Raw genomic sequence first — 115,343 nt, forward strand, 5'->3', positions numbered from 1 at the left:
ATGAATGATGGGCGGTGCTGCGTACCGATAGTGGATGCGGCTTGTAGCTGCATATTTTTGAAAAAGCGTCGAGACGACGCTTCCACAATATCGCTTCGCTTCGTTTCGCTGTGTCAAAACTGGCTCCGCAACTTATGCAGACGAGGACGTCTGCAATCCTCTTGATAAACTCATTGCATTCCCGCGGAGGCCCGGTAATTTACTTTGTTGTAGCTGATTTTCAACAAATCGTGATTTTTTGCCCAGAAACTGCTTGACAGCAGGTGCCTCACAAAAATCTTAAATGTTAGCATTAGAAAAAAGGATCTCATGGAGAAAACGGAAATATGTTAAAAGTATCAATTGCTCCAGATGGTAGGGAGTATCCTCTTCCCACCGAGCAGGAAAACGAACAGGAACGAAATCTTTTGTTGCAAATCACCAAGGAACAGCGCGCCAAGGGCAGAAAGATTGTAGCAGTGCAGGGCTTGGGTTTTGTTGGTTGTGTGATGGCCTCCGTTGTGGCCGATGCCGAAGATAAAGACGGCAATCCAGTTTATTTTGTCCACGGGCATCAGCGTGCATCCAAGCGGTCGTTTTGGAAAGTACCTGTAATCAATACCGGCGTACCTCCCGTTAGCTCCTCCGATCCGGAAGTTCCCGAAATCTTCCATCGCACCGTAGTGGAGAAGAAGAATTTCCGTGCCACCAGCGAAGACAGCGTGTACAGCTTGGTGGACGTTGTAGTGGTGGATATCCAGTTGGACGCCACCAAGCCCGCATTTGGCGAGGCAGAAAAGGGATATTGTGACATCACTGCTTTCCGTGAAGGCATCCGCATGCTGGGTCAGCACATCAATCCCGAATGCCTGGTTTTGGTGGAAACCACAGTACCTCCGGGAACCTGTCAGAAAGTGGTAAAGCCCATTCTGGAAGAAGAATTTACCAAGCGCGGCATCGACATCACACAGAATCCGCCACTGGTAGCGCATTCCTATGAGCGTGTGATGCCGGGAAGCAAGTATGTATCTTCCATCCGCGATTTCTGGCGTGTGTTTTCCGGTGTGAATCAAAAGAGTATTGAACTCTGCCGGGAATTTCTGAGCAATGTGCTGAATGTAGAGGATTATCCTTTGACTCAGCTCGACAGTACCAATGCCAGTGAATTGGCCAAAACCATGGAAAACAGTTATCGTGCCACCAACATCGCCCTTACATTGGAATGGGCGCGTTTTGCCGAGCAGATTGGCGTGGACATCTTCAAAGTGCGTGATGCCATCCGCAAACGCAAAGGCACTCACGACAATCTCTTGCGTCCATCTTTGGGCGTGGGCGGATACTGCCTCACAAAGGATCCCGTATTGGCAAATTGGGCCATGAGCGCTCTCTTTGGTGTGAAAGGCCGGCTTTCGATGGCAATCAACAGCGTAAACATCAATGATACCATGCCCTTGCATACCATCGAGATCATCAAACGTGAAGTAGAAGATGTGAAGAATCTGCGGATCACAGTACTCGGCGTATCTTACCTGGAAAACGTTGGTGACACGCGGCACAGTCCTTCCAAGACTCTGGTTGAGTTCTTGCGGAAAGACCTCGCCCACGTTCGCACTCACGATCCCTATGTGGAACACTGGGATGAACTGGAAGAAGTAACGGTGGAGAAAGACCTCCCAGAAATCCTGGAAGGCAGCGAAGTAGTGATCTTTGCCGTTGGGCACAATCAATACAAGGATATGGAACCCAAAGACTTGGTGGACATGTGCAAGACCCGTCCGCTGATCGTAGATTGCTCGAACTTCCTGGACGATGTAACCATAAACAAATACAAAGGGCTGGGATGCAAAGTACGTGGCGTAGGCAAGGGCCACATAGTCTAAGCGTCCTACGCTTCATAATATAGGGGCGAATACTCTTTCGCCCCTTTGTTTTACATGGGGAAAAGCAATGGATATGGATAAGGATCGTGATCTCTATGGCATAGAGATCAAGGAACTACTGCGGGAGAGCCTCAAAAAGACCATTGAGGGGCACTTTTCCGCTCACAATGATGATCCGGTATTCTATACCCGTCAAAGCTATCCCGGCAAAACCAGAATCGAAGAGCTGCCGCTGTTTCCCCAAGGGATTCCGGATGTAATCCGGACTTGGGCAGATATCGACACAGAAACAGATTATAGACCCGAAGACATCCTGGTGCTGGATCTGGAAACTACCGGTTTGGGGCGCAGTGGTACCTTGGCCTTCATGATTGGCCTGGGCTATTTTGAAGCAGGCGAATTTTGGGTGGAGCAGATATTTCTGCCTGATCCCGATGCGGAGGAACACAGTTTTGAACGGCTGCAGGAATTGATGCAAGAACGCAGCCTACTCATCACCTTCAATGGTAAAAGCTTTGATGTGCCGGTGCTGGAAGCACGCCTGTTGTATCATCAGATCTGGCTGGACCTGCGTGGGATGGAGCATCTGGACTTGCTGCATATTGCCCGCAGATTGTGGAAACGCAAGCTTCCCAGTTGCGCACTGGAAACCATTGAATTCTACATCCTGGGGCATATCCGGGACAAGGAACTGGACATCAGCGGGAGCGACGTACCTCAGACCTATTTTAACTTCCTCACTACAGGAGATGCGGAGAGCATCCGCAGAGTATTTGTGCACAATCACCATGATATACTGCACAGTGCCGCACTCTTTGCCCTGATCTGCGATAGCTGCAAGTATCCTCCTAAAGACGGGATGGATATCCGGGTAGATTATCATGCTCTTGCCCGGCTGTATCAAAGCCAGGGACAGAATGAAACAGCCCGGCGGATATTGGTGGATCTGCTCTCGCACGGTGAAGTGACTGCCGATATTGCGCATGATCTGGCCATGATCTACAAAAGGGCCAAAGAGATGGATGATGCACTGGCTGCCTTTGAGATAGCCGCCTCTTTGGACTATGCTCCTGCCCTCGTGGAAGCGGCAAAAATCCTGGAAAAGCAGAAGAGTTATCATAAGGCAATGCAGTACAGCCAAAGAGCACTGGCTTTGGAGCGGGGGCGCTTTCTGCAGAATCACAAGGCGCTGGCAGACATCGAAAAGCGGATAGAGAGGCTAAGTAAGAAGCTCTGCTCCGGTTAAGTAAAAGCAAAGAAAGGGTTACAAACAAAAGCAGTTGACACAAAATGGCATTAGCTTTTTATGTCTTCTAAATTCTGAAATCTTGGGAGTAATACAATGAAAACAACAGGATCGGGGTGGACCCCTACCGTTACGCTGGCAAAGCTTTTCGAAGAGCAGAACCAGTTCTTCGATGCGCTTGCCACTTACGAACTTATCGCCCAAAATGATTCTTCTCCTGCCATCCGGGAAAAGATCGAGGCCTTGCATGCCCGCATTCTGAATGATCCTTCAAATCGCTATGATCCCCGCATAGAAAAGCTCTTTACTCCCGAAGAACTGGCCTATTTGAAGATCTTGAGCCACCAGGGTTTTGACAATATGTTCCGTGCGGTAGAAAAGCTCAATGAAGGCATGCAGGATACCGAGATCGTATTTGACGAAGAAGAAGTCCTGGCCGAGGAATCAGAATTGGACACTCTGGACGAGGTTTTACGTGAAATCGAACAGCAGGCGCAATTGAACCTGATAAACGGTTCCGAAAGCTATGGCGATCTCACTGTGAGCGATCTGTTGATAGCGCTGCTTTCCCGCTGGGACAAATCCCAGTCGCTCCGAGATATCCGCCTGTCGGACATGATCAGCCTGTTTGTGGATATGCAAAGCCAACAGAAATAAGCAATGCCAAAAGAGCCCCAAAAATGCAACAGCATCTGCGAAAAATGCCTTCACAAATGCAAACAATTGGATACCGTACAGCTGCTTTCCTGCCCGCGCTATGAAGCTCAACCGGTGCAGTTGGAGATAAAAGTACCGGGGCTGGACAAACGTAGGTAACAGGCATGATCCGCATTATTGCCGGAATCCACAAGAAGCGTAACTTGCAATCTGTTCCCGGAAGAAGCACACGTCCCACTACCGATTTTAACCGCGAAATGATCTTTGGCACCTATCAGGATTTTAAGGGCAAGAAAGTGCTGGATCTCTTTGCCGGTACCGGAGCTTTTGGGTTGGAAGCGCTCTCGCGCGGAGCCGCCTGGATCGATTTTGTGGAATTTGCCAATGCCGCTATCGGAACCATTTTGAATAATATCTCTACGCTTTCCTGCACAGATCGGTGTCACGTGTATCGCAAACGTGCCGAAGCCTTTCTTAAGGATTGTGAGAGCAGCTACGATGTGATCTTTCTGGATCCGCCCTACGATAAAAACCTGATCAATCCCTCTCTGCAGACCATATTTGAGCGTAAGATGCTGAAACCCAAGGGACTGGTGATGGTGGAGCATTCCCGCAACGAAAAGATAGCCGAAGACTTATGCGGCTACATTCTGAAACAAAAGGAAATGAAAAAATGCTGCTTCACCTGGCTGGCAGAAGATCCTGAGGCTATTTGATCACGATACTCTTTTGGCGACGATACACTTTCCCGCCATCAGTAGATTGAGACTCCCACAAAACCAGATATAGACCACGCGGAGCGTAGCTACCACCGCTTTTCTTCCCATCCCAACATAGGACTCCGCGATCCGCAATTTGCAGATTGTCCGCCAGGCTGATTACCTTGCGTCCATTCATATCCCAAATGCTGCAATTCACGCGGTTTGAGACTACCGGCATATTGTAACTGATGTTTAGCACCTCACCATTGCGGACATCACAGGGAGATCCGAAGATTTTCAGGTACTCATTATGCTGCGGGAGGTCCTGACTTGTGTGGAAATTCTCTGCACAGGGGCTGGGTTCACCCAGGCGCCACATGACTTCTGTATCCTGTAAAACTCGTTGAAAAGACATCTCCGCGGTGCTGGAAACATAGGCCATTGAATCCAGCAAAGCGAATTCATCCCAGAGGTATAGGGCATCCCCGTCATTATTCAGCTGAGTCCAGGATTGTGCCTGCAGCACCAGAGCAGAGGGACATTGGGGATATTCTTCCAGAAAGCTTGCGGGATCGGAGCACAGCACGAAGTAGCCCGGTACATCCGGTAAATTGAAACTAATGCTTGCTCCAGATGCATCATGGATTTGGTAGCTTCCCTTTGCAGAGGAAGCTGGGGCATACAGCTCTATCCATTCTTGTTTCCCTGGGAGTGGAGCAGGAAACACCTCGTTCAAGTGCGGAGCTTCTGCAAATTGCCCCAATACGCTGTAGTGCATGAGGTTATTATCTGTATCAAGATCGTTTTGATGTTCCAGAAACAGATACATCAATTCCACATCTTCCGGCAGGATAAAGCTAAGCCTGATGCTGTCTCCCAGTGCCAGGGGCGGAAGCTCTTCCTGATGAAAGGCTTGCTCTCCATAATACGCGGTAAACAGTGCATTGTAAGGGCTGGGATACGGACCCAGGTTTCGCACACCGATACTAAACTGACGGAAAGACTCCCCCGGTTCATAGGAAGGCCCATAGAGAGCTAGATCAGTGTAGACATGATTGTGTAGATTGGGGGTGGGATTCTGCTCAATCCGAAAGTCGTTGCCACACATATTGCTATCCCTGCCATCCACCACCCGCGCCAGAGAGCAACCTTCCGGAGCGTCCGGAGCAAAGCTGTAAGCCTCTGTGCCATAGTCGTCTGTGAGTAGATTTGTGTTTGGTTCATCGTAGATAATAGTATCCGTGTAGGTGCTGTCGGAATTTACAAAGCGGATTCCGTCGCTAGCGCTGCCACCATTTTGAAAGTTGAGATTGGCATAGAACTGAGCATTTCCCATACCCGTTCCTCCGATCATCACCATATAGCCTGGGCGTAACAGGAAATAGGGAAATTCGAATTGTTGGATCCAGGATGTGCCGCAACTATAAATCCTGGCACCGGTTAGATCTACGGTTTCAGTACCGGGATTGTAGAGCTCGATCCATTCCTTGCCGCTATCTGCCCCCTCAGGATCGTAACATACTTCATTGATCACCACTTGAGAGCCGAGACAGCCGTATATGAGCAGAAAAGCAAAGGTGAAAATGCAGGAGATCACGCGTTCAAGTTTAATACAAGCGGCTGAATGTTCCAGATCTCGTCGGCATATTCTTTGATCGCTCTGTCGCTGGAGAATTTGCCGATGCGGGCGATATTCAGTATAGCCTTCTGCACCCATTCGTCACGCTTGGTATATAGTTCGTCAACTCTGGCGGATGTATCCACATAGGCGCGGAAATCCGCCATGTTCAGATAGGGATCGCCGCCGCTAATCAGTGAATCGAAGATAGGCACAAAGATGCCAGGCTCGTTTGGACACCAACTGTCATCCATCAGAGAATCCACTACCCGCTTCAATTCGGGGTCGTTTTGGTAGTAATGCAAAGGATTGTAGCAGGAGTTTTTTATTTGAGATACCTCTATAGCTTTGTGCCCAAAGATAAACATGTTTTCGCTGCCGATCTCCTCTGCCATTTCCACATTTGCTCCGTCCAGTGTACCTATGGTAAGCGCACCGTTCAGGGCGAATTTCATGTTTCCGGTTCCGCTGGCTTCATAACCAGCGGTTGAGATTTGTTCTGAAAGATCAGCCGCGGGGATGATTTTCTCAGCCAGGGACACACAGTAATTTGGCAGAAACACTACTTTCAGGCGGTCTCTTACATCCGGATCCTTGTTGATGATATCACCCAGATTATTGATCAGCTTTATTAGACGTTTGGCCAGAAAGTAACCGGGAGCCGCTTTACCGGAGAATATCACCGTGCGGGGTACAAATTCCGCTTCGGGATTGTCCTTAATGCGATAGTACCGGGCAATGGTCGCCATCACATTGAGCAACTGGCGTTTATACTCGTGCAAACGCTTGATCTGCACATCGAAGATGCTTTCGGTGCGTACCCGGACACCGGTGACTCTGTAGATATGACGGGAAAGCCGCTTTTTGTTGATCTCTTTTATCTCAAAGAAGCTGTCCTTGAAGTAGGGATCGTCCAGATACTCCTCCAAACCTCTCAACAATCGCAAATCCCGGGTCCAGGCAGAGCCGATGTGTTCGGATATCAAGCTGGAGAGCAGTGGATTGCAGATAAGCAGCCATAAGCGGGGAGTGATTCCATTGGTTTTGTTCTGGATCTTTCCGGGATACAATTCATCAAAATCTGCAAAGACTCTTTTCTTCAAAATCTCGGTGTGCAGCTTTGCCACTCCGTTCACCGCATGAGAGCCGTGAATGCAGAGTTGGGCCATGCGTATGTTCTTTTCCAGACCTTCTTCGATGATGGATGTGCTGCGCATCTTTATGATGTTTCCGGGATATAGCTTACCAACCTCTTTCATGATAAGATCATTGATCTGATAAATGATTATCAGGTGGCGGGGCAACAGTTCTTCAAACAGTGCTACGCCCCATCGCTCCAATGCTTCCGGTAACACTGTGTGATTAGTGTAGGAAAATACAGCTTTGGTGATATCCCAGGCTTTGGCAAAGCTCATGCGCTCCACATCGATAAAGATGCGCATCAGTTCTGGAATTGCCAGGGCGGGATGGGTATCGTTCAGTTGGATACAGATTTTATTTGCAAAGCTGGAAAAGCCGTCGTGATCCTGTTTCCACCAGTACAATATATCCTGCAGAGTGGCCGATACAAAGAAATACTCCTGCTTCAAGCGCAACACCTTGCCCAAGTGTATATTGTCGTTTGGGTACAAGACCTTACTGATGTTTTCGCTGATGTTTTTCTGCTCCACGGCTTTCACATAGTCGCCGTTGTTGAAGTATTCAAAGTCAAATTCGTCTGTAGCAGTAGCTTCCCAAAGGCGGAGATTGTTTACGTTGTCCACTTTATAGCCCGGAATAGGTACATCCCAGGCAACTGCCATCACGTCTTTGGTATCCGTCCAAGAGTAAATCAGTCCCTCTCCGTTGTTTTCGGTCTGTTTTACTTTGCCGCCAAAGCGTACACGATAGCTGATCTCCGGGCGCTTAATCTCCCAGGGACAGCCCTTTTTGCGCCAGTGATCCGGCACTTCGCTTTGATATCCATTACGAATCTCCTGGCGGAAAATGCCAAATTCGTAGCGTATGCCATACCCATAACCGGGGTATGCCAGAGTGGCAAGAGAATCCATAAAGCAAGCTGCCAAACGCCCCAGGCCTCCATTGCCCAAGCCCATGTCCGGCTCCAGCTCAGCGATGTCTTCCAGCGAATGCCCCATTTCTTTCAGCATGTCATAGGTCTCGTTGTACAGATCCAGATTGATCAGGCTATTGCCCAGCAACCTGCCGATGAGAAACTCCATGGAGAGATAATAGACCTTTTTAACGTCTCGCTTGCGGTATTCATATTGGGTACGTAGCCAGCGCTCTATGAGGCGGTCTCTTAGGGTAATACCCAAAGCATAATACACATCCCAGGCTTCCACAGTGGTGTTGTCTTTGATCAATGAGTATTCCAGATGGTTCAAAAACCGGTTTTTTATGTCACTCGTCATCCCTTCCGCATTGTCGGAAAAGAAGATCGATGTATATTCGTTGTTTGGAATAAATCCTTCTTTCATAGTCAAATCCTTGATTTCAGCTCTTTTTACAGTAGCTTTGCAATAGGTTGTAAGGCAGGAATATCTGTCAAGTTCTTTATGCAGAAGCTATTGTTTACCCCCAGCAACCGAATGGAGCATTTGAATTGTATCGCTCCTCATACCCTTTGTTTGATCCAGTATTGAAGCTGATATCAAGGTGTTATCATCCTGTGCTCACCCGATGATAACCCGATAATATCTGGTTCAAGTATCGATAACCCAAAGAGGAATGAAGCTTCTGAATCTACTTGGAGTTTGCAGCCCAGTAGCATAACAACATTCATGCTGACGAGTCACTAGAGACTGATGCGCTTGCGGTTCAACTCCAAAGTTTTGGTACCAATGCCTTTTACCTGCAAAAGATCTTCTATAGTATTGAAGAGACCATTTTGCTCCCGGTATTTAATGATTGCTTCAGCGCGGGATGGGCCTATCCGCATCAAAGTGCATAGTTCCTCCTGGCCTGCAGTATTGATGTTTACGATATTGCTACGGTTGGCCTTGGAGGATAATGCCCGGCTGGAGGATTCATCTGCTGCAGTGCTATCGCCAAAAGCGATCAGATAGGGCAGAATGCGGCGATAGGTTTTTACTCCGATACCTTTCACCAGCATTATTTGATTCATGGACGTGAAGGGATTGGTTTCACGATAGTTCAGGATATCCTGGGCACGCTTTTCCCCAATACCCGGTAGGCACATCAGCTCTTCCATGCTGGCAAACCGCAGATCCAGCATCATTTCTTCGTCTTCTTGCAGAGCTGCTTCGAGGCTGTCTGCCGCCTGCTGCTTCAAATCCTCTTTTCCCTTGTAGCCAAAGAGATTGAGTATGCTGCCCACGAGGATAAAAATCGAAAGCACCAAAAGTAGCTTTTGTTCCTGAGGAGTGAAGATATGGCGAAAGGCTTTCAATGTTCTTTGGCTACCACAAATACTGCCTCCGCTTCTGCATAAGTGGCGGAGAAATCGTATATTCTGGCTTCAGTGCGGATGGTTCTGGATTTAGCAGATACAATCCTGCCCCACAGTGTAATCTCTGTATCCGGGGACAGAGCTTTGCGATAGCTGATATTCAGCTTGGCTGTGTAGGCGAGTTTGCCGGAGTGAATCACAGCCTTTGCCATCACTTCATCCATAAGGGTGGAGATGATGCCGCCGTGGATCACATTGGGATAGCCTTCATACAGCTCCGAGAGCTTTAGGACGGCTTTGGCAGAGCCCATTTCGTCATAGCTGAAATCCACCTTCAGGCCTATGGGATTATCCTTGCCACAAACAAAGCAATTCCGATAGTCCTTATTAATTTCGTCCATTATTCAGCGCACAGATAGTCTGCCCAGAAACTCAGTTTTTCTTCCAGATCGAAAGAAAAGCCCACCTGCTCCCAGGCGATATTGCCTTGTTTATCTATCACCACAATGTGCGGAATTGCCTCTACACCATACTCTGCGGCCAGAGAATCGGTTCCCTCCAAGTATTCCATGGCAAATTCATTGTCGCGAAAATACGCTATGGCTCTGTCGTAATCGTTATCCATCACGTTTACGGAATAAACCTTCACACCTTCGGGCATTTTAGTTTGCACCCAATTGCTCAAAGCCGGCATCGTCATCTTGCAGGGACCGCACCACTGAGCCCAGAAATCCAGGATAATCACCTGCCCGCGCAGATCATCGGACTTGTGAATAATGCCATTGATATCTTTCAATTCCCATTGGGTTGCGGGTTTTACTCTCCTGCTTTGCAGCAAAGCAGCCTCCCGCTGGGGAGCTTCGGCATCATAAGTGTTCTTTGCCTGAGTGAGGAGGTTATTCCATTCCGGATTGCTTTCGAAATACGAATACTGAGGAGAATTGATCATTTCCGGATACTGCAGTGCTCCAAGCTCGATAGCCATACGCAAATACTCCAGAGCCTGCTGAGGGTCTTCATTTTCAAAATATGAATCTGCCAGATATTTCAGAACCTCTCCATTCTCTGTAACAGCGGGATTTTCGGATATATAATGTTCCATTGCTTCAATTCCTGCGCTGTCATATATAAATGAAAGCACAAACAGCACCTTGGAATCTTCCGCTTGTTTTTCATCGATTTTCCCGGCGGCAATGGCGGAATCCATCAAGATATCTATCATGCTGCCATATACTTCAGAACTACCGGATTGAACACAGAGATCGTAGATAAAGGAGTAGTTGCTCTGAATGGTATTGGCATCCTTCAATTTTTCCAGATAGCTAAGCGCGGTGTTGAGCTTACCTTCGGAGCTGTATCGGTAGGTTTGCGCCAGCAGCAGATAATCGTCTTCGGGAAATTCCTTGAGTCCCTTGTCGATGATTTTGGTACCCTTATTGTAATCATCTGTATATAGATAGCTGTAATCTTGAATGTCCTGAGTGAATCTGAGCGCTACCAACCTGTATCCCCAGTAGAATTTGGGGTGCTTTTGCACCAATGTGTAAGCTTCCTTTTTGTTATCTTCCAAGAGGCGGATGGACAGGTAAGCATAATCCGGATTGGCGGGATTGGCTTGGGCCAGGCGTTGATAATGACTCTGGCAGGCTTCCGGATCAAAAGTAGCCCAAAAGTCTTGCAGAGTACGGTGTTCATCTACGGTCTGAGCTTTATACAAGTATTCCTGTACCAGTTTGTGTTGAGCCGCTGTATCATCCTGGATGGCGGCGGCACGAGCGCTAAACTCTTCGAATGCGGCAGCCCAAAGGGCTCCGGATATTATGCTGATCATTATCAGCACACTTGCTATTTGTTTCAAAGATCCTCCATATATGTAGTTCTCCAGCGTAGCAATAAAGCAGGCTGAGATAAACTTATGATCTTGTGTATTTGGCGATTTCCTCTCGCTCTTTATCATAACCGTTCTTTCCCATCAAAGCAAAAGTGGCAATCTTCCCGGTTTCCACTCCCGGTTGATCCAATGGATTGATATTCAGGAGCTTGCCGCAAAACACGGTTTGAATTTCGTACATCATGATGGCTGAACCGATGTTTTCTGCATCGATTTTGGGAAAGATCAGGTTGGCATTTGGTCTACCGGCCTTGCAAAGTGCAATTTCGGTGGCCAAACGTTCGGCATTCAGCAGTTCGGACAACTTCTTGCCACCCAGATAACTGATGTCTTCCAAGTCCGGATGAAGGTTCGGGATAGTGTAATCGTGCGCAAAGTGCTCCACACTCAGGAATGTGATCACCTTGTCGTTTGGTCCTTCGGTATAGAGCTGGATCTGCGAATGCTGATCGGTGGTGCCCAATGCTTTCACAGGAGTTTGTCCCACAAATATTTCGCGCCCCTTCCGGTCGTAGCGTTTGCCCAAACTTTCTGCCCAGAGCTGACGATACCAATCGGCAAAGTCGTACAGTGAATTGCTGTATGGCATCATCACACTGATGTTCTTACCTTCCCGCATATACAGGAAATGTAAGAGACCGTTTAGCAAAGCGGGATTGTGCATAATCTCCGTTTCTTCACAGATGTTCCTCATCTGCGCAGCTCCTGCCAGCAGGGCATCGATATCCACTCCGGCAAAGGCAGAAGAAAGCAATCCCACGTCTGATAGCACAGAGAAACGTCCTCCCACATTACCGGGTACCGTGAAAGTGCTGTAGCCTTCATCATCAGCAATGCGGCGCAAGAAACCTTTCTCTTTGTCTGTAGTAATGATCATACGTTTGCGAAAGTCCTGGGGATACTTACGTTTCAGGATGTCCAACAGGATCATGTAAGCGCTCATGGTTTCCGCCGTGCCACCGCTTTTGGTGATCACGTTGAACAGGGTCTTATCCAGAGTAGTCTGCTGCAGGATCTCATGTAGAAACACCGGATCCGCATTGTCGTAAACCAATACTTTGCGCGTCAATCCGGCTTCGGTCTTCAAAGCGTTATAGATGGCTTTATTGCCCAGTGCGCTGCCCCCGATGCCCAAAACCACCATGGTATCGAACACGGGATCCAGCTTTTGCACAAAAGCTTTGATGTGGCCTGTGTCTTGCTCCGGAAGATCGTAAAAGCCCAGAATACCGGCTTTGCGGACTACATTCAGTTCTGCTTTTGCTTCTTGCACTTTATCACTGAAGTCCAAGACCCTAGAAGGGCGCATAGCACCAGGAAGAAACTGATTTGCCAAGAGATTACGATGATCAAATCGGATCATAAATCGGCCCCTTTTTTCGCATAATATTTCTTTAATGTATGATATACCAGGTTGTCTATGTCATTTAGTGATTTGGAAAAATCGAAGTTCTTCACCAGATTATCCAGATGCTCGTCACAGTTACGCACCACGCGCTTGATATCGTATAATGAAGATGGATTCACGCTCAATTCGCTGATCCCCATACCGATCAACAACGGAGTATATTCCTTCAACGATGCCATTTCACCACACACTGATATGCTACGGTTATACTTGTTGGCACTTGCAATGGTGAGCCGGATCAATTTGAGCACAGCCGGATGGTGTTGAATAAAATAGCGACTCACTGTGTCGTTATTACGATCCACCGCCAAAGTATATTGCACCAGATCATTTGTGCCCAGGGAAAGGAAATCGCATTCCCGGGCCAGAGATTCGGAGCTGATCGCAGCCGAGGGAATCTCGACCATGGTGCCCACCTGGATGTCGTAATCGTACTTTACACCCTGTTCATACAGCTCGTCCGCACAGGACTTCAATTCTCTTTTGGCCTGCAAAAAGTCCTCTACGTCGATGATCATGGGAAACATGATGCGGATATTGCCCAAAACCGAGGCACGCAGAATGGCGCGAAGCTGTGTGCGTAGCACTTCCGGATGTGCCAAAGAAAAACGGATACCGCGGTTTCCCAAATAGGGATTCTCTTCTTTGGGGCTGTCTATGGAATGGGTGAGTTTATCCCCACCCAGATCGAAAGTGCGGATGGTAAGGATCTTGGGCGCAATCTTTGTTGCCAAACTGTGATAAATCTCGTATTGTTCATCTTCCGAAGGAAGGTCATTGCGTGAGAGGAAGAGAAATTCGGTTCTGAACAAACCCACACCATCAGCATTGAGCTCATTCACTTGGTCAATCTCCGCAGGAATCCCGATGTTCAAGGTCATGGTGATGTTTCGTCCAGACAGAGTAATGGCGGGATCTTCGCGTAGTAATCTCTGTTTTTGGGAGATCAATTCCAGTATCTGCATTTTTTGGGCATAGAACTCCAGGGCTTCATCATCCGGATCGTTTACCACCAAACCCAGTTCGCCGTCGATGATGAGATGGTCTCCTTCGTGAATATGCTCCCGCAGATCGGGAATAGCGCCCACACAAGCTATGCTGAGCGCACGGCTTAAAATCGCTGAGTGTGAAGTAATACTGCCCACTTCACAGACATAAGCCCGTACACCCATTTTGTTCAAAAGACTTACTTCACTGGGATGAATCTCGTGGAATATGGGTATGGTCTCTGGTCCCAACTTAGCAAAGGGATCGCTCTCCAGCTTCAGAATCTTCAGCAATAGGCGGTTGCGAACGTCCCGAAAATCAGCAGCCCGCTGAGCGAACATCTCGTTTTGCATACTGCTGAAAAATTCTATTGCCTCGCTAAAGGCTTCCTGGATCGCCAGAGCTGCGTTTTTGTATTCCTTCAGGATTTTGTTTTGAATATTCTTCCGAATGTCGGGATCGGCCAGGATATCCAGATGAGAGCTCAGTATCTCCATCTCGTTTTTATTCAGGCTATGTGCGCCTAGATGTTCTTTGATCTCTGCTGCTGCCTTTGCGCAAGCTTGAATATATACAGTCTCTTCTTCCTTGGTTTCTTCTGGTAGAATCTTATGCTGGGGCACATCCAGCCCACGCTGATCAATATATACCGCTATTCCCGCAGCCAATCCCTTGGCAAGGCTGTTCCCACGAACTTCCTTCATAATTCTACTCTCCAAAACCGGAGGAAATCATTTCCGAGATTTCGTCTATCAGATATTCTTCATCCACTCCATCGGCGATCAATTCCAAAGAACTACCACATTCCGCCGCCAACATCATCACACCCATGATGCTTTTACCGTTTACCTGGGTACCATCTTTTTCGATGTGAAATTCCGAACGGTACTTTGTGGCTGCACGTACCAAGAGAGCAGATGGACGGGCATGTAAACCAAGCTTATTCTTTACTATCACTGTCTTTCTCATCATCTTCTATCTTCTTTTGCATGGTTTTCTTGCGGATTTCGTCGTGGATTTTGCGGTTGAAGTCTTCAGCGGCATCGTATCCAACACCCTTCAGGATCATATTCATCGCCGCCACTTCTACTATTACAGATACATTCTTCCCCGGAGATACAGGCAGATAGATGATGGGAATCTTTACCCCGAGATGCTCCGCATAACTGTTGGACAGCCCGATACGCTCGTAATCCATGTTTTCCTGCCATGGCATCAGCTCGATTTGCAAATCGATAGTCTTTTGCCGGCGAGTACGCTCTATGCCAAACATACGTTCCACATTCACAAAGCCCACTCCACGAATCTCCATGAAGTGTCCAAACTCACGCCCCGGACGACCATAAAGCTGTTCATCCAAATAGCGTAGCGTGATGAGGTCGTCGCCCACCAGACTGTGACCCCTGTGCACCAGATCCAGTGCGCATTCGCTCTTACCGATACCACTTTTACCGGTGAGCATGATGCCCAGTCCAAACACATCCACCAATGTAGCGTGAATGGTTTTTTCCAAGGCAAAGATATCCTGCAAATAGCGGGATAAATGCTGGATCAGATTGATGGTGGACAGCCGGCTGGAGAGCAGGGCAATATTGAGGTCGTTTGCCAGATACTCTATCACCGGGGGCAGTGTGAGACCTTTACTGATGATGATGCAGGGAATGTCCGTCTTGAACATGTCTCTCACGCGGGACACGAGGTCTTCTTCTTTCATGGATTGCAGATAGCGCACCTCGGTCTCGCCAAAGACCTGAATGCGCTCTGCTGAAAACACTTCCAGATATCCGGCCAAGGCCAGTCCCGGACGGTTCACATGAGGCGAACTCACTTTCTTGGAGAGGGTTTCCGGCTCTGTAACCAAGGAAAGAGCCAGATCCTTCTTCTTGGCATCAAAGAATTCTCGAACTGTGATTTCCTTCATATAATCCTTTTCTCTTTAATGCCCCCTTCGGAATAGAGGAAGGGGGCCAATGGATTCTTTTATGCGGAAGGCAATGTGCCGGCCACAGCAAACGCTTTAAGGCTCAAAGAGCTTATAATTCTCGTTGTCCTTTTTAACCAATACATTGATGCGGTCTGTTTCGATGTTTCTGAAGATGAAAAAATCTTCCTTACTTGCGTCCATCTTATCCAGGGCTTCCTGGATCTCCATCAGTTCGGTAACCACACGTTTGGTTTTGATTGTTTTACGGGCGTGATCCTGATTGTTCACTTGTATGTCTGACGCGCGGGAGAAATCATTGAATTGCTCCTTCAACGCCCGCTTCTGATGATCCGTTACACGGTCTTTCAGTTTCTTTATCTGAGCTTCCATTTTTTCCAGAGATGTGTCGATGGAAAGGTACATATCCATCTCCTCTGCAGTAGCCTGCAATCCAAATTTGCCGGCATGCAGAGAAAGCTCGCAGAGATTGCGGCTGTTCTCCAAAGCCAGAGTGACGTGGATGGTGATAATCTGGTCAAAGTACTTCTTTAGTTTCAGGCAAGAACTTTCCACGTAGTCCCGGATCGCCTTTGTCAGTTCAAAATGGCGTGCTGTAATCGTGATTTGCATGTTGATCCTCCTGTTAAATTTTGTGAATGGAGAGTTCGCGCAGATCTTCCACGGATTCCATAATTGCCTCGGAAAGAGTGGGATGGGCAAATACGATATCCTCAATGGATTCTGCAGTCATGTGACCTGAGATCATGATGGCGCCCTGAGCTATTAACTCAGCGGCTCCAGTACCCATGATGTGCATACCCACCAATTCGCCGTTATCTTTTCTGGCGATAGTCTTTACAAAGCCCTGGGTAGCAGACATTGACATGGCCTTCCCACTGGCGGAGAAGGGGAATTTTCCGATGATGATCTCGCCGAATTTCTCTTTGGCATCAGCTTCATTGTAGCCAACTGAGCCAATTTCCGGATTGGTGAAAGTGCAACGCGGAATATTCACATATTCCAAACCGCATGTGCGAGCGGTAGTCCCTTTCAACAGATGTGCGATGTGTCCCGCTGCCAGCAAACCCTGTTTACTGGCGGTATGAGCCAATTGCAGCTTGGCCGTCACATCGCCGATGGCATAGATTCCGGGTTCGGATGTGCGCATCAATTCGTCGATAGATATAGCTCCTTTATCTGTTTTAAGGTCAAAACCTGTACTTTGAATGTCATACGAAGGTAGCCTGCCCACCGAAAGCAGTACTTTCTCGGCGCGCAATTCGCTCTCATTACCTAGTTTCAAGAGCATTTCCTTCCCGTCTTTTTCTATGCTATGCACCGCAGTATTGGTCATCACTTTGATTCCGCTCTTCTTCAGCGCCAGGGCCAGGCGTTTGGATATCTCTTCATCTTCCAAGGCTACCAGACGCGGCAGGAATTCTATGATGCTCACTTTAACGCCAAAAGCCGCATAGATGGAGGCAAATTCACAACCGATAACACCCCCGCCTACTATTGCGAGGCTTTCAGGCAGGCTGTCCATCTGTAGGATGCCGGTGGAACTCATGATGTCCTGCTCGTCTATCGTGATGCCGCGCAAGCTCTTGGCAGTACTGCCGGTGGCAATTATCACAAATTTTGATTTGAAGCTCTGATCATCTGCGGTTTTTACTTCGAAAGCATCCTGATGCTTGATGATTTCCGTAACTGCACTGTGATGCAGGGCAATCTTGCGTTTCCGATACAAAAATTCGATGCCGCCCACCAGTTGTTCCACGATCTTGTTTTTGCGTTCAAACACCTGCGCATAATCCAAGTGTATGTCGGTTGCAGGCAGGCCATATACTTCCGCCTCACGCATTTCCCGGTACAATTCGGCACTTTTTACCAGTGCTTTCGTAGGAATGCAACCCCGGTTCAAGCACACTCCGCCCAAGCGTTCTTTTTCGATAAGCAGACAGCTAATGCCATATTGTGAGAGGCGAATGGCCGCTTCATAGCCTCCGGGACCTCCGCCGATTACTATTACATTGTAGTTTCCCAAAACAACCTCTATTTTCTTCTTAATCTACTGTTCAAGATACCCATCTCATCACGATACTTGGCGATGATGCGGCGCGAGATATTCAGTCCTTCCCCTTTTAGGATTTCCACCAAAGCCCTGTCCGAAAGCGGCTTTTTCTTGTCTTCGGAATCCACCAGACGGATAATGCAATTCTTTACCTTGTGCCTGGAGATGCTCTCGTAGTTATCGTCCCGTCCCGCCGTGGAAGTAAAGAAATCCTTGAATGCAAAAACCCCGTAGGGAGTCTCAGCATATTTATGCTTCACCACACGGCTGATGGTCGATTCGCTCTTCCCCAGATCTTGCGCTATCGCACTGTAGGTGAGTGGTTGCATTACTCCGCTGCCATTATAAAAGAAATCGTGCTGATGCTTGATGATGGACAGCGACACCTGTTCCAGAGTGCGCATCCTCATATAGATGGATTTGATCAGGAACTTGGCGCTATTGATCCGCTCCCGCACATAGGAGGTGGTTTCCTTGTCGAAGTAGCCACGGTTGATCATCTTGCGATAGCGCGGACTGATGATGATGTTTGGCGTAATGTGATCGTTAATAATAACCACATACTCTCCGTCGATCAGCTTCAAAGTCACATCCGGATACACGTATGCCGCACTGTTCCGCATTATCCTTAGCCCGGGTTTGGGATCCAGCTTCGAAATCTGATCCCGATAGGTCATTATGGTGTCTTCAGACACATTGAAGTAAGACGCAATCTTCTGAAAGCGCCGATGTATAAGATTCTCAAATTGAAATGTGACCATGCCCAAAATGATGGGATTATGCTTCTGCTCCGCATCCAATTGGGCCACCAGGCACTCCGAGATGTCCCTCGCAGATATCCCCTTGGGGCTCAGATGCAGCACGATTTCGTGAAGCTCCTCCGCCCGGCGGGCACTCACCTTAAACCGTGCGGCAACCCGGGATATGGGATAATCCTTGGGCAAAAAACCGTATGAATCGCAGCTATCCACCAGCTCCGTTATAAAATCCACTTCATGCTCCGGCAGATTCAGAGGATAGAGCTGCTCCAGATACTTTTCTTTGGCATCTCCCTCATAGCGTATCATTGCATCGCCCTGCTCCGAGTCGCCCTCGCTGCGGTATCCCTCACCACCGGAATGGTATTCATTCCACTGATCCAAAATATCGGTCAGTTGGCGAGCTTCGGCAACAGCGCTGGACACCTCGTCCGTAGCATCCACATCCTCTATTGGAGTATTTGATTCCGGTGGAGCCTGTTCATAATCGCTATCTACCAAATCCTCTTCATCTTTCTCATCTCTTAGCTCCAGCAGGGGATTGCTCTCCAGCTCTTGCTTGATGTAACTCTCCAGCTCCAGAATGGGTAACGCAAGCATCCTGAGGGATTGTAGCATCTTGGGCTTGAGGGCGAGCTCCTGTTTTTGTTTCAGAGACAAGTGTTGATTTATGGTGCTCATAGTCGTTGCTCAAAAGGGCTCATTGTAAACCTTTCTCCCAGATACAGTCTTTTTGCATCTTCATCGTTGATCAATTCCATCGATGATCCCGATACGATGATCTTACCTTCGTAGATAATATAAGCACGGTTCACTATTTTCAAAGTCTCAATTACATTATGATCGGTAATCATCACTCCGATGTTTTTTTCTCTCAGTTTTCCGATGATATCCTGAATATCTGCTACTGCAATGGGATCTACTCCCGCAAAAGGCTCGTCCATGAAGATGAAAGCTGGATTTGTTACCAAGGCTCTGGTGATCTCCAGCTTTCGCCGCTCGCCCCCAGAGAGAGTATAGGCTTTCTGCTTTGCCAGTTTGCTGAGGTTCAGCTCCTCCAAAGCCTCTCCCAGGCGTTGCTTGCGTTCCTTACGGGACAAGTTCAGGGTTTCCAGAATCGCCATCACATTGTCTTCCACACTCAGCTTGGCAAAGATCGAAGGCGCCTGAGCCAGATAACCCATCCCCATCCGGGCACGCTTGTACATGGCTTTGTGAGTGATGTCCGCATCGTTTAGCAATACTTTGCCGCCATTGGGCTTTGCCAGTCCGATTATCATATAAAATGTGGTGGTCTTTCCGGCTCCGTTCGGCCCCAGGATGCCCACAACCTCACCCTGATGGATTTCCAGACTGAGATCGTTCACCACAGTGCGTTTGCCGTATACCTTCACGAGATTCTGTGCTTTTATAGTATTCAATTCCATGGTGATAATCTAAGTGGAGAGGTGAATTGTGTCAAGAATCATTCTTGAATCTGTATGTCCCCCGAATATTCCCTCCCATGTCCATCAGCCTTAGCTTGTTGTCTTCATCAAACTTAGCTTTCAGCCTATCCCCGTCTGCAGCGTTGATAAAAAAATCCTGCTTCTCGCCTTCTTCCTGAAGAAAGTAATACGATACCCGGGCATCTGCGCTAAAATCCAGTATCCTACCCTCGGCAAAGTTCAGCACTATATCCTGCGCTCTCACCCAGTTGTTGCGCTCCTCATTCTCTTCAGCAGCAAATTGCACCAGACACGAATCCACCAGAACCACCTGCGTCAGCTCCTGCTCCTTGAAATAAACCTGAAATTCGATGGCCTCCGCTGTGGCGAAGTTGTTCTCAAACTTTGGCTCTCCCAGAAACACCGCCTTCTCTTCCTCCGAAAAGTAGATCAGAAAGTCGCTGGTGGCATGATAATCCTTGCTATCCGTGCGTACATTGAAGGTGGCGATCAACTTGCCCTCCTCCTCGTAAAGCTCCATTTTATCCGCTTTGATGATAAGAGTATCCTCCACCCCGGTAACCACTTCCGGCTCTTCAATCAGGAAAGCATAGCCATTGGGACGATCCCAAAATCCATAACCACACTTTGCATTGGCATTTTCCTTCTGATCGTAAGCCCTTACACGGCTCCACACCGTGAAAGTGTCTTTCCCCTGGTCGTAGATGGCATGATCCCCCTCCATATGGCGCACAAATCCGTCTTTTGTGCGTTGTGTAAGCTTTACCCTGCCCCCCAGGTTCAATACCTGCGGAATGCGATAGTAAGCCAGAGAATCTGCCACCAGATGCAGAGAATCGTTTTGCACCACCACATTGCCGGTTAGCCGCGCAATCTTCTGTGTGTCCAGGATCAAAGCCCTGTTGCCCCTAAACTCGGTGTCTCCATAAAAGAAATGAACATTCCCCGTGAGGTCCAGTATCTGCGCCGTTTCCACATTGCTCATATACATGCGGTCGGCATGGATCAGCTTGAATTTCTGCCGCTCTGTCTCATCTGCGCTTAGAGAGAGCAACACCAACAGCAGACTACCAATCCACAAAATCTTCTTCATCAAAATAACCTTCGGCAGTCACGGTGTTCATCTCCGCAAAGCTCAATTTGGTATTTGTGCGCAGGTTTTCGCCCCTTAGTGCGTCCCCCATCCGCGTCAGCGTAAGTTGAGTGGGCACAATGATCTCGTCCACATTGCGATCCCAATACATCTTTTGTGTCTTGATGTCCCCGTCTTTGGTCTTGAAACTCACGCTACCGCTGGCAATCACCACATTCCGCGCATCGTCCACGACGGTGGTATCCGCCTTGATCACGGAGCTCACCTGCCCTTCCTTGTCATAGGAAGTAAGGGTTACTATGTATCCATACAGCATTCGGCGATCCGTAAAACGCTCCATACTTTTGGCTTCTATAATATAATCCAGGCGTTCATTGCGATATTCCGCCAGCTGTACTCCCTCGGAATACTCATCCGCCACACCCTGCTCCAATACCGGAATTTTCTGATTCAGGCTCTCCTCTGAACACGAGCAGATGATAACTAGAAGCAAGAGCGGATAAATCAGCTTCAGCGCTTTGAAGCCTCTTCTCATCATTTGCAGCCCACGCTTTCCAGATAGTTCCTTATCGCACTGTCATACACGCCTTTTTTGTGCAGGATCAGGTTGATCAATTCCCGTACCGCCCCTTCTCCGCCCCGGCGTTCGGTAACCATATCCGCCGTCTTTTGCACTTCCGGCCAGGCATTGGCGGGTACCACCCCCAAAGCCGCTCTGCGAATGCAGGGAACATCATTCCAATCGTCGCCCATATAAATCACGTTGTCAAAAGTAAGACCCAGCTCCTCCAAGAGCTTTGTAACACACTCCAGTTTATTGTCTATACCCTGATACAGATGCTCGATCTTCAGATCTTGACATCGCCGCTGAAGTGCTTCAGACGATCTGCCGCTCACCACAGCCACGCGGGTGCTGATTTCCCTTATCAGAATCAAGCCCATTCCATCCGCAGCATTGAACTGCTTGATGTCCTGGCCGTCGCTACCATATATGATCTTTCCGTTTGTCAATACCCCATCACAATCCAAAATCAGGAGCTTGATCTCTCCCCAGGGAACGGGACGCTTGTTTGGCCTCATCATTGGATTCATAGTAATCTCTCCTATAGCTTTTCGCAGATGCGCACACAATCCCGCAGCAGGTTCTCCATGCTGTCCAGAGCTAACATGGTGGATGCATCACTCAGGCCTTTGGCGGGATCGGGATGGCACTCTATAAAGAGTCCGTCCACCTTTCCGGTAGCCAGTGCTGCTTTTGCCATCATCGGCGCAAATTCCGGATTTCCCCCGCTGCGCTTGCCGATGGATGGCAGCTGTAAAGAGTGCGTAAGGTCGTAGATGATGGGATATCCAAATTCTTTCATGATGGCAAAGCCCCGGAAGTCCACTACCAGATTGTGATAGCCAAAGCTGCTCCCGCGCTCTGTAAGTAGTATCTTTTCATTCCCGGTTTCGCTGGCCTTTTGTGCTGCAGATTGCATGTCCTCAGGAGCCATAAATTGCCCTTTTTTGATGTTCACGATCCGTCCCGACAGCGCCGCTGCCCTTATCAAATCCGTCTGCCGGCTCAGAAATGCCGGGATCTGCAGAATGTCACATACTTCCGCTGCGGAAGCCACCTCACATACTTCATGCACATCGCTCAAGATTGGCAGATTGTAGTCCCGCCCTATGTTGTGCAAGAGTTTCAGCCCCTCCAGGATTCCGGGACCTGTATAGGAATCCCCACTGCTGCGGTTTGCCTTTTTGTAAGATGACTTGAAGATAAGGGGCAATTCCAGCCGCCGGCATACCTGCGATAAACGCTCCGCACATTGGTGCATCACGGCTTCACTCTCTACCACACAGGGACCCGCAATTACAAAGAAAGGCCGGGCAGACTTCAGGTTTTCAAAAAGGCTCATGTATCTTCCTAGCAAATTTTTTTGATCTTTTCCCAACTGCAATCTTTGGTGTTCAAACCAAAATGTCCATAACTGGCAGTAGGCTGAAAGATCGGTTTGCGTAAATCAAGATAATCGATGATTCCCTTTACTGTCAAGTCAAATTCCTTCAGGATCTTCGCCTCGATCTCATGCTCGGCAATCTTGCCGCTACCAAAGGTTTCCACCATCACGCTGTTCGGTGCAGCGTCGCCGATTACAAAACTGAACTGGATCAGGCATTCATCTGCCAAACCGCTGCCCACTACGCTCTTGGCAATGTGGCGCACCATATAAGACGCACTGCGATCCACCTTGGTGGCGTCCTTTCCACTAAAAGCACCGCCGCCATGCTGTGCCCAACCACCATAAGTGTCCACGATGATCTTGCGCCCAGTAAGCCCAGTATCCGACGCCGGCCCGCCTTCGTGCCAACGCCCCAGGGGATTGATGAGAATCTTCAGATGATCCGCATCAAAGCGAACTTCATCTTCCATTTCCAGGATGGTGCTTTTCACTACTTTATCTACAATCGCCCGCTTCAATTCCTCAAATTCCAGTTCACAGATGGCCTGGTGGTGAGTGGAAATCACCAGAGTCTCCAATTCCCGTGGTTTACGCCCTTCAAAGCGGAAACTCACCTGACTCTTCGCATCTGGAAGCAAACAGGGAATGCTGCCGTCTCTACGGGCTTTGGCAAGGTTTATCAATAGTTGATGCGCCACCTCGATGGGTATCGGCATCAGGGATTTGGTCTGATTGCAGGCATAACCGAACATCAGGCCTTGATCTCCGGCACCATCATTGAGCGCCAATGCCCGCTCTTGCTTGTGCAACAGATTTGTAATCTCACAATTGTGATCAAATCCCTTGCCCGCATGCGTGTAGCCGATCTTGCGGATCACCTCACGCACGATTGGCTCTACATCAATGGATGCTTGGGAATTGATCTCTCCGGAAAGAATAACCCTATCCTGCGTACACAGTGTTTCACAGGCTACCCGGCTAAGCGGATCCTGCTCCAGATATGCATCAAGAATGGCATCCGATATCAGATCGCAGACCTTGTCCGGATGACCTTCGGACACAGATTCGGATGTAAAAATATAACCGCTTCTGTCGGATGGTTTTGCATGTAGTGCTGTCATTTATATTCTCCTTTTTTCTTTCTCAATCTCACTTGCCTGCGCCACAATAAAAACCGGCTGCTAAAGCCGGCGAAAAAAAGAGCCGCACTTTAGCACATTTCTATCGCGGAGCAAAGGGCAAATTACCGCGTTCTTTGGGCATTGAAGCTCTTTGGCTTCATCATTTATACAAAAAAACGGCTTACACGCTATGTCCCACGGACAGCGGACAAACCGCAAAGTGTGGTACATCTTCGGGGACTCGAACCCCGGACCCACTGATTAAGAGTCAGTTGCTCTACCAGCTGAGCTAAAGATGCACACTGTGAAAGTCAGCAAAATCCGCCTGCGCTTTGTGTCAAGAAATTTCCGATTTTACACGGCTACGAAAGGACACACTGGTTGATTGCTCCAATGCTGCTTCTATATTTTCGGAGGATCGGAATACTCCGTTACGAGAACCCCGTAAACTGCAGCACTACAGCACCATTAAACTACGAACTAAAGAACCGATATAAACCTTGACGGTTTTGTGTATACTCTAATATGTGTTTTGAGGACTAAAGTAATGAGAAACATTACGTTGACAGTATTGATCCTAATGCTTTGTCTGCCTTGTTTTGGACAGAGCGTTCCCATCACGGAGAAAGTTGAGACGGAAGAATACTCAAATCTGGAGCTCGATTTGAATGTGGGCATGGGTGTCAGGCTTACTGGTCCCACTAGATACCGCTGGCGCATACAACCTGCTGCCGGAATCGCATTGAAATACCATACCTTCGTCTCCCCAGAATTCCGCATCCATGTAGGGTTGAGCGAGCACTATTATTCTGCTACCAGAGTGGTGGATCATCCCTACCCTTATGTGATGGACATGCGTCTAAAGCTTATTAGCTACAACACCCGTTTATCTGTGGGGGGAGATTATATGCTCAATCCCACAAAAAGGGGACATCGATACTATGTAGGAGCTTCTGTTTATAACGATTTCGTTCACTATGCAAAAGCGAAAAACATACTGTACTACGTAGATGGTAATGTGCCTGAGACCCTGAATGTAAAAGACAGCTTTCAAGACCCTGTGATCGGGGCACAACTCAGCTTTGGTATTGCGAGACCCGCCGGTAAATTGGAATTGCGCTATTGGCAGGATATTACTACGTTTCAGATAGAGGGCATTCCCATGGGAAAGGAGCGGCGCAGCTACGTCGGATTCACGGGCACAATCCCAATCCGGTTTTAGCCGCTTGCGCATGCGCTGTTTACTGATCCCTGCGCAATCCTAGGTCTTGGGTTTCCAGTAATGCTGCCAAGCCTTCATATGGATGATCCTACCATCAAATCTGGGATAGATTTCCGATACGCAATATGAAAATGTGTCGTAGTGATAGTATCCGTCCCAGATCGTTTCGATCTCGCGGGAAGGCAAAGACATCCTCATCAAATCCGCCATACCGTGCTTCTCGCGAGAATACAGCAGTGTACCTAGATTTTGCGTGAAGGCATAGCTATAGCAATCCTCAATCGAAAAGATCTCATCATTCTGACGATCGTAAACCATTAGCACCGACGGATATCGCTGCGTTATCACATTACCAGAATATGAAACATGATCGTAAGGTTCTCTTTTACCTTGCAGAGCAAAATAACGTAAGTCTTTGCTGATCCGAGCATTGGGCATCTCATAATAATTATCTCTTGGGATCTCAAATATCAGGGATGAATCCCTCTGTGCGTTCATTTTGCATAATGCGTACTTTGGATCGAATGGCCCGGTACTACTGTAGAAATAGTATTCATCTGTATCTTCGATGTAGACGGCATAGAATGCAGATACCGGCTCCGGCAATTCAGTCCAGATCCCGGTTTGGATATCCATTCTAGCGATCTGACCGTGCTTGATGGCAGTAAGATAGTTGAAATTTGTCGATAACTCCGGAGCGCTATAATAGGATCCATCATCGGGGCTTAGGCGGCTGAAGTTGTTACCGTTCATATCAACACGACAAATGGCATAACCCATAGCGAAATACAACATCATGTTCAGCTTATCGATTGCAAGATGCTGAGTGTCTGTGATATGGGAACCAGCCGGAGTAAGCTCTATGCCGGGACTACCAAGCTCTCGTCTCACCAATCTCTCGCCAAGGTGGAAGATCAGTTTATCGGAAGTATAGAATGGCGTGCCATAAGTTTCTACTTCCAAGCTGTTATCCAGACGAAAACTGCTACCATCATCATTGATGCTGCAATACACCTGTACCGCCGGATTGCTTTCACTACAAGCACCGGTGCAGAGAAACATAACCACTGCCAGTATTACAATAATGTAGGTACAACGCATATGGCTTCCTCCTTGAGGTTAGTAACGCAAATTTGCATACTTGTAATCAGATGTCAAGCAATATTTTTTAATTCTTTAGTTCTTAGTTATTAGTTAGTTGGTGCTACAGTGCTGCGGTGCTACAGTGCTGCGGTGCTGCAGTTGGCGGTCAACACTCCACTTCGTTCCGCTTTTGATCGTTCCGCTTCGCTTCACTGTTGAACGGCCTTCGGCATGTTGAGTGCTCAGGCTTCGCCTTTGCTGTTTAACCACCCCACTAAAACGCTGCGCATTTTCGTGGGGACACCGGCAATCCTCGGAGAACCCAGCCAACCTCAATACTGCAGCACTGTAGCACCGTTCAACAGGTACGAAGCAACTCATCGCGAGCTATTCATCCTCCATACATCAAGCAGTGCCGAAGTAGATATCATCCCGTTATCATCGAGTGGTCACTGCTTGATAACAGCTTTATATCTGGATCGGCACAAGTGAAGCAAGAAGGATAGACCTCTGCAGAATTATTTTGACAGCAATGCGGCATTCACCCATTTTGTATCCGAGGTAACCATGATAAAGTTTGTATATTTATTACTGCTTGTGCTGCTATGCACTACGCTTGCAGCTCTCGACATCGATCAAAGCCATTACGGCTTCACACCCGGCGCACAAAGAGATTATCGGCAAGGAGCATGGAATCAAAACACTACCGACCTCAGCGAAGGCAACGGAAAAAGCTGGAACTTCTCTTTGCCCCAGACCGGTTATGTGCACAACAGCTATTATAGTACAAATGCGCTCCCGGATTATCCCGGCGCCAATATCCGCTGCGCATACACTCAGTACATAAACGGGATAGATGATGCAGGCACTACATATCTGCAAAATGACGGCATAGATATCATCACTCTGGGCTATACCGGCTATCCCAATGTAGTATGGAATCCGGGCATTCCTCACGGTTTACCGCATACAATTAACAAAACCTGGCAGGGCACGCATGCATGGCTTTATGGCAGCTACACCGTTAGCGGAAAAGTGATCTCCGAAGGCAGTATCAGCATCCCTCTGGGTAGTTTTCCCGCCCTGTGCATAAGGTATCATTACGAAACCACAAATTTCGATTACTACTACTATCAATGGGAAACCACGGAATATGGAATTGTGGCTTATGCAAACACCCTAAACGGCGGCATGCTCTATGTGCTGGAAGATGCAGAACCCAATGGCTCAGCGCTGGATGAAGAGCTTGCCTGCGCAGTTCCAGAGCTATGCCTGTACCCCAATCCGATGCTGAATACCAGCCCAGTAGCGGGACTTTCCATCGAATTCAGCATGGCAAAGAAGCCCGCTGGACAACCCGTGATTCGGATCTACAACCTAAAGGGACAAAAAGTAAAAACCATCGTCCTGACCGATGAATGCAGCCTGGGTAACAAATCCGGGCTCCGCAGCGATCCAAAGCAAAACGGGATATTCTATTCCACACTTTGGAATGGCAGGGACGATAACGATAGAAAGCTGACATCCGGTACATATATTGCAAAGGTGATGGCGGATAAGGAAGTAACTACGGCAAAGTTCACGATTGTCAAATGAGTGCAGATTTGCAACACCTGCATCACGAAACTCTGACAATTTTCAAGATTTATCTTGACGCGAAACGGGAACTGAATAACGTTCACTAGCAAGTCTCAAAATCCCAATATTGTAATCTTTAAAGGAGATTAGTTATGAAGCAAATTCATAATGTCACGGTTCTGTTGTGTATGGTGCTAGTGACCGGACAGCTGTTTGCCAGTGGATTTGGCCTCACAGGAGTTGGCTCCAGAGCTACTTCCATGGGTGGAGCTTTCCGCGGTTTGAGTGACGACGCCAGTGCAATGTATTGGAATCCTGCTGGTTTGGGCTTTATGAATGAAAATTCCGTCTCTTTGGGCGGCACTTTCATTATGCCATCTGCCAAATGGGATCCCAGCGGCACTACTGTTGCGAGCATTCCCGGATTTTCCGCCAAGGAATATGAAGCCAAAAAGAAAGTAGTTGCTTTCCCCAATGCCTTCCTCACAATGGCCAAAAACCCGCGCTTTAAGTATGGCTTGGGCGTTTATGTACCATACGGTTTGGGCACCACTTGGGATGCTTACGATCTTCCCAGCGCACCATATGTGTATAATGACGCTGCCAGCTTCCCCGATGAAGAGATGATGAGCAGCATCGCCGTGGTCGACATACATCCCTCCGCAGCTTACCAGATCCTGCCCAATCTCTCTGTGGGAATGGGCATTAGCGCCATGTACGGCATGATCGACATCACCCAATTGAAATTCCCCTCCGCTAATGTGGCTCCGATGAGCATCGATCTCTCTGGAACCGGCATCGGCTTTGGGGCGAATATGGGAGTGTTGTATAAACCCACGTACTGCCTTGCCATCGGTCTTTCCGGTAAACTGCCCTCCTCCATCGATATGGAAGGAGACATCGATATGCACCTGTGGGCCCCGGCAAATCCTGACGGCACTCCTGCCATGAAACTGGGCGGAAAGTCCGATATCGACGCCACTTTGGATATACCTGGCGACATCGGCATCGGCCTTGCCTGCACAAGGTTTGACAATCTGACTCTTACCTTGGACTACAGCTATACCATGTGGGATGCCTTGGAAACAGTAAAAGTGAAGATTGATGATCCCATCGTGATTGCCGACCCCGCCAATCCCTTTGCGGAAGTTCCCTTGACCTTCAATTGGGAAAATACCCACCGTGTGAGCCTTGGTGCGGAATATATGATGGGGATTCATAGATATCGCATGGGCTTTTTCTACGATCAGACCCCGATCCCGGAAGATACCCAAATTCCCACCCTGTCCGACATTAGCGACAAATTCAGCAGCAACATCGGCTGGGGCATCGATCTGGGAAACATCGGCTTTGAAGCCAATGCCCAATGGGTGATGTTTACCGAACGGGAAATAAAGGATACTCAAGTAACCGAATATAACATGCCCGGTAAATACAGTTCCAATTCCATCTCAGGAAATATAGGGCTTTCCTATAGATTCTAGATGTAAATCTGTGTGTTGCAGAGGAACGGCTGCCTCATAACGGGGCAGCCTGTTTTTTGGGTTTTTTTGGGGTCCCCGCAGAAATGCGAAGCGTTTTTGTGGTGTGTTTTCCGGGGTCCCCAAAGCTGAGCAAAGCGAAGGTTTGGGGTAAAGTGGAAGCTTCGTCTCGATGCTTGTTGGTCCAAACGGCAAGATGCTGTTTCCACAATCGGTGCGCAGCGCCCAGCTGCGCTCCCTACTTCAAAGCAAAATACGCGGTCAAGGTTACGCTGATACTCTTTTTGCGGGTGCTGGTATTGTAGATGCCATAATCCGAGACCTCGGTGGAATAGGGCTCTGTGATCTGAAATACACCGGCGCGGGCCTCACGCATCTTGCCCAGTTTACTTTCAGCAGAACCGGAGATTTCACGGGCTCTGGCCATGGCATCGGCAGTGGCTGCTGCCAAAAGCTCCTGTTTCAATTCCGGAAGCTTGCTGTAGAGATATTCCAAGCGGCTGTTTTGCAGCACCATCCCGCGATCGGCAATGAAATCCGGATTGAGGGCAAGGTCTTCCACCTTGTCCAGCTTGTCCGACAGTATAAAGATCTCCTGATTCAGGTTGTATCCAGTCATGGAGCCATAATTGTCATAGCGGGGATAGCTGCTCACCGGCTGCACACTGATCTCTTCAGCGGCAATGCCCTGACTGATCAGGTATTCACGAAAGGCCACGATATCCCGGTTCATGCTCTTGTACCCGCTATTCAGTTCATCATTGCCCACGCTTTTTTGCAACGAGACGTTCCATTTCACCAAGTCCGAATCGAAGAGCTTGCTGGAGTATCCCACCACACGCAGGCTGGTTTCGGCTTTGCGGCTCTGCCAGAAGAATACGCTAAATATCGTGACGCCGACTATGAACGCAATTCCCAACAGCGCATAAGTATTTTTGGATTCCTTCATCCAGATCAGGATGCCGACGATCACCAAAGCTGCGATGAGTACTAAGAAATATGGCATGTGTTACCTCCAGGTAGATAATAATAGTTTACAACAGACCCCAGCGACGCCGGAAAAAGAGCTCCAGACAGAATGCCAGGATGAACAAGGTGATGATATACCACTGTTTATAAAGATTATATTCTCGTTTTAGGATCTCCTCCCCGATTACAGGGGGCAGGGGATTGTGCAAGGCTGCATCCTCAAGACTGATGAGCTTGCCGCGGGTGGTCTGAGCAAGGTAGCCCAAAAGCGGCAGGTTAAAATCGAAATCACGTTCTTCAGCCGAGATTTCGGAGATGGCAAAGCTTCCCTTGCTGCTCTTTTCGCTATCAGCTTCGCGAATCTCAAAACGGTAGTTACCCGGTTCAGTAAGCTTGCTGGTGTAGCGGTATTCGTCTCCGGAACTGGTCATGAAGTCTTGCTCCAAGAGCTTTCCTTCGGCATCATAGATGCTGATCCGGGGGTTTTTGTCCAGATCGTGACTGCGAATATCGTCTTCTGCCCTCAGGCTCAACAGCACTTCTTCTCCCTGAAGATAGCTGCTTTTGTAGATAGCGCTGTAGCTGCCCAATGCCTTGTTGCTAAGCCAGGTGAGGATGTTTACCATCATCTTCTGATAGCCGGATTCCGCGCGTTGCATTTGCCAGCGCCAGAGATTCAAAAAGCTGAATGCCAGGGCGCGGTTCTTGCCCTGGAGCTTGATAGCGATGGCTGGGGACTTTTGGGGATTGTTCATCACGCCCAGAAGCTCGCTGCCGGGTGCGGGATTGCAATAATAATAGTCCAAAGGAGGTAGTTTTGCCTGCTCCAAGCCCAATTGAGACAGCATGGGATACATATCTGCTGCCGGTTGTAACTGCACAAAACCCTGATAGGGGCTAGTGAGATTGGATCGGGTAAACGGCAGATAATCCGCCAGTTCGCTAAGCGGAAGCCCTTGATAGAGCAATCCGGCCCCGCTCTTGAGACGGTCTTCAATGTATCGGCGCAAGCTGGGATCAAGGCGCAGATTACCGTTGTTCAAGATCACAATCACCGCTGGACGTTCGTTATCAGACAGAGTTGCCATCTCTTCACCCCGGTAGGCAACACCGTTGCGAACCTGATAGGACACGCTTTGCCAGCGCGGATTTGTGGCGATGGCATCCAGGATGAATTTGTTGTCCCAACCGGGAGCATCACTCAATACAGCAATCAATTCCTTTTCCGCCAATACCTCGATGGCGCCGGGATACACGTTGTTGCCCAGGCTTTGTTCCTTGTCCAGGGCTTCCAGCTCCACCCGGTAGTTGAAGAAGCCAAGCTGAGGAAAGCGATGCATAAATTCCACGATTTGCTCTACATTGTCCTCTAGCTTCAGCGTTTGGCTGCTAATGCGCTGCTGACCAAGGTAGAGATGCACTTTTGCCTGACCGCTGTAGCCTGTTGCCGCTACTTTGGCACGGATAAAGGTGTTTTCATTGCGATAGGCATAGCGATTGGCTTGCAGTTCCCGGATTGCGAGATCTCCGCTGCTGTAGCGGGTGGTATCTGCAAGTGCGTAGATGGGGTATCCAAGGCGGGATACCTGCTTGAAATCCTCGTCTCTTAGCCAGCCATCTGAGGCCAGTAGGACTGAACTGATATTGCGGAAATCCTCCTTCTTGCTTATCTCCGCCAAGCTTTTACCCAGCAGGCTGTTTGACCTCTCCCCATCGATGCCGTCGGCAAAGCTATACTCCAGTATGCGATATCCGGCATCCTGATACTTCCTCTTCAAGGTGTTCAGGGGCTCTTTCAGCGCTTTGCTTTTGCTTTTGCCCTCGCGGGAGATATCCATAGAGAGGCTTTCGTCCTTTAGCACCAGGATTTGCGGAGCATTCTTGCGCGTGCTGAAGAAGTGCAATACGGGACTAAGCAGCACAATCAACAAGATAAACAGTGCTACAAATCGCAGGGCACAGAGCAGGAACAACCTGCCCCTGCTGAGTTCGGGACGGCTTCGGTGATACAGCAAGGCAGCAAGTAGCAGTGCAAATATCGCCGCAAAGAGAAAGGACATCAGAAGCCGATCTTTGTAGCTATACCAAAGGAAATCCCCTTGGATTTGTAACCTGGGATGATGCTGTCAAAACTCTGTAAAGCGAGTCTGAACTCGTTGTTTCCTCCCTTGATTCCGATTCCGTAGGATACCTTGAGAGGGTTATTGCTGTTTGGTAACGAGATACCCAGAGAGATGGGCAGTACCGGTAGCGGCATCAGTGAAGCTCCCAGAGACAGGCGTCCCACTTTGCTGCTTACTGCGCTTTCGGAAAAGCCCTGCACCCAATCTGCGGAAACATCGAAGAAACGGCGCTTGTACAGTACGGCAAGGCGCAATTCTGTGCCCAGTGGCGAACTGAACGAACCGGTATCCTCTTCTATATCCTCGTAATCGACTATGTCATCATCCAGATCGATAATGAATACAGAATCCGCGGTAGCATAGTAGCGATAATTCTTGGTATCCGTACCCCATTTAATGAAACCGGCGATGTTGTCCACGGTAAGCCCCGCAACCAGCCGGGGAGTGACCTCGCTATAGAAGCCCAGCATGCCCTTGAATCCTGCACCGATGAGGCCGGTACGTACCAGCAGCTCGGAATCCAGATTGGCGCCCACATCGCTGTTGCTCACATAGTCTATCTTGAATTCCTGAGTATCTATGCTCATGGCTCCGGTTAGCAAGCTGGCGGAGGCTCCGGCTTTGATCTGAGGCCAGTTTTCCGGAAGGAAGGGAATCCGGATATTACCAATACCATATGTAAAATCCAGATAGGAGATCGCCGAAGCATTGTTTGAGCCCTTATGGAAAGTATATTCGTCCTCTGTGTTGCCGTATAGGGCAAGGCGCAGGAAATCTTCGGACAACTTGCCTTTGCCGTAGATATGGGCAGAAGCTGAGAAAGCGGTATTATCCATAGTGATGCCAAAGAGGCTGATGTTCGAGTTTACTCCAAAGGACAGGGAACCATCCACATCCTTCAGGATGCGCTCTTTATCGTCCACATTCAGGGTGTCACGACTCATGAAGTAGTTGTAGGTATCCAGATCCAGGGCATTGTTGCTCACTTGGATTCCGGAGTTTAGAAGGGGCATCCAGATATCCCTGGGGCCGTCCGCACTCAATCTGGCGGGATTCCAATAGTTTGCTTCCACACCGGTGGCACGCAGCATATAGCTATCGGCATAGAAAAGAGATTTCGCGGAGGGTGTGGCGTACAGCGACAGAGCTACAACGGCAATCAGCAGGCAAATAAACATCTTCTTCATTTCTATTTCCCCGATTCTTCAATTCTCAGTTTACCCAGCAACATGCTCTTTATGGCTATGTAATCTCCGCTGCCAGCAGTGATATTTACCCAATCCTGGCTTTCCGCAAAGCGAAACTCCCATCTGAGATACACCGTTTCATTGGTAAAAAGATCCAGCTCGGCTTTGTTCAAAGCCAGTCCCTCAATCTTTTGCCATTGGTCATTTGTTTCCGCAGAATCGATATGGACTTCTTTGTAAAACACATAGGAATCCGGATTCTGAGGATCAATCTCCGCAGTATGGCCAAAATATGCCCGGGCGCATAGTCCCACGGGGATTTTATTCATTATATCCATATCCAGTTCTGCATTTTGCAGGTTTTTACTGATGTTATCACGGTTGTCCGCACTGATGTCGATTTGTTGAACTTCCCTCATCAATATGGGGTAATCGTGAAGCATGAAGCGGAAGGGCAGGTCGACTACGTAATCCGCATTCAGATAGTCTGTATTCCTGATGCTGCCATATCCAGAGGCGGTACCGATCTTCACCACCGCATCCACGATCTCCACATGCTCCGGCATCTGTTGGATAAGGTCGCTGATGCCTTCTTCCAGGGTAACCCGGGTATAACCGGGTTCATTGCCGGTGGCTGGATTGATGATGAAGTTCTGTCCCTGGTCATCTTGGATCGCAATTCTGGTGGGAGGAGTGAAGCTATCCACTCTGGCTTCCAGGAACCCCCTGAATTCACAACTGAATCCCATGCGGTTAAACAAATCGATTTGCAATTTTGCCCCATTCGCCGTTACAGCCTGATTGAGGCCGTAAGGATATTCGATGTCGATCTGAGCTGCAGAGCTGTCCAAACTCAATTCCAGAGTCTGTATCTTGCCCTGAAACATCGAGAAACTAAGCGTCTCCACCATTTGCAAGTCCATCGTGCCCAATGGACTATAACCAGGTAATGAGGAGGTGGTGGTTAAACCGCAGGTCAATTCATCCAAAGGATCGGTGGCGTTCAAAGTACCGAAAGTGTAGGCAGCCAGATTGATCTCCTGCCAGCCTACCTGCCCTTCATATACTATCCGCAAGGGATCACCCGCGGGATCTTTGATCTCCGCTACAGTAATCTCAATCTCCTGAGTCTGGGCCACGATATCGACGAAGCGATAGCGGAGGCTTCCAGTAGCAACCTTTCCATAGGAGAGATTGGCATTGTTCTGCGTGTCTGCAAAAGGTAGCCCCTGGCTGATTGTGATTCCGGAAAGCAAGGGGAAATGTGCGTCGATAGCAGGCTGCAAATCGATGTTACCAACCATGGGAGTCTCCACTTCTCCGGAACTGGTGAGATACAACATTTCACCATAATCTTCATGTTCCTGGATTATGATATTTACGCTGTCTACAAGATCAGATGCATAATAAAGGTCGTTTACCAGAGGAATCTTGAGATCAATATCCCATACCGGCAGAGAGGGATTTTTCACGGTACAGGCAGCAAGTAATAGCAAGATGCTAAGAATAACTGCGATTTTTGCTTTCATAGCTTTTCCTTCACCAGGTCTATATGCCCGGTAATTTATAGAATAATCATTTTCGTGTATAAAGCTCTTCATGGATACATCTCTCCGGCATTATGGGCTCCTAGTAGCTGTACTTCTTTGGGATATAGATGCTTGCCTCGCTCCGGATCGCGCTGGATCTCCCGCCGCAAGAGTTCTTGTTTCACCAATTCACCAAAGGCAGGATGATATGGCCCTGCCACGACATCTACCGTATTCAGATTGGAGGGTACGCCATACTTGATGATTCTGATCCCGTTTGCGGCACATAATTCAGCATAATCGGCGCAGATACCAACCGCCTGTTTCAGGGAAAGCGGCAGATAGTCTCCCTGCTTATAAAGCCGGGATAGAGGGGTATCTTGGATTACAACCGTGGGATACAGACGCAGTAGATCAGGCTTCATCCTTACCAATACACGCATATTTAGTTCCAAACTCTCCGGATTGCTGTGCGGCAACCCCGGCATCAACTGAATGCCCAGAGTGAAGCCTGCTTTGCGTACTGCCCCTGCTGCAGATAGAGCGGACTCCGCAGTGTATTTTCGCCCGGCAGCCAGCAATACTTCATCACAAAAATCCTGAACGCCCAGTTCGATGGTTCTCACCCGGTATCGCCATAAGCGCACCAGGACATCATCACTGATGTACAAAGGATGCGTGCTCACCCTCAGGCTGTCGCCCTCATCCAAAAGACGGCTGATCTTCTTCAGATAGTCTTCCTGGATAGCTTCCGGTAATGCCGTAAAGGTGCCTCCATAGAAGGCTACTTCCTTCTTTCTGCCAGGATTACGCCGGATAAAAGCCGCTACCTCGGCTTCCGCCTTTTCCATGTTGAACGTTCCGGCCCCGCTGATCTTGCGCTGGTCGCAATATACGCAGGTTCCGGGACACCCTTGCATGGGTATGAAGAGGGGATAAATGAGGCTCTTATCCGGCTGCTTCATTCAATCTTCTTGTATGATCTTCACGGGACGCGCTATATATTTGGTGTGCAAGAGCTTTTTGGCTCTATCGCTGTTGGGCGCACCCAGATACTCTTTATAAAGGTTTAGGATGGATTCATTGTTGTGAGACTCTCTGCGTTCTGCAAGTTCGTCCTCTTTGTACAGTCCCTTGGCACGGGCTGAGCGAACCCGGTTTGTGCTGCGATATGGCTGACCGCCACCGCCCACACAACCACCGCTGCAGGCCATCACTTCCACAAAGTGGTAGGGAGGTTCTTTGCCGGCTTGCTTTGCCTCACGGATTTCGTTCATCAATTTGCTTACATTGCCCAAACCTGAGGCTACTCCGATGCGGATTTCCTTGCCTAGCAGATTGATCGTGCCTTTTTTGATCCCTCTGGAACCGCGCACAAAGTCGATCTTGGGATTCGGCAATTCTTCGCCAGTAGCCAATTTGTAAGCAGTACGCAGAGCCGCTTCCATCACACCTCCGGTGGCTCCGAAGATAGTGCCTGCACCACTGTATTCGCCCAGAGGATTATCTGCATGGCCTTCTTCCAGCTTCGCCATATCTATGCCGCGGGTTTTCAGCATCCGCGCCAATTCGCGAGTGGTGATGGTGAGATCCACGTCCTTGCGGCCGCTGGCATACATGTCTTCCATGCGTTCGATCTCATATTTCTTTGCCGTGCATGGCATTACGGACACCAGGAAGATTTTGTTGGGGTCGATGCCCATCTTTTCTGCCCAATATGTCTTCACCATTGTACCCACCATCTGATGCGGACTCTTTGAGGAAGAGAATTGCGGGATGAGGTCGCTGTGGAACTTCTCCAGATAATCCACCCAGGAAGGGCAACAGGTGGTGATGAGCGGGAATTTCTCCGGATGTTCTGTGAAGATATGTACAAATTCGCTGGCCTCTTCCATGATGGTGAGGTCTGCCCCGAAGTTTGTGTCAAACACATATTTGAAGCCCAATTCACGTAAAGCGCTGTACATCTTGCCTTTCACGTTCGTTCCGGGTTTGTAGCCAAATTCTTCACCCAAAGCCACGCGCACCGCCGGAGCTTCCTGAGCCACCAGCACCAGATCGGGATTGTCCAGCGCTACCCACAAGGGATCGCTGTCGTCACATTCATAGATGGCTGCCACGGGGCAATAAGCGCTGCATTGTCCGCATTTTACACATTCGCTGCTCTCCAGCGGACGATCAAAGGTGGGTCCCACGTAGGTTTCGAAACCGCGATCACTGTTTTGCAGAGCATGAACGTCCTGAACCTCGTTGCACACATAGGTACAGCGTCCGCACTGAACACAATATGATGGGTCTAAAGTGATGGAGGGAGAGGATTCATCACGACCCTTATACTTACGTTTTACCTTCTTCAGATGCATGTGGCGGATGGCGAGCTCCTGAGCCAAATCCTGCAATTCACAGCGTCCGTTTTTGATACATTCCGGACAGTTGTTGGGATGGTTCGATAGGATAATCTCCACCGCTTCCCGTCTCAGATCCAATAGCTTTTTGCCAGTAGTCTTTATCTGCATCCCATCTTCACAAGGAGTGGAACAAGCCCGCACAGTGCGGCCGTTGATCTCAACCATGCATACACCGCAATTGCCAAATGCGGGCAGATCCTCATGATAACATAGATGGGGAACCGGGTATCCGGCTTTTGTGCATGCATGCAAAACCTTGGTATTCTTGAGCACCTTGGTGGCCTTGCCGTTTACAAATACTGTAATCATATACTCTCCCTTCGGGCTTTTATTGATGCTTGTTCCATTTTGTGCAACCCTGAAAAAAGTGTCAAGCGAATAGCTGATTGCATTCTAGTAATGAATGAAGTATGTATAAAGGGGGTGTTGCGGTGTTGTGGTTCTGCAGGTGAATGCTCACGTGCCATTCATTCTCTCTATTTCAACCAGAGTTGAAGCTGATATCAAGCTGTTATCAAGCAGTGCTCACTCGATAATAACCCGATGATATCTGCTTCATCACGACTTGATGCATAGAGGATGAATGGAACGCAGATGGCTGTTCCCCTTTCGTAGCTGAACGGTGCTACAGTGCTACAGTGCTGCGGTTCTGCAGTTGGAGGTTTGTAGCTTGTGCCTCAGGCACGTCTTTGTCAGTTGAACTTTCCGATACTACTTCTCTTTTCTTTTGGAGGATCGGAATCCTCCGTTACAGATCGGAGCTGCGGAAAGCTCCGTTACGGATCGGAACTGCGGCTAGACAGGTCGCCTTCACCCCAACCTGTACTGCCTTCCGTTTTGGAGATTCGAACAATCATCATAAGCCAAAATCATACTTGACAGATATAGCATAGAGAATTAGTATGTATTATAGAAACAAGAAACAGCCGTAGATAAACAAAGGAGAATGAAATGGCGCTGAATACCAAGACAGAGTATGCTTTACGGGTACTCCTCGAAATCCAGGAGCAAGGCCATGTGTCGGCACAGAAAATTTGTGAAGCCCAGAATTTGCCCAAGAAGTATATTGAGCACCTTATGGCGATGCTCAAAACTGCCGGATTGGTGAATAGTAGCCCCGGCAGTCTGGGAGGTTATGCTCTGGCAAAAAAGCCTGAAGAGATTAGTTTTGCAGATGTATTAGCAGCCGTGGAAGACTATAGTTTCAATACTGCTTGTGTGGATACCTCCAGAGAGCATTGTTTGGGAGATTCCTGCACTTTATCTTCATTCTTCAACGAAATACAAAATGAACTACAGCAGGTTTTCAGTTCCTACACATTGAAGGATATACTGAAAATATGGCAAAGGAAAGACAAATGAAGCCCGGTTCAATCTATTTGGATAACTGCGTAAGCAGCCCCATGGCTCCGGAAGTATTGGATGCCATGATGCCTTATTTCCGGGAAAAGTTTTGGTTTCCCGGCAGCTTCATCAGCACAGGTGAAAGCGCTAACGACGCCTTGGAAGGCTTTAGTCAGATTGTGGCACATTCGCTGGGTGCAAGTCCAGAGGAAATTCACTTTACCTCTGGCGGAACAATAGCAAACAACATCGCCATCAAGGGCCTTGCCGCATCCTTGAAGCGAGGTCATGTTATCGTGAGCGTGGTGGATTATCCCGATCTGCTCACCAATGCCGCCTGGCTGGAGAAAAAAGGTTTTGAGGTAAGCTATCTTGAAACAGACAGCAAAGCCCGCATCGACCTAGATCAGCTAAGAGACGTGATACGTCCTGATACAGTACTATTTATGACCACTGCTGTAAACCACGTGGTGGGCACGATTCAGCCCTTGAAAGAGATTCACGAAATACTCTCACGGGCACCAAACAAGGTCTATTTCCATGTGGATGCCGGGCAAGCCTACGGGAAAATACCCTTGAACGTGAATGACTATGGCATCGATACCCTGAGCGTGTCTGCACACAAGATTCACGGTCCACAGGGCATTGGCGCACTGTATGTGCGCAAAGGCACGAAACTGGGGCAAGTAATCCACGGAGTAAAACGAGTGGACGGATTGCAGACCGGAGGTCTTTCCATCGCACTGATCGCCGGCTTTGCCAAGGCGGTGGAGCTTACATTTGCAGATCTGGATGGAGGTATCAGGCACTTGCGGGAGCTTTCGAACCATCTGCTGGAGCGTCTAAAGGAAAAGATTGAGTATATCGAGTTGAACGGCGCCGAAGGCGAAGGCCGCGCTCCGCACAATATCAATATCTCCATCGACTACATTGAAGGCGAAGCCATTACGATGATGCTGGACATGCATGGCATCACGGTTGCCACCGGTTCCGCCTGTGCGTCTCAGGGATTGAAAGCAAACTACGTACTGATGGCAATCGGCAAGAGCCACGTGCAATCGCATGGTTCGATGAAATTTACCGTCAACCGCTACAACACAAAGGAAGACCTGGATTTTACAGTGGATAAACTGGCGGAGATCACTGCAGAATTGCGCCAGCGCAGCCCGCTTTACAATGCTATGAAGAAACAGGAGAGATAAATGCAATACTCACAGAAGGTTTTAGACCACTTTATGCACCCTCACAATGTGGGCAAAATGGAAAATCCCGATGCCACTGCCACGGAAGGCAGTCCCGCTTGCGGCGATCAGGTGACTGTGTATCTGAAAGTAAATGAAGAGAACAAAGTAATAGAAGACGTCAGCTTCCTGTCCTATGGTTGTGCGTCAAACATTGCCACCGCCTCCATCATCACCGATCTGGCCAAAGGCAAAAGCCTGGATGAGGCGAAAAAGATCACCTGGCGTGATGCCATGGAAGCCCTGGACGGTCTGCCTCCGGTGAAAGTGCATTGCTCCGTATTGGCGGCTGATACTCTGCAGACTGCGATCTCGAATTACGAGATTGCCCACGGTTTGAAAGAAGTGCCAAACTTTGGCAAAGAGACCATCCTGGAAGAGCTGAAAAAGATCATCTATCCCCAGGTGGGTGAAGACATCGTAAGCCTGAAAATGGTGAAGTATATCGGTTTTATGGATGGAGAAGTGCTGATCGACCTGAATATGATGAGCTTCGACAGTTGGCGGGACAACGTAGCAGAAGAGATTCATGAACACCTGGAAAAGTATCCCGAAGTGAAAACGATCCAGATCAATTTCCCCTAAATAAAGCACATCCATAAGCAAGCGGCGCATCCTTGGGGTGCGCCATTTTTTGTCCCAGTTGTGTCCGCTATATAGATTGTGAAGGCATGGTTGTGCCCCGTGCATTGCCTCAAGATGAAAATACCTTGCCAAATTGTATCGCCTTTGGGAAACTGGCATCACATGATAAAGAAAGGAGGTATCGGAATTGATTCTGTATTACAAGATTGCCGGTCAGCGCTTTGTCCCTGCACTCAATTGGGATGAATCCTTTTGGGTGCATCTGGAAAACCCTGACCCGGAAGAAGTGAAAACTGTATTGGATAAATATGACCTCCCGGAAGACTTTATCACAGACCTTCAGGATGCCGATGAGAACTCACGTATGGAGCATGACGAAGGGGCAATGCTCATCATCCTGCGTGTACCGTTGTATTACCGTCATCGTTCTGCCAGCGTCAGCTTTGCCACTGCACCTCTGGGGATCATCGTTGTGGAAGACAAGGTGATCACTGTGTCTTTCTACGAAAATGAGATACTCACGCAGTATCTGGACGGCAAGCACAAAGCCTTCAACATCACCCAACAAAGCTTCATTCTGGCCATCAATCTGCGCACGGCCATCTACTATCTAAAGTTTTTGAAAGAGATCAACCGGCGCACAAACAATATCGAAAGCGAACTTCACCAATCTATGCGCAATAAGGAGCTAATCCGCTTGCTCCGGATGGAGAAATCGCTGGTTTTTTTCAATACATCTTTGAAGAGCAACGAGATCATTCTGGAACGGATGCAGCGCTCTCGCTGGCTGCTGGAGGATCCGGAGGCTGAAGATCTCATCGAGGATGTGATCATCGAAAACAAACAGGCTATCGAGATGGCGATCATCCACAGCAGCATCCTCAGTGGCATGATGGATGCTTTTGCCTCGATCATATCGAACAATCTGAATGTGGTGATGAAGTTTCTTACTTCGATCACCATCATCCTGGCACTGCCCACACTGATAGCCAGCATCTACGGTATGAATCTGATTCTACCCCTACAATCCCATCCCCACGCATTCTTCATAGTGATGGGATTTTCGGTGTTGCTCTCGATGCTTTTAGTCTTTATCTTCATCCGCAAAAAGTATTTTTAGGAGTGAGTATGTTTTTATTGAACGTGAGTGATCAATTTTCCGCCGCACACCGGCTGTGCGGTTACCAGGGAGCCTGTTCAAACCTGCACGGACACAATTGGAAAGTGCGGGTGGGAATTGAGTGTGAAACGCTGGATGAGATCGGGATGGGCCTGGATTATGGCGTCATCAAAGACATTCTGACCTGCATCCTGGACCAATTTGATCACGAATATCTGAACGATATGCCCCTACTGGAAGGGCAAAATCCCACTTCCGAGAATCTGGCACGCATCATCTACAAAGAAATGGAAAGAGGCTTGGTCAATTATCCTGCGAAGATCAAAGAAGTGGAAATCTACGAATCCGAACGCAGCAGCGTAATCTATAGTAATGCTTAGAATAGTAGATTCATACTTCGTAAAAAGTGCGGTGGAACCGGTAGACTACCCCGCTTCCGCATACCCCGAATTTGCTTTTGCCGGACGTAGTAACGTGGGAAAATCCTCCCTCATAAACCTGCTTACAAATCATCATGAACTAGCCAAGACCTCTGGTACACCGGGAAAAACCAGACTATTGAACTTCTTCCTGACCCGCTACAAGATCGATGACAGCGAAGACGCAGGTTTTATGCAATTTACCGATCTGCCGGGCTACGGATTTGCCGAGGTTAGCCAGAAAGAGCAGGAAAAATGGCGCCGGATGGTAAATAGGTACTTTGAACAACGCAACCAGTTGAAAGCTATGTTTGTGCTTGTGGACATCCGGCATCCAGCCGACAAAAAGGACATCATGATGCTTGATATACTGCGCATCAAGAAGATCGACCACTGTGTGATCGCCACCAAAGTAGATAAAGTGCCCAAGACCAAGCACAAGAAGCTTCTGGAGGATCTGGCAAAAGGGCTGGCGCTTGCTGATAAACCCATCTACGCTGTCTCTTCCCTGAAAAACACCGGGATTCAGCAGATTTGTGACTTTTTACAGAGTAAATTGTAGCAGCCATATATGTTCGAGCACTTTGATGTAATCGTGGTCGGAGCCGGTCATGCCGGCATCGAAGCGGCCTTGGCGGCAGCACGCCGGGGCGCAAACACTGCGCTGTTTACAATGAAGCTGGAAGCTATTGGCCGCATGAGCTGCAATCCATCCATCGGAGGCCCCGCCAAGGGTAATCTGGCACGGGAAATTGACGCCCTGGGTGGTGAAATGGCACGCGTTGCCGACCTCAGCGGGATTCACTTTCGGATGTTGAACCACAGCAAAGGCCCGGCTGTATGGGCACCCCGCACACAAAACGACCGCTCCCAATACTCGCTTCTGATGCGGGAAGCGGTGGAGAACTGTGCCGGACTCCAGCTCATCGAAGCCAATATCGCACAATTGATCGTGGAAAACGGCATTATAAAAGGCTGCATCAGCGAGATTGGACACAGATACTACGCCTCTAAAGTGATCATCGCCTCAGGAACATTTCTGGCGGGACTTATTCATATCGGCAAGAAGAGTTATCACGGCGGACGCAGCGGAGAACCGTCCTCAGACGAGCTTTCCCGCTCCCTGGCAGATTTGGGACTGAAGGTGCTTCGATTCAAGACAGGAACCCCGCCCAGAGTTGACCTCAATAGTCTGGATTACAGCGTGCTAGAAGCTCAACCGGGCGATCCCGATCCCAGCGGCTTCTCATATTACCGCAACATCCCCCTGAAGAACCTGGTGAGTTGCTACATGACCCGCACCACACCGGAAACTCATCGCATCATCCGCGATCATTTGCATGAATCGGCTCTCTATGGCGGTGTCATCAAGGGAATCGGACCCCGCTATTGCCCCTCCATCGAAGATAAGATTGTAAAGTTTCCCCAACGTGACAGCCATCATGTCTTCATCGAACCCGAAGGCCTGAATACTATCGAAGGCTACGTGAACGGAATATCCACCAGCTTGCCCACAGAGGTGCAGGAACGCATCGTACACAGTATCCCCGGACTGGAAAAAGCCCGCATCATGCGCTATGCCTATGCCATCGAGTATGACTATGTGGATCCCTCCGAGATTTATCCCTCTTTGGAATGCAAGCAGATCAAGGGATTGTATCTTGCCGGACAGATAAACGGTACCAGCGGTTATGAGGAAGCCGCCGCTCAAGGATTGATGGCAGGAATAAACGCCAGCTTGGCACTGGAAGGCAAAGACCCCCTCATCCTGTCACGCAGCGAGGCATACATCGGTGTTTTGATCGACGATCTAGTGAGTTGCGGCACAAACGAACCCTACCGCATGTTCACTTCCCGTGCTGAATATCGTCTGCTGCTACGTCAGGACAATGCTGATGAGCGCTTGATGCCGCTCGGTTACCGATTGGGCTTGGTCTCAGACACACGCTGGCAAGCTTTTCAAACCATGCTGAGTGTAAAGCAGCGCGAGACAGAGTATCTGCAGACTCACAACAGCACTATGCATCCGGATTTGAAGGAACCCGTCAAGCTGGCTCTGCTACTGAAACGTCCCGAACTGCATCTGGAAGATCTGGAGCGCTATGGTTACCGGATTCCCGAGGACTTTAGCACCGATACCCAACAAAGAGTGGAACTGGAAATAAAGTACTCCGGCTATCTGGACCGTATGCACGAGGAACTGGCGCGACACCAAAAGGCAGAAAACTATAGCATTCCTTTAGATATCGACTACCATAATATACAGAGCCTAGCTTGGGAAGCGCGGGAAAAGCTGGCGCTAATCAAGCCACTCAACTTAGCGCAGGCTATGCGCATCCCCGGTGTGAACTACACCGATACGTCAGCCCTGTTGATCTGGCTGAAAAAGCACTACAACAAGGCGGAGGATCCTTCCGGATAAGCCTCTGCCGGGGAGATGAGAGATGATAAGCTATGCTGTGATCCCTGCCCGCTATGCATCCAGTCGCTTTCCCGGAAAGCCTCTGGCATTGCTGGCCGGAAAACCCATCCTTCAACATGTCTGGGAAAGAGCAAGCCGCTCTAAACTCTTCAACGATGTGATTATCGCCACCGACGATCTGAAGATATCCTCTGTGGCACAAGACTTTGGAGCCGTGGTGATGCTTACCGACAGCAGCCTGCCCAGCGGAACCGACCGTGTAGCAGCCGTGGCGGAATATCTGGAGGAAGAAAGCGTGATCCTGAACATTCAGGGAGACGAACCGCTCATAAGTATTGAGGCACTAACGGCTTTACTACAGTCCTTCAAAGATGAAGCGGTGATGATGGCCAGCCTGATGACACCTTTTGAAAACGATGAAGACATTACAAATCCCAATATGGTGAAAGTGGTGACTGACTCCCTGCAGAACGCCATCTATTTTTCCCGCTGCCCCATCCCCTACAATCGCGATAAAGACCCGGATTGCCGCTATTTCCGCCATATCGGAGTGTATGGCTTCCGTCATCCCGCGCTGATGCGTTTCGTTAGCCTACCCGTGGGCAAATTGGAGGCCATCGAGAAGCTGGAGCAATTGCGCGCTTTGGAAAACAGCATCCCCATCCGCATGACCATAACTAATTACAAAGGCATCGGCATCGACACTCCCGAGGACTTAAAAAAGGTATCCGCAGCGCTTGCCAAAGGTAAATCTCTATGAAATATAGCCTCTACTTCTGCCTATTTCTATTCTTGTTACTCACTGCCTGTGCCCAAAACCTGAGAATACTGCACACAAACGACAGTCACGCCGCCTACGAACCTGCCCGCAACGGCCAAGGCGGATACCTTGCCTTGGAATACCATCTGGACGAAGCCCGCAAGGGTCATAAGAACACATTATGGCTGGATGCCGGAGATATGCAAACCGGCTCCATCTTCTCCTCCATGGAATACGATGCTCTGAAGGGCGGAGCCGTATTGGAAGTATTTGAACGACTCGATCTTGATGCCGCCACTTTTGGCAACCACGAGTTCGATGTCTCCGAGGTTCACTCCCGGGCATTGGTGGAGCGCTCCAAATTTCCCTTCCTCAGCGCAAACTTACTGAATGCTGATGGCAGCAGTTTTGGCCATGCGCCTTATCAAGTCTTCCACAAGGGACATACCAGAATCGCAGTGATAGGCCTCACTATAGACAGTCTGCCCGAAAGGGTGAAACCAGAAAACGTGGCAAACCTGAACATCTTGCCTTACAAAGAGGCCATCGACCGGGTACTGGATGAAGCAGATGCCAAGAGCGATCTGCTGGTACTCCTCAGTCACAACGGCTGGGAAGCGGACAGCCTGCTCGCCACTCAATTGGACGAGCGAGTTGATATGATCATCGGCGGCCATTCGCATCTGGCTTTTGAACCCGCACAAGTAGTTAACGGCATCTATATAGTATCCACCGGCAGTCACTTACAATCGTTGGGTCAAGTTGATCTAAAGCTTCGGCAAGACCGGATCACGCACTTTTCCAATCGCTTGATCCCGCTGTCCCAGCCCCCTGCAGACTATCAGAGCGATCTGGCGAGCTTTCTGGAGGAAAGTGTAGGTGAGATGGAGCGCAAACTCAGTAAAACAGTTGGCATTCTACCGGAGCCTTTTATCTCCGACAAATTCAGCGTTACGCCCAGCATTATGTGGGTCGCTCAATCTTTGGTGAAAGAGTATCCGGAAACCGAACTCGCCATGGTAAACAACGGCGGTTTCAGGCGCAATCTGCCCCAAGGCGAGATTACTCTGCGCGATCTGCATGAATGCATCCCTTTTGGCAATACCATAGTGTTTTTCTCCTGTTACGGCCGAGATATCTTGACCGCCCAGACCAAAAACCTGCAGATATTGGAAACAAAGCCCTACGATATCATGACTGTAAGTGAAGCCTCATGGCTGCAGGATTCTACCACCGACTTCCGCATCGATAATAAACCCTTGGAATTGGATAGAGTTTACCGCATAGTGAGTCACGACTACATTCTCAGTCAGTGGGACAAGTATCTGGGATTCAAGCCTTTTGATGTAGTAGAACAGGGCGATCTCTTTCTGGATGCCGTCATAAACCAGGTACAACAGCAGTTTGCCCCTCCGCAAACTAAAGAATAACACCTCTATCTATTTATCTAACTCTGCACCCGGTATAGACTTCGCCAGCGATGCAGTCTCTTTCAGCGATATTTGTACATAGCGTTTCCGCAGCAAACTGAAGGCCATCACCAAGCGGTGATCGTTTTGCGTATCCAACTGCACTGCAGGCAGTTCCCTGTTCCCGATAGGATATAGCTCCAAATAGTCCTCATTCAGCACATAAGCCACCCCGATCAAATCCAGCACCCGAGCTATTCCCAATACCCGGTCACTCTCTTTATGCTTCAACCTGGCAATGCCCCGCAGAACAGTTTTACCATCACAAAAGAGCGCCAGAATGCTAAGGATAGGCATCAGATCAGGACAATCCCTCAGATCCAAGTCCACAGCCTTCATCCTTCCCGGTTTGATATTACAAACGCTTCCAGACCAATCTACTTGCGCCCCCATCTGAGTCAGGATTGGGAAGATTGCCATATCGGCCTGAGGATATTCCGGATTGATTTGTAGCTGCATCCGCACACCTTCCGGCTGCACAGCACCAAGGGCGGCGTAAAATGCTGCAGTAGAGATATCTGAATCCACAGTAAAGTGCCGGGGAAGGCTGTACTTACCCCGCAATACCCGAAGATAATCTCCCTCTTCCATGATCTCTGCCCCAAAGGTCTTCAACATCTGCAGACTAAGCTGAAGATAGGGCAGCGAAACCTGATATTGATCCCGCCTCAACCAGAGGTCATTCTGCATGTAAGGTGCGGCAAGCACAAGAGAACTGGCGAATTGACTGCTGATTGAATCTCGTAAATCGACCTTTCCACCGTTCAGACAGCTTGAGTCTATAGTCAGGATGTTTTCGTTAGGTGAAAACGCTGCTCCCATTGATTCCAGAGCATTGCGTAAAGGAGTATAACCCCGCTTTTGCAGGATATCCGAAATTGCTATGTAAGACTTTGTTCCCTTGAGGTTTGCCAACACCGAAAGCCACAATCTGAAGGCGGTGGCGGATTCCTGAAACTGATACTTATGCGAACTTGCCAGATGTGCGTTCTCATTGAAGTGGAAATGCATGCCATCTTGTTTTTTCTCTACATGATAGCCGAATGTCTTCATTGCGCTTTCCAATTCCACTACATCAGCGCAAGGATTGTAGTTTTCCAGCCTGATATCCGCCCTGGCATGGGCTGCCAGCACCATTATCCGCTGTAATATGGATTTTGATCCGGGTATTTTGGGTAGCATCGTAAGTTTCATTGATGGTATCCTTCATTCGTCTCTTCATGGGCAAAAATATACCACATCTCCGCCTGAAATATAGTCTAATCCGCTTTGTGCGAGATGCTTCTTTCTGTCCACAGATTTACACTGATCTTCACAAATTATCACGATCGAAAGTGGGAAGTTTAACTGACCAAGACGTGTCTGAGGCACGAGGTACAAACCCCCAACTGCAGAACTGCAACACCGTTCAACAGCGAAGGCAAAACCTGAGCATTCAACAGGCCGAAGGCCGTTCAACAGTGAAGCGAAGCGGAACGTTCAACCTTATGTGTGCTATTCCTCCTGTATACATCAAGTGGTACCGAAGCCAATATAAAGCCGTTATCAAGCAGTGGTCACTCGATGATAACACGATGATATCTGCTTCAGCAGAGGATGATTCTCAGGGGAAGGATTATTCATTCCATATGCTTTTGGGCTGTTAAGCAGCTTCAGCCCAAGTTCCTGCTTGACAGAATAGTGTCCAATGTCTTTTTAGTAAAAATATCGTATCAATCAGGTGATATATATGGATAAACGTCCCTCCTGGCAGCAGTACTTCATGAAGATGGCATTTTTGGCATCCACCCGCAGTACCTGTCTGCGCCGAGCAGTTGGTGCCGCTTTGGTGCGGGATAATCAACTGATCTCCACCGGATACAATGGTAGCCCCAAAGGCAGTCCTCATTGCGCCGAAACCGGTTGTTTGAGAGAGCAGAACAACATCCCCTCCGGCGAGAAACACGAGCTTTGCCGTGGAGTTCATGCGGAGCAAAACGCCATCATTCAGGCGGCAATCAATGGCAGCAGCACACGCGGGGCGATTTTGTACTGTACTCACCAACCCTGCAGCATCTGCGCCAAGATGATCATAAATGCTGAAATCAAAACCGTTTACATTGCCAACTCCTATCCCGATGAATTGGCCACCAACCTCTTCCGGGAATCCGGGATCGAGATGATCCTTTTGGATTTGGAAAGTGGGCACATGACAAGGATGACTTAACTTGCTGAAACACTTCTCTGTGAAAGAATTGATCCTGATTGCATCCCTGGCGGCACTCGGTATTGCGGTGAAACCCTTGGTAGGGCCTATTTTCAAGCTTCTATCCCGCCCTTTGGGCATCCCTGGTGGTTCCTTTGCCGGAGGTTTCTATATGATGTGGCTGGTGTTAGCGATTGTAATCGTAAATAAACCCTTTACCGGCTTTATGTTTGGCCTCATCCAAGCGATCGGCGTGTTGATCTTTGGCATATCCGGCAATCAGGGTGCTTTATCGCTGATATCCTACACGGTTCCCGGCTTGGTGGCTGACTTGGTATATATGACCTTTGCCAAGCGTAACCACATACTTTCACAGATCTTTATATGCGCACTAGCCAATGGTGCCGGAGCCTTGATTTCGGTCTATGTAATGTTTCGGCATCCGCCTCTTATCATGCTGATTGTATTGGCCATGGCGCTGGTTTCCGGGGCGGTGGGTGGAGTCTTAAGTTATGGAATCTATAAGAGTTTAAAAGAAACGAGGATGATACAATGAGATACTATTTATTAATACTGATACTGGTTTTGATGGACCCCCTGGCGGCTCTGATTATTACTGACAATCAAGGCATTAGCCACGAATATTCCTATGAACAATTCTTCAAGATACCAGCTCAGGAATTTTCTACCAGCAAGGAAGTGGATGGTGAGACCGTGATAAATACCTGGAAAGGCATACGCTTCGACACCTGGTTGAAAGAGCAGAATCTGGGCGATTTTGCCGTGATTAAGTTTCTATCCGGAGATCGTTACGAAGTAAAATTCAATAAAGCAGAATGGGATACTCTCACCTGCTTTTTGGCGCATACAGGCGAAGGCAATATCTTTCCCAATGAGCAACTTCGCATTATCTTCCCCCATCTGCGTAGCATGTACTGGGTGCGGGATGTAAAGAGAATCTCCCTGGAACATTACAAAGAGATACCCATCCCTGTAAAGTTCTACTCTTTAGCAGAGTTTCTTTCCAAACAGGAACTTGTGCAGGATCCCAAACCCTTTGTGAAAATGAAGGGCTATCGCTTTGACGACTTTGTGGGAAAACTGAGCGACCTGCCGATCAAGGATGTGGTGATATATAGCCGTGACGGTTTGATTCAGACGCTTGTGTACCCTTCGCAACTGGCGGGAGCGGTTTTAGAACTTACTGAAGAAGGTACATACAACGTGAAAAGTCCGCAAATCCCGGGTGGAATGTGGATGAAGAATATCAGCTATATTCAGGTGGATTATCAAGCGCTGATCGATACCTACAATGCCTCTGTCCTTGTACCTCTGGCAAAGGCACTTCAGTGGCAGTTGAGCCCGAATGTAAAGCTGAATATGCACTTCCCCCGTGCCACGGAAGTGATGGAATTGGGAGACGTTCTGGCAGAGCCAATGCTCTTGAATGATACCCTATATTTCGAGCTTGTTCCCTAAACTTCAGATGCGCGAGCTGGAGCTACAATTTCCCGATGCTCCGGCAACCCTGTTTCAAGGCTTGAATCTGGACTTGGACGCAGGGCAAATCCTAGTGATCTCAGGAGGCAATTCCAGCGGTAAAAGTAGCCTGATCAATTGCCTGTGCGGCATTATCCCAAAAGGGATCCCGGCTCGTGTGTCCGGAAGTATCCGCTGGGGAGACCGCAGTCTGAAAGAAATCCCGTTGTGCGAAATATACCGCTTCATCAGCCTTGCTCCAGCTGAAACAAGAGAGCAGATGCTGATGCCCACAGTAGAACTGGAACTGGCTTTCGCACTGGAAAATATGGGCTTGCCACCCTCCGAGATACGCAAGCGCATTGATAGCGCTGCAGATCGTTTTGGCATATATCATTTGCTGCAAGCTGCACCGCAGAACCTTAGCGGAGGTGAACAGCGTTTGCTGCTTTGTGCTATATGCGATTCCATGCAAAACCCGGTATTGCTGATGGATGAGCCCGAAACAGGGCTGTCCGAAAGCTCACTGGCGCTGCTCTGCGAATGGCTAATGGAACTGCGCAAACTGGGGAAGGGAATCGTGTTGGCCAGCCACAATCCGCACATCATTAGCATGGCTGATAGCCGGATTCATCTGGAGAAGACAAGTGTTCACCCTGCATAAGCTTGGCTTTACCTATCCTGAGCGGGAAGCACTGTTTACGGCGCTATCACACCATTTCAACAGGGAAGAAAACATCCTGCTGTGTGGAGAAAACGGCAGCGGTAAAAGTACGCTGCTGAAGCTTTTGTGCGGTAAACTGAGTCCCAATGCAGGAAAGATAGACACTTGTGAGCATCCCTTGTTTTACCTGCCTCAGGAGGCTGACGGAAGGATATTGGGGATCACTCTGGAGCAGGATCTTAGCATCTGGCAGATGGCCGGTATGGCTGTGGATGCGGTAAAAGGACATGCTCTGATGCAGGGTTTTGGCGATATCTGGCGCTTACCTCTGCGGGAGTTATCCAAAGGCACCCGGCAGTGCTATCTTCTAAGCCTTGCCTTGTGTTTAAAGGATCACTATCTGGTTTTGGATGAGCCCTTTACTGCTCTGGACAACGATCGCAGAAAGCTGTTGGCGGATTTATTGGCTCTGCGCAAAGGGATGCTGATCGTAAGCCACATCCAGGGACTGCTGATACCGGATAGAACACTTTTGCTAGCGGAAGGAAAGCTGGTGTGAAGCGGCTTTTACATCCTCTGAGCTTTTTTGTACTTTGTGTGTTTTACAGCAGCCTTGCCATCATCTTGCAGAGTCCGGATTCACTCCTGATCGTCTTTTTCCTGGCCTGGCTGTGCGAGTATCGCAGCGGAGCAAAAGCGCTGTGGAACAGATTACTTGGGCTCAAAAAGCTGATGTGGCTGGTGCTGAGTTTGGTGATTATCCAGCTACTCTTTCGCAAGGGAGGGGGCATCGCACTGGATCTGGGCATCGTGCACATCCATAACTACGCTCTGGTAAGCAGTGCCTTTCTATCTCTACGCATCCTGATCATCTACCTTTGTGCCATCAGCCTCAGTGGAATGGATTTCAGCCAGTACAGAGCCGCATTTGCCGCACTGAATCTGCCTGAGGAGATATCATTTATGATATCCTACATGGCGCAATTGATCCCCTATTATAGCGGAAAGTTCAAGGAACAGATGCAAGAGCTGAGGGACCGCGGAATCAGTATTCGCCGCTTGAGAATGAATGATAAGCTTCAGATTTATAAGATCCTGGCCATCACGGCCATTGCGGATATCATCATGATGAGCGGCAGGCAAGCCATTGCTTTGGAGATCAGAGGTTTTCGCAGCAAGGGGAAACGCAGCAGTTTGAACCGCTATGCCTTTGGACTGTATGACCTTGGCATCCTGCTTTGGATACTGGGAGTTGCAGTGCTGATCTACCGTTTATCATGATCTTGGAATATTAATTGCATCATAGTATGAATGTTATGACAGAACAACAAGATACAAAGATTATCAACAATAATGAATTAAGTCCCACAGGCTTGGGAGAATTGCGTCCAGAGAAGGGACCCTTGTATGCCAAATTGGCGATACTGCTGCTTTTGCTGGTGCTTTCAGCCGGATTTGGTTACCTAATGAACGCGATGTCGGAAAGCCGCAAGCTTGCTCTTTTGGAAGAAGAGAACAGGCTTTTGCGCGCCAAAATAGAGCTCTACGATGCCACGGTCGATTCCATCCACTGCATGCTTGATTCCCTGGGTCTGAAGAGTGAAAAGAAGAACAATCCTGCTCTCTATCGCGGTGGAGCAAGCCTCACAAATCATAGTTTCGCTGATCCAAAACTGAAACTGAAGATTGAAGATACCGAGAAGAAACTGGTTCATATCATGCAGGTTTTGGTACCAAATCTCCCTGAAAGCCCTCTTCTGCAAGAGGACACAGAGATCGTGGATGGAGATATCCCCTCGATATATCCCACTTTCGGTCGCATCTCAGACGCCTGGGGCACTCGCATTCACCCCATCACAAACAGTCTGGAATTTCATTATGGTATAGACATCGCCAATGAGATGGGAACTCCAGTCTATGCTACAGCTGCGGGCACAGTAGTTTATGCCGATTATGATGATGGCTATGGCAAACGGATACTGGTGGATCATGGCAATGGTTATCGCAGTATGTATGCCCATCTCTATACCTCCCGCGTAAAGGCAGGCGAGACCGTTACAAAAGGGCAGATCATCGCTCTGATGGGCAATAGCGGGCTCTCCACCGGGCCACACCTGCATTATGAAGTGCACCTGAACGAACGCAAGGTGAATCCGGCAAACTACCTCAACCGCGTGGACCGCTATGCTATGCGCTGATAAGAGCGCATGGTTGATCACCAATCATGCTCCGAATAGGATTCTCTCCTCATATACCGGCATCGATGGCGATATTATAGCTGTGGATGGCGGGCTGCAAACCGTCTTTGAACAAAAGCTTTCACCCAAGATAATTGTAGGAGATCTGGATTCGCTCAATCCGGCTTTATTTAATGAGTATCCGGATACACCCCTGTTGCGTCATGAATCCCGCAAGAATGCCACGGACACCGAATTGGCGCTGGATTGGTGTGTAACGCAGGGATATACCCGCATAATTATCTGCAATGATATGCAGGGACGCTTTGATCACTGTCTGGCAATCGTTCAGAACCTTCTTGATCTGCACCGGCAAGGGATCATGGCATTCATAGAGAGCGATAGCCAGCGCATCTTCTTCATTCGGGAATCACTGACATTGAAGGGTAAAAAGGGAGATTTGCTCTCGCTGGTTGCCTACAGTCCCTGCGTGTGTTTCATTGCGTCCGAGGGGCTTGAGTATCCGCTGAAAGGCCTTAGGATACATCAACACCAAAGCCGCGGCATCAGCAATGTGTTTGACCGAGAAGAGATCAGCCTGAAAGTGGCAGAAGGTGAGGTTCTGGCTATATATACCCCGCTGTAGGGCTTGCGGACTATATATAGAACCGGTGTTTGCCGTATATACTATCTAGGGTCATGTCAAGCTAGGTATGGGAATATCTGTAATACCACAGCAACCGAGGGCAACTTGTGAATTCCTCCTCTTTCCCTTTGTTTGATACAGTGTTGAAGCTGATATCAAGCCGTTATCATCCTGTGTTCACTCGATGATAACCCGATAATATCAGGTTCAAGTATCGATAAACCAAAGGGGGAATGAAGCTTTTGCATCGTTCTGTAGAAGTATCTGCAAAATTGGAGTTCAGCGACGAGTCACTATGGTTTGCAGACCTTGCATGCCTCATAGCCCTTTAGTAAAGCCTCGGAGAGTGGAATGGGCAGAGAACCTTCCTTTGTGTAGCGGCAGCTGTTGCGATGGTATTTACTACTTCCGGGATTGAACCAGACCAGGCTATCAGATGACGCCACAGTGTCTTCCGCTTCGCCCCAAAGACCGAGCTGTTGCATCCGGGCATCACGTTCCAGCTTCAGAAAATCCTCCAGATAAGTGAAAGGATAGGAAGTATAGACAAAGCCATAGCCTTGCTTGATGATTTCGGCGTTTATGAAGAGGGAGTCACTGGCGCGATATGCATAAGCCAATGTCCTGTCATAGCGGTCTTTGTGGTTAGTAGCACTGTTGCTTTGGTCGTACTTGAAATATACCCTTTCATCCTTCAGTAAGGTTTTCAGATAATCGCTTGCCTCCAGAGCATAGTGCTCCACGTCTTTGTTTGGATGCACAGATTCCGGGGTATCCACTCCGATCAGACGGATGCGCTCGTCCTTGCCGTCGATGTAAGCGATGAATGTGTCTCCATCCACTACCCGCACTACTCTGTAGGTATCTGTAGCTATAGAGCTCTTTTCCGGGCATGTAAAGATACCCAGCAGAATGATGAGAAGCATCGTGATGATAAGAACGTATTTCATGGTGTTAGGGATAAATGATGTTGTTGGTACCGGAAATGGGATTGCGGGCAGTGCTAAGCCTGATTCCATAGAGATCGCTGAGGATATCGTCTTGCATCAATGTATCGGGCTTACCGTTATGCAGCAGACTGCCATTTCTGATGAAGAGCATACGGTCGGCATAGTTTGCAGAAAGATTTAGGTTGTGCGAGATAAGCAGGATACCCTTGTGCTCTTCACTGCAAATACTGCGTAACAGGCGCATGATCTCCAGCTGATAGTTGATGTCCAATTGGGAAAGGCTTTCATCCAGCAGGATGTAAGGAGTTTGCTGCACCAAGGCTCTGGCGATGTAAACGCGCTGTTTCTCGCCTCCACTGAGTTGGTGTAGAAATCTGTGGCGCAAGTGATGCAGTTCCAGCCGCCTAAGAGTGATATCGACTAGTTCCCGATCCTCTTCGCTGTGATTCTGCATGATGTCCATAAAGGGGTATCGCCCCATCAATACAGTATCGGCCACACTGTAGTCAAATTCACTATGCAGCTCTTGGGGAATGTAGGCAAAGATGCCAGCCAGTTCTGTCCTGCTGTAAGCTCCCAGCTGTTTGTCCCGGATCAGGATCTTACCCTTGCGAGCTTTCAGAAAGCCCATCAGAGCGAAGAGCAGAGTAGATTTACCCGCTCCGTTTGGTCCCAGTAGTGCGGTAAATTCCGCTGCTGGCAATTCAAAAGAAACATCGCTCAGGATGTCCTTCTCATCATATCCGCAGTAGAGGTTTTGTACTTTGATCACTGTGCCAGGATAGTCCTATTTCAGGATCTTGAGCTGTTCTTTGGCCATATTGCTATAGTTTTCAGGATAGGCTGCATCCACGGACATCTGCAGATACCTGAGGGCAGTATCCCGTTGTTCCAGAGCCAGATAGATCATGCCTATGTGATAGAAGAGTTCGGCAGATTTCACCGAGGAGGCTTCGATGGTGGGGATATATTCCAGGGCTTTACCGTATTCACCGCGCAGATAGTGCAGCCAAGCCATGGAATCGAGGTAACTTACCGAATTTGGTTCCTGCTTTATCGCAGCAGATATCAAGCGTTCTGCTTCATCCCAATCCTCCGGGGAAGAGAGCAGTAAATAACCCAGGTTATTCATTAGCATAGCGTCGTTTGGCCAGCGTTTCAAGGCATCTCTCAGATAGAATATCTGGCTGCGTTCATCGCCCGCTTGCATAAAGAAATCCAGCATTGCCATCACATCGTTCTTGTCGCCATAACCTCTGTCCCACAGCGCTTCGCTGAATTGTAGCTGAGCCGGAGATTCCGGGTCTTCATCTTCACTGAGTATATAGAGCAAGTAGTTACTTAGCAGGCCGTTATCAAGGTTCTTACGGATGTCTGCCACAATCTTCTGGCGGCGGTTTGCCAATTCTTCTTCGCTGATGCCGGAAGGCAGGATTGCCGTATAGAGGGCGGAATTGAGGTCACCGGAGGCAAAGATACGGTCGGACAGCTCGCGGATACCTCTCTGATCTGATATCCTGATGGCATGAAAGAGCAGGATAGCTGCGTATTTGCTGTCCGCTTGAGGGCTTGGTACTTTGTGTTCCAGATAATCCAGCATTCTGTAGTAGCTTTCGTCAGATTCTGCCTGCACCACACTGGTGGCAAGCACCACCAACATCCCTGTATCCCCAGTTGCCAGTATCTTATCCTGATGAGCGAAGATTCTCTGTGCATCCGGTTTCTGATTGTAATAGAACAGAAACCCCGTCATGGCCTGACTGTCTTCGGGATAGCTAAAGCTTTCGAAGCGTTTGTCCACAATGTCCGGATCGCCTTTTTTATCGAGCAGAGACAGCAGCAAGGCCTCATTCAGGATACCCGAAGGCAGTTCTTGCAGGATCGAGATGGCCTTGTCGTCGTCCTCTCCCATCCAGGACAGTGCGATCAGTTGATCCAGCCGCGTATCGTCCTTATTCAGCTTCTCCGCTTGCTGCAGAAGCTTGGTATCCGCTGTGCCGTAACGCTCTTTTTGCAGCGTGTATTTGTAGAACAGCGTCCAGGCATCGGGATACTTGCTTTCCAGTTCATCCACTGCCCAGGCCATACCTTCCATATCGCCCAGGCTTTCGTAGGCTTTGTAGGCTTCATGCAGCATGGAACGATCAAATTGATAGTTCAGCCGTGCCTCACTCAGCAATTCCTGCAAACGCAGAGAGGCATCCGCATTGCGAGCTGAGCGGTAGTAATTTACAGCATTTTCAAAGTATGCTTTGCGCAATTGCGGACTGCCGGAATCCTGTGCTATAGCCAAGTTTAATACCTGATCTGCCACGGCGTAATCCCCCCACAGAGATAGATAGCTCCCGCTCATCAGATAGTACATGGAAGCCAGATTGGGGCGGGATGCATCCTCCCAAGCCTCATCAATCTCTGAGGCATCGGATGCTGCCTTCTTCGGCACTGTGGCGCAGGCAGCCAAAGCAAGAAGCACCATGGTAAGGACTGTGTAATGCAGCGTTCGCGTCATTTGACCTCAATGCTGGAGGATATTACATATAGTTCCACCAGGAGGGACAGTTTATCTCCCGCAGGGAAGTACACACTGTTGTCCACGATGTAAGCCTTGCCATTGTTCCAGAAGGCATAGGACTGGAAAGCCCCGCCGATGAGGTGAGTCATGTTTTTCCACGCTCCCACAATACGATAGGCGTCATATCCGGCGAGCTTGGTCTGCTCTTTGCGGATCACTTCTTCATCGAAGGTATCGCCTTCAAAGTACTTTTCTCCCAACATCTTACGTTTATCGATCAGCCATTGATGATCGATCACGTTCTCGGGCATATCCTCATAATACACATTTATATATTTATCCGGAATCTGGCTATCCTGCATGCGGGCACGATAGATGAAGCTAATAAAGCGTCCCAGCTTGTCGTTAGAATACAGGCTGTAGTTATTGGGTATCTTCAGGCTGAAAGGATAATCTTTCCAAAAGGTAGATGGAATGACAGGCTGTTGATAGGCCTGATATCCCAGGCGTTCTGCATAGCGCTTGATGAGCAGTTCAAATATCTTATCGCTCTGAATGGCGCCGATCTTCTCCAGATTGAGCTGGTTTGATCCCATCAGATACATGATCAACTGATCCCGGCTATTGTGATTGTTGGCGATAAACAGATCGCCTCCGCTGGATTTCACGCGGTTGATAAAGTCTTCCGCCAAGCTTGACCGCATATACTGGGACACCTTTGCGTTGGATTCCAGATCGCCGATAAAGAGCAGATTGCGATGTTTGGAATAGGTCTCAGCTTCGGCAATCGGAGTATGAATCAGGCGGAAATACTTTTCCCCATAGACCAGGATCAGTTCGCGCTCAATACTGCTTTGCACAAAAGGCTTGAGCGCTTTCCAATTGTCATCATCACAAAAGAGATACACATCCCTTTCGTCACCCATAGCCAGAGGTTTGGAATGGTCTATCACATCATCAAATCTATCGTAGCGTGCCGGCTCTTTCTCACCTCCGGAACAGGCAAAGAGTAGCAAAAGGCTTAGTAATACCATTATGTAACGCATTATCCCTCCTTTACAAAGAGTAGCTTCAGGTAATTGAATCCGCTGAATATAGTGATCAGTACCACCAGCCAAAACCAAGTTTGGACAACCAGCCGCAGGCCATCACTGATCGAAGGCAGCATGCCCCAGGCAGCAAGCGCAAAGATGATGCCAAACATCTGCATTACAGTCTTTGCTTTACCTAGTTTGTCGGCCGGCAACACCGTCCCCCGCTGCTGCAAGACTTCACGCAATACCGTAATTCCCGCTTCACGAATCAGGATTATGATGAAGATCAGGATGTTGAGTCTCCAAGGCTGAAGCAAACACAATCCCAACAGCGCCGAAAGCACCAGCAACTTATCTGCCAGGGGATCCATGATCTTGCCAAAATCGCTGATTACATCCCATTTGCGCGCCAACATCCCATCCACGTAATCCGTGAGCGATGCCAGCGCAAACACGATCAGACTCAACATCGGCGCATTCGTACCACTATGCAGAAATAGCAGATACAGAAACAGCGGAACCAGGAGGAAACGCAGGATTGTGAGAGCATTGGGGATATATTTACGCATTATCCGCCTCCTTATTCTCCGGCTTTTCACTAACCACCACCACTGGTTCTGCGTTTCCCAGGATCGCTTCGTGTTCATACACTCTGAGGTTGAAGTAAATCACAAGCGTGGCAATCAGGCTCAATATCCCCATCGAGGCAAAGCTCCACCACGAAGCCAGGTTTTCCCAGCGCTCCAGATACACCCCCAGATAATACAATCCGCTCACCACTCCACCGGGAACCAGCATCATCAACCAGCTATGGGCTGCATTGAGTTTATTGTGACGCATCACATCCACCACACTGATCAACTGTCGTTTTTGCTTCAGATAGATGTGCAATTCATAGCTGAGGCGGCTGAAGATAAAGATGAGAAACAAGAGCAATCCCACAAAGATATTCAGGATCAGATTACGATGGGACAGCCTGTCCAATTCTTCCATTATCTTGCCGTAAGCGCTTGTCTGAGCGTCGATATCTTCTTCCGGCAGATACATGCGCAAGAGATCCATCACCCGGGCTTTGGCCTCGATCCCCGCTTTGTTCGAGGGAAAAGTGATAGTGAAGACATCCGGAAAACTATATGTGGACACCATATCATTGGTGAGCGGCAAGGCATAAGCTTCAATCAGCTCCAGCGCCGCCTGATACCCAGTCTCGTATTCATAGCCTTTTAAGGGAGAAATTCCCTCCAGTCCATTTCTGATGGGCTCCACATGAGTGGTATCCGCCACATAGGCATAAACTGGAAGCAATGAAAGCTCATTATAACAAGCCTTCACGCTTTCTCCCTGATTGTGTGCCAGATATGCCCAGGCTCCAAAGAGCAGACTCAGCAGCACCAGGATCAGATAAAATCTTGCGTTCATATAACATCCCTGTGTTTTATGATGGCCAATAAGAAGGCCTTGTTACCATAATGTATTGTGTGCTTGATTATGTCAAGTAGAGTGTTCCCGATGAGCTGCTGAAGGTCTTCCCACCGCTGTGCGGGATAGATCAGTATTGCCTTTCCCTGCGGTGCCATCAAACGCTGGATGGATGCCAGCAGCTCTTCCATATTGATTTCCAGCTCAAAGCGGCAGATATTACGTTCGCTATTGGGACTCAGATGCCCGCTGTTCAGCTTGCGCCAGGGCGGATTGGTAAAAACCAGATCATATTGCCCGGTAAGCTCTTTCATGTTACCGCAATGCAGCTCCAGTTCCACTCCGCAAGCCGCCGCATTCTGCCATGCCAGAGCCGCCAGATGCGTCTGAATCTCAATGGCGGAAATTTTCCACAGAGGCCGGGAAAGTGCGCACATGATGCTTACAATCCCACAGCCGCAGCCCAGTTCCACTGCTCGTAGAGCTCCATGCCCACCGGTGGCAATCACTTCCCGATATAGCAATTCTGCGGCAATTGATACTCCCTGACCGGAGGAATCCTGCTTGATCTTTTTGCCTGCAAAGGGCAGCAGCACTTCCTGATATGTCGCCAAAGGCAGCCCACCTCAGGACAGAGCCAGCATGCGGTCTATGCTTTCTCTTGCTTTCTTTGCTATTGCTTCATCCACCACAATGTGATGGCGGCTTTCTTCTAAAGCCTTCAATACATCCCGCACTGTGGTCTTTTTCATGTTCTGACACACCGCTTTGGGAGATAGCGTAATGATCTTTTTATTCGGATAAATATGCTTCAGATAGTCCGTCAGCCCGTTCTCTGTGGCTATTATCACCTTGTCGTTTTGCTCCACATACTTCATCATGCCTCCGGTGGACATCACCATATCTGCTTCATTCACGATGACGGGATCACATTCCGGATGCGCCAGCAGTGCGTAATCTGGATACTTGGTTTTCAGATTGCGGATGTCTCCCAGTCCAAAGCCCCATTGATGGGTGGGACAGTAACCGTTCCAGGTGATCACCTTACGCCCGCTCTGATGCGCTGCCCAGGAGCCCAGGTTTCGATCCGGCACAAAGAGTATATCCTTATCCGCCGGCAGTGATTGCAACACCTTCACAGCATTGGAGGATGTACAGCAGATATCGCTTTCGGCTTTCACTTCCACCGTGCTGTTTACATAACACACCACCGGACTGCCGGGATGCTGGGCTTTGAACTGCCGCAATTGGTCCGCACTTATCATGTCCGCCATGGGGCATCCTGCGTCCAGCACGGGCAGGAGCACTGTGGAGCTTTCATTCAGAATGGCTGCAGTTTCTGCCATGAATCTCACGCCGCAAAAGACGATCATGGGATTCTTCAGATCCCGCGAGAGCATTGCCAATTGCAGTGAATCCCCGCGATAATCCGCCAAATCCTGGATTTCCACAGCCTGATAGTTATGCGCCAAAATCAGTGCATTATGCTGTTTTTTAAGCAGCAATATTCTATCGATTATATCGTTCATTATCTGTTCCTTTTAGTGTCCGCTGGAGCCAAATCCCCCCGCTGCTCTGTGGGTTTCGTCCAGGCGTTCACACTGCTCAAATTCTATGCTTTCCACCCGCTGTATGACCATCTGGGCGATGCGCATACCGGGCGTAATCGTTACTGTTTTTCTACTCAGATTGATCAGGATCACTCTGATCTCGCCCCGATAATCCGAATCGATGGTTCCCGGAGCGTTCAATACACTCAACCCCAGCTTCAGAGCCAGACCGCTGCGCGGGCGAATCTGCGCTTCATGGTTTTCGGGCAGAGAGATCGCCAGACCGGTAGGCACCGCTATCCGCTCAATAGGCTCCAGAAGGATGTCTTCTGGGATGCAGGCATAGAGATCGTATCCGGCGGCACCGCTGCTCATCCGCCGGGGTTCGACGGCGTCGGGATGCAGCTTTTGATAGCTGATTTTCATGACTTGCGGTTCAATAGATAATCCGCCAATACCATCAGGCGCAAACCGCGTTCGCCAAAGTGAGAGATGCTTTCTTTGGCCTTTGCGGTAAGATCCATGGCCATCTGCCGGCTTTGTTCGATACCATAAATAGCAGGGAAAGTAGCTTTGCCCTGAGCTTCGTCTTTACCAATGCTCTTACCCAGTTTTGCCTCGCTACCTTCTATATCCAGCAGGTCATCGACAATCTGGAAGACCAGACCGATTTTGGTGCCATAATCTTCGATAATGGCCAGGTCTTTGGCACTGGCTTTTGCGGCAAGGGCGCCAAAACGCAGGCTCACATTGATCAGCTTCGCAGTTTTATTGTTATGAATAAAGTTCAGGGTCTTTTTATCCACATTCTTACCCTCGGAATCGATATCCATCATCTGTCCGGCGATCACACCTTTGATGCCCGCTTCCTGAGCCAATTCGCGCACAAATTGCACTTTCAGGGCATCGTCGATCTCGGCATAGGTAATCAGTTCAAAGGCATTTACCAAAAGAGAATCCCCTGCCAATAGCGCTACACCTTCTCCGAATACGGCATGACAGGATTTCTTGCCGCGACGGTATTCATCGTCATCGATGTCCGGCAGATCATCATGGATGAGCGTGTAGGTGTGGATCATCTCGATGGCAGCGGCAACCGGAGCGATGGCATCCAATTCGTCTTTATAGAGTTGATAAGCCAGAAATGTGAGATATGGGCGCAAGCGTTTTCCACCGGCAAAGGTACTGTATCTGAGAGCTTTATGTATATCCTTGGGGTATTCGTCCTTGCGGGGCAGATAACGATCCAGGATGATATTCACCAATTCCTGTTTTTCTTTCATGTCCTTTTTTAAGAGTACTTTAGGATCCATTATTCATCTCCTGAACCTTACCCGGGAGTTCTTCGCTGAGGATCTTGATCTTGGCTTCCGCCTCACCCAGCTTCGCTTGACAGCGCTTGAGATAGTCCACTCCCCGGGCATAGAGCTGTAGCATCTCATCAAGATTTGTCGCATTATTCGAGAGCCGGTCAACGATCTCCTCCAAGGCTTTCAAAGCCTCTTCAAAACTGAGCTCTTCGGGATTTGTATTTTCCATGCTTCTCTCCCTTATCTTTTTGACCGAGTATAAGCAATTCATGGATTCTGTCAAACAAAAAATTCATTCTTTGTTCAAATACAGATAATTGCAGGGCTGATATTTCTGGAAATAGCAGCAAAGATTAGTAGTCATACGATACTATATTCGAAGTTGATGTTGAAACTTTTATATTGCAGAAGCTTCATATTGAATCATTTCGGCTGTTTAAGCGGTAATCCACAGCGTTCTACCTCTCTATATTATCCTGTTTAAAAGCAGATATCATCCCGTTATTATCGAGTGAGCACTGGATGATAACGCCTTTATATCAGCTTCGGCACTGCTTGAATAGTACGCAGATTGCACGGAATTACCCTCTTTCTTTACCCGGATCTGTATTCACTCAATTTGATGCTGTTCAATCCGCTCATAATGCTTATTTCAGATATAAAATCTACTACCTGCTTTTTTCCTACCAGCTTCAACCACTACAAAGTAGATACCGCCGCTTACCTGTTTACCAGAATCATCTCTGCCGTCCCATTGGAAAGTGTGATCGCCTGATGAATTGGAGCTTTTGCCGGGACTTCGAATCAGCTGGCCTTTGATGTTATAAATACTGAACCTATAGAACTCTGGTTCTGGACGTAAAGACCGACAGCTTAAGCCATTCCAAAAAAAGAAATTGACAAAATAAAAGTCCGTATAAAAATGAAAGTGCATGGGATTTCATGTGAATACGTGATTTATCCCTCGAATAATATGGAGGTATATATGCCGCATCTGCCGCTGATATGGTATTTGGCCCCTCTTGGCGCCATTTCTGCACTGTTTTTTGCCTATTATTTCTATCACAATGTAAAGATTGCAAATCCTGGCAATGCTCGTATGCAGGAGATTGCAGGTTATGTTCGCGAAGGAGCTTACGCTTATCTTTTGCAACAATATAAAGGCGTGGGATTATTCTTCCTGATTGCCCTTGGTATATTCCTGTTCTCCGCCTATGGGCTGAAAGTGCTGGATCCTATGATACCATGGGGCTTTCTAAGCGGCGGCATCATGAGCGGATTGGCGGGGTTTATCGGGATGAATACGGCTACTATGGCTTCCAGCCGCACCGCTCAAGCATGTTCTGAGAGTTTGAACAAAGGGCTGAAAGTAGCCTACCGCGCAGGGGGTGTGATGGGTCTCACAGTGGTGGGACTGGCTTTGTGGGATATCTCATTCTGGTTTTTCCTGCTCAATACTAAGGGTTATAGTCTGGAGAAAATAGCCGTAGTGATGCTCTCATTTGGCATGGGCGCCAGCTCTCAGGCCCTCTTTGCCCGTCTGGGCGGTGGTATCTATACCAAAGCTGCGGATGTGGGCGCCGATCTAGTAGGCAAAGTGGAAGCTGACATTCCTGAAGACGATCCCCGCAACCCCGCAACCATTGCCGACAATGTGGGTGACAATGTGGGTGACGTAGCGGGAATGGGCGCCGATCTGTATGAATCTTATGCAGGCAGCATCCTTGCAACGGCGGCATTGGGAATGAGCGCAGTCTTACGGCTCTCCGTCACCAATCCCGCCATGAAGGAATTTATGGTCAATTTTATCTCCGCTCCGCTGATTTTGGCGGGCATAGGAGCTTTACTATCTATTCTTGGCATCTTTGCCGTATCCACAAAGGAAAATGCCGGGATGAAGGAACTGATGGCAGCTTTGAACAAGAGCATTTATCTTAGTTCCATCCTGATCGCAATCGCCTCTTTCTTTGTCTGCAAGATACTGTTGCCGCAAGAGTACTATCTGGGCATCTTCATTTCCAGTGTAGTAGGTCTTTTGGCTGGTGTATTGATAGGATACACCACAGAGCTGTGGACATCCCATTCATACAAGGCTACCCGCAATATAGCGAAACAGGGCGAATACGGCTCGGCTACGGTGATATTGGAAGGTTTTAGCGTGGGAATGCTGTCCACCGCCATGCCGGTGATCATCATCTCCGCAGCGATTATGATTTCCTTTGTACTCTCAGGCGGTTTTGAACACATCGAGCTAGGGCTGTATGGCATCGGTTTCGGAGCAGTGGGCATGTTGGCAACTCTGGGCGTCACGCTGGCTATGGACGCTTTTGGGCCTATCGCCGATAATGCCGGAGGCAATGCACAAATGTCTTACCTGCCCAAAGAAGTGCGGGAACGCACGGACAGCCTAGATTCCGTGGGAAACACCACCGCTGCCATCGGCAAAGGATTTGCCATCGGTAGTGCCGCACTTACAGCTATGGCGCTGTTGGCGGCATATCTGGAAAAGGTGAGAGATGCCTTTGTGATGCTAGGTGAAAAAATGGGTGAAGTACAGATGTTGACCATCGGTTCCGGCAAGATCACAGAGACCGTGGCAGCTCCTCTGGCCAGCCTGAGTCAGTTCATCGAATATTATCAGGTAAATCCGCTCAATCCCAAGTTCCTCCTGGGTATTTTCATCGGCTCAATGGTGGTCTATGTATTCAGTGCACTCACCATCAAAGCGGTTGGTAAAGCCGCAGGGCTGATGGTGAAAGAGGTTCGCCGGCAGTTTACCACCATTCCCGGCATCCTGCAAGGCAAGACCAAGCCGGATTATGCCCAGTGCGTAAAAATCTCTACCATCGGTGCACAGCAACAGATGGTATTGCCCGCCATCATCGGTATAGCAAGTCCTGTAGTAGTGGGACTGATCTTCGGAGTAGCAGGTGTTTTAGGACTCTTAATCGGCGGACTCACCACCGGTTTTGTAACCGCAGTGATGATGAACAATTCCGGCGGCGCTTGGGACAACGCCAAAAAGTATGTGGAAACCGGTGCGGAGGGCGGCAGCGGTTCATCGGTACATAAAGCCACGATCGTGGGCGATACGGTGGGTGATCCCTTCAAGGATACTGCCGGCCCCTGCATGAATATCCTGATCAAACTGATGAGTATGGTTTCCATCGTCTTTGGCGGCTTTGTGGTAACATACTCTCCCAAAATCGAAGCACTTTATACACCAAAGCCGAAGACGGTTATTCAAACAGATGTTCCCAAAAGCATTACGGAAAACCACCTGGAGATGATTACGATTGCAGACAGCCTCGACACCATCAAAAACTGAACAGGAGATAGAAACGCCGGATGACACCGATTTCGAGACGTAATACACGCACCATTAAACTGGGAAATATACGGATAGGCTCAGATGCCCCCATTTCCATCCAAAGCATGCTGAATGTAAAAACAGCCAATGTTCCTGCGGTTCGCAATCAGATCAAGCGCCTGGTTTCAGCAGGCTGCGAGATCATCCGCTTTTCCGTGATGGATATGGAAGACGCTGCAGCTATCAGGGAGATCAAGAAGGACTTTCAGGTGCCGATGGTAGCGGATATTCACTTCGATCACAAACTGGCAATTGCAGCCATAGAAAATGGTATCGACGGACTGCGCATCAATCCCGGCAACATTGGTTCCGAAAGCGGGGTGAAAAGCTTGGCCGCAGCGGCAAAAAACCATGGTATCCCCATTCGCATCGGAGTAAACAGCGGTTCGCTGCCCAAGGATCTCTTGTCCCGATATGGACATGGCAGCACAGCGATGATGGAAGCGGCGCTAAGCCACGTAAACATCCTGGAAAAGCTGGGTTTCTACGATATCAAGATCTCAGCGAAAGCATCCAATATCCCGCTGATGCTCGCCAGCTACCGGGAACTGAGTAAACGCTGCGACTACCCCCTGCACCTGGGCGTCACCGAAGCCGGAACCGCCTTGTCCGGCAGCATCAAAAGCGCCATCGGACTGGGCATCCTGTTGGAAGAGGGCATCGGAGACACCATAAGGGTATCCCTCACCGATGATCCGGTGAAAGAGGTATATGTAGCGCGGCAAATCCTGATCGGATTGGGCATTAGAAAGGGCTTACAGATAGTATCCTGCCCCACCTGCGGGCGCACTCGCATTGACCTCATCGGTTTGGCGCAGAAAGTTGAGCAGGCTCTGGAGGAATTCAGGGACCTGGAACTGTGCATAGCCGTGATGGGCTGTGCGGTAAACGGTCCCGGAGAGGCTCGGGAAGCAGATTTTGGCATCGCCGGAGGCAACAAGGAAGGGCTGGTCTTTGCGCGTGGGGAGATCATCAAGAAAGTCCCTGAAGAGCAGTTGCTCTCTGCCTTAGTTGAGCTTATCCGGGAAAGTCTGTAGTATGCTGTGGAGGATCTTTCTAACCTTTTTGAAGATAGGTGCGTTCACCATTGGCGGAGGTTACGCCATGATCCCGCTGATCAAGCGGGAAGTATGCTCCCGGCATGGTTGGATCACGGAAGACGATTTTTTGGACGGCTTGGCGGCGGCTCAGAGCTGCCCTGGCCCAATCGCCGTGAATATAAGCATTTATACGGGGTATCATGTGCGGGGAAAATTGGGAATGCTGATGGCGCTATTGGGAACTATATTGCCTTCCACCGTGTCGATCATCATTATTGCCATGCTGTTCCGTCAATACACAGATCAGGCATTGGTGAAGCGGGCATTTACCGCACTTAATCCTGCGGTGGTGGCACTCATCGCCGTCCCCCTCATCCAGATGGCACAGAAAAGCGGACTTGTGTGGAAGAATGCCTGGTTTCCCCTTTCCGTAGCGATTTTAGTAGGTGTACTGAATGTGTCTCCAGTATATCTGATCCTGCTCACCATCGTTTATGCTGTATATGAGGCGCACAAATGATCCTGCTACAAATGCTTATCACTTTCTTCAAGATCGGACTGTTCAGCTTTGGTGGGGGCTATGCCATATTAGCGATGATCCGGCAAGAGGTGGTAATAAGCAACGCCTGGATTACTGAGGCGGAATTTATGCAGGTGGTGGCGATCTCGCAGATGACACCGGGGCCTATCGCGATCAATGCAGCTACCTTTATCGGCTATCAAAAAGCAGGGATCATAGGTTCTCTGATCTGCACTTTTGGAGTGATATTGCCCTCGTTGATCATCATGCTGATCATCACCGTAAGCTATCTGAAACTAAAGAAGTTACCGTGGTTTCAGCAGATCTTCCGCAGGCTGCGTCTGCTGTCCGTAGGGCTGATTGCCGCGGCATTGATAATGATCATGGGCAATGCCGTGCAGGATTGGTATTCAATCGGGATCTTTACGGTGTGCTTTGTTGCCACCTGGCGCTTTAAGCTGAATCCCTTTACCATGCTTATCAGCGCAGCTGTATTTGGGATGCTGTTTGGCAGTGGTTAGCTTTCCAAATGGACGTATTTGAGGAAGTGATCGGATATCTCCGGGGGCAAGCGCTTCGCTTTACCGTTTTGGGCATAGACCACCGTGAGATGCGCCACGAAACAGAGATCCCCGCGGGAGTTGTAGATTTCCTGCTGCCATAAGCCCTTGATCCGGTTTGTGCTGTAGAACCAGCTCCGAACCAGAACCGTGTCCTCCAATTCCACCGCTTTCAGATAATCCAATTCATAGCGCAGTACAAAGAACTGAATGCCCATCTGCAAGAGCTTTGCGAGGGGAGTATCCATCACTTCCATGGCTTCACTGCGCGCAGCTTCCAACAACATCAGATAGTTGGCGTTGTTCAAATGACTATAGATATCGCATTCATAACCATAGATTTTCTTTTTGTACTCGAAGATCATCACTTGTCCTTTTGTTTTTGCTTGACCGATAGAGGCGTTCAAAATAAGCTGGATGCAAATATCGGTTTGAACAGAGGTTTTCATGAGCCAGAAAAAAGTCAACCCAAAAATAAAGCCGCCAAAAGGCATTAAAGCACCCCAGAGTACTTCTCCTGGTAAACATAAGGCTGCTATGGCCATTGTCAATCCCAAGTACCTGAGCTGGATCCTGGCGGCGATAATCTTCCTTTTTGTGAGCTTGCTCTACTTCCCGGTCTCATACCAGCATCTGGAACCTCAGGCCAGCGACATCAATCAGTGGCGCGGGGCGGCTCAGAGCATTGTGGAATACAATGCCGAACACAAAGATAGAGCGCTGTGGACTCAGAGTATGTTTTCGGGAATGCCATCCTACATGATATCATTCCCAAACCGTTATCCTTTTCTGGAGAGCATCACCAAGATTACGGACAAAGTAATAAACTGGCGCATCTTTCTGCTGATAGTAGGCGGCTTGGGCATGTTTGTGCTGCTGCTGCATCTGAAGCTGGATCCTACTATCGCATTCTTCGGCGCCGTTGCCTTCATCTTCAGTTGCCATTGGGCAGGTCTTTTGGAGATTGGGCACAACACAAAGTTCCGGGCCATGATGTATGTACCCTGGGTGATGTGGGCAATCATGTATCTGCGGGCAAAACCCAGTCTGCTCTCTGTAGGCCTCAGTGCCACATTCTTGATTACACAACTGCGGGAAAACCATCCTCAGATCACCTATTACCTGTATCTTCTGATTGCAATGTACTGGATATATCAAGGCATCGTTGCCATCCGCCAGAAAAACCTGAAGCGCTTTGGCATCTGGACACTGCTCTTGATCCTAGCTTTTGGTTTGACTGCTCTGGCGGTGATGAACCCCTATCTGAGCACGATGGAATACAGCAAATATACCCAGCGTGGCAGTTCCGGAGGATTGGATAAAGCCTACGCACAAGGCTGGAGCTTCCATCCCAAAGAGATCATCGGCTTCATCATCCCGGATTTCTGGGGCGGCATCAATCAGACATATTGGGGCTATATGCCTTTCACTCAGGTATATAACTACTTTGGCATAGTCGTGCTGGCCTTCGGAGCATTGGCTCTGTGGGGCAAACGCAGAACTCTGGCGCTGTTTCTGTGGATATCCAGTGCCATCTTTACCCTGATGAGCTTTGGCAGCGCCACTCCCGGGCTATCCGACCTCTTTTTGAACTATCTGCCCTATTTCAATAAATTCCGTGTGCCTTCGATGACACTCACCATCGTGCAATTCAATGCCGTAATCCTTGGTGCATTGGGTTTGAAGGATGTGCTGGAACACAGCGGCGATACCCAATGGCAAAAGCGGTATCTGCGCCTGTTCTGGGTGTTTGGCTTCATCTTCCTGCTCTGGCTGCTGTTTGCCAAGTCTGTATTTGCAAACCTGCCCTACACTACAGCGCTGGAGCAGATGCGTTATGCTGAAGCCAATGCCCAAAACCAGTTGTTAAACCTCATCATGACACGGCAGGAAATACTGGTAAAGAGCGGGATACTGGCGTTGATGCTGCTGGCAGTAAGCCTCGGTCTGGCTTATCTGAAGAGCATCAACAAACTGAAAGCCTTCACCTTCATCATGCTCATCACGATCATCACCTTTATTGATCTCTGGGTATATACCGGCAAGCACCTCAAGGATCTGCATCCCGTCGAAATGCGCAAAAGCACTTTCCGTATGCAGGACTACGATGCGTTTTTGAAGCAAGACCAAGATAACTTCCGCATCTATCCCTTCAACACCAATCAAATCCGCAGTGCCGGGGAATGGGCATATTATCACCAGACCATAGACGGCTATTCTGCGGCAAAGTTGAAGCGCTATGACGACATCCTGCCAATTATAAATGGTAGCCGCGATGCTGATGGCGAATTTTTGCGCTATCTGAAGGGAGTTTATCAGGAGCAGCCGGTGGAACTCTCCACTCCCGTATTGGATATGTTGTCCACCAAGTACATCATCGTGCCGGATTCCCTGCCCAATGCCTATTTACTGCAAAACATTCAGCCCGTATTCAATAACGGCAGAGTATCCATCTACCGGAATTTGAAAGCCCTGCCCAGAGCATGGTTTGTGCAGGACACCATCCTGGCCGAATCAGCCGAGGATCGCCTCCGGATACTGCGTGATGAAAGCTTTGACCCCGCCTCCACCGCCATTGTGGAAGAGGTTATAGAAGGGATTAGTGCTCCGGAGAGTGCAAAAGTAAGCCAGATCAAAGCAGAATTGCACGAATTGGCCTATGAATACTCCTCCGATACCGATGCTCTACTGGTTCTAAGCGAAGTCTATTACCCAGGGGGCTGGAAAGCATACGTCGACGGCATCGAAATCCCCATATACCCCGCCAATCACATTCTGCGCGCACTGAAAGTGCCGGCAGGAACACACAAACTGCAGCTCGTAATGGCACCCAGTAGTTACAGCATAGGTACCAAACTGAGTTTGGCCGGCATCCTGATCACCATCCTGGCCGTTATAATCGGCGCTTATTATCATTATAAAACCAAGCCAGGCTCTACGTCAGGCGCAAACAGCATTTCTGCCGAAATCAGAGATTAAGGATATATTAAGCATGAAAGAACGCATGAAAATAGTAAAGAACAACCGCGAAAATCTGGCTAAAATGCCCAGCCGCAGCCCTCTGCCAACCGATCGAAAGTTCCACAAACGCAAACCACAGTTCCAGGACTGGGCCGAAGCCATCCTCTTTGCCTTTGTAGTAGCTATGATCATACGCAACTACACTTTCCAGAACTTTATGATCCCCTCTTCATCGATGGAAAAGACTCTATTGACCGGAGACTTTCTGGTAGCAAACAAGCTGAAGTACTACTTTACCGACCCCAAGCGGGAAGACATCGTAACTTTCCGCTATCCCAAGATCGAAGAAAACACGCCTGAACACCCCGATTACAAGGATCAATTCATCAAGATCTTCCATCCGATCTACATCAACAAAACCCAATCCTTCTCGCGCTTTCCCTTAACTGCTTTCCACATCACTTACTACGCCCGCAAGAACATAGTGAAGCGTGTGATCGGCATGCCCGGAGACACCATCGAAATCCGCGACAAGATAGTATATATCAATGGAGAAGAATTCAACCGCGGCTACGAGTGCTACGGCGAGGCGTATCCCAGCCCGCCGCAAGCTCCCCGAGTGGTTACAGAACGCACCTTCAAGCCCGGTTTGATGGATCCCGTCAGCTATTCAAATTGGTATGATCTCTATCGCGTAGATGCAGATTCCAGCGCTGCCAATACCCGCTTCAACCGCGATTGGTTCGGCCCCATCAAAGTGCCGGAAGGCAAATACTTTGTAATGGGAGACAACCGCGATGTGAGCGAAGACAGCCGCTATTGGGGCTTTTTGGACCGCACCGATATCACCGGGTCTCCCTGGCTGATTTTCTGGTCCAAAGGCATAGAATACAACAAACTATACGACACACCCCACATCCGGTGGAACAGGATATTCAGACTGGCTCGCTAGTGACTCGTACAGGCATGAATGTTGTTTTGATGTTGCGCTGCCAAACTCCAATCTCCCTGATACTTCTGCCGATGATTCAGAAGCTTCATTCCTCCTGGGATTATCGATACTTGAACCTGATATCATCGGGTTATCATCGGGTGAGCACAGGATGATAACACCTTGATATCAGCTTCAACACTGGATCGAACAAAGGGAATGAGGAGCATGATTCTAAAGTTCCCTTCGGTCGCTGTGGCAATACGGAGATTGCCCCTTCAAACCTGACATGACACTAGGGCTTTATATTCACATCCCTTGGTGCCTGAGCCGCTGCCCATATTGCAGCTTCTTTGCCGATAACTATAATCGTAAGGATTTTGACGACTACTTTGCCACTCTGCTGCGAGAGAAGGAGCTGTGGCGACAAAATGGCATCCCGCCGCTAAGTTCCATTTACTTTGGCGGTGGCACTCCTTCGCTGCTCTCTGCACAACAGATTAGAACTATTGTGAATAGCTTGGAACTGCTTCCAGGAGCAGAGATTACCATGGAGCTGAATCCCATCCAGGTCACCAAGTCTTTTGCTAGTGAACTGGCAGATACTCCCGTAAACAGACTGTCTTTAGGAGTGCAATCCATGTTGGATGATGATCTGCTCTACCTCGGTCGCAGGCATCGAGCCGCAGACATCCCCCAAAAACTACAAATCCTGCGGGATGCCGGATTCACCAATATCTCTGCGGATTTCATCTACGGTCTGCCCAATAGCCATAACAAGAAAGTGTGTGAAAGCTTGAGCCGCCTGCTGGACATACCCTTTGAGCACATCTCCTGCTACCTGCTGGAATTGGCAGAGGACTGTCCCCTGGCAGCCGATATTCCCCTCCTGCCCGATGACGATGAAAGCAACCGTCAATATCAGCTAATCCGGGATTTGCTTGAGGAACACGGCTTTATCCAATATGAGATTTCGAACTTTGCCCTGCCCGGCCGGGAATCCCGCCACAATCTGCTATACTGGGAATCTCGGGAATGCCTCGCCTGGGGAGCATCTGCTTCCGGATATTACAAGGGCAGACGCTATCAGAATCCCGCCGATCTCAAGCTCTACAGCCAATATATCGCTTCAGGCAGAACCGGCGGCGATACCGATGAATCTGCCCAGGAAGAGAGCGACTATATAATGATGCGGTTGCGCCTCGTAAAAGGCTTGGATTATGCCGAATACCAAGCCCGCTTTGGCAAATGCTTTACAAAAGGCCGGGAACATGGAATCAGAAAACTGGAAGAACTGGGATTTATCCATCTGGATGCTTCCGGATTACGCTTGCTGCCCGATGCGTTCTTCATCTCAAACGCCGTTATAACGGAGCTTCTATGACACTTGCCGAGTTTCTCTCCCTGATGCGTAGCACTCTAGAGGGCACTACCTTTGAAGGAAAATGCTATATCGTGGGCGGAGTGGTGAGAGATCATCTTTTGGGCAGGCAGGATTTTGATGACTTCGACCTGGTGGTGGAGATGCCTTATGGCGGATTGAAGCTGGGAGCTTACCTCAGTCATCGCTGGCATCCCGATTATTATGAAACCTTTCCCAAGTTTGGCACTGCCAAGATGGAAACAATGGGGACTAAACTGGATTTTGTCCAGACCCGTAAGGAAGTGTATCGCCCTGGACGCCGATATCCCAGGATCACTTTCAGCTCTATCCGGGATGATGTCTACCGGCGTGATTTTTGCATCAATGCACTCTATCTAGAGCTTTTTTCTTCGGAGATATCCGATCCCTGCGGCAGAGGCAGGCAAGACCTGGAACAAGGCATGATCAATAGCATTCGGGAGCCGGATAAAGTGTTTGCGGAAGACCTCCTGCGCATCATCCGAGCCCTGCGTTTCTCCGCTGTTCTGGGCTTTGAGATCGGAGCTGAGAGCAAGACTGCCATGCGTAAATACGCCCAGCAAACAAGTAGGCTGAGCGCACGTGCCATCCAAAGAGAAGTCGGTAAAATCGTGGCTGCGGGCAAATTGGAACAAGCAAAGGCATTATTTCATGAATTTGGCCTGGAACTGCCAGATTTTCCCCCTGAGCCCATTGGTGGATGAATCATCTGTTTACTGATACCGCTAAAAGTCCCTTCAATAGAGCTAAAAACAGATTTTACTTGACACTATCCATGCTTACGCAGGAAAATGGCAAAAACCATTGGTATATTGGTTGCCAAAATTGATAGATAGGAGATTAGTTCGACTGATGCATTATCCAATAAAAGCACTTAGAATAGCTGTTCTTCTGCTATCACTGTCCTTATTGGTACAAGCTTTATGCGCTGAAATTCTGATCCCGATGGATAGCAGACAGAGCAACCACCTCAAGGCTTATGGCGTGGCCTTTGAAGCCTTAAAGGAGCAGATGACCGTGAAATGGCTACTGAACTACCGTGGCGGCAGTTTCCTACTCCAAAGCGCTCCGGAAATCATCGCTATCTGCAACATCCGCGGGGTGCGTTTTGAAAGCATCTCTTCTGCTGAAGTAGCCGCTATCTATCAAGAGATTCAGGAAGCCAACATGGAAGCCGTAACTCTGGAGAAAGAGCCCAAAATAGCAGTGTATATTCCCCCCAACACTCTACCTTGGGACGATGCGGTGAGCATGGCCCTGGAATATGCTGAGATCGATTATGACCGGCTTTGGGACGACGAGGTTCTCAGCGGTAAATTGGCTGATTACGATTGGCTGCATCTGCATCACGAGGATTTCACCGGACAATATGGCAAGTTCTATAGCTCCTATCGCCACACGGAGTGGTATCAGACCGATGTGCGTGTAAACGAAGCAATGGCAGCCAAACACGGATATCGTAAGGTATGGCAGTTGAAGCACGACATCGCCATGAAAATAAGGGAATTTGTGACCTCAGGTGGTTTTCTTTTTGCCATGTGCGGAGCGGTAGATACCATCGACATCGCATTGGCCGCCAGAGGGATAGACGTGGTGGATGTGCTTATCGACGGCGACGGCATCGAGGCAGATTACCTGGATCGTTTGGATTATGAGCGCTGCTTTGCCTTTGAAGGCTTCAAGTTGAAAACAAGCCCCTTTGAGTATGAGTTTTCCGACATCGATGCCAGCGACTACAGCAAGCTACGTGGCGCTGAAGGCGACTATTTTCAGCTCTTCGATTTCTCTGCCAAATACGATCCCGTGCCCACCATGCTCACTCAAAATCACAGCAACATCATCGACGGCTTTATGGGTCAGACCACCTCTTTCTTCCGTGATAAAGTGAAGAAAAACGTAATAATTCTGGCTGAAGTACCGCAGCAAAACGATGTAAAGTACATTCACGGCAATCTGGGAAAAGGCACTTTCACCTTTTATGGCGGTCATGATCCCGAAGACTATCAGCACATGGTAGGGGATCCAGAGACCATACTGGATCTGCACAAGAACTCTCCGGGATACCGGTTGATCCTGAACAACATACTCTTCCCGGCAGCAGAGAAGAAAAAACTGAAAACATAAAGAAGGCGGCTCTGTGGCAAAGTTTTATCAGCACTTACGCAGCACACGCATTAAAACCGGCGTCTGGACCGTGATAATCTTATTGATCCTGCTGTTTGGCTATTTATGGCTTTCAAACCGAATCACCATGAAGAAGCAACAGGTACTGCAGGTAGTATTTACGGATGTGATGGGATTGGAAACCGGAGATAAAATAATGTTCCGCGGGATGGAAGCAGGCAGAGTGAAGAGTGTGCAATTGCACAAGGACGGCATCTTGGTAAGCGGCAAGATCGACAGGGATATCCGCATCCCTGCCGGCAGCCGGTTTTACATCGAAGACAGTCTGATGGGCAGCAAAAGCATGAATATTATGCCGGTGAACTCCGATAAATACTTGGATCTGGCATACCAACAACGTGGTGAAAAATCCATCAGCCTGATGTCCATGATTACCCAAGCAGGGCATATGCTGAGTAAACTGGATAAGATCATGGCAGACATAGATTCCGATGGCGGACTGCTGGATCTGGGACAATCCCTTGTCCGCAATGCCGACGGTACCGTGAGAAGTGCCAAACACAGCATTGAAGAGCTGAAAACAGAGCTTTCCGGAGTAATCGGCAAAGTGGACAGCCTCACCTGGCAGGCAAACAGACTGGTATCCGAAAGCAGTGAACCTCTGCAAAACACTCTGGCCATGGCCCCGGAAACCATGGGTAAAGTAAACAGCACTCTGGATAGTCTGCGCGTGCTTTCTGCAAATCTGAACCGTCAGGCAAAAGCGTTATCCGAGGGCAGTGGCAGTGCCGGTAAACTGCTAAGCGAAGATGATCTTTATAACAAACTGATGCAATCCATCCAGAGTTTGGATGAACTGATCGGTGACATCAAGAAGAATCCCCGTAAATACATCAAATTCTCATTGTTTTAGGAATTATATGAAAAAGCCACTTTTTGTGTTGATCCTCCTTTCGTGGGTTCTGCTGCAGGCAGTGAACTTCGGTCAGAACAAGGTTAATGCCGTCCCGCAGGATTGGGCTGTGCTGAAAACCATGCACTTCGACATCTATTTTCCCAAGAATGAGGATGATTTCGGCAAGACTGCAGCTTTGATGGCGGAAGATATCTATTATTACCTGAAAGCGGATCTGAAGTATCCGGTATTAACCAGAATCCCCATAGTGTTTTACAGCACAAAGAGCGATTTTCAAGTTACAAACATCATCTATCCCCTGCTAACCGAAGGTGTGGGCGGATTCACAGAAAGCCTCAGAAACCGCGTGGTGGTGCCTTTTGACGGCAGCTACAGCAATCTGGAAGAACTACTGGCACACGAGCTGACCCATGCCTATATAAACGCTCTGGACAAACGGATTACAAACACACTGGATTCTCTGAGACCCAGCTCTTTCCCATTCTGGTTTTCTGAGGGATTGCCGGAGTTTCTCTCCATCGGCGGCGAGGATGAATACAACAACATGTTCATCCTGGATATGGTGGTAAACGACAATCTTCCCCGTTTGGATAATATCGATGGCTATCTTGCCTACCGCCTCGGAGAAAGCTTTATCACATATATAGCAGATACTTACGGCAGAGAAAAGGTAAGTGAATACTTCTACTCGCTAAGGACCATGAACGACACGGAAGAGGCCACCAAACGTGTATTCGGTGTCAAGTTTGCGGACTTGCAATCGCGCTGGAAGTTTCAATTGAAGCGTGATTACTATCCTTTGATAACCAAGCACAAGATCCCTGTAGAAGAGTATGAAAAGCGCACCAAGAGCAAGGAAGAAGGCTCTTACTTCAATTTCTCTCCGCGTTTCAGCCCCGATGGCAGCCGCTACGCTTATTTCTCCGATGCCGGTGCCAGATACAGCATTTGGGTGGCAGGAACCCACGGATTCGCCAGTCCACGCAAATTGATAACCGGTGAACGCAACGGTAAGATGGAAGAATTTTACTATATGCGCACAAATCTCAGCTGGTTCCCGGACGGCAAACATCTGGCCTTCAATACCAAAACTGCGAGTGGTGACCGCATTCACATCCTGGATGCAGATAATGGCAAGATCACCAGCACGATAGAGATCCCCGAACTGCGCGCGATCTTTGAACTGGATGTAGCTCCGGATGGGCAAAGTATTGTACTCAGCGGCCAGCACAATATGCAGACCGATATCTTTGTCTATAACATCAAAAGCAAGCAATTGCACCGGCTTACGAACGACAGTTTTTTCGATACTCAGCCCCGCTTCAGCCCGGATGGCAGCAAAGTAGTCTTCAGCTCTCAGCGGGATGAGATACCAGAGTCCCGCCGCTACGGCTTTTTCGCCAACTACAGCTCCGATATCTTTGAATACCACTTGGACAACGATCAACTGCTCCAGATCACCAGCCTGCCCTTCAACTGCAGTCAACCCTTTTACAGCGACGGAGGAAACAAACTGGTCTTTGTTTCCGCTCGCAACGACATCACAAATCTGGAAATAATCGATCTAAATACCATGCAAATTGCAACACTTAGCAATGTGCTTTCCGGAGTCTATGGTGCGGATATCTCCGCCGACGGAAATTACATGCTGATGTCAAACTACTTTAATGGTGCCTGGGATATCTATTTTGAGAGCGGATTGCCGGAGGACCTCGAATACTCGGACTTTCCAGCGCCAAAGCTCTATGATAAAGATCATGACTTGCTGGACCGCATAGATTTTAATGAACTGGACAAATACGGCCTGCGGGACAAAGTAAAGATCCCCCGCAATTCCAAACCACACCAGAATACAGACTCCCGGCGTCCCTTTATAAGCGGATACGAGCCCGTGATTCCGGATAGTAGCCTGATCTCCACAAATTTCTCTTGGGATGAGCGTCCTGAAGAAACTCATAGCAATCCCCCAGAAATCAAGAACTACAGACCCAAATTCGCTTTGGATACCTTTTGGGGCGGAGTGGCATACAGTTCCAGCTATGGCGCTTTCGGCAATGTGGAATTGGGTCTTAGCGATCTGATGGGCGATCATGGTATCGGCATCAGTATCGGGATTGCCGATAAACTGGAGAATACCAATCTCGTACTTTCATACCTGTATCTGAAACAGAGATTGGATTATGGCATAGGAGTTTACAACCTCTACGACGAGGCCTACTACCGTTACATCATGCCCCAGGGAGATCAATACTATCGCTTGCGTCAAAGACAAACCGGTATATACACTCTGCTGCGCTATCCCTTCAGCCGCTTTTCCCGCATCGAACTGGAAAACATGCTGTTCGAATATGATACACACTGGGACAAACTCATCAGCCTGGACATCTCCGGTGAAGACTGGGAAAACGATGTGGACAAAGCCAATACCCTCGCTTATGCACCTGGAATAAACCTGGTTTACGACAACGCACTGTATGGTGCCACCGGGCCGCTATTGGGCTTCAAAGGTATCTACAGCATCAGCAAGAGCTTTGCCCAGAAAGATATCAATTACTTCACAAACTATGTGGATCTGCGTAGCTACACTCTCTTTAGCCGCAGATACTCACTTGCTTTGCGCTTAAATGCTGGTATCAGCACCGGCGACGATCCTGATTATTTTACTCTGGGCGGATACTATGGCGTACGTGCGCTGGATTACAATCTGGCAGACCGCAAAAAGGCATTGGCCACCGTGGAATTACGCTTCCCGCTTGTTGATTATCTGGCCATGGCATTTCCCTTGCCCATCACTTTGGGCAATATCCGCGGTTCCGCCTATGTAGATACTGGTGCGGTGTGGGATAAAGACAAGCATTTCCGGGGAGTCATCGACGGCAAACTGGAAGACATCAAGCTTGGTTACGGTTTTGGCCCCAGATTCAATCTCGGATATTTTGTACTGAAGATGGATGTTGCTTGGCTTACGGATTTCTCCCACATCAGCAAGCCTCAGATCTACCTCAGCCTTTCGGAAGACTTTTAAGAATTCATATAGATTAAGGAGACATAATGAAAATCGATGTTTGCCGTAAGATCCCGGAATATATCGAAACCCTGATAATAATTCATGAAGAAAACGCGAAGATATCGGAGCTGGAACTGTTGGATGTAGATACAATTGAAGCCATAGAAAACTTCGTTGATACCGAGGACTATCATTTCGAAAGCTCGTCCATCCGCAGTTTTAACCGGATGATCGGCAAAAAGCCGCAAAACGTGATTGTGGCCGGAGCAGGAGACAAGACGAAGCTGGATGCATCCATTCTAAGGAAGATCTTCTCGCTTTGCTGGTGCGAAGCAAACCGCATGAAAGCCGATCAAGTGTACCTGATGTTTGGCTTTGAACCCACACTGCCGGAGATGACTCTGGGGCATGTCCTGGCTGAAACCGCCATCCTGAACGCATACAGGTTCCACAAATATCTCAGCGAACATAAAAACTACGAGATCGAAAGCATCCACCTCATCTTTTTTGCCAAAACCAACCGACACTTAAATAGCGGAATTCTGGAAGGCAGAATCTACGCCGAAACTACAAATCTCGCCCGTGATCTGGTGAACGAACCCCCCAATGTAATGAACCCGGAAAGCCTTGCCGACTATGCTAAAAAAGCTGCTCTGCAATATGGCTTCCCCATCGATATCTACTCCATGGACAAGCTGAGACGCCTGAAAATGGACGCCCTGCTCTCTGTGGGCAAAGGCTCTAAAACCGAACCCAAACTGATCCTGATGCGATACAACGGCAATCCGGACAAAAAGCATCACACCGTAGCCCTGGTAGGTAAAGGCCTCACCTTCGATTCCGGCGGATACAGCCTGAAACCGGGACCCAGCATGGTCAGCATGAAAAGCGATATGAGCGGTGCAGCGGCAGTGATAGGTACCTTGGCGGCCATCGCTACCCTGAAACTGAAAGTGAACGTTTTGGGCGTGATCGGCGCTGCGGAAAACATGATCGGCTCAAACGCCTATCGTCCAGGTGACATCATTACCTCTATGGCAGGCAAAACCATTGAAGTACACAATACCGATGCCGAAGGCAGATTGACCCTTATCGACGCCATCCATTATGCTCTGGAGAAAGAAAAGGTGGATTGTGTTCTAGATATCGCTACCCTCACCGGAGCAGCGGTAGCTGCATTGGGAAAGGACTTTTCCGCTGTATTGAGCAACGATGATGCCTGGTATGAAATGCTATCCAAAGCCTCCGAAGCTTGCGGGGAGAAAATCTGGCGCATGCCTCTGCATGAAGATTATAAAGAGCTGCTCAAATCCGACGTTGCAGACCTCAAAAACATCGGCGGACCTCTGGCAGGATGCATCACAGCAGCCCTCTTTATCCAGGAATTTGTTCAGAATAAACCATGGATCCACATAGACATCGCCGGCACCGCCACAAGAGACAAAGCAGCCGGTGGAGAGATTGCCGGAGCTACCGGTGTGGGCGTGCGTTTACTCACAAACCTTATCAGGAATATGGAGTAATCCTATTCTCATTTAGCTTTTCCGGATTCTGCGATAGATCCCGGATGAGCTTTTTCAAGGAGAAATTATGAAAAAAGCAGCCTATTTCCTAATCCTCTTGCTATTTATCCTGGGTGCCTGCAAAGCTCCCATCGATCAAAAAAAGACAGAGACCAAGCCTTTGATCCTTACATCCATCTATCCCTACGAATTGCTGCTAAAGCAAATGGTGGGTGATGCTGTCGAAGTGAGAAGCATGATCCCGCCCAATGCCTCGGTGCATTCCTTCAGCCCTCAGCCTTCTCATCTGAAAGACCTTCACAAAGCTGAACTGATCGTGATCAACGGCATGGGACTGGAAGAGATGATGAAACAAAGCCTGGACAAAGCTTCCGATAAACTGCTCGACTGTTCTTTATTACTCAGCGATTTGATCGCCTTGGATTCTCTGCAGCAAGTGCGTGAACAACTGATGCATCAACACAACCACGACGGGGAGCATCACCATGATCATCTGGCTACAGACCCTCATCTCTGGACATCACCGCAGATGATGATGAAGCTCAGTACAAAGCTAAAAACAGAGCTTTGTTCCCGCTTCACCGATTTTGTGCCGCTAATCAATCACAATTACGATGAAATCTTCCGCGAACTGAGCGCAGCTGATGAACTGATCAGAACCGAGCGCAAAACATACAACGAGCCTGCCTTGATTACATATCACAATAGCTTCCATTACTTCTGCCGCGATTACGATATCCGGTATCTGGGCTGGGTGCAAAGCTCACCGGGCAAAGAACCCTCTCCTCGCGAACTGCTTGAACTGGGCACAAAGATCCGCAACCACGGTGTGCGCCGCATATTTGTGGAGCCCCAACAGGATCCCAAATCCGCAGAAGTTTTAGCCAAAGAATACAAGCTGCAGATCGGCACGCTGGATCCCATCGGTAGCACTTTCGAGGCTACCACCATCACAGAACTGATCCTGAAAAATTGGGATGCCATGAAACAGGCATTCTGATGAGCCATCCTATAGTATCCAAGAGCTATACATGATCCAAGTAAGCGACCTGCAGTTCAGCCTCGGCGGCAAAAGCATTCTGGAAGACATCAATCTCCAAATCCCGGATGGAGTATTCGCCGCCATCATCGGCCCCAACGGAGCCGGAAAATCCACCCTCATCAAACTGATTCTAGGCTTGTTGGATATCCAGGAAGGCAGCATCAGCATAGACGGTATCCCCAGAGATAACTGGCTGAAAAACAATGGCTTCGGCTATCTACCTCAACGCGAAGAATACGACCGCAGCTTTCCCGCTACCGCTCTGGACATCTCTCTGATGGGCATTGCTGGAACCTTGGGATGGGGCAGGAGATGCGGCAAAGAACACAAGCAAAAAGCAATGGATGCCATGCGGCAATGCGGCATCGATACAAAAGCCTCTTCCCGGATCGGAAGCCTCAGCGGAGGCGAATTCCAACGTGTATTACTATCCCGCGCAATACTTTCCGATAGTAAGTACCTCATCCTGGACGAACCTGAAGCCGGTATAGACCGCAGTGGCGTAAGCAGTTTTTTTGAACTGCTGAAAAAGCTAAATGATAGCGGCAAGACCGTGATAACCATCTCTCACGACCTGCATACGCTCAGCGAATATTGCAACTACCTGATCTGCCTGAATCACCGTCTGCACTACCACAATCACTCTGAACTGGTGAATGCGGAAATCATCCACAAAACCTTTGGCGACACTGTGCGCCTGATAGAAAAGGACTATTGATGCCGGGATTTCTCTTGAATGCGCTCTTCGGAGCTTTACTGAGCGGTATATCCCTTGCGGTCTTTGCTCCCTATGTTACACTGCGCCGTATCTCATATCTGGGAGAAGCATTATCCCACATAGCTTTTGCCGGCATTGCCATCGCCATCATCACCGGCATAAACCTCAGTCTGGGAGCCTTGATCTTTGTGTGTGCCGTTGCTCTGGGAATCTCTTGGTTGTCAAAACAGCATAAGATCCAGGAAGCCAATACCATCACCATCTTTCTTTCCCTCTCCATGGCCTTGGGTATCATTCTGATCTCTCTTTCCCGAAATTATACCTTCGACCTCTCCAGCTACCTCTTTGGGAATGTTCTGCTCATATCCGGCAATGAACTGTGGGCGCTGGGCATCCTGAATATTCTGAATATCGCTTTTGTGATGTTCTTTTACAAAGAATTGTTTTACCTTAGCTACAATGCGGAAATGTCTGGTGTGTTTCGCATCCGCACGGATGCTGTGGACAAAGTGTTTTATCTGCTATTGGCGGCAAATATCGTCTTCAACTTAAAAAGTGCCGGCATCATCCTAGTAACCGCACAATTGATCCTGCCCGCCGTGATCGCCTTCAATTTGGTACAAAGACTGCACACAGCCATCATCACTGCTGTGATTGTAGCCATTATCTCCGCTCTCGGAGGTTTTGCCTTGTCCTTTGCTTTAAATCTTCCCACCGGCGCCACGATAGTTGTATGTCAAGCACTATTATATGCCGCCAGCTTTATTATCAGAAGGAGAAGAACCTAAGTCATGCCCAAAAAATACATCATTATTATAGCCTGCGTGGTATCCCTGCTCTTTGTAAGCGTAGTCTGGCAAGTGGCGGAAACCAAGATATACAGTATGGCGGAACAGCTGGCAGCCACAATCTTCGGTAGACCCTTCAATCAATTGACGGTACGGGATGAACAGAACATCCCAATGCAGCTCTACAATGACGGCGAAAAGCACTACAATGCCCTCTTCATCGCCAGTGAAGCCCTGGACGAAAATGACCGTCGCCTGCTGGGAGAAGGTTCCGAACACTTTGTCACCCTTACGGATAAACTCCTGGATATGGTATCTATTCGCGATTCCATCCCTTATCTATACTACGATTTCGATTATCCAAAGTACAATCAGAAGGCTCCCTGGGCATCCGCACTCACCCAGTCCGTAGGTATGAACGCCCTGGCAAACCGCGCTGGCATGGACCGGAATCTGGAAGTACTTGGCATCGCTGAAAACATGTTGCGCAGCCTGGATCCGGATGTTGCGGATCTTTCCATAGCGCTTTCCGATAGCAGCATTTGGTTTATGGAATACCCAGCGGAAACACCCTACTTTTCACTCAGCGGGATGATGAGTACTCTATTGCATTTGCACAAATATCAAGAACTTACCAAGAATCCTCTGGCTCAGGAGCTCTTTGATAAAGGCTTTTGTGCCCTTACTGCCAAACTACCGGAATTTGATTATCATGGCTATTCTTACTACAATCTGGACGGAACCAAAGCCGGAAGAATGTATCACCAGCGTCATATAATGCTCCTGGGCAAGTTATTAGAGATCAGACAGGACAAAGTTCTACGCTACTATCGCGACCGCTGGCAACATGCGGATAGCCTGCCCATAATCTGGCAAATGCTGCTAAACCCCCGTCCCCGGCGCATTGCAGCTTTCGTCCTCAGTTTTCTGGCATTGACCGCCCTACTGTATCTCCTTTTAGCCTGGACCCAAAAAAGCGGGAAAAGCGATCCGGAACATAGCTGAGCTTGGCTTGCCTTAACCCTTCCAGTCCGATGTCCTGCTCGCGGTTTATCCATTTATAGCGGTTTTCCAGATAGCGCGCCGTCTCCCATGTTATCACCTGAGCCGATCCCTTTTTCTCGGGATCAAATTTCTCAAAATGCACAGTAACCATATCCTGGGTCTGAGGACTGAAGATGGAATAGGCGACGATCTTGTTGTGCAGGCAAATGATGATCCCCTCCACTGGCAGATTGTGCCAAGCTTCCAGTGTGTTTTCGATCGCCTTGATCTCCGTCATCAGATATATGCCTTCGGCACTGCGTTCCCGGCGCCATTTATGTGTGAAACTCAGGATGTATTTCAAGCGGTCTTCCGTCATTTTCAACACTTTATATTCTGGATATGCACGCCTGAATTGAGAGATGAGGTTCTTCTTTTTCGCCAGTTTTTTACCGCTAAGGTGAACCATATTTTCCACACTGTAAACATAGTCCGCCCAATCCCTATCTTCATATATCTCAAACACATCATGCACTTCCGGATACTGCTCGAAATATTCGTGGGGAAACAAAATGATCTGCGATTCCGGAAAGTAGGGACGAAACATCAAAACAAGCTCTTTGAGCTCTGCCGGATTCAGATAAGGCCCCACCGGAAAGAGGATATACTGGTATTTTGGATTCACAATCACCAGGCGATCTTTGTAAATCAGGTAGTGGTTGTTGTAGATCTTGCCCCATACCATTAGATTTGTAATGGTATAATCACAATGTTCCCGCGGATATTTGGTAAGGTAGTCCCTCAGAATCAACGTATTGGTGATGTCCAGAGCTTTTAGCCCCGGCATAGTAAGGTCTGGAGTCATATATTAATCTTCCGAATACAGAAAGGGAGTGTAGGATTTCATCACATTGAAACCCAGTTTGCCGTAAAAGGCTTCATAGCCAGGCTCGCTGATCAATCCTATCCATTGCAGTTTATGCTCTTTCAGATAGCGCAACAATTCGCGGATGATGCCCTTGCCAATGCCCTTGCCCCGCTCTGCTTCCCACACCGTCACATCCTGGATATAAGCATCGCTCAATCCGTCGGATATAGCTCGCCCCATGCCGATGATTTCCTCTCCGCGCTTGGCTATTACGAAGCAGAAACTATTGGCGATGATGCCCTTCACGGTCTCGATGTATTGAGGATTTTCGTCCGTTTGCCACCATCCTGCTGCACGGTACAATTCCAAGATTCGGGCTGCATCTGTCTCTTTTACAATACGATAGGAGATGTCTTCCATATTCCTTTTCCAGTTTTGTCTTTTACATACATAATACGCCTTTTGTGTGATTTTGGCAATTACTATTTTGGGAATTCAGCTTGTTTTTCGCCGCCGTTAACAGCTTAATGACACTGGTCTGAACCCTGTTTTCTCCTGCGGATATTGGCTGTGACTGCTGTGCTGAGGGAAGGACATTCATCTGGATTTGGACGACTGGTATTCCGCTTTGCTTACACTCGTGCTGAAGCAGATATCATCGGGTTATCATCGGGTGAGCACTGTTTGATAACGGCTTGATATCAGCTTCGGTAAGGCTTGATCTATACAGGAGGAATGGGAAGAGTTCTTAGTTTAATAGTTCTGCAGTGCTGCGGTTGGTGGTGCTGCGCACCTGTTGAATGCTCCACTTCGTTTCGCTGTCCCCGTAGAGGCGGACGCCGTTCCGCCTACATCAAAGCTTCACTGTTCCCTGAGAATTCGACATATCGCCACCCCCCCCTCAAGAAAATCTGCGCAATCTGCCCCATTTATCTGCGTAGATCCACATGATCGTCTCTCCGCTGTAAATTCAGACGAGGAAATCGGCAATGTTTTCTCTTGACACTATTTAGGCTGCTAAAATCATGACATTCTGTAATAAAATCGTAAAGGAGAATCGATGAAGACCCTCACTCCAAGCCCAAGCGACATCACGCAAGCGTGGTATGTTGTAGATGCTACGGGGCTGCCTCTTGGTCGGTTATCCACAAAGATTGCCACCTATTTACGTGGTAAAAACAAACCGTATTTTGCACCGAACCTTGATTGCGGAGATTACGTAGTAGTAATCAATGCTGAAAAAGTTCGCGTAACCGGCCTCAAGGCCATGCAGAAGGTTTACAAATCTTTTAGTGGATATCCCAGTGGACTGAAAGAGATCCCGTATGCCAGAATATTGGAAGAGCATCCTGAGCGTATTATCGAACATGCCGTAAGAGGCATGATGCCGAAGAATACTCTGGGACGCGCTATGATGAAAAAACTGAAAGTTTACACAGGCAGCGAGCATCCTCATGCCGCTCAGAAGCCGGTGGAACTTAGCCTGTAAGGAGATTAATAAGGTATGCAAAACTTTGATTCCGTAGGAAGAAGAAAAGTCGCCACCGCCAGGGTTCGTTTGACACCCGGTACCGGCAAGCGCATCATCAACAAAGTGCACATGAAGAAATATCTGCAACGCGAAACCTTGGAAATGGTTGTGGAGCAGCCTCTGCTGACCGTTGGAATGTCCGAGAATTTCGACGTGTACGTAAATGTAACCGGTGGTGGTCTCAGCGGCCAGGCCGGAGCCATACGTCATGGCATTTCCCGCGCTCTTTGTGAATACGATGAAAACTTGAGACCTGCACTCAAAGCCCACGGATTCCTGACTCGCGACCCCCGTATGGTGGAGCGGAAGAAATCCGGACGTCCGAAAGCCAGAAAGAAATTCCAGTTCTCAAAACGTTAATACATCCGGGGTTTGGGGAACAAATTCCCTTATTGGAACAATGACGATATTTGGAATAGCGAATCTTTCACAGACACTTGGCACTAAAGCCAAAATTAACCACCAAAGCGAGTTGCAAGGCGGTGAGGGGATAGCCCCTCTGAATTGCGTATATCCTTTGGCGGAGCACTTAACCGTAGATTAGGAGAAAATTAAATGTCCGTTGTATCTATGAAACAACTGTTGGAAGCCGGTGTTCACTTTGGCCACCAGACTTTCAAGTGGAATCCCAAGATGAAAAAGTACATTTTCATCAAACGCAATGGGATCCACATCATCGACCTCAAACAGACAGTCGATGCCATCAACGAAGCCTATCAGTTCATGAAAGAAGTGGCGAGCCGGCAGGAATATATCCTCTTTGTGGGAACCAAAAAGCAGGCTCAAAGCTCCATTCGCGAAGCTGCAGAAAAGGCAGGAGTTTTTTACGTAAATCAACGCTGGTATGGCGGTATGCTCACCAATATGTCCACCATCCGCCAGAGCATTGAAAAGATGAAATACTTCGAGGAAATAGAAGCTGACGGTACCCTCAACAGCTACACCAAGCTCGAAGCTCAGAAAATGAAACGTATGCACGACAAGATCGAGTTTTCCCTGGGCGGAATCCGCGATATGGACGCCAAACCGGGAGCGATCTTTGTAGTGGACACCGAGCATGAAGACATTGCAATCCACGAAGCACGCATATTGGGTATACCCATCATCGCCATGGTGGATACAAATTGCGATCCCGATCTGGTGGATTATGTAATCCCTTCAAACGACGACGCCACCCGTGCCATAGCTTTGATCGCCGACATCATGGCCAATGCCGTATTGGAAGGCCGCGGAGCCGCTACTGAAGGCCAAGATATCTCTGAAGTGATAGCCGAAGAAGAAGTAGAAGCCCCCGAAACTCAAAGCGAAGGACAAGAAGAACTGGTAGCCGAAATGGCTGCCTCAGAACAATAAGGAAATCCTTGCGTGCCGGTGATTTCCGGCACGCTTCATCTCATCTCATTTATCTTAAGGAGTAATAAAATGGCAGAGATTACCGCAACCATGGTAAAAGAATTGCGCGAGAGAACCGGAGTAGGCATGATGGAGTGCCGTAAAGCTCTGGTGGAAACAGGTGGCAATATGGATGACGCCATCAAATATCTGCGCGAGCGCGGAATATCCAAAGCCGAGGCCAAAAGCCTGCGCGAGACCAAAGAAGGAATCATCTACTCGTACATCCATTTCAACAACAAGATTGGTGTATTGATCGAGCTGAATTGCGAATCCGACTTTGTGGCCAGAACCGACGAATTCAAAGCTTTGGCAGAAGAGATCGCCATGCAGATCGCTGCCACCAATCCATTGGCTATCACCGCTGATGCTATCCCTGCAGACATTATCGAACGCGAGAAAGAAATCGCCAAAAATAAAGCCATCAACGAAGGTAAGAAACCTGAATTCATGGACAAAATCATCGAAGGCAATATTCGTAAGTATTGTAGCGAACACGCTTTGATGGAACAAGGACTGATCAGCGACGAGAAGAGAACAGTGAAAGACCTGTTGACCGACGCTGTGGCCAAAACCGGCGAAAACATCCAATTAGCCCGCTTTGTTCGTTTCTCCCTGGGCGAGTAAAAAGCCTTAAACCAAGGATGAACAGCGCTTTCAAACCCGAAAAAATCAACCGGCTGATGCTGAAGCTCAGCGGAGAAATCCTGGCCGGACCCGCCGGTTTCGGCTTCGATAACAAAGTGTGCGACAAGCTGACAGACGAATTGATCGAGATCAAAAACGAAGGATACGGGATTGCAGTTGTATTGGGCGGTGGAAACATCTTCCGAGGCGGTAGCTGGAAAGGCGAAAGCCTGAACCGGGTTACTCTGGACAACATCGGTATGCTCGCCACCATCCAAAACGCCCTCTTTCTCTGCGAAATATTGCAGGCAAAAGGCTGTGCCGCTGAAGTCTTCTCCAGCTTTGTATTGGACAAGATTGCCAGGCATTACAGCGCCGCAAAAGTGCAGGAAGCTCTCGCCAAAGGCAAAATCTGCTTTGTGGCCGGAGGTACCGGAAATCCGTATTTTACTACCGATACTGCCGCCGTTCTGCGCTCTATCGAACTGAAACTGGATATCGTAATGAAAGCTACCAAAGTGGATGGTCTTTACAGCGCAGATCCCATGAAAGATCCCGGAGCGAAGTTTATCCGCGAGGCTACTTTCCAAACCTGTCTGGAGAAGCGTCTCGGAGTAATGGATCTCACTGCCTTCTCCCTGGCCGCAGACAACAATATGCCCATCAAGATATTCAACATAACCAAAACGGGAAACCTGAAAGCTGCTCTCCAGGATGCCGACACCGGCACTTATATCCATCCCTAAGAGCGAGGTACACAATGCAAGAACTCAAAAACAACTCTACGGAAAAAATGCAGAAATCCTTTGATTCGCTGTTACACCAGTATACTAAAGTGCGTACCGGAAGGGCAAGTGCGTCCATCCTGGATGACATCCGGATAAACTATTATGGACAGCCCACTCCCGTGAAACAGCTCTGCAACATCTCCATTCCCGAGCCCCGCACCATCGTAGTGCAGCCCTGGGATAAAACCACTCTGGCAGACATCGAAAAAGCCATCCTGGGCGCCAATATCGGCATTACCCCAGAGAATGACGGCAATGTGATCCGCTTGCCCTTCCAGCCACTCACCGAGGAAAAACGCAAAGATATCGTGAAAAACCTGAAGAAAATCAGCGAGGAAACCCGCGTGGCAATCCGTAATATCCGTCGTGACGCCAATGATCAGGCCAAAAAAATGAAGAAAGACAGCGAGATCAGCGAAGACGACGAAAAGAAACTCCTCAAAGAAGTACAGGATATCACCGACGAGTGGATCAAAAAGATCGACGAAGTGGAAAAAGCCAAAGAAAAAGAAATAATGGAAGTGTAAGGCACTCCATTGCGATATATAGAACCGGTTTCCCCTGGGAAGCCGGTTTTTATGTGAAATTAATGGAATTCTTTAGTGCAACTGAGTAGTACGCCGACCACAGTCCCTTCTCGTCGGGTAAAACAGGAAATTATCCGCAAGACCTTCCGCTACTCTGTGCGGGAAGGTATCTTTGCACAGGTGTATGGCAATCTGGCGCAGATCGGCAGCTCATTTATCACCAAACTGATGGTGATGCTGGGTGCCACACCGCTACAATACAGCCTGCTTTCAGCCTTGGGACAACTCTCGGCGATCTGGCAGCCTTTGGGAGTGGCATTTTCCCACCATACCTCCCAAAGGAAGTGGCCCTGCGTGTGGATAACCGCTGTGGGACGTTTTCTTACGCTCTTTTTGGGACTGGCCTTGCTCTTCAAAGACCAACAGCAGGGAATATGGTTTATGCTGGCACTACTCTTTTTCAGTGCCGGGTTTCAGGCAGTGGGCGCCAATATCTGGATTGCCTGGATCAGCGACCTCATCCCCCTCAGGATCCGGGGACGCTTCTTTTCCACCCGCAATCAGATCCTCCTGATTATTGGCTTGATCTTCAGCTATCTGATATCCTACCATGTGGATCTCTTTGAACACAGTTCCAAAGCCATGCGCTACAAGATCATGCTGGGGCTGGATGCCTTCTTTGTGCCCCAGAATCAAGCCATCTTCTTGGCCTTTGTATATATCTTTGCCTCCATCATCGGCATCATCGGACTCTTCTTTTTGAGCCGGCAACCGGAGCGTAAACGGCTGCATCACAATGCAAAAAGCCTGCGCGAGATATTCCGTGAACCTTTTATGGACAAAGACTTCCGTTTGCTGCTTGTTTTTGGCTCGCTATGGATGTTTGCTACTGGAGTTGGCAGTCCCTTCTGGGGGCCTTTCATGCTGAAGAACCTGCAGATGGGCCTGTTTCAAGTGCAGATGTATAACACTCTACACATGGGCTCTTCGCTATTGGCATTCAGCTTTTGGGGCAGATTCATCGATCGCTTCGGCAATAAAACCGCAATGAAGATTTGCGTGTGTCTGGGCGGTTTGAACCCCGTATTCTGGCTCTTTATGAGTGCACAGAACTACTCCCTGCTCTGGCTTGAAGGTGTGTTAAGCGGATTTATGTGGGCTGGAACCGGGATTGTGACCACAAACTTTGTGCTCTCCATTGCCCCAAAACGGCGGGAGCAAGCTTATAGCGGCATCTATGCGGCAGTTACAGGTATCTTTATGATGAGTTCAACCCTGGCCAGCGGTGTCTTCTACCCCAATAGCCTGGATCTCGGTTTTCGCACTCTGGATCCGGAACAAGTGGTATTCGGAGTGGGTGCGCTCCTGCGCTGGGCAGCCATCATCCCTCTGATGCTGGTGCGCGAACATCGGAGCGTGCCTCTACGAGAAGCGCTTGCTTTCACTTTCAGCCGATTGATTGGCTGGCGTTTGAGGGTAGGTAAACGGGATTGAGAAAACGCTGCAGTTTATCTGAGCATTTATTGACTTTCGCATTCAGGATCGATATTCAATGCATCTTAAGGGCTTTTAGTATAGCATTTATGCAGGGCTTCAGGATATGCATCCTTGCAATGCAGGCTTTCCACCACGATGCTATGGTAGTTATCGTTAGTCTTCTACCTTGCACGTTCCATCTGCGAAGCCAAAACACTTGACACACACAGCCTTATTGCATAAATGGCAAAAACATATGATGGAGGTCTCGTTGATGCGCAGACTCTTTGCCCTGCTGCTCTTCTTTCCGCTCTTTCTGAGCGCCAATGAAGCGGAACAACGCTATTTGACAGACTATCTGCGGGTAATTGGTGATCTCAACGGAGCAGAGACCGTCTTCCATTATTCCGGTACTGTATATAGTATTGTGCCAGATCAGAAGAGCATGGAGCTCTTTGATTTTGAGGGTTTTAGCATCGCCAGAATTGACAGCAGCGAGGCCGGCTACCGTCTGATGGGAAAAGAGGTGGGGCTATTTTTGGATCATCGCACTTCAGAGGTACTAAAGAACTGGAGAAATCCCTTCACGCAAGCAACGGTCCCCGTAATCCACATCTGGAACGATCCCGTAAACCAACGCTTTGAATACGATGCCAAGACTATCCCCTATATCCGGCAGTTTCTGCCTTCCACAGTGATCGAAGAAAGCATCGTATATCACTCGGAGCTCTTTCCCTTCTATCCGCACGTACTCTCCCGCAAACTCTTTGGAGATCATGTTCAGAGCGACTACTTTCAATCTGCCGAGTTGCGCGAGTATCGGGCAAAACTGGCTGATCTGGAAAATGTTCAAGCCAGTTCTGTGCCTGCTGAGATATCCTTTACCTGGATATGCCCCTGGTTACCCTTCATGAGGATGGGAGACCGCGAAGGACAGATGCTCTTTGTGCTGAGAGGCAGAAAGCTGGAGCATGGCTATAGTGATCTGCCACAACACATCCGTGACACCGTAAAGAGTATTAACCCGGACTTTGCACATAGCCCACGGGAATATCTGGAACCAGACATGAATCCTTGGATCTATTTTAGAGATCTTCAGCAAAACACCGTGGAAACTCCCTGATGTATCAACCAATAACACTTATAGCATATAGCTCTATAGAGAGGTAGATTTGTTTATCGATTATGCAAAAATCCGCATCAAAGCGGGTAATGGCGGAGATGGCGCAGTAAGCTTCCGGCGCGAGAAGTTTGTCCCCAAAGGCGGCCCCGACGGCGGTGATGGCGGTCGTGGAGGCAGCATCATTGTAAGGGGGGACACGAACGTGAATACCCTGTTGGATTATCGCTTTACTAAAACCTTCAAAGCCCCAAACGGCATTCCCGGTGCCGGAGGGCGCAAAACCGGACCCAGCGGGGAAGACTTGATCCTGCCTATGCCTCTAGGCACGGAGATATTCCAGATTTTGGAAAATGGCAAGAAGATCAAACTGGCCGATGTTACAGAAGCCGAAGAGCTTGTAGTGCTGGCAAAAGGGGGGCGCGGAGGTAAGGGAAACAGCAATTTTGCCACGCCCACAAATCAAGCGCCACGCCACGCCACACCGGGTAAACACACCGAAGAAATTGAACTGGAATTAGTACTGAAACTAATGGCCGATGTGGGACTGGTGGGCTTTCCCAATGCCGGTAAATCCACTCTGCTCTCTGTGCTTTCCGCCGCTCGTCCCAAAATCGCTGATTATGAATTTACCACTTTGGAACCAATGCTGGGAGTAGTGAAAGTCTCTGATTATCGGCACTTTGTAATGGCAGACATCCCTGGCATCATCGAAGGCGCTCACATGGGTAAGGGCTTGGGACATCAGTTCCTGCGCCACATTCAACGTACCAGCATACTGCTCTATCTCATCGATATCAACAGTGAAGACCCCGTGGAAGCCTATCGCTCTCTGAAAGCGGAACTGTATCTCTACGATAGCTTTATGGAGAAAAAGCCCTTTACGATACTCCTCAGCAAGATCGATACCATCCCCGAAGCGGAACGAATTGCCAGAATCGCAGAAGTAAGCGAGCTGTTCCGACAGATCACTTCACACAAAGTACTGGCCGTCTCCAGCGTGGGCAATATCGGCTTGGAAGCGCTGAAATACCATCTTTATAAACAGATACAGGATTCACTGTGACACAGGAACAATATCAGAGCTGGCTATGCCTGAAAACCGCTCCGAAACTTAGCTTCCGGCAGTGCCTGGAACTACTGAATCATTACCCCGAACCCACAGAATTTGTTGGGCACAAAGATCATCCCCTGTATCATAGCGGCCTGGTCGATGCTGAAAGTTCGGTATATCTGCAAGCTGGAGCTCTGCCCGCAAACTTCACTCAGATTCAAAAGCTGATGCAGCATTACAACATCCGGGCTTTGAACATTCACGAATATCCCGCCCGTCTGCGTGACATCTATGCGGCGCCTTTGATCCTATATTACCGCGGCAATCCGGATTGCTTGCAAAGAGAGAAGAATTTGGGTGTAGTGGGAACCCGACATCCCACGGCTTATGGCAGAGAAATGTGTGTGAAGCTGATCTCTCCATTGTGTCGGCAAAAGGTGAACATCATTAGTGGATTGGCTCTGGGAGTGGATTCCGTAGCCCATCATACTGCCCTGAAGGAAGGAACCAGCACCGTGGCTGTGATGGCCTGTGGTTTGGAAAATACCTATCCGCCCCAGAACCGGGATTTGGCAGACAGAGTGATCCAAAACGGCATCCTGATCAGCGAATATGAACCGGGTACAAAGCCCGACAGATGGAACTTCCCCGCCCGAAATCGCATCATCAGCGCATTGTCTGAACTGGTCTTTATCGTAGAAGGACACATCGACAGCGGTGCCCTGCTCACCGCCAAAAACGCTTTACAACAAAACCGCGATGTCTGCGCTATGCCAGGAAATATCAATAACCGCAACGCCGAAGGACCCAATCATCTCATCAAACACGGTGCTTCCCTCATCAACTGCCCCGAGGATCTGCAGCTCCTGATGGGACTTCAGACCGATAAAGTACCTCAGATCGAGCTGGAATGCATCCTCAGCGCCGATGAACAACTGGTGTGTGACCTTCTTAAGACAGAGCAAAAAGCCCTCGCTTTCGATGAAATCCTGGTAACAACCCGCTTCAGCGTAGGCAGGCTCTCCACTGTGCTCACCAATCTGGAGTTGAAGGGACTCCTGGCCAAAGAGGGAGGCAGCAGCTTCTTTTTGCTCTAATAATTTGTCAAGGCACGAATGTCGTTTTGCTACTGGACTGCCAAACTCCAATTTGCCTGATAATCTACCAAACGGTTCAAAAGCTTTATTCATCCTCTGGTTTATCGATACTTGAACCTGATATTATCGGGTTATCATCGAGTGAACACAGGATGATAACGGCTTGATATCAGCTTCAGCACTGCATAGAACAAAGGGAAAGAGGAGAATGATCCAAAGGCTTCCTTCGGTCGCTATGACAATTCGTAGATTACCACACCTTGCCTGACATGACTCTCGTTACCCCGCACTCATGTACTTCAACAATGCCATAAATGCCTTGAAATGGCGTTTATTGATGCGCTCCACCATATTCTGAGAAGGATGTGTGATGCTCTGTCCCCAGCGGTTTACGCCTCCCACCTCTATCAGCATTGCTGCAGCATTCTGACTGTGGTAAAAGAAGTTACGCGCATTCCCCACTCTGGAACTACTGCCCCTGTGCACTGTGTATGTGCCCCGATAGTAATCCCGTGGTACCTTTGCGGCATAGAATTCTGCCAACTCCTGCAGTTTCAGATAAGAGGAGCTCTCCTCGGCAACCGCAGGCAAAAAGATACGTTCGTTCAATGCTCCGGTGATGGATGAATGATAGAAGATGGCAAGCTCAAAGGGAATCTTGCGGCTCAGGCTGATGATAGCCTTGACTTCGTCTTCGGAGGAGGGATCACTGCCTTTGTAATATGAACTCATGTGATTGACCTCTGTGTCCTGATCCCAAAATACAGGGTAATTGCGGTTCAAATCCACTCCGTCGGTACGCAGATCCAGTTTCCCATTTTCATCTGTATCACGGTTGTTTTTGCGCTTCACACGCGTAGATCCGTCACTCACCACTCGCCAGCCTTCCGGATTGATGCTCGGCACTATCCAAATGCGATATTCCTCCAACACTGCCCGAATCCCAGCATCACTCTGCCCGCCGCTACTGAGTTCGCGGATCATATGTTGACTGATAGCCAGCCCCAAAAGCTCGTCTGCATGATGCTGCCCGATGATCAGGATGTTGCGGTTTCCCTTCCCAATTTCGACAGCATAGATGGGTAAATGTTCTGTGCCGGAAAAACCCAGGATGCGATGCTCAATGGATCCAGGATATTGGCCAATAATGGAATTCAGAAACGGCAGCAGATCATGGTATCTTGGCAGGGCAGAGCTGAATGGGTATTGATTTATGCCCTGATATACGCAGCCAGTGATTAGAAACATGCTTCCCAGCCAGATGGCAAGACCCTGTATTGGTTTCATTGGTGGATTTCCCGCCAGGCTTCGTTTATCATATCCAGATCAAAGCCTTTCCGATACAGCGAGGCAAATATCTTCTCTTTGGCTTTGCGAGGTTCTTCATCGCGGTATTTGTGCAGCAGCGCGGAGATCTGTTCTATCAGCTTTCCCAGGTTTTGCTCCGGTTCATCCAGCTCTTGAATCAGTTCATCACAAATCTCACGGGGGATGCGATGTTCGCTCAGCTTTTGCAAGATGGCGCGGCGGCTCTTTCCGCGTTCCAGCAAAGCTGAGATATATAGTGTAGCAAAACGCCGGTCATCGATGTAGTGCTTATCTTTACAGATGCCGATGCATTGTTCAATGATGGATACGTGATACTGCTGTTTATACAGGTAGTTACGGCATTGATATTCGCTATGTTCGCTTTTGGCCAGGTATTCGGTGATCTGCGCCCAGGCTCTTTTACGTAGTTCGTTCTTTAGCTCTTCAGTGCGGCTTTCATCGATCTGAAGCTCTGCCGCAAAGGGAAAAAGGTAATGGAGGGTTCCGGTTGGCAGAACCCCCCACAATTCATTGTCCAGACTTAGATAACTGAGGCGTTTATTCTTCGTCCAATACTTCAGAATCATTGTCGGTGTTTTCGCCGATGAACTCTTCCGGGGTCACTTTGGCTCTCAGTTTATCTTCGATTTCCTGCAAAAGATTGGGATTTTCGGAAAGATACTGCTTGGTTTTCTCCAGACCCTGCCCCAGTTTTTCATCGTTATAGGCATACCAGGATCCGCTCTTCTTCACGATATCATAGTTGGAAGCCATATCGATTAGGATGTCCAGATGAGAGATACCTTCGCCAAAGATGATGGGGAATTCTACTGTTTTGAACGGTGGGGCAAATTTGTTCTTCACCACTTTCACCTTGGTGCGCGCACCCACTACCTGAGTATCGCCGCCAGTTTCTTTGATGGCGCCGGCAAAACGCACTTCCAAGCGCAGGGAACTGTAAAACTTCAGCGCCACTCCGCCGGTGGTAGTTTCAGGATTCACAAACGCAGGAGCGCCAATCTTGATGCGGGTTTGGTTGATGAAGATCACTGCTGTGTTACTCTTTGATACTATGGCAGTAAGCTTGCGCAGAGCCTGGCTCATCAGACGTGCTTGCAGGCCTACATGGCTGTCTCCCATATTGCCTTCTATCTCCTGTTTTGGCACCAAAGCTGCCACAGAGTCCACAATGATCAGATCCACTGCAGAGCTTCTTACCAAAGTCTCAGTTACTTCCAGTGCCTGCTCTCCGCCGTCCGGTTGAGATAGCAGCATGTTATCGGTCTGAACGCCAAGTCTTTTGGCATAAGATACATCCAGAGCATGCTCCGCATCCACGAATGCCACGATCCCGCCCAGCTTCTGACACTCTGCTGCCACATGCAAACTGAGGGTTGTTTTTCCGCTTGCTTCGGCGCCATAGATCTCTGTAATCCTGCCTTTTGGCACGCCGCCAATACCGAGGGCGATATCTAGATTGAAAGCTCCGGTGGGAATAACATCGACTGTCTTCATGGGTTTGTCTCCCAGGCGCATTAAAGTGCCCACTCCGAATTTCTTCTCAAGTTGGGAAATAGCGGTTTTCAAGGCTGCATCTTTGTTTTTATCCAGCATTTTTCCTCCGTTTTATTTTAGATTATACTGTTCTATTATCTCGTATCTGGGACCATCCGGTCTCAGAAGGCTTTTGTACAGGATCATGGTATCCCATATCATCTCTTCCCGGGGTATAGAGTAGGACAATGCGGCACGCTCAAAATCCGGGCTTTGGTGCGTCTTGATGCGCCCCAGAGTGACGTGCAACTCCAGTTTTTGGGGATCTGCTTCAATACCCAGCAGCCGGAGGCTATTAAGTGTCTGCCGTTTCAGAGTCCTCAAAACCTGATCTTCACCGCTCAGTTTCAACCAGATCAGGCGCGGAAAGCGATAAGGGAAAAGCTCGATCCCTTCGGCTTGCAACACCGCCGCAGTATGCCGCTTGGCTTCACGCCCCAATAGGTCTTTTAGTTCCGGTAATCTATGCTCTGCCACCTCTCCAATGAAATTCACGGTTAGGTGCAGGTTTTCGGGCTTCACCCAGTTGATTCCGGTATGTTTGATGCCTTGCAGATAGACCAACGCATCCTCAAGCTGCTGTTTCAGCTTTTGCGGAAGCGGAAGAGCTACAAAGAGGCGCATCAGCGCTTGTATCCGATATCCAACAGGAATTTCTTGCGATGACTGATGTCGGTATCCAACTCCACTCCTTTGGGAGAGTAACCGTCCACCACACCCAATATACCGCAGCCCTGAGGGGTTTCAACCACTATCGCCGAGGTGGGATTTGCCGTAGCGCAAAAGATATGCACTACTTCGCGGCAAGCTTTTACCGCCGGTAAGACATTGATGGGGAAGGCATCACGCATCACGATCATGAAACAGTGTCCCGCCTTCAGCATGCGCAAGTTCTGCACTGCACACTCGATGAGTTCATTGTCTGTGCCTTCTTTGCGGATCAGACAGGGTCCGGATGCCTCGCTGAAGGCCAAACCAAACCGGATACCGGGAACGCTGTTTACCATTGCTTCATACAAATCTTCCACTGTCTTGATGAAGTGACTTTGTCCCAGAATGATATTGCAATCTTCAGGAAAGCTAAGCTGGATACTTTTAAGTTCCATGTGGTACCTCATGTGCCTTATAGTGATTACTCAAGATAAAATAAGTGCTTCGTGATGTCAAGCAAAATGCTTAATTATCCTGCATTGCAGAAAGCATTTCCTCCAAAATGGCGCGCGCGTGTTCCTTGGCTCCCTCTCCCATTTCCGCTACCGGACCCACACATGCCGGGCAGCCGTCTTCACAAGGGCAGTCTCTCACCTGATCCAGAGCGGCTTTCAGCACCTTATCCTGGATCTCATAGAGCTTTTTGCTGAGACCTATTCCCCCCGGCACCATATCATAAAGCGCAATTACCGGAGCCCCATTTGCCAGATCAGATTCCGGCTCGAAATGCAGGCCCAAATCTGAAGGATCGGACATTACAAAGAATGGCGCCAGATTGTGGATGAGATACGCCAAACCAGCTATGCCGCTCTGCACTCTTACCCGCTGTTCCGCCAGATGATGACAGCGCGGACACAAGGTAATCAGATTGGCGGGATCGTTTGCCTGAAGTGCACTATTGAACTTTCTGAAAGGCACTTTGTGATGCACATCCCATGCCCTGTCATTCTCTTTTGCGCCACAGCTTGCGCAACGATATCCGTCCCGCTCCCGGATCGCAGCACAGAGCTTGTTCCAAGCCTTGCCATAGTCATTGGGATCGCTGTTCCACAACCCTTTTTGGCGGATTTTGTCCACCACCTTGTGTGAAATAGATATCCACCACGCCACCGTATCCAATTCCTGCGGCGGCAGATCCAGCTCTTCCACACCCAGGTTTTCCATATTACCAAACCGGATCTTTTTGAAACCTGTGACTCTGGTGACCACCTTCACCCGCCCCTGATGCTTTTGCCCCCAATTGTATTGATGCTGCAATTGCAGTTGTTGAACACTCAAATCGCTCTCCTGCAGAGCTTGGGTGTAATAATCTGCCATAAAAGGCTTTATCCTCACCACTCCTTTATCCATATCCAATTGCTCCACGATCCATGTCTCCCCCGCATGCAGATAGACGGCATGAGGATGCGTCATCCACAGAGCGCTGGCTGAATCCGCATATCCGATGCATTCGTCCTCCGCCAGAATCGGATACACATCCGAGGCATTGCGCAAAGAGACCTCTCCAGCCGGATAGCGCTCTCTGATACCCAGATATTTATCACCCAGCTTACGGATTCTACCCTCTGCCTCCAATATCTCCAGATAAGCGCTTAGCTCCGTATAGTCCATATTTCCAAAGCTTTCCCCTTCTTTGAATGAAAGCTCCGATACCGCGCAATCCAATTGCTTCAGCAGAATCTCGGTATTTTGGGGATCGATCAAGGCCTGCTCCGGATTGGTCTGCCAGAGATATTCCGGATGATGGCAGATGTATTGATCCAGGGGATTGGAGCCCGCCACCAAGATTGCCAGCGCCGGCCGGCCCTTTCTGCCCGCCCGTCCTGCTTCCTGACGCATTCCGGCAATGGATCCCGGATAGCCGTTGATGATGGCCAGATCCAAGCCGCCGATATCTATCCCCAGTTCCAGTGCGTTTGTAGATATAATCAGCTTTAAACGCCCTTCACGCAGGTCTTTCTCGATCTTGCGCCGCTCTGAGGGCAGATAACCGCTGCGATATGGAGCAATCTGATCCTGCCAGGTATTGGGCATGTGCAGCAAGAGCATTTCCACACTGCGCCGGGTTACGCTGAAGAGGATGCTCTGCAAAGCGTAAGACAGCGCCAGTTTCGCCAAAGTAACCGATTCCATCATCGAACTGCGCCGTATCCCCAAATCCTGCTGCACCAAGGGCGGATTCACGATGAGATAATGCCGTTCTCCTTGTTCGGAAGCATCTTCACAGATATCACACACCGATGTTCCCAGCAGATTCTCTGCCAGTTCCCGGGCATTTCCCAATGTGGCGGATGTGCATATAAATATTGGATTTACATTATACATCTTGCAGATTCGCCGTAAGCGCACCAAAACATTGGCAAAGTGCGAACCCAGCACTCCGCGATAATAGTGCAGTTCATCGATCACCACATACTTCAGGCGTGACAGGAACGAAGACCACAAGGCGTGATTCGGCAATATCCCGATGTGCAGCATATCCGGATTACTGGCCACCACATCGGCTTGCCTGCGGATTTTACTGCGTTGATTGGTAGGTGTATCGCCGTCGTAGATGGCGCTGAAGATGCGCTTCCCGCTTACAGCCGCCAAGGAAGTGCAATATCCTGCCAGCTTTTGTGATTGATCCTGAGCCAAAGCCTTGGTTGGATACAGCAACAACGCTTTTCCTTTGGTTCCGCTGGCAGCTTCCTGCAATATGGGCAGCCAGTATGCCAGGCTTTTACCGCTGGAAACCGATGTGCTGATCACGATGTTTTGCCCCTCAAAGACTTTATGCAAAGCTGCAACCTGGTGTTGATACAGCTCCGTAATTCCCTGCTTGGCAAGGATTTGTTGGATATCTTTGTGAATGTAGTCCGGGAACGCTTGCCTAATCGCCTTGCGCGGCTCATACACTTGCGAGGATACTATGGTAGTTGCGTGCCGGGGAGTTGCCAGCAACTCCTGTAGGTAGTCTTCCAGTGCGCTCATCAGGGCAATATCACCTGTTTCAGTATCCTGCTTTGCCCCGGTGTATCTACTTTCAGGAGATATATACCCGCGCATAGTTTTGCACCGCGATACCGGTATTCCCGCAGCCCTCGCTCCCGCAGAATCCTTTGTCCCCGGATGTTATACACTTCCAGATCAAAAGGTTGCTCATGCTTCAGATAAAAGCTTTCCCGGGCAGGATTTGGTCCATGTATAAATGCCGGAGCGGTCTCATCTTCATTTCCCACCCAACCATTTTCGCCCACGACCGCCAGATCATCGATGCAAAGCATTGCCGCATTCGCCGATACGCAGTTTATCGCCAGATTTATGTCAATTGCACTATATGCGCTGATGTCATACTCGTAATAGGTCCAATCTGCCGGTACCGAGATGAAGGCCTCAGAGTGGATTGTGCTGAACTGATGCGGCTCTCTACCCGTTGTGGAGATCATCACCCGCAAACGCTCCAAACCGTAGGCAGAAGAGAGGCTACGCGCCCAAAAGCTGAGCTTGGAATTGGTTCCCGGCCTTAGATTTGGCAGGATCAGCCAGTCGTCATTGGGCGGATTGATAGCGCTAAGTGAAGCTATCATACTGGAACCTGAATGAGCACTAATCTGCAGGGGCGGAATGCATTGAGTTGGAGCAAAAGAGATCCAGGGCATGCTTTCTGAAGCGCCGGGAAAGCTAAAGGAATCCGGTGTCCAGGTGGGCGATCCATCCTCATCCAGATTGTCAAAGCTGCCAAAATCTGTCTGAAACGGCTCCAGACTCTCAAACGATTGATAGAGTATATACTGCGCTCCTCCATCGGGGATTTCGATGAAGAATGTATTCGATGGCTCGGATAGCTCGCCGCCTCCGTATTCTGCCCGAACATAATAGCTATAAGATTCTCCCGCTTGCACTTGTGTGTCACTATAATAATTGGATGAGCAAACACAGTAGAAGTAATCATTCCGATACAGACGGTAACCTGCCACATCCCCAACCGGCGGATCCCATGTAAGCTGAACAGCATCATCCACATAGCATCCCGTAAGATTGGAGGGCACATCCAAACCACCGGAATCCTCAAAATGCAACCTCAGATAACTCAGCGCATTGGTGCTATAGAACGTCTCCGGCGGATTTTGCGGATCGGGATTATCGACCAGACTTTGATAGAATAGCGCATGGGGACTATCAAGCGTCCAACACACGAAATCGTCGCTGCTGCTACCGGTGCCATAGCTGTTTTCATCCACCGCCAATACCAGATTTTGCTCTCCGGAATAGTTATACGACTGCTGCAGCGGGATCACCAGCCAGCCCGATCCCGGTAAGCCTGAACTGAACATATCGGCAGCAAGCCAGGCATCGAAAACCAGGCTAAGCTGATCCACATCAATCCAGTCCTGCATAGTATCGGCAGAGCTTTCGCCCATGTAGATCTTCCAGGCTTTGTTACCCTCAAAAAAGATGCTGCTACTGACGTTGTACTTGAAGCCGATATGCGTGATGGTTCCGGAAAGGGGGATTTCTTCGGCGGGAAAAAGCTGTTGCGTGTAACTGTATTTCGCCAGGGGCTCAATGGGCAGGTGTTGATCCAAATAAGTCTCGTAGCCGATGGTGACAATCTGAGCGTTTAACTGCCACTGGATCAAAGAGAAAAGGAGAATAATCCCAATGCAGAAGCGAAGGATGCCCGCTCCCGGGGAGGGCGTTGCAGTCATAATATTTCCACCATTGTTTTGATGATTTCAAGCTTGGGATTATTGACCGAGGTGTCAAGGATGTTTTTTGGCGTGGTCTTCCTGCTCTTGGATTCAACAAGATTTAAAGGTGATATTGTCCCGTTATCATCGAGTGACCACAGCTTTATAACGGGATGATATCTGCTTCATATCCGCTTGATTCTCCGGGGATGAATAGGCAATGAAGCCTGATATGACATTATTTCTCGTTATAAATAAAAAACGTGGGGAGCACCGGGCGGTGTCCCCACGATTCGGAGGGCATTCTATGTAGGGTCTGTAGGCTAAAAACATAAAATGCATAGCTTGGATTTTTGTCAAGAAAGAAATTTGATTCTCGAAGATTTGTTGTAAGAGACTGTCCAGATCGCTTACTATCACGCCATCGCTATCCATTGCCCACAAATCATATTCCGGGCCAAGCTCGTTTTTGCTGAGCACCATCTGCGGCAAGACGGACATATCTAACGCATGAGATATGGAGCCCATATAATACTGTTCTGCATCAAACAGAGGATGTGCCAGTACACTGATATCCGGGAGTGAGATTTCAGGTTCTGCTTTGGATTTGTTGCATGCATTCATCAGCAAAAAAGCTGAGCGTAATTGCCACATAAAGGACGAAGTTCAATCTTTTCACCTTCTCTCTCACTGCCAATATAGCTTTATGGTTGTTTGTTACAAAATAATCCTGTTATCTCATCCGGCAATTCTGCAGATATCAAGCGTGGTTTCTTAGTTTCAGTTCGATGGGATGAGGCTGCAAGTACACCTGATCCGCGAGGTACTCCTTGCTGTATTTGCGCACATAGTGATTTATCAGGGTGATGGGGACAATCAGGGGTATCAGTCCATCTTTGTACTGCGAGATCAACAGGATAAGTTCCTGTTTTTCAAAGCTATCCAGATCGTTTTTGAAATAACCCAGGAGGTGCAGCAGTACATTTTGGTGCTTACTGGGGCAGGCGTGTGCACTACAGGCAGTCATCAGCTTTTCAAAGTACAGCTTGGCAAATTCATTGATCGGATAGTCCTTGATGTCTGCTACCATCTTGCCCATTTCACGGTAGTGTTTGGGGCTATGTGCCATCAACAGGTATTTGTGTACTGTGTGAAAGCGAATCAGGCTGCCTGGCGTAAGTCCTTCATTTACTAAGTTATTCCAACTGTGCATCACAAACATGCGTTCTATGAAGTTTTCGCGCAGGACAGGATCGTGCAGACGGCCTTCTTCTTCTACCGGTAAATGGGGAAAGGCTTTCATTAGTTCTTTTGCAAAGATGCCCACTCCGGATTTAACTGCGGCTCCGCCATGCAAGGGATACACTTTCACGCGCTCCATGCCGCAAGAAGGGGATTTGCTTTTCAGGATGTAGCCGCAGAGCTGTTCTTTAGCCAATTTTTCTATCACCGGCGCACACCAGTCAAGCATCTGTTGAGTGTAGTCTTTGGCTGTCTTGTGTGTCAGCATCCGATAGTCGTCTTTTGTACCCTGCAGATTCAGCGCTTCCCGTGGGATGGGCATGCCGCAATCGTGTTCGGGACAAAGATGGATGAATTCGCAGTATTTTCCCAGGGTATCCACAACCCAGGAGTCATATTTGTGGCCGCCGTCATAGCGCACTTCGTGCCCCAGAAGGCAGCTTGATACGCCCAGCTGTATCTTGTTCACTTTGTGGTACGGATCCAGGTTTCGGTTCTGCCGGCCAGGGCAATGCCGATGAAACCTCTCAGTGCCAGAGTGTTGTTGTTCACCATTTCTCCTTTGGCAGAGTAGGTTTTGCCGCTTTTGGGATCGTAGACCTTGCCGCCGCTGTATTTGCTTTTGCCGTCGAACTTCAATCCGGTAAGCACTTGCAAGCCCATCAGGGGACGTTTGGCAAGCTTTGCGTCCGGATTGCGAAAGTCGGTTTTGGGATTTCCCTTGGCATCGTTGGGCTCGCGCAACCAAACGATATTGCCGATAAAGGTACCGGCTTCAGTTTGGCTGATCTCGATTTTGCTGCTTTTTTCGCCATTGAACCACACACCGTTGATGCGGTCTGCATTTTGAGCAAAGGCAGGCAGGCAGATGAGCAGAGCGAAGATGATCATGAGGATGTATTTCATAAATACTCCCGGATTTCTAGAGGATGCCACAGCGCTTCAAGATATAATCCGCATGCTTCAGATAGCGATCGTAACTGAAGATGGCGGAGATGGTATCTAGGCCCAGAGCATCACGGATTTCGCGGTTTGCGAGGATCAGACTCTTGAAGTCGTCACCATCGTTTATGGATTTCATGGCTTCTTTTTGGACCATTGCGTAGGCATTTTCACGGGTCATGCCGCTGTTTGCCAGATGCAAAAGCAAGGCTTGGGAAAACACCAGACCACGGGTGAGTTCTATGTTTTTCATCATGTTTTCGGGGTATATCGCCAAAGTCTCAATCATGGCGCTGCTTTTTACCAGCATGTAGTGGATGAGGATGCAGCTATCCGGCAATATCACGCGCTCTACGCTGGAATGAGAGATGTCACGCTCGTGCCACAAAGCGTTGTTTTCCATGGCGGCGTCGGCATTGGCGCGCAGTATCCGGGCCAGGCCGCAAAGCTGTTCACTAAGGATGGGATTGCGTTTGTGGGGCATGGCGGAACTGCCTTTTTGCCCTTTACTGAAGTTCTCTTCCGCTTCGCGCACTTCAGTGCGTTGCAGATGGCGAATCTCCAGAGCCATCTTCTCCAGAGTGGAGCCGATCTGTGCTATAGTGAAGAGGAATTGGGCATGACGGTCGCGCTGAATCACCTGTGTGGAGATGTTTACCGCCTGCAATTCCAGGTGTTTGCAAGCGCGCTCTTCCACTTCCGGATCCAGATGCGCATAATTGCCCACCGCTCCGGAGATTTGACCAACACTTACCACGCTGATGGCATCTTCCAGGCGCTTGATGTTGCGCTGGGTTTCGTCATACCATAGTGCAAATTTCAGCCCGAACGAGGTAGGTTCGGCATGGATACCGTGACTGCGCCCCATACAAAGGGTGTGACGGTGCTCTCTGGCCTTTAACTTCAGGTTTTCCGCCAAGCGGTGCAACTGGGACAGGATCAATTCACCGGCTTGCTTCAATTGCAAAGCGGTAGCAGTGTCCAACACATCCGAAGAGGTCATTCCATAATGAATCCAGCGGGATGCGGGGCCCACATATTCGGCTACATTGGTGAGGAAAGCGATCACATCGTGACGTGTGCTTTCTTCGATCTCGGCAATGCGTTCCACATCAAAATCCGCTTTATCACAGATATCGTTGTAGTCCGCTGTGGGAATCTTGCCCATCTCATGCATCGCGGCTGCGGCGGCTAATTCCACCTCCAACCAGCAACGATAGCGGTTCTCAAGCGTCCAGATGCGTTCCATTTCCGGTAGAGTGTAGCGGGCTATCACTGTTCCCCCATAAAGCCTTTCAAAAGGTCAAACAGACCTCCTTGGTTGAGGATGTCCATGAGGCCGTCTGATGTGGCTTCCTTGCGCTCCAATGCTATTATCTGCGGGGGCTCATAATCCACGCTGTCGAAGATGAGTGTGGCAGCCATGCCTTTACCAATACGGAGATCCAGTTCATCCAGATCTCCCTTGGAGTTATAAGCTGCTTCCAGGCGTGTGCCGGATGCTTTGTCCACCGCGGATTCCAGTTGATAGTTCTTGCGGAATCTGATCTCCAGACTGTCCCGGATAATGGCTTTGTTGGCGATGATCTCAGCGCCAAAGCGATCAAAGATCTGTTCAGAAGAGGACAGCGCAGACAAGGGAGACATAGGGATTTTGTCGGCTATATTGAGCGCTTCCAAGGCAGGCATCAGGGTGGATTTCAGGCTGAAGTATTCGCCCATATAGATGCTGACCAGCGGGGATCCCGTAGCGCCCATAAGGCCGCCTTCGATGATGTCCATGCGCATCTGATCCATGCTTTTGGCTATATGGAAGGGCTTGCGCAGGCTAATTCCGAAAGCGGAAATCTCGGCAATCCCGTCTCCGGAAAAGCTCTCCCACTTCTTTAGTTCCCGCTTCAGCTTTTCTTCTTCACTCAGCCGCATATTGCTGCTGCATGCGGCCGATAAAAACATGGTCAGTACTATTATCAAAAATATGCTAAAGCGCTTCATCGCGCCTCCTGTAAATGTGCCAGAATCCAATTCCCGCAGATATCACCATCAGCAGAGAAAGGAATTGGCCTATAGTCATTATACCGAAGATGAAGCCAAAATCCTCATAAAAACTAATATCGTCCGGTACGCGCACAAATTCGATAAGGAACCGGACTACACCGTAGAAAGCAATGAAGGCCCAAAATACAGCACCATCTTTCAGCTTTTTTCCCAATAGATACCATGTAAATAGACCCAACAGCAGTCCCTCCGCTATCATCTCATATAGTTGGGTGGGATGTCGGGGAAGCTCTCCCGCACCGGGAAAGATCATGCCCCAAGGCAATGTGGTTACTTTGCCCCAGAGCTCGGCATTGATAAAGTTTCCCAAACGTCCCAATCCCAGTCCTATCGCCGCCAAAGGCATGGCAGGATCGGCAATTTTGTAAAAAGTAAGCTTATACTTTCTACAGAAAAGGATGCCGGCTATGATCACTCCCAAAGCACCGCCATGAAAGCTCATACCGCCTTCCCAGACCGCAAAGATCATGAGCGGATTCTGAAGGTAGTATGGCAGGTTGTAAAAGAGGATATAGCCCAAGCGTCCGCCCAAAATCACGCCCAGCATGATGTAGAAGATGATGGACTCGTATTTCTCGCGCTCGAGCTCGATACCGCGCCGGCGCAGAAGCGGTCTATACAGAAAGTATGCCACCACAAAGCTCAATACATAAAAGAGCCCGTACCAACGGATATGCAAATCCAAGCCCAAGAAGGAGAAACTGGCTATTTCGGGACTGATATTGGGAAATCTAAGCATAATTATCTCTTGGTAATTTCGTCCAAACGGCGGATGATGAGATCCACGGCTTCGTCGCTGTCGCCCTCGAACTTTTCCACCTGTTTTTCGTGTTTGGGGCTAAAGATGTTCAACACCTGTGTAGGTGATCCATTCAGCCCTGTTTTGCTTTCGTCCAAGCCCAGATCACTGGCATTCCACACCGTCATCTCCACACTTTTGGCATTGCGTTTTCCGCGCAGAGAAGGCAGACGCGGCGTATTGATCTCTTTCACCACAGAGATCAGCGCAGGTGTGCAGATCTCCAGAGTGTCATAACCGTCTTCCATCAGACGTTGTACACGCACTTTATGGCTGTCTAGGCTTTCGATCTTGCGCACAAAGCAGGTTTGCGGGATGTCCAGATGCGCTGCGATGCCGGGACCCACCTGAGCGGTATCGCCGTCTATCGCCTGCTGTCCGGTAAGGATAAGATCAAAATCTCCTATGCGTTTGATCGCAGCAGCCAGAGTGTAGCTGGTAGCCCAGGTATCGGCACCGGCAAATTTACGGTCGGAAAGCAGGATGATCTCATCCACACCCAGGGATACTGCTTCCCGGAGAGTGCTTTCCACCTGAGAGGGGCCCATGCTGATGGCTACTACAGTGCCACCGTGAGCCTCTTTCAGCCGCACCGCTTCTTCCACTGCGTATTGGTCGAAGGGATTCAGGATGCTTTCCACACCCTCACGCACCAAGGTATTGGTAACGGGATCAATCTTGATTTCAGTAGTATTGGGGACTTGTTTGATGCATACTATAAAACGCACATCACACTCCTATTTGGTGAAGAATTCGCGGATACTATCTACCACATACTGCTTCATATCTGCAGTCAATTCCGGATAGATGGGAATAGAGAGAACTTGCTTGGCTTTTCGCTCGGAGACGGGCAAATCACCTTCTTTGTAGCCCAATTCTGCAAAGCATTCCTGCAAGTGCAGAGGCAGGGGATAATAGACTGCACAGCCGATGCCTTTCTTTTGTAGATGCGCCATCAGTTCGTCGCGCTGCTGGCATACCAAAGTATATTGATTGTATATGCTTACTGCTTTCTCCGCAATTTTGGGGGTCTTCAATCCGGGAATTCCTTTGAGCTGTTCATCGTAGAAAGCGGCATTTGCCCGGCGTGCACGGCTCCAATCCGCCAAAGCCTCCAGCTTCACCAGGAGCACAGCGGCTTGCAGGGTGTCCAAGCGACTGTTTAGCCCCACCCATTTGTGGAAATACTTGGGATTTTCACCGTGTACGCGCAGTTGTCTGAGGCCGGCGGCCAGTTCATCATCATTGGTGAGACACATGCCGGCATCGCCCATTGCGCCCAGATTCTTGCTGGGGAAGAAGGATAGGGTTCCGATATCACCAAAGGAACAGCTCATCTTGCCATTCCATGTAGCTCCGATGCCCTGAGCGTTGTCTTCGATCACCTTCAGATTGTGCTTTTTGGCAATCTCCATAATGGCGTCCATATCGGAACATTGCCCAAAGAGATGCACAGGCATGATGGCTTTGGTATTCTTTGTAATGGCAGCTTCGATCTTGGAGGGATCCAGGTTGAATGTATCTGGATCGATATCCACAAATACCGGTTTGGCGTTGTTGCGCCAGATCGAGGAAGCGGTGGCAAAGAAGGTGAAAGGAGTGGTGATCACTTCGTCACCATCCCCGATGTTCAAAGCTTTCACTGCCAATACCAGTGCATCGGTTCCGGAAGCGCAGCCGATGGCGTGTTTAATGCCCAGATATTCCTGCATTCTGTTTTCCAGTTCTTTCACCTGAGCGCCCATTATATAGTGATGTTCGCTAAAGACATTATCCAGTTGAGTGCGGATTGCGGGCATCAACGCATCGTATTGGGCATGTAAATCCAGCATAGGTACTTTCATATATTGTAAACTCCTTAATTTGTGAGGGATCTTATCCCGATTAAAATCGTAATAGCAGAAGCGGTAACACCCAAAATGTCTCTGAAATCAGTCCAGAAATTCCGATCCTGTTTATCCGGTACAAAGATAGTGTCTCCGGGGCGCAGCACCACCTTGGAAGATGGTTTCAGCCAGTTTCCGCTATCTCCTCTCAGGATTCGGGTGCCCCAGGTATTGCGGTTGTTTGTGTAGCCACCGGTTTGTTCGATATAGTACTTCCAGTCTTTCCCTTCCACATAGGGCACCAAACCCGGTTGTTTCACCTGTCCGCTCACCCAGATCACGTCCATTTTTGGGGGAATATAGATTTGGTCGCCATCCTGAAGGAGGATGTCTCCTGCTTTGCCTTCCGTAGCCACCAGCTTGGCGATATCAACGGAGTATTTACCCTTTGCCTGACGCAGCTTGATCCTGAGGTAAGAGTATTCAAGAGGAGTCAATTCGGCCATACTGCGGCTTCTGATGCGCTCAAATTCCCGATCCGGCTCCTGATTGTAGGGTTTGTTCAGCACCACGGCGTTATCCAGATCTGCGTTTTCACTCAGACCTCCGGCAAGCTGAATTACTTCCCACAGCGAGGTACTGTCCGAAATCACATACTCTCCGCCGAGAACGAATTCTCCGGATACTGTAACTGCGATCTTTTTGCGGAATTTGTTGTCATAAGGCACCATCACTCTATCGTTGGCCTGCAGTTCCAGATCCCAATATTCTGGTTGTGTTTCCAGGTTTATAGTCTGGTGCTGATAACTCTTACTTTCGGGATCATATTTGCTGAAGCGTAGAGCAGAGAGCCTGCCTCCGGGAACAGGACCCATTGCCATTTGCAGTGCAGTGCGGATTGTATCGCCGGGACGGTATTCCAGCTCCCCGGGAAATCCCACGCTGCCGTTTACATGGATGAGGTTTTCCTTCAGCGGCACATGCACCAGATCGGAATCCCTTAGCAAAGGATTTTGTTCGATGTCGCCGGTACGCATATATGACAGCAGATCATAGGTTTTTTCCACACCATCGCGGATCAGGGTGATGTTTCTAAGGCTTTGATACGCAACATAATTCGGAAAGACCATCTTTGAATCGCTACGCAAGAGCGGGATGGGATTGGTTACTTTTACCACATAGGTCATGTCTTCTTCTTCCTCGTCTTCGGACAGTGCATCCATATCAAGCATGGCTTGCGCAATGACGTCGGAGAGCCGGTCTATGGGCAAAACCTTGTAAGTGCCGGGATAGGACACATATCCAGTAACGGATACGCTGATATAATTGCCCTGAGAGGATATCATCCCAGTGTCTCTGTTTGCAGGCCCAATAGCGCAAAAGCACAATGCCGGCAGGATGAATAACAGGATAAGGAAAGCTTTATTTTTCATAATACTTAATCATGCGGACGATGATGTCTTCCAGATTGTATTTGGGTTCGTAGCCAATGTATTCTTTGATTTTGGTCAGATCGGGCATTCGGTTCATCATATCCTCAAAGCCCTCTTCGAAAGCTGCTTCATAGCTCATGTATTCGATGCGGGACTTGCTGTTGCACATCTGCTTAACCTTTTGCGCCAGATCCTCTATACTGATGGATTCGGTGGTACCCACATTAAAGATCTCGCCTTCGCATTCGGTGCTGTTCATCAGCTTCACAAACGCCCCCACCACGTCCGAAACATCAGCAAAACAGCGCGTCTGCTTGCCCGTGCCATATACCACAATGGGTTGATCCAGGAGTGCCGCTTTCACGAACTTCGGCAAGACCATGCCGTATTGCCCGGTCTGACGCGGTCCAACCGTATTGAAACAGCGTACTATCACCACCGGCAGCTTCTTTTCCCGATAAAACGCCAGCGCCAGGAATTCGTCGATGGCTTTGGAACAGCTATAACCCCAGCGGCTGATGTGAGTAGAGCCCAACAGACGGTCGTCCTGCTCATGGAAAGGAACTTTTTCGCTTTTACCGTAGATTTCGCTAGTGGAAGTGATCAGTGCTTTGGCTTTGTATTTGTTGCACAACTCCAACACGTTATCGGTTCCCACGATGTTTGTCTTCAGCGAGAGCAAAGGGTTTTCTATGATGTATTTCACACCAACAGCGGCTGCCAGATGATACACCTGAGCACATTGGGAGATCAGTTTATCCATCAGTTCGCCATTGAGTATGCTGTCTGTATAAAAGTGAAAACGGGGATTATCCTTGAAGGATTCGATGTTGGCCAGACTGCCGGTTGATAGGTTGTCGATGGCAAACACCTCGTTCCCTTCCGCCAGCAAAAGTTCCGCCAGATGCGATCCAATAAAGCCCGCACCACCAGTGATGAGTATCTTCATTAGCTTCTCCATATGAGATAATTGGATCTGCAAATTTGCAGATCATTAGTGATGGTAACAAGATATATTTCCAGCTATTTTGTCAATGAAAAATACTATGTATTGGACTTATTGTCATTCTGGTTGAGTGCCAGCTTATATCCGATCACGCTATGATCATTCGGAGCATAAGACAACACTCCATACAATTGCTTGCTTTATAAAACGTCAAGATGTTTTATTTACCATAGACCAATTATCCAACCTTTTAGAATGGCAAAGCAAAGTAATACCGGTGTTCAACTCTGGTCTGCCAAACTCCGATATTGCAGAAGCAGCGGAACTGCTTACAGGAAAAAGCCTCTGCCTTTTGTGGAAATGCAATTTGCCACACCAAAGCTGAGCAAAATGAGCATTAACCTGGTATAAACGTGCTGGAGGCACGAGCTACGAATCGGCAGCACCTCCAACTGCAGCGCTGTAGAACCAAGAACTAAGAACTCCCTCTCATCCAAGTAATGCCGATCCAGATATCAAGCCGTTATGAAGCAGTGCTCACCCGATGATAACCCGATGATATCTGCTTCAGCTAGGGATGAAGCACAGGGCAAAAAGAAGCTAGGATCATTGGCAAAGAAATTTGGTGAATCGGTAAAGCTTTGGATTTTAGGATGATGCATATGTCCTATGCAAAAATCGATTTATCGGATGAAGCAATATATCTGCCAGCTTATCATGATATTACTGAAATGCCGTCTTCAGGCACTGTCTATCTGCTTGTTTTTTCGCTGCTTGACAAAAAAACGCCGGAAAGATTTCCTTCCTGAGGAAGCTAAAAGCATGTCTCTAGATTGGTCAAATCTTTGGCGGATAGTAAGAAAGAAAATAATGTGGATAAGATGTGGATAAGTTTTGGTTCAAAACGATTTTTTAAACGGAGCATACCATGTAAGGAATCTTACCACAAGCACTTACGATCACGCTTCCCCGTCAATAGGAGTCTTGCGGCCAATGTGGACAAATAAGAACTTAAAGAGAAAGGATTGACTTATGGATCAGGATATTTGGCAAAACATATTGGATAAGTTGGAACAGAACATCAACGAACAAAGTTTCAAAACTTGGTTTTATGATACAAAGCTTGTAGATATCAGCGATTCGCAGCTTGACATACGTGTTGCCACCCAGTTTAGTGCAAATTATCTCAATCAAAACTACAAGGAAGTACTGTCGGAGATTTCATACAGCCTCTATGGCCGGCGCTATGAGGTCAATTTTATTACGCATCCTTTCCGCAGCCCCTCCGAAAAGAGCGGTTTGCCGGAATACAGTGACAAAAAGGTGAGCCTGAACGCCAAACTGAACGAGCGGTACAATTTTGAAGAGTTTGTGGTGGGGCGCAACAACAACTTTGCCTATTCTGCGGCCAAAGCGGTGGCGGAATCTCCCGGGTTTACCTACAATCCGCTGTTTATATATGGTGAAAGCGGAATGGGTAAGACTCATCTGATGCAGGCGGTGGGCAATTTTGTGATGAAAGAGGGGCGCAATTGCAGTATATATTACACCACTAGTGAGGCTTTCACGAACGAAATGATCGAAGGCATACGGTCAAATAAGATGCCGGATTTTCGGGCTAAATTTCGTAAAGTGGATCTGCTGCTGGTGGACGATATTCACTTCCTGTCCCGCAAAGAGGGCACTCAAGAAGAGTTTTTCCATACTTTTAATGCACTGTTTGACAACCGTAAGCAGATTGTGCTAACCTCGGATCGGCCGCCCAAAGATATTCCGGATTTGGAGAATCGCCTGGTTACCCGCTTTGAAAGCGGACTTTTGGCGGATCTGAAGAATCCTGATTTTGAGACCAGAGTGGCCATCTTGCGCAAAAAAGCCGAGCCGGAAAACATCAATCTTTCCGATGAGGTAATCAACTTCATCGCCGACAAAATAAGCTCTTCCGTTCGCGCTCTGGAAGGCTCTCTGATACGCATTCTGGCGTATGCTTCGTACAATAAACTCAATACTGAGGATATCGATACGGATTTGGTTCAGAACATCCTTGCCGATATGATCAGTGAAGTAAGCCGGGAAATTAGCCTGGATGCCATTACCGATCAGGTGTGCAAAACCTATCAGATAACCCAGGAAATGATCAGGGATAAAAGCCGCAAGAACAGTGTGGTCTTTCCCCGTCAGGTAGCTATGTACTTGGCAAATATGCTGATTCCGTCGCTCTCTTTAAAAGACATTGCCGAGTATTACAATCGTAAAGACCACACCACCGTGATTCATGCTAAGCGAATGATAGACAATCTTTTCAGAGAAGATGGGGAATTCCGCTCGTTAATGGAACTGATGATCAAAAACCTGAGCAGCGGCAGCCGTAAATGACCACTGAATTAGTCCTCAACCCACAAGTACAAGTATCATTCACAGAGTCAATAGGACAGCTCTACGAAGAGTTATCCACAAGTGTGGAAGCTTTGTTGTG

109 protein-coding genes and 1 tRNA gene are annotated in these 115,343 nt (G+C 48.8%); 53 read left to right on the plus strand and 57 right to left on the minus strand.

The window, feature by feature from the left end; translation table 11 throughout:
• The first annotated feature begins 326 nt into the window (after positions 1-326).
• The 5 genes from PHF32_00005 to rsmD all read left to right on the plus strand — a co-directional run bounded on the left by PHF32_00005 (position 327) and on the right by rsmD (position 4,478).
• Complete coding sequence (locus PHF32_00005; protein ID MDD4559112.1) at positions 327-1,859, plus strand: nucleotide sugar dehydrogenase; 1,533 nt, start codon at positions 327-329, stop codon at positions 1,857-1,859.
• 67 nt (positions 1,860-1,926) lie between these two features.
• Entirely contained in the window at positions 1,927-3,105 is a 1,179-nt protein-coding gene (locus tag PHF32_00010; protein ID MDD4559113.1) for a ribonuclease H-like domain-containing protein, read from the plus strand.
• Positions 3,106-3,201: 96 nt separating this feature from the next.
• Positions 3,202-3,762, plus strand: coding sequence for a hypothetical protein (locus PHF32_00015; protein MDD4559114.1), 561 nt, complete (start codon positions 3,202-3,204; stop codon positions 3,760-3,762).
• A gap of 3 nt (positions 3,763-3,765) precedes the next feature.
• A complete protein-coding gene (locus tag PHF32_00020) occupies positions 3,766-3,921 on the plus strand; it encodes a hypothetical protein (GenBank protein MDD4559115.1) in 156 nt (51 codons plus the stop codon).
• 5 nt (positions 3,922-3,926) lie between these two features.
• On the plus strand, positions 3,927-4,478 hold the full coding sequence (rsmD, locus tag PHF32_00025) for a 16S rRNA (guanine(966)-N(2))-methyltransferase RsmD (protein MDD4559116.1): 552 nt from the start codon (positions 3,927-3,929) through the stop codon (positions 4,476-4,478).
• Here rsmD and PHF32_00030 read toward each other — a convergent pair.
• The 19 genes from PHF32_00030 to PHF32_00120 all read right to left on the minus strand — a co-directional run bounded on the left by PHF32_00030 (position 4,471) and on the right by PHF32_00120 (position 24,442).
• On the minus strand, positions 4,471-6,000 hold the full coding sequence (locus PHF32_00030) for a lamin tail domain-containing protein (GenBank protein ID MDD4559117.1): 1,530 nt from the start codon (positions 5,998-6,000) through the stop codon (positions 4,471-4,473). The genes rsmD and PHF32_00030 overlap by 8 nt on opposite strands.
• 56 nt (positions 6,001-6,056) lie before the next feature.
• Entirely contained in the window at positions 6,057-8,561 is a 2,505-nt protein-coding gene (locus PHF32_00035; GenBank protein ID MDD4559118.1) for a glycogen/starch/alpha-glucan phosphorylase, read from the minus strand.
• A gap of 317 nt (positions 8,562-8,878) precedes the next feature.
• Entirely contained in the window at positions 8,879-9,493 is a 615-nt protein-coding gene (locus tag PHF32_00040) for a ComEA family DNA-binding protein (protein ID MDD4559119.1), read from the minus strand.
• Positions 9,490-9,894, minus strand: a complete 405-nt coding sequence (locus PHF32_00045; GenBank protein MDD4559120.1) for a PaaI family thioesterase — start codon at positions 9,892-9,894, stop codon at positions 9,490-9,492. Before PHF32_00045 ends, PHF32_00040 begins: the two co-directional genes overlap by 4 nt.
• Positions 9,894-11,351 carry a TlpA disulfide reductase family protein gene (locus tag PHF32_00050; protein MDD4559121.1) on the minus strand — a complete coding sequence of 486 codons (1,458 nt, stop codon included), beginning with the start codon at positions 11,349-11,351 and terminating at the stop codon, positions 9,894-9,896. The genes PHF32_00045 and PHF32_00050 overlap by 1 nt, the downstream gene beginning before the upstream one ends.
• A 55-nt stretch (positions 11,352-11,406) precedes the next feature.
• A complete protein-coding gene (locus tag PHF32_00055) occupies positions 11,407-12,747 on the minus strand; it encodes a glucose-6-phosphate isomerase (protein MDD4559122.1) in 1,341 nt (446 codons plus the stop codon).
• Positions 12,744-14,483, minus strand: coding sequence for a phosphoenolpyruvate--protein phosphotransferase (gene ptsP, locus PHF32_00060; protein MDD4559123.1), 1,740 nt, complete (start codon positions 14,481-14,483; stop codon positions 12,744-12,746). The genes PHF32_00055 and ptsP overlap by 4 nt, the downstream gene beginning before the upstream one ends.
• Before the next feature lie 4 nt (positions 14,484-14,487).
• The gene (locus PHF32_00065; protein ID MDD4559124.1) at positions 14,488-14,751 is read right to left on the minus strand and encodes an HPr family phosphocarrier protein; all 264 of its coding nucleotides are present in this window, start codon (positions 14,749-14,751) and stop codon (positions 14,488-14,490) included.
• Complete coding sequence (gene hprK / locus PHF32_00070) at positions 14,720-15,700, minus strand: HPr(Ser) kinase/phosphatase (protein ID MDD4559125.1); 981 nt, start codon at positions 15,698-15,700, stop codon at positions 14,720-14,722. The genes PHF32_00065 and hprK overlap by 32 nt, the downstream gene beginning before the upstream one ends.
• A 96-nt stretch (positions 15,701-15,796) precedes the next feature.
• The gene (raiA, locus tag PHF32_00075) at positions 15,797-16,333 is read right to left on the minus strand and encodes a ribosome-associated translation inhibitor RaiA (GenBank protein MDD4559126.1); all 537 of its coding nucleotides are present in this window, start codon (positions 16,331-16,333) and stop codon (positions 15,797-15,799) included.
• Between the two features lie 13 nt (positions 16,334-16,346).
• The gene (gene lpdA, locus PHF32_00080) at positions 16,347-17,747 is read right to left on the minus strand and encodes a dihydrolipoyl dehydrogenase (GenBank protein ID MDD4559127.1); all 1,401 of its coding nucleotides are present in this window, start codon (positions 17,745-17,747) and stop codon (positions 16,347-16,349) included.
• A gap of 8 nt (positions 17,748-17,755) precedes the next feature.
• Positions 17,756-19,213: an RNA polymerase factor sigma-54 gene (rpoN, locus tag PHF32_00085; protein MDD4559128.1), complete on the minus strand. Its 1,458-nt coding sequence runs from the start codon at positions 19,211-19,213 to the stop codon at positions 17,756-17,758.
• A complete protein-coding gene (gene lptB / locus PHF32_00090) occupies positions 19,210-19,959 on the minus strand; it encodes an LPS export ABC transporter ATP-binding protein (protein ID MDD4559129.1) in 750 nt (249 codons plus the stop codon). The genes rpoN and lptB overlap by 4 nt, the downstream gene beginning before the upstream one ends.
• 31 nt (positions 19,960-19,990) lie before the next feature.
• Positions 19,991-21,073: an OstA-like protein gene (locus PHF32_00095; GenBank protein ID MDD4559130.1), complete on the minus strand. Its 1,083-nt coding sequence runs from the start codon at positions 21,071-21,073 to the stop codon at positions 19,991-19,993.
• On the minus strand, positions 21,048-21,611 hold the full coding sequence (gene lptC, locus PHF32_00100) for an LPS export ABC transporter periplasmic protein LptC (protein MDD4559131.1): 564 nt from the start codon (positions 21,609-21,611) through the stop codon (positions 21,048-21,050). The genes PHF32_00095 and lptC overlap by 26 nt, the downstream gene beginning before the upstream one ends.
• On the minus strand, positions 21,608-22,165 hold the full coding sequence (locus PHF32_00105; GenBank protein MDD4559132.1) for an HAD hydrolase family protein: 558 nt from the start codon (positions 22,163-22,165) through the stop codon (positions 21,608-21,610). Before PHF32_00105 ends, lptC begins: the two co-directional genes overlap by 4 nt.
• A gap of 11 nt (positions 22,166-22,176) precedes the next feature.
• The gene (kdsA, locus tag PHF32_00110; protein MDD4559133.1) at positions 22,177-22,977 is read right to left on the minus strand and encodes a 3-deoxy-8-phosphooctulonate synthase; all 801 of its coding nucleotides are present in this window, start codon (positions 22,975-22,977) and stop codon (positions 22,177-22,179) included.
• Between the two features lie 8 nt (positions 22,978-22,985).
• Positions 22,986-24,143 carry a methionine adenosyltransferase gene (gene metK, locus PHF32_00115; GenBank protein MDD4559134.1) on the minus strand — a complete coding sequence of 386 codons (1,158 nt, stop codon included), beginning with the start codon at positions 24,141-24,143 and terminating at the stop codon, positions 22,986-22,988.
• Positions 24,144-24,366: 223 nt separating this feature from the next.
• Positions 24,367-24,442, minus strand: a tRNA-Lys gene (locus PHF32_00120).
• A 248-nt stretch (positions 24,443-24,690) separates the two neighbouring features.
• Here PHF32_00120 and PHF32_00125 point away from each other — a divergent pair.
• Positions 24,691-25,365 (plus strand): hypothetical protein, encoded by a 675-nt coding sequence (locus PHF32_00125; GenBank protein ID MDD4559135.1) that lies wholly within the window; start codon positions 24,691-24,693, stop codon positions 25,363-25,365.
• A 39-nt stretch (positions 25,366-25,404) separates the two neighbouring features.
• Here PHF32_00125 and PHF32_00130 read toward each other — a convergent pair whose 3' ends face one another.
• A complete protein-coding gene (locus PHF32_00130) occupies positions 25,405-26,466 on the minus strand; it encodes a hypothetical protein (GenBank protein ID MDD4559136.1) in 1,062 nt (353 codons plus the stop codon).
• 549 nt (positions 26,467-27,015) lie between these two features.
• Between PHF32_00130 and PHF32_00135 the strand changes: the two genes are divergently transcribed.
• Positions 27,016-28,044 carry a T9SS type A sorting domain-containing protein gene (locus PHF32_00135; protein MDD4559137.1) on the plus strand — a complete coding sequence of 343 codons (1,029 nt, stop codon included), beginning with the start codon at positions 27,016-27,018 and terminating at the stop codon, positions 28,042-28,044.
• A 134-nt stretch (positions 28,045-28,178) separates the two neighbouring features.
• Positions 28,179-29,510 carry an outer membrane protein transport protein gene (locus PHF32_00140; protein ID MDD4559138.1) on the plus strand — a complete coding sequence of 444 codons (1,332 nt, stop codon included), beginning with the start codon at positions 28,179-28,181 and terminating at the stop codon, positions 29,508-29,510.
• 235 nt (positions 29,511-29,745) lie between these two features.
• On the opposite strand, the gene PHF32_00145 is transcribed toward PHF32_00140, so the two are convergent.
• The 6 genes from PHF32_00145 to PHF32_00170 form a co-directional block, all read right to left on the minus strand.
• Positions 29,746-30,513 carry an SIMPL domain-containing protein gene (locus PHF32_00145; protein MDD4559139.1) on the minus strand — a complete coding sequence of 256 codons (768 nt, stop codon included), beginning with the start codon at positions 30,511-30,513 and terminating at the stop codon, positions 29,746-29,748.
• Between the two features lie 28 nt (positions 30,514-30,541).
• The gene (locus PHF32_00150) at positions 30,542-32,536 is read right to left on the minus strand and encodes a hypothetical protein (GenBank protein ID MDD4559140.1); all 1,995 of its coding nucleotides are present in this window, start codon (positions 32,534-32,536) and stop codon (positions 30,542-30,544) included.
• Complete coding sequence (locus tag PHF32_00155) at positions 32,536-33,786, minus strand: hypothetical protein (protein MDD4559141.1); 1,251 nt, start codon at positions 33,784-33,786, stop codon at positions 32,536-32,538. Before PHF32_00155 ends, PHF32_00150 begins: the two co-directional genes overlap by 1 nt.
• Before the next feature lie 2 nt (positions 33,787-33,788).
• Positions 33,789-35,315: a hypothetical protein gene (locus PHF32_00160; GenBank protein MDD4559142.1), complete on the minus strand. Its 1,527-nt coding sequence runs from the start codon at positions 35,313-35,315 to the stop codon at positions 33,789-33,791.
• A gap of 68 nt (positions 35,316-35,383) precedes the next feature.
• Positions 35,384-36,280, minus strand: coding sequence for a radical SAM protein (locus tag PHF32_00165; protein ID MDD4559143.1), 897 nt, complete (start codon positions 36,278-36,280; stop codon positions 35,384-35,386).
• Positions 36,281-38,032, minus strand: a complete 1,752-nt coding sequence (locus PHF32_00170) for an NADH-dependent [FeFe] hydrogenase, group A6 (protein MDD4559144.1) — start codon at positions 38,030-38,032, stop codon at positions 36,281-36,283.
• A gap of 642 nt (positions 38,033-38,674) precedes the next feature.
• Here PHF32_00170 and PHF32_00175 point away from each other — a divergent pair.
• The 9 genes from PHF32_00175 (at position 38,675) to PHF32_00215 (ending at position 47,044) form a co-directional block, all read left to right on the plus strand.
• Complete coding sequence (locus tag PHF32_00175) at positions 38,675-39,085, plus strand: Rrf2 family transcriptional regulator (protein ID MDD4559145.1); 411 nt, start codon at positions 38,675-38,677, stop codon at positions 39,083-39,085.
• On the plus strand, positions 39,082-40,269 hold the full coding sequence (locus PHF32_00180) for a cysteine desulfurase family protein (GenBank protein MDD4559146.1): 1,188 nt from the start codon (positions 39,082-39,084) through the stop codon (positions 40,267-40,269). Before PHF32_00175 ends, PHF32_00180 begins: the two co-directional genes overlap by 4 nt.
• Positions 40,270-40,893 (plus strand): iron-sulfur cluster assembly scaffold protein, encoded by a 624-nt coding sequence (locus PHF32_00185; protein ID MDD4559147.1) that lies wholly within the window; start codon positions 40,270-40,272, stop codon positions 40,891-40,893.
• A gap of 187 nt (positions 40,894-41,080) precedes the next feature.
• Positions 41,081-42,013, plus strand: coding sequence for a magnesium transporter CorA family protein (locus tag PHF32_00190; GenBank protein MDD4559148.1), 933 nt, complete (start codon positions 41,081-41,083; stop codon positions 42,011-42,013).
• An 8-nt stretch (positions 42,014-42,021) separates the two neighbouring features.
• A complete protein-coding gene (gene queD, locus PHF32_00195) occupies positions 42,022-42,393 on the plus strand; it encodes a 6-carboxytetrahydropterin synthase QueD (protein MDD4559149.1) in 372 nt (123 codons plus the stop codon).
• On the plus strand, positions 42,386-42,994 hold the full coding sequence (gene yihA, locus PHF32_00200) for a ribosome biogenesis GTP-binding protein YihA/YsxC (GenBank protein ID MDD4559150.1): 609 nt from the start codon (positions 42,386-42,388) through the stop codon (positions 42,992-42,994). The genes queD and yihA overlap by 8 nt, the downstream gene beginning before the upstream one ends.
• 9 nt (positions 42,995-43,003) lie before the next feature.
• Positions 43,004-44,854 (plus strand): tRNA uridine-5-carboxymethylaminomethyl(34) synthesis enzyme MnmG, encoded by a 1,851-nt coding sequence (gene mnmG / locus PHF32_00205; protein MDD4559151.1) that lies wholly within the window; start codon positions 43,004-43,006, stop codon positions 44,852-44,854.
• 22 nt (positions 44,855-44,876) lie between these two features.
• Positions 44,877-45,614, plus strand: a complete 738-nt coding sequence (kdsB, locus tag PHF32_00210) for a 3-deoxy-manno-octulosonate cytidylyltransferase (GenBank protein ID MDD4559152.1) — start codon at positions 44,877-44,879, stop codon at positions 45,612-45,614.
• Complete coding sequence (locus PHF32_00215; protein ID MDD4559153.1) at positions 45,611-47,044, plus strand: bifunctional UDP-sugar hydrolase/5'-nucleotidase; 1,434 nt, start codon at positions 45,611-45,613, stop codon at positions 47,042-47,044. Before kdsB ends, PHF32_00215 begins: the two co-directional genes overlap by 4 nt.
• 9 nt (positions 47,045-47,053) lie before the next feature.
• Here PHF32_00215 and PHF32_00220 read toward each other — a convergent pair whose 3' ends face one another.
• The gene (locus PHF32_00220; GenBank protein MDD4559154.1) at positions 47,054-48,277 is read right to left on the minus strand and encodes a hypothetical protein; all 1,224 of its coding nucleotides are present in this window, start codon (positions 48,275-48,277) and stop codon (positions 47,054-47,056) included.
• A gap of 535 nt (positions 48,278-48,812) precedes the next feature.
• Between PHF32_00220 and PHF32_00225 the strand changes: the two genes are divergently transcribed.
• The 8 genes from PHF32_00225 to PHF32_00260 are packed head-to-tail and all read left to right on the plus strand — an operon-like array spanning position 48,813 to position 54,234.
• Positions 48,813-49,289, plus strand: a complete 477-nt coding sequence (locus tag PHF32_00225; GenBank protein MDD4559155.1) for a cytidine/deoxycytidylate deaminase family protein — start codon at positions 48,813-48,815, stop codon at positions 49,287-49,289.
• A gap of 1 nt (position 49,290) precedes the next feature.
• Positions 49,291-49,824 carry an ECF transporter S component gene (locus tag PHF32_00230; GenBank protein ID MDD4559156.1) on the plus strand — a complete coding sequence of 178 codons (534 nt, stop codon included), beginning with the start codon at positions 49,291-49,293 and terminating at the stop codon, positions 49,822-49,824.
• Entirely contained in the window at positions 49,821-50,747 is a 927-nt protein-coding gene (locus PHF32_00235) for a hypothetical protein (protein ID MDD4559157.1), read from the plus strand. Before PHF32_00230 ends, PHF32_00235 begins: the two co-directional genes overlap by 4 nt.
• Positions 50,737-51,411, plus strand: a complete 675-nt coding sequence (locus PHF32_00240; GenBank protein ID MDD4559158.1) for an ABC transporter ATP-binding protein — start codon at positions 50,737-50,739, stop codon at positions 51,409-51,411. The genes PHF32_00235 and PHF32_00240 overlap by 11 nt, the downstream gene beginning before the upstream one ends.
• Positions 51,395-51,970, plus strand: a complete 576-nt coding sequence (locus tag PHF32_00245; GenBank protein MDD4559159.1) for an ATP-binding cassette domain-containing protein — start codon at positions 51,395-51,397, stop codon at positions 51,968-51,970. Before PHF32_00240 ends, PHF32_00245 begins: the two co-directional genes overlap by 17 nt.
• Positions 51,967-52,692, plus strand: coding sequence for an energy-coupling factor transporter transmembrane component T (locus tag PHF32_00250; GenBank protein MDD4559160.1), 726 nt, complete (start codon positions 51,967-51,969; stop codon positions 52,690-52,692). The genes PHF32_00245 and PHF32_00250 overlap by 4 nt, the downstream gene beginning before the upstream one ends.
• 35 nt (positions 52,693-52,727) lie before the next feature.
• Complete coding sequence (locus PHF32_00255) at positions 52,728-53,609, plus strand: M23 family metallopeptidase (GenBank protein MDD4559161.1); 882 nt, start codon at positions 52,728-52,730, stop codon at positions 53,607-53,609.
• Positions 53,596-54,234, plus strand: coding sequence for a thiamine diphosphokinase (locus PHF32_00260; GenBank protein ID MDD4559162.1), 639 nt, complete (start codon positions 53,596-53,598; stop codon positions 54,232-54,234). The genes PHF32_00255 and PHF32_00260 overlap by 14 nt, the downstream gene beginning before the upstream one ends.
• 293 nt (positions 54,235-54,527) lie before the next feature.
• Here the strand turns inward: PHF32_00260 and PHF32_00265 are convergent, their stop codons facing one another.
• The 11 genes from PHF32_00265 to xseB are packed head-to-tail and all read right to left on the minus strand — an operon-like array spanning position 54,528 to position 63,238.
• Complete coding sequence (locus tag PHF32_00265) at positions 54,528-55,184, minus strand: thermonuclease family protein (GenBank protein MDD4559163.1); 657 nt, start codon at positions 55,182-55,184, stop codon at positions 54,528-54,530.
• Between the two features lie 4 nt (positions 55,185-55,188).
• On the minus strand, positions 55,189-55,956 hold the full coding sequence (locus tag PHF32_00270) for an ABC transporter ATP-binding protein (protein ID MDD4559164.1): 768 nt from the start codon (positions 55,954-55,956) through the stop codon (positions 55,189-55,191).
• A 15-nt stretch (positions 55,957-55,971) separates the two neighbouring features.
• The gene (locus tag PHF32_00275) at positions 55,972-57,693 is read right to left on the minus strand and encodes a hypothetical protein (protein MDD4559165.1); all 1,722 of its coding nucleotides are present in this window, start codon (positions 57,691-57,693) and stop codon (positions 55,972-55,974) included.
• Positions 57,690-58,742, minus strand: coding sequence for a DUF4837 family protein (locus PHF32_00280; protein ID MDD4559166.1), 1,053 nt, complete (start codon positions 58,740-58,742; stop codon positions 57,690-57,692). Before PHF32_00280 ends, PHF32_00275 begins: the two co-directional genes overlap by 4 nt.
• Positions 58,742-59,299, minus strand: a complete 558-nt coding sequence (gene pgsA, locus PHF32_00285) for a CDP-diacylglycerol--glycerol-3-phosphate 3-phosphatidyltransferase (GenBank protein MDD4559167.1) — start codon at positions 59,297-59,299, stop codon at positions 58,742-58,744. Before pgsA ends, PHF32_00280 begins: the two co-directional genes overlap by 1 nt.
• Positions 59,292-60,149, minus strand: coding sequence for a hypothetical protein (locus PHF32_00290; GenBank protein MDD4559168.1), 858 nt, complete (start codon positions 60,147-60,149; stop codon positions 59,292-59,294). Before PHF32_00290 ends, pgsA begins: the two co-directional genes overlap by 8 nt.
• On the minus strand, positions 60,146-60,763 hold the full coding sequence (locus tag PHF32_00295) for a methyltransferase (GenBank protein ID MDD4559169.1): 618 nt from the start codon (positions 60,761-60,763) through the stop codon (positions 60,146-60,148). Before PHF32_00295 ends, PHF32_00290 begins: the two co-directional genes overlap by 4 nt.
• Positions 60,764-60,775: 12 nt before the next feature.
• Positions 60,776-61,678 (minus strand): quinolinate synthase NadA, encoded by a 903-nt coding sequence (gene nadA / locus PHF32_00300; GenBank protein MDD4559170.1) that lies wholly within the window; start codon positions 61,676-61,678, stop codon positions 60,776-60,778.
• 12 nt (positions 61,679-61,690) lie between these two features.
• A complete protein-coding gene (gene dut, locus PHF32_00305; protein MDD4559171.1) occupies positions 61,691-62,125 on the minus strand; it encodes a dUTP diphosphatase in 435 nt (144 codons plus the stop codon).
• Positions 62,122-63,012 (minus strand): polyprenyl synthetase family protein, encoded by an 891-nt coding sequence (locus PHF32_00310; GenBank protein ID MDD4559172.1) that lies wholly within the window; start codon positions 63,010-63,012, stop codon positions 62,122-62,124. The genes dut and PHF32_00310 overlap by 4 nt, the downstream gene beginning before the upstream one ends.
• Entirely contained in the window at positions 63,002-63,238 is a 237-nt protein-coding gene (gene xseB, locus PHF32_00315) for an exodeoxyribonuclease VII small subunit (protein ID MDD4559173.1), read from the minus strand. Before xseB ends, PHF32_00310 begins: the two co-directional genes overlap by 11 nt.
• A 756-nt stretch (positions 63,239-63,994) precedes the next feature.
• Between xseB and PHF32_00320 the strand changes: the two genes are divergently transcribed.
• From PHF32_00320 to PHF32_00335, 4 genes are read left to right on the plus strand one after another with little or no spacing between them, the layout of a single operon-like run.
• Positions 63,995-66,337, plus strand: a complete 2,343-nt coding sequence (locus tag PHF32_00320) for a sodium-translocating pyrophosphatase (GenBank protein MDD4559174.1) — start codon at positions 63,995-63,997, stop codon at positions 66,335-66,337.
• Between the two features lie 20 nt (positions 66,338-66,357).
• The gene (gene ispG, locus PHF32_00325; GenBank protein MDD4559175.1) at positions 66,358-67,416 is read left to right on the plus strand and encodes a flavodoxin-dependent (E)-4-hydroxy-3-methylbut-2-enyl-diphosphate synthase; all 1,059 of its coding nucleotides are present in this window, start codon (positions 66,358-66,360) and stop codon (positions 67,414-67,416) included.
• A 1-nt stretch (position 67,417) separates the two neighbouring features.
• Positions 67,418-67,939 (plus strand): chromate transporter, encoded by a 522-nt coding sequence (locus tag PHF32_00330; protein ID MDD4559176.1) that lies wholly within the window; start codon positions 67,418-67,420, stop codon positions 67,937-67,939.
• Positions 67,936-68,460 (plus strand): chromate transporter, encoded by a 525-nt coding sequence (locus tag PHF32_00335; GenBank protein ID MDD4559177.1) that lies wholly within the window; start codon positions 67,936-67,938, stop codon positions 68,458-68,460. Before PHF32_00330 ends, PHF32_00335 begins: the two co-directional genes overlap by 4 nt.
• Here the strand turns inward: PHF32_00335 and PHF32_00340 are convergent.
• Positions 68,457-68,864 (minus strand): thioesterase family protein, encoded by a 408-nt coding sequence (locus PHF32_00340; protein ID MDD4559178.1) that lies wholly within the window; start codon positions 68,862-68,864, stop codon positions 68,457-68,459. The genes PHF32_00335 and PHF32_00340 overlap by 4 nt on opposite strands.
• A gap of 82 nt (positions 68,865-68,946) precedes the next feature.
• Here PHF32_00340 and PHF32_00345 point away from each other — a divergent pair, with 82 nt between their 5' ends.
• From PHF32_00345 to PHF32_00400, 12 genes are all read left to right on the plus strand, one after another.
• Positions 68,947-71,478, plus strand: a complete 2,532-nt coding sequence (locus PHF32_00345) for a hypothetical protein (GenBank protein MDD4559179.1) — start codon at positions 68,947-68,949, stop codon at positions 71,476-71,478.
• Between the two features lie 13 nt (positions 71,479-71,491).
• The gene (gene lepB, locus PHF32_00350) at positions 71,492-72,412 is read left to right on the plus strand and encodes a signal peptidase I (GenBank protein MDD4559180.1); all 921 of its coding nucleotides are present in this window, start codon (positions 71,492-71,494) and stop codon (positions 72,410-72,412) included.
• Between the two features lie 268 nt (positions 72,413-72,680).
• Positions 72,681-73,775: a radical SAM family heme chaperone HemW gene (gene hemW, locus PHF32_00355; GenBank protein ID MDD4559181.1), complete on the plus strand. Its 1,095-nt coding sequence runs from the start codon at positions 72,681-72,683 to the stop codon at positions 73,773-73,775.
• A complete protein-coding gene (locus tag PHF32_00360; protein MDD4559182.1) occupies positions 73,772-74,497 on the plus strand; it encodes a CCA tRNA nucleotidyltransferase in 726 nt (241 codons plus the stop codon). Before hemW ends, PHF32_00360 begins: the two co-directional genes overlap by 4 nt.
• 241 nt (positions 74,498-74,738) lie before the next feature.
• Complete coding sequence (locus tag PHF32_00365; protein MDD4559183.1) at positions 74,739-75,917, plus strand: asparagine synthetase B; 1,179 nt, start codon at positions 74,739-74,741, stop codon at positions 75,915-75,917.
• Between the two features lie 13 nt (positions 75,918-75,930).
• Positions 75,931-76,830: an MlaD family protein gene (locus tag PHF32_00370; GenBank protein MDD4559184.1), complete on the plus strand. Its 900-nt coding sequence runs from the start codon at positions 75,931-75,933 to the stop codon at positions 76,828-76,830.
• Positions 76,831-76,837: 7 nt separating this feature from the next.
• Positions 76,838-79,858 (plus strand): BamA/TamA family outer membrane protein, encoded by a 3,021-nt coding sequence (locus PHF32_00375; protein MDD4559185.1) that lies wholly within the window; start codon positions 76,838-76,840, stop codon positions 79,856-79,858.
• Positions 79,859-79,884: 26 nt separating this feature from the next.
• Positions 79,885-81,363 (plus strand): leucyl aminopeptidase, encoded by a 1,479-nt coding sequence (locus PHF32_00380; GenBank protein MDD4559186.1) that lies wholly within the window; start codon positions 79,885-79,887, stop codon positions 81,361-81,363.
• 67 nt (positions 81,364-81,430) lie between these two features.
• Complete coding sequence (locus PHF32_00385) at positions 81,431-82,363, plus strand: metal ABC transporter substrate-binding protein (GenBank protein MDD4559187.1); 933 nt, start codon at positions 81,431-81,433, stop codon at positions 82,361-82,363.
• Between the two features lie 31 nt (positions 82,364-82,394).
• The gene (locus PHF32_00390) at positions 82,395-83,123 is read left to right on the plus strand and encodes an ABC transporter ATP-binding protein (protein MDD4559188.1); all 729 of its coding nucleotides are present in this window, start codon (positions 82,395-82,397) and stop codon (positions 83,121-83,123) included.
• Positions 83,123-83,911, plus strand: a complete 789-nt coding sequence (locus PHF32_00395) for a metal ABC transporter permease (protein ID MDD4559189.1) — start codon at positions 83,123-83,125, stop codon at positions 83,909-83,911. The genes PHF32_00390 and PHF32_00395 overlap by 1 nt, the downstream gene beginning before the upstream one ends.
• Positions 83,912-83,914: 3 nt before the next feature.
• Positions 83,915-84,916 carry a D-glucuronyl C5-epimerase family protein gene (locus PHF32_00400; protein MDD4559190.1) on the plus strand — a complete coding sequence of 334 codons (1,002 nt, stop codon included), beginning with the start codon at positions 83,915-83,917 and terminating at the stop codon, positions 84,914-84,916.
• Here the strand turns inward: PHF32_00400 and PHF32_00405 are convergent.
• Both PHF32_00405 and PHF32_00410 read right to left on the minus strand, forming a co-directional pair.
• Positions 84,831-85,760 (minus strand): phosphatidylglycerol lysyltransferase domain-containing protein, encoded by a 930-nt coding sequence (locus PHF32_00405; protein MDD4559191.1) that lies wholly within the window; start codon positions 85,758-85,760, stop codon positions 84,831-84,833. The genes PHF32_00400 and PHF32_00405 overlap by 86 nt on opposite strands.
• A 3-nt stretch (positions 85,761-85,763) precedes the next feature.
• A complete protein-coding gene (locus tag PHF32_00410) occupies positions 85,764-86,183 on the minus strand; it encodes a GNAT family N-acetyltransferase (protein MDD4559192.1) in 420 nt (139 codons plus the stop codon).
• Between the two features lie 640 nt (positions 86,184-86,823).
• On the opposite strand from PHF32_00410, the gene rplM reads away from it, so the two are divergent.
• From rplM to dprA, 10 genes are all read left to right on the plus strand, one after another.
• The gene (gene rplM / locus PHF32_00415; protein MDD4559193.1) at positions 86,824-87,252 is read left to right on the plus strand and encodes a 50S ribosomal protein L13; all 429 of its coding nucleotides are present in this window, start codon (positions 86,824-86,826) and stop codon (positions 87,250-87,252) included.
• Positions 87,253-87,267: 15 nt separating this feature from the next.
• Positions 87,268-87,654, plus strand: coding sequence for a 30S ribosomal protein S9 (rpsI, locus tag PHF32_00420; protein MDD4559194.1), 387 nt, complete (start codon positions 87,268-87,270; stop codon positions 87,652-87,654).
• Between the two features lie 195 nt (positions 87,655-87,849).
• Positions 87,850-88,647 carry a 30S ribosomal protein S2 gene (gene rpsB / locus PHF32_00425; protein ID MDD4559195.1) on the plus strand — a complete coding sequence of 266 codons (798 nt, stop codon included), beginning with the start codon at positions 87,850-87,852 and terminating at the stop codon, positions 88,645-88,647.
• A 69-nt stretch (positions 88,648-88,716) separates the two neighbouring features.
• A complete protein-coding gene (gene tsf / locus PHF32_00430) occupies positions 88,717-89,313 on the plus strand; it encodes a translation elongation factor Ts (protein MDD4559196.1) in 597 nt (198 codons plus the stop codon).
• Between the two features lie 17 nt (positions 89,314-89,330).
• Positions 89,331-90,059 (plus strand): UMP kinase, encoded by a 729-nt coding sequence (pyrH, locus tag PHF32_00435; protein MDD4559197.1) that lies wholly within the window; start codon positions 89,331-89,333, stop codon positions 90,057-90,059.
• A 14-nt stretch (positions 90,060-90,073) separates the two neighbouring features.
• Positions 90,074-90,628: a ribosome recycling factor gene (gene frr, locus PHF32_00440; protein MDD4559198.1), complete on the plus strand. Its 555-nt coding sequence runs from the start codon at positions 90,074-90,076 to the stop codon at positions 90,626-90,628.
• 75 nt (positions 90,629-90,703) lie between these two features.
• Entirely contained in the window at positions 90,704-92,122 is a 1,419-nt protein-coding gene (locus PHF32_00445; protein MDD4559199.1) for an MFS transporter, read from the plus strand.
• Positions 92,123-92,378: 256 nt separating this feature from the next.
• Entirely contained in the window at positions 92,379-93,227 is an 849-nt protein-coding gene (locus PHF32_00450) for a DUF1838 family protein (protein ID MDD4559200.1), read from the plus strand.
• Positions 93,228-93,276: 49 nt separating this feature from the next.
• Entirely contained in the window at positions 93,277-94,290 is a 1,014-nt protein-coding gene (gene obgE / locus PHF32_00455) for a GTPase ObgE (GenBank protein MDD4559201.1), read from the plus strand.
• The gene (gene dprA / locus PHF32_00460) at positions 94,287-95,375 is read left to right on the plus strand and encodes a DNA-processing protein DprA (GenBank protein MDD4559202.1); all 1,089 of its coding nucleotides are present in this window, start codon (positions 94,287-94,289) and stop codon (positions 95,373-95,375) included. Before obgE ends, dprA begins: the two co-directional genes overlap by 4 nt.
• Positions 95,376-95,654: 279 nt before the next feature.
• Here dprA and PHF32_00465 read toward each other — a convergent pair whose 3' ends face one another.
• The 16 genes from PHF32_00465 to PHF32_00540 form a co-directional block, all read right to left on the minus strand.
• Positions 95,655-96,662: a M14 family metallopeptidase gene (locus PHF32_00465; protein MDD4559203.1), complete on the minus strand. Its 1,008-nt coding sequence runs from the start codon at positions 96,660-96,662 to the stop codon at positions 95,655-95,657.
• Positions 96,659-97,270: a regulatory protein RecX gene (locus PHF32_00470; GenBank protein MDD4559204.1), complete on the minus strand. Its 612-nt coding sequence runs from the start codon at positions 97,268-97,270 to the stop codon at positions 96,659-96,661. The genes PHF32_00465 and PHF32_00470 overlap by 4 nt, the downstream gene beginning before the upstream one ends.
• On the minus strand, positions 97,242-98,297 hold the full coding sequence (gene recA / locus PHF32_00475) for a recombinase RecA (GenBank protein MDD4559205.1): 1,056 nt from the start codon (positions 98,295-98,297) through the stop codon (positions 97,242-97,244). Before recA ends, PHF32_00470 begins: the two co-directional genes overlap by 29 nt.
• Positions 98,298-98,309: 12 nt before the next feature.
• Positions 98,310-98,861, minus strand: a complete 552-nt coding sequence (gene thpR / locus PHF32_00480; protein ID MDD4559206.1) for an RNA 2',3'-cyclic phosphodiesterase — start codon at positions 98,859-98,861, stop codon at positions 98,310-98,312.
• Positions 98,861-99,343, minus strand: a complete 483-nt coding sequence (locus PHF32_00485) for an adenosine-specific kinase (GenBank protein MDD4559207.1) — start codon at positions 99,341-99,343, stop codon at positions 98,861-98,863. The genes thpR and PHF32_00485 overlap by 1 nt, the downstream gene beginning before the upstream one ends.
• A 70-nt stretch (positions 99,344-99,413) precedes the next feature.
• Entirely contained in the window at positions 99,414-101,996 is a 2,583-nt protein-coding gene (locus PHF32_00490) for a DEAD/DEAH box helicase (GenBank protein ID MDD4559208.1), read from the minus strand.
• Positions 101,921-103,639, minus strand: a complete 1,719-nt coding sequence (locus PHF32_00495; GenBank protein ID MDD4559209.1) for a choice-of-anchor J domain-containing protein — start codon at positions 103,637-103,639, stop codon at positions 101,921-101,923. The genes PHF32_00490 and PHF32_00495 overlap by 76 nt, the downstream gene beginning before the upstream one ends.
• A gap of 742 nt (positions 103,640-104,381) precedes the next feature.
• A complete protein-coding gene (locus PHF32_00500; GenBank protein ID MDD4559210.1) occupies positions 104,382-105,332 on the minus strand; it encodes a DUF523 and DUF1722 domain-containing protein in 951 nt (316 codons plus the stop codon).
• Positions 105,329-105,769, minus strand: coding sequence for a DUF2147 domain-containing protein (locus tag PHF32_00505; protein MDD4559211.1), 441 nt, complete (start codon positions 105,767-105,769; stop codon positions 105,329-105,331). Before PHF32_00505 ends, PHF32_00500 begins: the two co-directional genes overlap by 4 nt.
• Before the next feature lie 16 nt (positions 105,770-105,785).
• Entirely contained in the window at positions 105,786-107,081 is a 1,296-nt protein-coding gene (purB, locus tag PHF32_00510; GenBank protein ID MDD4559212.1) for an adenylosuccinate lyase, read from the minus strand.
• Positions 107,078-107,800: a hypothetical protein gene (locus PHF32_00515; GenBank protein MDD4559213.1), complete on the minus strand. Its 723-nt coding sequence runs from the start codon at positions 107,798-107,800 to the stop codon at positions 107,078-107,080. Before PHF32_00515 ends, purB begins: the two co-directional genes overlap by 4 nt.
• A complete protein-coding gene (gene lgt, locus PHF32_00520) occupies positions 107,787-108,602 on the minus strand; it encodes a prolipoprotein diacylglyceryl transferase (GenBank protein MDD4559214.1) in 816 nt (271 codons plus the stop codon). Before lgt ends, PHF32_00515 begins: the two co-directional genes overlap by 14 nt.
• A gap of 2 nt (positions 108,603-108,604) precedes the next feature.
• Complete coding sequence (locus PHF32_00525; GenBank protein MDD4559215.1) at positions 108,605-109,390, minus strand: electron transfer flavoprotein subunit beta/FixA family protein; 786 nt, start codon at positions 109,388-109,390, stop codon at positions 108,605-108,607.
• Between the two features lie 9 nt (positions 109,391-109,399).
• Entirely contained in the window at positions 109,400-110,506 is a 1,107-nt protein-coding gene (locus PHF32_00530; protein MDD4559216.1) for a DegT/DnrJ/EryC1/StrS family aminotransferase, read from the minus strand.
• 14 nt (positions 110,507-110,520) lie between these two features.
• Positions 110,521-111,921, minus strand: coding sequence for an SLBB domain-containing protein (locus PHF32_00535; GenBank protein ID MDD4559217.1), 1,401 nt, complete (start codon positions 111,919-111,921; stop codon positions 110,521-110,523).
• Entirely contained in the window at positions 111,911-112,870 is a 960-nt protein-coding gene (locus PHF32_00540) for a GDP-mannose 4,6-dehydratase (GenBank protein ID MDD4559218.1), read from the minus strand. Before PHF32_00540 ends, PHF32_00535 begins: the two co-directional genes overlap by 11 nt.
• A gap of 659 nt (positions 112,871-113,529) precedes the next feature.
• Here PHF32_00540 and PHF32_00545 point away from each other — a divergent pair.
• Positions 113,530-113,676 (plus strand): hypothetical protein, encoded by a 147-nt coding sequence (locus PHF32_00545; protein MDD4559219.1) that lies wholly within the window; start codon positions 113,530-113,532, stop codon positions 113,674-113,676.
• 223 nt (positions 113,677-113,899) lie between these two features.
• Complete coding sequence (dnaA, locus tag PHF32_00550) at positions 113,900-115,243, plus strand: chromosomal replication initiator protein DnaA (GenBank protein MDD4559220.1); 1,344 nt, start codon at positions 113,900-113,902, stop codon at positions 115,241-115,243.
• Positions 115,244-115,343 lie beyond the last annotated feature (100 nt).

This window comes from Candidatus Cloacimonadota bacterium, assembly GCA_028706475.1.
In the GTDB taxonomy this organism is placed as follows: domain Bacteria; phylum Cloacimonadota; class Cloacimonadia; order Cloacimonadales; family Cloacimonadaceae; genus UBA5456.

Excerpts from the sequence above, each read along its gene's own strand:
- PHF32_00005 (MDD4559112.1), top strand. The coding sequence starts at position 327 with ATGTTAAAAGTATCAATTGCTCCAGATGGTAGGGAGTATCCTCTTCCC.
- PHF32_00010 (MDD4559113.1), top strand. The coding sequence starts at position 1,927 with ATGGATATGGATAAGGATCGTGATCTCTATGGCATAGAGATCAAGGAA.
- PHF32_00015 (MDD4559114.1), top strand. The coding sequence starts at position 3,202 with ATGAAAACAACAGGATCGGGGTGGACCCCTACCGTTACGCTGGCAAAG.
- PHF32_00020 (MDD4559115.1), top strand. The coding sequence starts at position 3,766 with ATGCCAAAAGAGCCCCAAAAATGCAACAGCATCTGCGAAAAATGCCTT.
- rsmD (MDD4559116.1), top strand. The coding sequence starts at position 3,927 with ATGATCCGCATTATTGCCGGAATCCACAAGAAGCGTAACTTGCAATCT.
- PHF32_00035 (MDD4559118.1), bottom strand. The coding sequence starts at position 8,561 with ATGAAAGAAGGATTTATTCCAAACAACGAATATACATCGATCTTCTTT.
- PHF32_00045 (MDD4559120.1), bottom strand. The coding sequence starts at position 9,894 with ATGGACGAAATTAATAAGGACTATCGGAATTGCTTTGTTTGTGGCAAG.
- PHF32_00055 (MDD4559122.1), bottom strand. The coding sequence starts at position 12,747 with ATGATCCGATTTGATCATCGTAATCTCTTGGCAAATCAGTTTCTTCCT.
- ptsP (MDD4559123.1), bottom strand. The coding sequence starts at position 14,483 with ATGAAGGAAGTTCGTGGGAACAGCCTTGCCAAGGGATTGGCTGCGGGA.
- PHF32_00065 (MDD4559124.1), bottom strand. The coding sequence starts at position 14,751 with ATGATGAGAAAGACAGTGATAGTAAAGAATAAGCTTGGTTTACATGCC.
- hprK (MDD4559125.1), bottom strand. The coding sequence starts at position 15,700 with ATGAAGGAAATCACAGTTCGAGAATTCTTTGATGCCAAGAAGAAGGAT.
- raiA (MDD4559126.1), bottom strand. The coding sequence starts at position 16,333 with ATGCAAATCACGATTACAGCACGCCATTTTGAACTGACAAAGGCGATC.
- rpoN (MDD4559128.1), bottom strand. The coding sequence starts at position 19,213 with ATGAGCACCATAAATCAACACTTGTCTCTGAAACAAAAACAGGAGCTC.
- lptB (MDD4559129.1), bottom strand. The coding sequence starts at position 19,959 with ATGGAATTGAATACTATAAAAGCACAGAATCTCGTGAAGGTATACGGC.
- PHF32_00095 (MDD4559130.1), bottom strand. The coding sequence starts at position 21,073 with ATGAAGAAGATTTTGTGGATTGGTAGTCTGCTGTTGGTGTTGCTCTCT.
- lptC (MDD4559131.1), bottom strand. The coding sequence starts at position 21,611 with ATGATGAGAAGAGGCTTCAAAGCGCTGAAGCTGATTTATCCGCTCTTG.
- PHF32_00105 (MDD4559132.1), bottom strand. The coding sequence starts at position 22,165 with ATGAATCCAATGATGAGGCCAAACAAGCGTCCCGTTCCCTGGGGAGAG.
- kdsA (MDD4559133.1), bottom strand. The coding sequence starts at position 22,977 with ATGAGCCTTTTTGAAAACCTGAAGTCTGCCCGGCCTTTCTTTGTAATT.
- metK (MDD4559134.1), bottom strand. The coding sequence starts at position 24,143 with ATGACAGCACTACATGCAAAACCATCCGACAGAAGCGGTTATATTTTT.
- PHF32_00125 (MDD4559135.1), top strand. The coding sequence starts at position 24,691 with ATGAGAAACATTACGTTGACAGTATTGATCCTAATGCTTTGTCTGCCT.
- PHF32_00130 (MDD4559136.1), bottom strand. The coding sequence starts at position 26,466 with ATGCGTTGTACCTACATTATTGTAATACTGGCAGTGGTTATGTTTCTC.
- PHF32_00135 (MDD4559137.1), top strand. The coding sequence starts at position 27,016 with ATGATAAAGTTTGTATATTTATTACTGCTTGTGCTGCTATGCACTACG.
- PHF32_00140 (MDD4559138.1), top strand. The coding sequence starts at position 28,179 with ATGAAGCAAATTCATAATGTCACGGTTCTGTTGTGTATGGTGCTAGTG.
- PHF32_00145 (MDD4559139.1), bottom strand. The coding sequence starts at position 30,513 with ATGCCATATTTCTTAGTACTCATCGCAGCTTTGGTGATCGTCGGCATC.
- PHF32_00150 (MDD4559140.1), bottom strand. The coding sequence starts at position 32,536 with ATGTCCTTTCTCTTTGCGGCGATATTTGCACTGCTACTTGCTGCCTTG.
- PHF32_00155 (MDD4559141.1), bottom strand. The coding sequence starts at position 33,786 with ATGAAGAAGATGTTTATTTGCCTGCTGATTGCCGTTGTAGCTCTGTCG.
- PHF32_00160 (MDD4559142.1), bottom strand. The coding sequence starts at position 35,315 with ATGAAAGCAAAAATCGCAGTTATTCTTAGCATCTTGCTATTACTTGCT.
- PHF32_00165 (MDD4559143.1), bottom strand. The coding sequence starts at position 36,280 with ATGAAGCAGCCGGATAAGAGCCTCATTTATCCCCTCTTCATACCCATG.
- PHF32_00170 (MDD4559144.1), bottom strand. The coding sequence starts at position 38,032 with ATGATTACAGTATTTGTAAACGGCAAGGCCACCAAGGTGCTCAAGAAT.
- PHF32_00175 (MDD4559145.1), top strand. The coding sequence starts at position 38,675 with ATGGCGCTGAATACCAAGACAGAGTATGCTTTACGGGTACTCCTCGAA.
- PHF32_00180 (MDD4559146.1), top strand. The coding sequence starts at position 39,082 with ATGAAGCCCGGTTCAATCTATTTGGATAACTGCGTAAGCAGCCCCATG.
- PHF32_00185 (MDD4559147.1), top strand. The coding sequence starts at position 40,270 with ATGCAATACTCACAGAAGGTTTTAGACCACTTTATGCACCCTCACAAT.
- queD (MDD4559149.1), top strand. The coding sequence starts at position 42,022 with ATGTTTTTATTGAACGTGAGTGATCAATTTTCCGCCGCACACCGGCTG.
- yihA (MDD4559150.1), top strand. The coding sequence starts at position 42,386 with ATGCTTAGAATAGTAGATTCATACTTCGTAAAAAGTGCGGTGGAACCG.
- mnmG (MDD4559151.1), top strand. The coding sequence starts at position 43,004 with ATGTTCGAGCACTTTGATGTAATCGTGGTCGGAGCCGGTCATGCCGGC.
- kdsB (MDD4559152.1), top strand. The coding sequence starts at position 44,877 with ATGATAAGCTATGCTGTGATCCCTGCCCGCTATGCATCCAGTCGCTTT.
- PHF32_00215 (MDD4559153.1), top strand. The coding sequence starts at position 45,611 with ATGAAATATAGCCTCTACTTCTGCCTATTTCTATTCTTGTTACTCACT.
- PHF32_00220 (MDD4559154.1), bottom strand. The coding sequence starts at position 48,277 with ATGAAACTTACGATGCTACCCAAAATACCCGGATCAAAATCCATATTA.
- PHF32_00225 (MDD4559155.1), top strand. The coding sequence starts at position 48,813 with ATGGATAAACGTCCCTCCTGGCAGCAGTACTTCATGAAGATGGCATTT.
- PHF32_00235 (MDD4559157.1), top strand. The coding sequence starts at position 49,821 with ATGAGATACTATTTATTAATACTGATACTGGTTTTGATGGACCCCCTG.
- PHF32_00255 (MDD4559161.1), top strand. The coding sequence starts at position 52,728 with ATGACAGAACAACAAGATACAAAGATTATCAACAATAATGAATTAAGT.
- PHF32_00260 (MDD4559162.1), top strand. The coding sequence starts at position 53,596 with ATGCTATGCGCTGATAAGAGCGCATGGTTGATCACCAATCATGCTCCG.
- PHF32_00265 (MDD4559163.1), bottom strand. The coding sequence starts at position 55,184 with ATGAAATACGTTCTTATCATCACGATGCTTCTCATCATTCTGCTGGGT.
- PHF32_00275 (MDD4559165.1), bottom strand. The coding sequence starts at position 57,693 with ATGACGCGAACGCTGCATTACACAGTCCTTACCATGGTGCTTCTTGCT.
- PHF32_00280 (MDD4559166.1), bottom strand. The coding sequence starts at position 58,742 with ATGCGTTACATAATGGTATTACTAAGCCTTTTGCTACTCTTTGCCTGT.
- pgsA (MDD4559167.1), bottom strand. The coding sequence starts at position 59,299 with ATGCGTAAATATATCCCCAATGCTCTCACAATCCTGCGTTTCCTCCTG.
- PHF32_00290 (MDD4559168.1), bottom strand. The coding sequence starts at position 60,149 with ATGAACGCAAGATTTTATCTGATCCTGGTGCTGCTGAGTCTGCTCTTT.
- nadA (MDD4559170.1), bottom strand. The coding sequence starts at position 61,678 with ATGAACGATATAATCGATAGAATATTGCTGCTTAAAAAACAGCATAAT.
- dut (MDD4559171.1), bottom strand. The coding sequence starts at position 62,125 with ATGAAAATCAGCTATCAAAAGCTGCATCCCGACGCCGTCGAACCCCGG.
- PHF32_00310 (MDD4559172.1), bottom strand. The coding sequence starts at position 63,012 with ATGGATCCTAAAGTACTCTTAAAAAAGGACATGAAAGAAAAACAGGAA.
- xseB (MDD4559173.1), bottom strand. The coding sequence starts at position 63,238 with ATGGAAAATACAAATCCCGAAGAGCTCAGTTTTGAAGAGGCTTTGAAA.
- PHF32_00320 (MDD4559174.1), top strand. The coding sequence starts at position 63,995 with ATGCCGCATCTGCCGCTGATATGGTATTTGGCCCCTCTTGGCGCCATT.
- ispG (MDD4559175.1), top strand. The coding sequence starts at position 66,358 with ATGACACCGATTTCGAGACGTAATACACGCACCATTAAACTGGGAAAT.
- PHF32_00330 (MDD4559176.1), top strand. The coding sequence starts at position 67,418 with ATGCTGTGGAGGATCTTTCTAACCTTTTTGAAGATAGGTGCGTTCACC.
- PHF32_00335 (MDD4559177.1), top strand. The coding sequence starts at position 67,936 with ATGATCCTGCTACAAATGCTTATCACTTTCTTCAAGATCGGACTGTTC.
- PHF32_00340 (MDD4559178.1), bottom strand. The coding sequence starts at position 68,864 with ATGATCTTCGAGTACAAAAAGAAAATCTATGGTTATGAATGCGATATC.
- PHF32_00345 (MDD4559179.1), top strand. The coding sequence starts at position 68,947 with ATGAGCCAGAAAAAAGTCAACCCAAAAATAAAGCCGCCAAAAGGCATT.
- lepB (MDD4559180.1), top strand. The coding sequence starts at position 71,492 with ATGAAAGAACGCATGAAAATAGTAAAGAACAACCGCGAAAATCTGGCT.
- hemW (MDD4559181.1), top strand. The coding sequence starts at position 72,681 with ATGACACTAGGGCTTTATATTCACATCCCTTGGTGCCTGAGCCGCTGC.
- PHF32_00360 (MDD4559182.1), top strand. The coding sequence starts at position 73,772 with ATGACACTTGCCGAGTTTCTCTCCCTGATGCGTAGCACTCTAGAGGGC.
- PHF32_00365 (MDD4559183.1), top strand. The coding sequence starts at position 74,739 with ATGGATAGCAGACAGAGCAACCACCTCAAGGCTTATGGCGTGGCCTTT.
- PHF32_00375 (MDD4559185.1), top strand. The coding sequence starts at position 76,838 with ATGAAAAAGCCACTTTTTGTGTTGATCCTCCTTTCGTGGGTTCTGCTG.
- PHF32_00380 (MDD4559186.1), top strand. The coding sequence starts at position 79,885 with ATGAAAATCGATGTTTGCCGTAAGATCCCGGAATATATCGAAACCCTG.
- PHF32_00385 (MDD4559187.1), top strand. The coding sequence starts at position 81,431 with ATGAAAAAAGCAGCCTATTTCCTAATCCTCTTGCTATTTATCCTGGGT.
- PHF32_00390 (MDD4559188.1), top strand. The coding sequence starts at position 82,395 with ATGATCCAAGTAAGCGACCTGCAGTTCAGCCTCGGCGGCAAAAGCATT.
- PHF32_00395 (MDD4559189.1), top strand. The coding sequence starts at position 83,123 with ATGCCGGGATTTCTCTTGAATGCGCTCTTCGGAGCTTTACTGAGCGGT.
- PHF32_00400 (MDD4559190.1), top strand. The coding sequence starts at position 83,915 with ATGCCCAAAAAATACATCATTATTATAGCCTGCGTGGTATCCCTGCTC.
- PHF32_00405 (MDD4559191.1), bottom strand. The coding sequence starts at position 85,760 with ATGACTCCAGACCTTACTATGCCGGGGCTAAAAGCTCTGGACATCACC.
- PHF32_00410 (MDD4559192.1), bottom strand. The coding sequence starts at position 86,183 with ATGGAAGACATCTCCTATCGTATTGTAAAAGAGACAGATGCAGCCCGA.
- rplM (MDD4559193.1), top strand. The coding sequence starts at position 86,824 with ATGAAGACCCTCACTCCAAGCCCAAGCGACATCACGCAAGCGTGGTAT.
- rpsI (MDD4559194.1), top strand. The coding sequence starts at position 87,268 with ATGCAAAACTTTGATTCCGTAGGAAGAAGAAAAGTCGCCACCGCCAGG.
- rpsB (MDD4559195.1), top strand. The coding sequence starts at position 87,850 with ATGTCCGTTGTATCTATGAAACAACTGTTGGAAGCCGGTGTTCACTTT.
- tsf (MDD4559196.1), top strand. The coding sequence starts at position 88,717 with ATGGCAGAGATTACCGCAACCATGGTAAAAGAATTGCGCGAGAGAACC.
- pyrH (MDD4559197.1), top strand. The coding sequence starts at position 89,331 with ATGAACAGCGCTTTCAAACCCGAAAAAATCAACCGGCTGATGCTGAAG.
- frr (MDD4559198.1), top strand. The coding sequence starts at position 90,074 with ATGCAAGAACTCAAAAACAACTCTACGGAAAAAATGCAGAAATCCTTT.
- PHF32_00450 (MDD4559200.1), top strand. The coding sequence starts at position 92,379 with ATGCGCAGACTCTTTGCCCTGCTGCTCTTCTTTCCGCTCTTTCTGAGC.
- PHF32_00465 (MDD4559203.1), bottom strand. The coding sequence starts at position 96,662 with ATGAAACCAATACAGGGTCTTGCCATCTGGCTGGGAAGCATGTTTCTA.
- PHF32_00470 (MDD4559204.1), bottom strand. The coding sequence starts at position 97,270 with ATGATTCTGAAGTATTGGACGAAGAATAAACGCCTCAGTTATCTAAGT.
- recA (MDD4559205.1), bottom strand. The coding sequence starts at position 98,297 with ATGCTGGATAAAAACAAAGATGCAGCCTTGAAAACCGCTATTTCCCAA.
- thpR (MDD4559206.1), bottom strand. The coding sequence starts at position 98,861 with ATGCGCCTCTTTGTAGCTCTTCCGCTTCCGCAAAAGCTGAAACAGCAG.
- PHF32_00485 (MDD4559207.1), bottom strand. The coding sequence starts at position 99,343 with ATGGAACTTAAAAGTATCCAGCTTAGCTTTCCTGAAGATTGCAATATC.
- PHF32_00490 (MDD4559208.1), bottom strand. The coding sequence starts at position 101,996 with ATGCGCGGGTATATATCTCCTGAAAGTAGATACACCGGGGCAAAGCAG.
- PHF32_00495 (MDD4559209.1), bottom strand. The coding sequence starts at position 103,639 with ATGACTGCAACGCCCTCCCCGGGAGCGGGCATCCTTCGCTTCTGCATT.
- PHF32_00505 (MDD4559211.1), bottom strand. The coding sequence starts at position 105,769 with ATGAAATACATCCTCATGATCATCTTCGCTCTGCTCATCTGCCTGCCT.
- PHF32_00515 (MDD4559213.1), bottom strand. The coding sequence starts at position 107,800 with ATGAAGCGCTTTAGCATATTTTTGATAATAGTACTGACCATGTTTTTA.
- lgt (MDD4559214.1), bottom strand. The coding sequence starts at position 108,602 with ATGCTTAGATTTCCCAATATCAGTCCCGAAATAGCCAGTTTCTCCTTC.
- PHF32_00530 (MDD4559216.1), bottom strand. The coding sequence starts at position 110,506 with ATGAAAGTACCTATGCTGGATTTACATGCCCAATACGATGCGTTGATG.
- PHF32_00535 (MDD4559217.1), bottom strand. The coding sequence starts at position 111,921 with ATGAAAAATAAAGCTTTCCTTATCCTGTTATTCATCCTGCCGGCATTG.
- PHF32_00540 (MDD4559218.1), bottom strand. The coding sequence starts at position 112,870 with ATGAAGATACTCATCACTGGTGGTGCGGGCTTTATTGGATCGCATCTG.
- PHF32_00545 (MDD4559219.1), top strand. The coding sequence starts at position 113,530 with ATGTCCTATGCAAAAATCGATTTATCGGATGAAGCAATATATCTGCCA.
- dnaA (MDD4559220.1), top strand. The coding sequence starts at position 113,900 with ATGGATCAGGATATTTGGCAAAACATATTGGATAAGTTGGAACAGAAC.